Raw genomic sequence first — 89,071 nt, 5'->3', positions numbered from 1 at the left:
CCAAAGATTGTTGTGCAGGTAGATGTGGATGTAAAGTAAAAACAGGGGTCCAGGCTTTGAATCGCACTCCAGCCACATATTCATTATAAACAGACGTTGCTTGTAGCGGAACCTCGTACCCATTACAACTCAATTTATATCGTTCAGGATGAAAACCTTTTACCTTTACTTGTACTCTTTCTGTGGCTGAGTCGACTCCCCTTGAAGTTCCCTGTGCCGTATTCTCTTCACCGAGTACGTTCCATGGTTCTAAAGCCATACGTAATTCAATTTCCATTCCATCTAAATAACAAATTCCATATTGAGGAAATCGAAATTCAAAAAACGGATCAAAGTCTTTTGATAAAAAACCAAATCCACTATTCTGCAAATCTAAGATCACTTCTTTAAAATCTCGATAAACAAAGTATGGCAACATAAATCGATCGTGCAAATCCGTATTCCAATTGACTGGATTTCCATAATAAGGATCTTCCCAAAACCGACAGATGATTGCCATCATAAATGCTTGTTGGATTACACTCATCTGATAATGAGGAGGCATTTCAAAAGCACGCATTTCGATGAGTCCCAATCTTCCAGTGGGGGATCCTGGATCAAATAGTTTGTCTATAGAAATTTCTGTTCGATGTGTATTTCCGGTGATATCGATTAAGATATTTCTTAACATTCGATCCAACATCCAAGGCGAAGTATTTCGACTGGAATCAATTTGTTGGAATGCAATTTTTAATTCATGTAAAGAATCATTTCTACCTTCATCAATCCTCGGTGACTGCGAGGTAGGACCAATAAACATTCCAGAAAATAAATAAGAAAGTCCTGGATGATTTTGCCAATACGCCACCAAACTTCGCAAAAGCGAAGGTTTGCGTAGAAATGGGCTGTCAGCAACAGAAGCACCACCGAGTGTAATATGGTTTCCACCACCAGTACCTGAGTGACGACCATCCATCAAAAACTTTTCTGCAGTCAATCGAAGTTGTTCTGCTTCCTCATAAAGAATTTTTGTTTTTTCAACAATCTCTCCAAAAGAAGAAGAAGGATGGAAGTTAACTTCAATGACCCCAGGATCAGGAGTGATCTTAAAGCGGTTTAATCTAGGATCATGCGGAGCCTCATACCCTTCCAAAACAATGGGAATATCTGTTCCTAAGGCTGTTTGTTCAATCGCATAAATCAATCGCAACCAACCTTCTAATGATTTGATTGGTGGTAAAAATACACGAATATTTCCATTTCTAGGTTCCACACAAAGGGCAGTACGGGTTCGTTCCTCTGATGCCACGTAACTAACTGTTGTTGTGAGAAATGGTGATTGGCCTAATTCCTTTGCTTTCGGAAGAGCCGGTTTGGGAGCGGCTGGATCTTCAGGAGAAGAAGGAGTTTGTTTTCCACCTAATGAATGTAATGGCAATCTCAATCCGATCGGTGAATCTCCAGGAATTAAGTACATCTTTCCTCGTCGAAAGATCCATTCATCGGATGTCCAAGACTGGTTAGTCACATCATAATCCAATGGAAGTGTATACCCCACTTCTCGATGTAAACCCGAATCGACAACTTTAAGAATTCGTTTACGTTCCATCTCATCGTAAGTGTTTAAATCATCTAATATCGATTCTGTTTCAGCAGGTAAATTTGCTTCTTGCCAAAGATAGTATAAATTATCTTCGTAAGCCGTATGAATCGATGTAGTCGGAACTCTAAGATACTCGCCAAGAACACTAATGAATCTTCTCGCATCTTCTGTTGTTGCCGAACCAGTGTAACGATCATCGGCGAGTAGATAAGGATGGTTCCAAATGGGTTCCCCATCTTTCCGCCAATAAGAAATCATTGCCCATCTGGGAAGAGGTTCCCCCGGATACCATTTCCCTTGTCCATATTGAAGAAGGCCACCGGGAGCAAAATGTTTCCCTAATTTTTTAATCAATTGTTCTGATTTGGAATATTTCTCAAAACCTAAAGCATCAAAATTCCATTCGGGAGCTTCTCGGTTTTCCGTGGAAACAAAAGTAGGTTCCCCACCAATTGTGAGCCTGATATCATTTTTTTTGATTCGTTTGTCAATGGAATCACCTAACCGAATGATACGGTTCCAATCATCGTCTTGGTATGGTAAGGTGACCCTAGGAGTTTCTAAAACTCTTTCCACTCCCATATGAAAAGAAAATTCTATTTTTGCTTTTTCAGCAAAACCATAAATCGGCCCGGCAGATTCTGGTTCCGGAGTCGCAGCCAATGGAATGTGACCCTCACCTGTAAAAAGACCGGAAGTGGGATCAAGACCCACCCATCCGGCTCCTGGGATATAAACCTCTGCCCAAGCATGTAGGTCTGTAAAATCGGATTCCGCACCCGATGGGCCATCCAAAGATTTTACATCGGCTTTCAATTGGATCAAATACCCAGATACAAATCTTGCAGCAAGGCCCAAATTTCTGAGTATCTGGACGAGTAAATAAGCAGAGTCCCGACAAGAACCCATACGAGAAGATAAAGTCAATTCAGGTGGTTGGATTCCCGGTTCCATTCGGATCACATAACCAACGTCAGAGTAAACTTTAGCATTCACTGCTACTAAAAATTCAACAATCCTTCTCGATTCAACATCAATGGTTTTGAGATAAGATGCGAGTAGTTTCCCGGGTTTTTTTACTTTTAAATATGGAGCGAGTTCCTTCTTTAAAACTTTGTCATATGTAAAGGGAAAGTTCTCTGCATACTCTTCGACAAAAAAATCAAAGGGATTGATTACCTTTAAATCGGTAACCAAATCAACTGCTACTTGTAATATATTGGTTTTCTCAGGAAATACCAAACGAGCCAAATAATTTCCAAATGGATCTTGTTGCCAATTTAGAAATTTTTGTTCCGGTAGTATATTTAAGGAATAAGAAACAATATGATTTTTTGTATGTGGAGCCGGTCTTAATCTAACCACATGCGGCGAGAGTTTGATCGACTTGTCATATTGATAGGTTGTGATATGGGAAAGTGCAACTCGTATACTCATAGTTAATTTGTAAAAAATCGTTCCACGATTTTGGAACCTATATGATTGAGTTCTATTTGAATATCATCTAAATATTCATGTAGACCTTTATCAAAAATGGATTTAATGTTTTCTGATCGCAATCGATTCAAATAAACAGTTGTTGCATCTTGCGCCAAGTTTCTTGGTAAACCTTCCTTAATTCCGGAAATTTTTTCTAACGCCTCTTGCATCTCTTGGATACAAAAGAAAATAGATCTTGGGAAGGTTTCATTCAAAATCAAAAACTCAGCAATATCTGTTGGATCCACCCGTTTGTATTTTTGATTGTACATCTCATGTGCAGAGGCCGACTTTAATAATGATAACCATTGTAATAAATCTAAGGTAGAACCCACATCATGAACCGAAGGAAGTAAAATGAAATACTTCATATCTAGGATTCTCGTTGTTTTGTCCGCACGTTCCAAAAATCTTCCAAGTAAGGAGAAATTCCAAACTTCGTCATGCGATATCGTGGCATCGGAACAACCATAAAAACTTTGGCAGCTTTTTCTAACTGTACTTAGGAATTCGGAAAGACCCATGGAAACGGTATCACCATGAAACTCCGAAGATTCCATATAAATTTTGCGATAGTCTTTAATCAAAAGATAAAACTCATTCAATACTTCCCACATGGATGTTGAAATATTTTCACGAATCGTTCTCGCATTTTCTCTTGCCCTGGAAAGACACTGAAATATAGAATTGGGATTTTCTTCATCAAAAGTCATAAACTTTATGACATTGACTGGACTTGGCTCTGAGTATCTTTTTTCAAATAACTCAACGTCACCTGTTGTATGAACAAGAGGTAACCATTGGTTCAAAACCTGTTCATTTAAATCCAAAGATAACTGGTGATTGACATCAATGAACCGAGAGTAGTTTTCTGCTCTCTCGATATATCGATTCATCCAAAAAACTGATTCTGCAACTCGGCTTAACATATAATATCCTTATCCTAAAACCCAGGTGTCTTTTGAACCGCCTCCCTGGGATGAATTGACCACAAGTGATCCTTTGCGGAGAGCCACTCGAGTGAGTCCACCTGGCATCACATAGATATCCTTACCGTATAAAATGAACGGTCTAAGATCTACGTGGCGAGATTCGATTTTATCCGCAATGAGAGTTGGTACTGTCGAAAGGTTTAAAACTGGTTGGGCAATATAGTTTCTTGGATCTGCTTTGATCAGTTCCTTAAAATCTTCCTGTTCTTGTTTGGTAGATTTTGGACCAATGATCATTCCATAACCACCGGCACCATTGGCTGCCTTTACTACTAGATTATGAATGTTTTCCAAAACAAATTGTAAATCTGGACCTTCAGAACATAGATAGGTAGGAACATTGGGAATGATCGGCTCTTCGCCTAAGTAGTATTTAATGATCTTTGGAACATAGGAATAAATTACCTTATCGTCAGCGACTCCTGTGCCCGGAGCATTTGCCAACGCCACATTCCCTCGTTTGTATGCTTCAAAGATTCCCTTCACTCCTAGTAAAGAATCGGGTCTAAAACTGGACTGATCCATAAAAGTATCGTCGATCCTTCGGTAGATAACATCTACCTTACGAAGACCTTTGGTCGTTTTCATATAGACTTTATGATTTTCTACAATGAGATCCGATCCTTCTACCAAATACACTCCCATCTTTTGCGCTAAAAAACTATGTTCATAATAAGCGGAATTGTAAACACCAGGAGTCCATACCGCAATCACGGGATCTACAACATCCGTTAGGTTTTCCAACATAGACCTGAGATGGTAAGGATAATCATAAACTTGGCGAATGTTTAACTTTTCGAATAGTTCCGGAAAGGTTCGTTTCATCACTTCACGATTTTCCAAAACATAAGACACACCAGAAGGACAACGTAAGTTATCTTCTAACACATGGAAGGCACCTGCTCCATCCCGCACCAAATCCGTTCCCGTAATATGTATCCAAATGTCTTTTGGAGGTCGCAAACCAATACACTGTTTGAGGTAACCGGAACTCGACTCAATCATATCCCGAGGAATGATTTTATCTTTGAGAATTTTTCCTTCTCCATAAATATCAGTTAAAAATAAATTGAGTGCTTGGATTCTTTGTTTGAGTCCTTTTTCTAAATTAATCCACTCTTCACTCGGTACAATCCGAGGAATGACATCAAAAGGCATAATCCGTTCTTGTTCACCACCATCACCATACAAGGTAAAGGTGATTCCGAGTGACATGAGAGCCCTCTCGGCAGAACTACTTCGTTTTACGAGTTCGATCCCACCCAAACTCTCCATTTTTGTTTTTACAAAATCGTAACTTTTACGCGGATAACCTTCGCTGGAAAACATCTCATCATATATATTCTTTTCACTATAATCGGCGATAAACATGGGGGCACCCTCTGCTTACTTAGTTAGCAATATTTGTACCAAATGGAAGATATGACGCAAAAGAATGGATTCCGACTCCATCCGACATAAGTAGGTTAAACGAAGGGATTTAACTGTTTAGAAATTAAGCATAGGCAAGAAACCCAGTAAGGGTCTGTCTACAAAGAGTACGGAATGATTAATTTTCGATATTCGGTGCGAGATCGTTAGAGGAAATTTTCTTCTTTTTCTCGTGTTTTAACCGGAATGTATAGGCCAAGGTTCGGAAAAAACGTAGAAAAGGCAAAAATTTTAATAAGAACCGGTTTCCCAATTGGGAAATGTGCTCATACCTTCTCTTCTTCGGGCGAAGGATCGATTGTAAAACCCGGTTTGCCAGTCGTTTCGGTTCGGAAAGTTTTGGCTCCAGGGCAATGACCCTCGAAAATCGGAACTCTCTACCGATTTGTTTGCGAAAGGAATCCCAAAAATAATCCAAAGCAGACTTGGAAGATCCATACAAACCAAATCCAGGAGTCGGGATTTTCGTTAAATCAGAACTAACAACGATTATATGAAGTCCTACAGAAATTAAATTAGTTAAGCGTTGCACTGTATAAATGGGTGCGAGTGTGTTCGAATGAAAAAGGCTTTTTAGTTTGTTCCAATCTTCCTTTTCATCTTCCGCATATGTGATTTGTTCTGAATTTAGAATGAATACATCGATTTTATCTAAGGTTTCAATGGCCGATTCAATCAGTCGTTCCATTTGATCCGGTTTCGAAGGATCAATTTTATACTTTTGGAGATTGGGGTGATTGGGAATTTCTTCTGGATTCGAATCACCAACTACGACAAGAGCACCTTCCGAAAGAAGCAGTGGCAAAAGTTCTTTTCCTAAGGGAGAAGAACCTGAACTGAGCACAATCTTTTTGGATGCAAGTTTCATATCGGTAATTTTTGTAGTGAATCAATTGAGAGATGGATCTTTGGTATGGTCAACAAAGTATTTGTAGATTCCACCCTTACTACGAAGGGCCTCTCGCCAAACAACCTCAGATTCGTCTTCACCAAAAACAATGGATTCGTCCACATGGTCAGAAACAACCCAAGACAACCTTTCAAACTCACTTTCCAATTGGCCGGAAGACCAACCCGCATATCCTTGCAAAACACGAAACTGAATCTGATCGGAAGAAAGAACTTCAATCATTGTATCAAAACTTCGTGCCATATAAATTCCGGGAACAATTTCCACACCAGGATCTTCTGTTTGTTTCCCATTGTGAAGTATGGATACGAACATATTGTCCACAGGGCCGCCAGAAAATACTTGTTTGTTGGAATAAGCCGTATCTGGAAGATTTTTGATTAATGATTCCATTGTTTGGTCGGTGGGTTTGTTTAAAACCAGACCAAAAGCACCGTCGTCGTCATGATCTACCATAAGGACAACGGTTTTGTGAAAAAAATCCTGAATCACACTAGAGTTGGAAATAAGTAACTTTCCGCGAGTTGAATCAGGATTTTCTGTCATTATTTTTTGCCGTGAATTTCTTCCAGGATTTTGTAAGCGACTTCTAAAGTGCTAATATCGGAATCACCCTTCACCATAGGTTCGGATTCTCCTTTAATACATTTTACAAAGTGTTCATGTTCCTGTTTGAGAGGATTGTCTTTGTGAACAAAGATTTTTTCCACGATGGATTCTTGTCTGTATTTGATTTCCCCACTTCCGAGTTGAGTTGTCGAACTTGCTTGTCTATGCAATTCAATCTCTTGGTTGGTAAAATCTAAAAATACGTACGAATCTTTTTGAGAGATATTGAGAGTTCTAATTTTTGCTTGGGAAGCACGGGAAGCATTCAGGGAAGCAACACAACCATTTGCAAAAGTAAGAACTACACTCGCAATGTCTTCGTGATTGGAAACAACGGAAGATCCAACAGCTTTCACTTCTTTCACTTCTGATTTTACCAAGTTCAAAACGATATCGATATCGTGAATCATCATATCCAAAACCACACCGACGTCAGTAATGCGACTGTTGTATGGTGCGATCCTTCTAGATTCAATGAGAAGTGGGTGTTCTGCAATTTTACCAAGTTCTAAAACAGCTCCATTGAACCGTTCCACGTGACCCACTTGCAAAATTAAGTTGTTCTGTTTTGCCAAAGTTACTAGTTCTTTTGCTTCTTCTACCGTTTGCGAAATCGGCTTTTCTACCAAAACATGTTTCTTTTCAGTTAACGCTTGTTTTGCGATTTTATGATGAAGGAAAGTTGGTGCTGCAATGACAATTGCATCCGTTTCCTTTAACAATTCTTCCACTGTTGGAAACGCTTTTGTTTTGTGTTTTTCAGCAATTTGCGCAGAACGTTCTAAATTAGCGTCAAATATTCCAATGAGTTCAGCATCAGAAAGCTGTTTGGCAACGTTTACGTGGTATTGACCCATATGGCCAGTACCAATGACTCCGAGTCGGACTTTTTTATCCATAGATGCTCTCAATACTCCAAAAGTTCAGCGGAAAAACAACTTAGATTTTCCGCCACTGCCCACCTTTTCTCCAGACTCGCGGGCAAATTCTTCCATAAGTTCCCTCTGTTTTTTAGAAAGTTTCTTAGGAATTTCGACTTTGATGATTACGTGTTGGTCCCCTTTTCCATAAGAACCAAGGTAAGGAATCCCATGACCCTTCAATCGGAAGATCTGCCCACTTTCTGTTCCTTCTGGAATTTTAAGTTGGATGGTTTTTCCATCAATGGAGGGTACTTCGATCTCTCCCCCAAGGCAAGCCATGGACAAAGAAATTGTTTTTTGAACAATTAAGTCATTCCCTTGGCGTTCAAAGGTTGGGTGTTTTTTAATATGTGTCACCACATACAAATCCCCACTTGGTCCACCGTTCGGGCCAGACTCACCTTCTCCAGAAACTTTGAGTCGGCTTCCCGATTCTACACCTGCAGGAATTTTAATATGAATGGTTCGTCTTTTCTCTGTTAGGCCTTCACCCTTACAAGTTTTACAAGGATTGGAAATGACTTTTCCTTTTCCTTTACAACGTGGGCAAGTGGTTGTGACACTAAAGAAACCTTGTGTCCTTCTCACTTGACCTGTGCCCGAACAATCCGGACAAACTGTAGGCGAAGATCCTTTCGATGCTCCCGATCCAGAACAATCCACACAAGTTTCCAATCGTGGGATTTCTATTTTGTATTCTTTACCGAGGGCCGCATCTTCTAAACTAACTTCTAAATTATAACGTAAATCCGATCCTCTTTGAGGACCGGACCTTCTTCCACCACCGCGGCTACCGCCAGCACCTCCGCCCCCGAAAAATTCACTGAAGATATCACCGAAGTCCCCAAAGATATCAGAGAAATCTGTATAAGCACCTTGCCCATATCCTCCGCCAGCACCGGCATTCACGCCCGCTTTGCCGAACTGATCGTACGCCGCACGTTTTTGTGCGTCACGTAACACTTCATAGGCTTCAGTAGCCTCTTTGAATTTTTCTTCCGCTTCTTTATCACCCTTATTTTTATCAGGGTGATATTTGATGGCTAACTTACGATAGGCGCTCTTGATTTCATCATCAGAGGCACCTTTCGAAACGCCTAATACTTCGTAGTAACCACGGTCGCTCATAGTTTTGCTTCTTTCTCTATTTATTTTTTATCTTCATCAACTACGGTGTAATCCGCATCGACTACCTTTTCGCCACCGGCTGAAGATTCACTTGCACCTTGTCCCGCGTTTGCACCAGGATCCGCACCCGGAGCTCCTGCTTCAGGGCCTGCTTGCGAATAGATCTTTTGTCCAATTTGCATTGCGACTTCTTGGATGGAATCACGAGAAGCTTTCATTCTTTCAACATCACCAGATTCCATTGCTTCACGGCCGCGTTTGATTTCGTCCTGAGCTCTTTGTTTTTCTGATTCGTCGAGTTTGTCAGCAGATTCTCCAACGGTTTTTTCCAATTGGTAAACAATCGCTTCCAATTCGTTTTTAGTATCAGCCGCTTCACGAAGTTTTTTATCTTCTTCTGCGTGAGCTTCTGCATCCTTAACCATCTTTTTGATTTCTTCTTCAGACAATCCGGAAGAAGATTCAATACGAATCTTTTGTTCTTTCCCTGTTCCTAAATCTTTCGCCGATACATGAACAATACCGTTCGCATCAATATCAAAAGTGACTTCTACTTGAGGTACTCCTCTTGGCGCCGATGGAATTCCCACTAAGTCAAAACGACCGAGGGTTCTATTGGCACTTGCCATCTCACGTTCCCCTTGCAGAACATGAACCGAAACTGTGGTTTGGCTGTCTGCTGCAGTAGAGAACACTTGTGACTTTCTTGTAGGAATGGTTGTGTTTCTTTCGATGAGTTTTGTCATCACACCACCGAGAGTCTCAATACCAAGAGAAAGTGGAGTTACATCGAGTAACAATACGTCAGTAACATCACCAGCAAGAACTCCCCCTTGGATCGCAGCACCAACGGCTACTACTTCGTCTGGGTTTACAGATTTGTTTGGTTCTTTACCAAAAATTTCTTTTACAAGAGCTTGCACAGCAGGGATACGAATCGATCCACCCACAAGAATGACTTCATCAATTTCGCTCGCAGATAATCCTGCATCTTTTAATGCATTGATACATGGAATACGAGTTCTTTCTACAAGTGATCTTGTAATCTCATCAAACTTTGCTTTGGTGAGTGTCATATCCAAATGTTTTGGACCAGATGCATCTGCTGTAATGAACGGTAGATTGATTTGAGTGGAAGATGTTCCAGACAACTCGATTTTAGCTTTTTCAGCAGCTTCTTTCAATCGTTGTACTGTGTTTTTATCTCCAGAAATATCAATTCCTGTTTGTTTTTTAAACTCATCAATCATCCACTGCATGACCACGTTATCAAAGTCGTCACCACCAAGATGAGTGTCCCCATTTGTGGATTTTACTTCGAATACGCCGTCACCAAGCTCAAGGATGGATACGTCAAATGTTCCACCACCTAAGTCATATACTGCGATCTTCGCACTGGTTTTTTTCTTATCAAAACCATAAGCAAGAGCTGCAGCTGTTGGTTCGTTAATGATTCGTTCTACTTCAAGACCAGCAATACGACCGGCATCTTTTGTTGCTTGTCTTTGTTCATCGTTAAAGTATGCAGGAACAGTTACTACAGCTTTCTTTACTTCGTAACCAAGAAAGTCTTCCGCAGTTTTTTTCATTTTCTGAAGAACACGAGCCGCAATCTCTTGTGGAGTGAATTCACCAGAAACGGTTTCAAATTTGACACCATCATTTCCAGCACGGATCACTTTGTAAGATACCATTTTGGATTCGTCACCAGCTTCGTTAAAACGACGACCGATAAAACGTTTCGCAGAACGAATCGTATTTACCGCATTTGTAATTGCCTGGTTCTTTGCGAACTGACCCACAATGGTTTCACCCTTTGCGGTAAAGGCAACAATCGAAGGAGTGGTTCTTGCCCCTTCTGAGTTTTGAATGACAACAGGGTCTCCACCTTCCATAACCGCCACACAAGAGTTAGTGGTTCCTAAATCGATACCTATAATTTTTTCCTTAGACATAATCTTCTCCTTCTTACTTATATTAACTTTGTGGTTTTCCCACTTTTACACGCGCAGGACGAATGGATTGTTTGTTCTCACCTTCTTCATGGTAATAACCAGCTTGGTAAGTTTCCACAACCGTCTCCTCAGCAAACTCTGCACTTTCCTCGGAAGCAATTGCTTCCATAAGCATAGGATCAAACGGCATTCCTTTCGGATCTAAACGTTTGATTCCTTCTTTTTCCAATACGGAATAAAATTCCTTTTGAACCATCTTGATCCCTTCTACGAAAGCGACTACTTCCGGAGTTTGGTTCGGAACATTAGAAACTCGTTCTAAATTGTCCAAAGCACCCGTAAGTCCTTCAGCAAACTTTTTGATGGATTCTTTTCTAGCATTTAACAAGTCATTTGCAGTTCGACGTTTGTAGTTTTGAAACTCCGCACGTTCTCTAAGCCAAGAATCTTTTAAAGTCTCGATTTCTTTTTTAGCGTTATCGAGTTCTTTCTCGGCACCTTCTACTGCTTGTTCAATGGCTTCATCCGACATGGCCTGTCCTTCTTCGACTACCACAGTTTGTTCATCCACGGATTGGTTTGTTTCTTCTGCCATTTTTCCTCCTACTATCTACTCAATTTCGTTATCATTTCTGAAACTAACTTCGAAGTGAATTCAATCAAAGGTAATGCTTTGTTGTAATTCATCCTCTGAGGACCAATGATTCCCATGGAACCGATCCTCTTTTCTCCCATTCGGTAATTTGTTGTAATGATGGTCACACCACCTAACTTCTCGTTACCGTCTTTTCCAATAATGGTATAAACACCATCCATCGGAACATAATCACTAAAAAACTCTTTGAGGAACTGTTTTTCATCAAATAGATGCAGGATGTTTTCTAATTGTTCCTCTTCATCCTTAAAGTTTTCATATAAGTTTTTCAATCCATCGATGTATAAGTTATCAACAGATTGGCTGTCTGATCCCATTGCTCTCGCAATCGATGGTGCAAATTGTGAAAATCCTTCCGGACCTTCCTTTTGCATCATCATCTGAGGAATCAGATTACTTTGAATTTCATGAACATCAAAACCTTTGACGTTATCATTCAAATATCTTGAAATTTGGTACAAAGTCTCTTGTGAGATGTGGTAATCGAAAAAAATATTTCGATTGAGCACAGTTCCTGACCGCATAACAAGTATCATAAGAACCTCTCCACCGTTTACATGGATGAGTTCTATATGTTTGAGTGTGTCGAGTGATCCTTCCGGACCAAGAACCACACTCGCCGATTGTGAAAGGGAAGCCAAAACTTTGGATGTCGCGACAAGCACCTGATCCAATCGAAATTGCATCCGTAGATACTCTTCCTGAATCCTTTGTTTTTCGCGCATGGTAAGCTCAAAAAGAGTTACCAAACTATCCACATACAACCGGTAACCTCGTTCCGTCGGAATCCGACCTCCCGAAGTATGACGTGCCACAATAAAACCCATCTCCTCCAGTTCTGCTAAGCAGGACCGAATGGTAGCGGGGGAAACTCCGATATCGTATTTTTCAGAAAGGGTTTTGGATCCGACCGGTTTGTTGTCCGATACAAATTCCTCAACCAAAGCTTTCAAAATAGAACGATGTCTAGGCGAAAGATCCATATCCTTCTTGGCACTTCCTTTAGCACTCTGATGATTAGAGTGCTAATCTATGCTTAAAGTTTATGGATTTGGGATTTTTTCGTCAAGCAGGAAGAGAATTGGAGCCTGGAATTTTAGCAGAGTTTCCAAGAATCTGCTAAAATTATGTCACACAGGGTAAACTTGGATCCGGTTACGACCATGGTTCTTGGCTTGGTAGAGAGCGATGTCTGCCAACTTCAAGATCTCCTCTGGTTTTTGGATGGGATGCACCTTTGTGTAACCAATGCTCAGAGTGATATTGAGGTAGTAGTTATCAAAAATGAAAAACCGATGGGTTTCGACCGATTCCCGGAGGCGATCGAGGACAATGGTGGCACCTTCCGTTGTGGTGTCGGGCAGGATACAACCAAACTCTTCCCCACCAATCCTTCCGATTGTGTCCTCTTCTCTTAGGCAATCCACAAAGATATTGGCCATTTTTTTCAAAACCAAATCCCCTATATCATGCCCATAGGTATCGTTAATGACTTTGAAATGATCGATGTCGAGAACCGCAAGCACTGATTCGCGGTTACGACGTTTGACGGTGGCGACTGTTTTTTGTAAACTTTCGGAAAAGGAACGTCGGTTCGGCAACATGGTGAGTTCATCCATATAAGCCAATCGTTTCAAACTATTGATGAGAACGTTCTTTTGTTCTTCGAGTCTTCTGCGTTCCCGCACATCCCGAATGATGGCTGCATAAAAATTTTGGTTTTCGTTTCGGATGGTAAAGGCGCGAATTTCTACAGGAATCGTTCCTTTTGGTTTTGTTACCAGTTCCAATTCTTTTAAAAAACCAGCAATATAATGAGAGTCTTTGGAACTAACAAAGGTTTCTATGGAACTTTGTTCTCCCTTTTCGTTGGGAGGAAAGAGAAAGGAAAATGTTTTTTGGTGTAACTCTTCTTCCGAGAAACCAGTTAACAATTGTAACGCTAAATTACTAGAGAGTATATTGCTATTTGTATCTAAAACGACAATTGCGTCGATGGATTGGGAAACAATTTCTCCCGCAAACACATTGGTATTGATCTCATTCATTGCCCCAAATTTCCCCATAACCTTTTTCGCTTCGGAATGAATCCCGCCATTTATGAATGTGACGAAAATTAATCTCCGGTTTGTTGACACGGGATTCTTTTTTCGGCAAAACCTTCATTGGTTTTGGATTCAGACTCTGATACCAATAAGCAACAGAGATTAAATCTAAGGTCAAGGAATTTGCATGTCCATGCTCTAAAAGGAATAGGAAATTTCTTTCAAACCGTATAGGGGATTCCACCCAAAATCGGTACAAATGGGTTCGACCAAGCCATCCCACAGAATCAGAAACTCGTGGATATCCGAAGTATGGATGCATAAAGATTTCTTTTGGTGACCAAGCTGTGTTAAAAACATCTTCGGTTCCTGTTCCTTTTAGATTGGCTTCTGTTTGGTTTCCATCTATAAAGATCAAATCATCGCCTTCGCCATACCAAAGTGGTGTGGGAGAATCTACATACAAATTGAGCCCAACAAACTGGCCTTTGCCTTTTGTTTCAAGAACAGAGAAGTAATTTTCCTTTTTAAAAACAGTCTTTTCTGTTTCTCCAAGAAGGGCCCATTCGTTTTCCTTCCCATTCACTGTGTTAGGTTGAGTGACACCTCGGTTCCACTGTGCATGAAAACGTAATTGAGAATCTAATGGTTCTTTCCATTCTTCATAATCGATATAAAAATAAAAATTACTGATATCTTCATCCGATTCATTTTCGATTTCAATTTTTGCTCCGGTTTCAAAGGGCATAGGAAAGTAAGAATTCATAGACTTTCCTTTTTTGGGGGCGGCGACCAAGGGAGCGGAATTAAGAATGTATTCTTCCCCCCAACCTTGACCAAAAAATTCGCCTAACGGAACCTCTACGGATGGATATTTATGATTGTCCCAATAGATGCGAATCACAGCATTTTTTCTGGCCATTAGATCTTTACTCGCAAGAGTCATCCAAATATGTTTGATGACTCCCCTTGTTTTGATCTCGGCAATGGTAACCGTTTTCTTTTTTGGAATTTTGATAAAATCATCATTTCCAAAAGTCGGATCGGCACTAGAGATCCTTTGGTTGCGGTAGGTTTTATCTTTCCAAATCGAAGATTCCCATCCATCTGCAAACAAAAGATTGGTGGAAAATAGAACGATCAATGCTAAGGAAACAAGACATCCGACTTGAGTGAAAAGTTTTGTCTTTCTATCTTCTTTGTTTTGGTTTTTAGAATTTTTAAAAAACATAAAATGTTTAGTTACTTCTTCACTTAAATCGATTCACAAGTCCCAAAAAAATTCCGGCTTGGACTAGAGACTGTAAGAAGATTTCAAGAATTACATAAAAATGGATAGAAATCGAAACTTCTGGAATCAGAAATACCAGTCCTTCCAAACTCCCCACAGCAGGAGAAATTGCAGCAAGCCCACCGAGGATAGTCCTCATCCATATCAAAACAAACATCTGTTTGCCGAAGGTTTGCAATCGAAACCAGTCCCAAATCACAATTAAAAAACTCACGATTAAGATTGCCTGGAAAATCAAAGAAGGAAATAACCAAAACATCGCCCTAGACCAAGCGGCACCATCGGTTGCAGTGATGAGAAACAATGGGAAAACAGCACTATCCCCTTCATAATAATCCTTCATCACCAACTGGAAGTAGGGTATGGATACGAGAAGATAGGCGGAAAGATGGCTGAAAATAAACTGAATTGTGATTTTAATCTTCGGATTCATGTTAAAGTTGTCCAATAAGGTAGGAGATCCCATCTTAACATGATGAAATCAGAACTCAAGGCAAAACTGCAACGGACGTTTCCAAAAGCCAAAACAGTTTCTTCCGGCAGGCTCTTCACACGCCAGTTGAGTAATCTAGTAGACGATGCCATTCGGACTCTTTTTTACGAAGTCTCCGATGGAATCCCGCTGAAAGACCATCTTTGTTTGATTGCAGTAGGCGGTTATGGTAGACGGGAACTAGCCCCCTATTCTGACATCGACCTTCTGTATCTTCACGATGGAAAACTCTCCGACAAACTCCTAAGCGAAATCATTTCGAAAATCAATACATTCTTATACAATAACGAAAAGGAAGTGGGTCACTCTTGCCGCACTATCAAAGAATCCTTTTTGTATTTGGACCAAATCGAAACCTTCCATGCCGTTCTTGATTCCAGGTTTCTTGTGGGATCTGAAGTCCTTTTCCAAAAATACAAAACAGAATTCTTGGGAAAAATTCCAGAAAAAACCATCAAAGGATTCAATGAATGGAAGTTGTCCTATCTTCGCGAACGAATCATCAATTCTTACAATCCCATCTTACTCTCTGAACCCAATATTAAAAATGATCCATTAGGACTTCGTGATATACAACATATGTATTGGATCGAAAAAACAAATCCTTTGGCCGATTCTGCTGATGGTGGTATTTTTGATTTTTATTTGATAGGAGATAGTTTAACTCTTTTGTCTGCCTATGATTTTTTGCTTTTGACAAGGTCTGCTCTTCATATCATTAGTGGTCGCAAAAATGACAGGTTGGATTTGGGGTTACAAGCAGAAGTGGCAGAGTTTTTAGGTTTTGGTCCCAAAAACGAAATCAAAACGCTCGAATCCTTTATGAGCCAATTTTACAAAGCCCAAAAGGAATTGTACTTTTATATTGGAACTTATTTGGATGAAAAAACCAATCGAAAAAACAAACGCATCCAGAAAGAACTTTCGAACCCAGATAGTTTGTACGATGATATCATTCAATTCTTCGCAGAATCTCAACTAAACGAAGAGGAACCTTCCCGCATCGATTTAAACGAAATACGATTCGCATCACACTTCTTAGATGATGATTTCAAAAACCAAAAGTCGGTTTTGGATACTTTTCTCTCGATGTTACGCCAAAAAAAAAGAATTGGGCATACACTCACACTCATGCACGAGTGTAATATTTTAGGAAAACTCATCCCTGAATTTGGAGCTTGTACAAACTTTCCTCTTTTTAGTTACCACCACCAATATACGGTAGACGAACATACCCTTCTCATCTTAAGGGAACTGGATGTTCTCATTGCTGACTTATGGGAAGATAGGCAAGTCCAAGATGTATTCAATGTTTGTGAAAAAATAGAAATTTTGGCTCTCGCGATTCTCATCCATGATGCCGGAAAGGTAAAAGAAGGCGATCATAGCCAGTACGGTGCGGAACTTGCTCTCATCATAGCGGAACGGTTTCGATTGTCCGAAGAAGATACAGAACTTTTACGGTTCCTTGTGGCCGAACATATTGTGATGTCAGAGTTATCTTCCAAAAGAGATATTTATGACCCCAAATTGATTTCTTCCTTTGCCAAACAATTTTCTAACGAAAACACCTTACGATTGTTATACATTCTAACAATTATCGATACAAAGTCGGTGGGACAAGGAATCCTAACCAATTGGAAAAAAGAAATTTTGCACTTTCTATTCACTTCCACTTTGGCTTATCTACAAAAGAAAGGAAATCTGGCCGATACCCAAGAACGGATCGAATCCACTCTCGAAACCTATTTGGTCGAAAAAGAAGGACTTACTGCCGAACAATCCGAACATATTGTTGAGTTTGGAATGAAAATACGACCTTCTTCCTACTTAAATTACAATACTCCGAGACGAGTGTACCAACATTTTATACTGCTCTATGAATGGAAAACCTCAGGGCTTCCGTTTCGAATGATCACAGAACGAGAACCTGCTTTTGTGACACTCTCTATCTTTGCACAAGCCGACAAACAAATGTTACTTTATCTATCGGGCACTATTTCCTCTTTGGGACTTAATTTGGTAGGTTTACGTTTATTTAGAACCGAAGAAGACCAACTCATTTTACAAGCGCAAATCACCGATGAATATGGAAGTGGTGAGATCGCAGAACAACAAATTTTGGATATTGAATCTACACTTGCCGAATGTATCGAAGGAAAAACCAATATCGAAGATTTGGCCTCTACTACGAATATTTGGAAAACATTACCACAAATTCCGGATGGGATGGTAGAAGAGTTGGTAAAATTTGCCAACGACCTTTCCGAATCTTATTCTGTTTTAGAAGTCCGAGTTCCCGATTCCATTGGACTTGTGTATCGAATCTTAAAAACATTACTCGACTTCGAACTTGAAGTGATATTTGTTAGGATCTCAACCAGTGCGGATTTTGCTTATGACTCATTTCATATCCAAACAAACAATGGTAAAAAAATTGAAGATACGGGACTACTACTGGCAATCAAAGAAAAAATCCTCTCGGTTGCCCGTGTGAAAGAAAACCAAGGAATCATGGAGATTAATTTTTAATATGGCATGGTGGAAAGAAGCAGTTATCTATCAAATCTACCCACGTAGTTTTCAAGATTCTAATGGAGATGGGATTGGCGATTTAGAAGGGATCATCGAAAGATTGGATTACCTTGCCGGCTCCAAAGATTCCCTCGGGATTGATGCGATTTGGTTATCCCCAGTATATCCTTCGCCCATGTTTGATTTTGGTTATGATATTTCTGACTACGAAGAAATTGATCCTGTTTATGGCGATACAGAAACCTTCAAACGGTTGTTAAAGGAAGCCCACAAACGCGGAATCCGAATCATTATGGATTTAGTGGTTAATCATACTTCTCACCTCCATCCTTGGTTTATCGAATCCAGATCCTCAGTCAATAGTCCCAAAAGAGATTGGTATATTTGGAAAGAACCAAGCCATAACGGACCACCTAACAACTGGCTTGGTGCCTTTGGTGGATCAGGTTGGGAATATGACAAAAGAACTGGTGAATACTACTTCCATTCCTTCCTGAAAGAACAACCAGACCTAAATTGGCGTAATCCCGATGTCGAAGATGCCATCTTTAAAATGATGAAGTATTGGTTGGATATGGGAGTGGACGGATTTCGATTGGATGTCGTCAACTTATACGTAAAAGATGAATTCCTCCGAAACAATGCCTCTTACTTTATGAAGGGGCCACGCCCTTACGATAAACAAGTCCATGCGTATGATCGTGATCGTCCCGAAATGCATGGGATTTTACGCCGTATGCGTAAACTTCTCGATTCCTACTCCGATAAACGTATGTTTGTTGGTGAAATCATGCAAGACTTCCCTGGAAATGTCCTTCTTCCTGCGACCTACTGCGGCCGAAACGACGAACTTCACCTTGCTTTCAATTTTATGTTTCTTTTCTCTCCTTGGAAGGCAGAACGATTCTTTCAAATTGTAAAAGATTTTGAATCCGCTCTCGGCGAAGACAATTGGCCGAACTACACACTCTCCAATCATGACTTTCCTCGCCACATCACACGGTATGAAAAAGGGGCTGATACAAAGGCTCGTGCACAGCTTGCCGCCTGTATGATGTTAACCCTTCGTGGAACCCCTTTCCTTTACTACGGCGAAGAGATTGGTATGAAGCGCCAAAAAGTTCCTTACAAAAAAATCCAAGACCCTGTAGGAAAAAGATATTGGCCCTTCCATCCTGGCCGCGATCCCGAACGAATTCCTATGCCTTGGAATGGATCAGAAACCACGGGTTTCACTACAGGAAAAGCTTGGCTTCCTTTATACGAAGAAGCTAATACCATAAATGTGGAATCTCAGAAAGCAGATCCGAATTCCTTATTTTTCACTTATAAAAAACTAATCCAACTCAGGAAGGATCGAAAATCACTCCGAAAGGGTAAGTTGAAAATAATGATTAGCGTCGATAAACAAGCCCTATACTATCGCAGAAGAGACGGGAAAGAAGAGACTTATATATTCTTAAACTTTTCTTCCAAGCCAGTAAAGGTTTCTTATCCACGAAAATGGATTCTCGATGAAATTTTATTCAGCACAGCGAACAGAACGTCATCGTTTGATTTAGAAAAGGAATTGGACTACGGCGGTTTGGTTTTGTTACCGAACGAAGCTGTTATTTTTGCAAAATAAAAAAATTTTATAAAACGATAAGATCAAACATTCGTTATTATAAAATTTAAGTTAGATTTAGAATTATTTTAAACGATTGACAATTCTCTTTTCAGGAATTCGCTGGCAGTAGATGGTTCAGGTAATGACAAAGACTATCGCAAGTAGGATCGCAATCATGCTATTCTCACTTGTATTCATCAGTACAAACACTGAAGGATACCCTGCGAGTTTTAGCAGTAATGTTAAAACAAAATCTTACAACACATCTAGTTTGTACGATTTAAATGCCTTCGTTAGCAATATCTCCGAACCTGGAGAAGAAGAGGCAAAGTTAGATTCGCTACATCAGAATCACATCCACTCTTCTCTATCTTCGTACATTCCCTTACAAATTGAAATTTCATCTGAATATTTAACTTTCCATCTTCTAGAACCTATTTCTAACGATACCTTAGAAAGACAGAAAGATCGCGCTCCCCCCACAAATTCCATCTAACATCTATTCGCTTTAGCGGCGCATACTTATGACGCCTAACGATCTTAGATTACAACCTTTTGTTTCAACATTCGATGGAACAAAGTGAGGATACCATGGAATTTTCTTTAGAACATAAAAACTCATCTTTTCGTAAATTTTCTATACTTAGCATTAGTATATTCTTATTAAATTCAATTCTAGTGAACTGTCATTCTGGCAATCACGAAGAAAAAAATTCGCTAATGGCTGCTTACCCTTGGAAACAAGATGTAACGATTGAAAAAAGTTATGTGGCGCAAGTAAAGGCCATCCAACGGATTGAAATCAGAGCATTCGAAAAAGGTTATTTAACTAACATTTTTATGGATGAAGGGAAAGTAGTTAAAAAAGGACAAAAATTATTCCAAGTAATGCCTATGCTTGTCAATGCTCAATTTGAAAAAGCAAAAGCCGAATATGAATCAACTTCGATAGAATACGAAAACACAGAGAAACTATTTAAAGAAAATGTAGTTTCACAAACAGAATTATCATTAATCAAAGCTAGGCTGAAAAAAAATAAAGCCACAATGGATTTGGCTCAAATTCATCTTAACTTAGCTACGGTGACTGCGCCGTTTACAGGAATTACCGATCGATTCCAAGTTCGATTGGGAAGTTTGGTAGAAGAAGGAACACTTCTAACAACAATCTCTGATATTTCCAAACTCTGGGTATACTTCAATGTTTCTGAAAAAGATTATCTAAACTTTTCCAGTGAAAAGAAATCGGAAGACAAACCATTAAAAGTGAAATTCTTGATGGCGAACAATCAATTCTTTAAACAAGAAGGAATCGCTGATACAATCGAAGGTGAATTTGACAGCGAAACAGGAACGATACCATTTCGAGCAACATTTTCAAACCCAAATAGACTTTTGCGCCACGGAGAAACGGGTAATGTTGTTGTTCATGAAAATCTAAAAGATGCTTTGATCATTCCGCAAAAGGCAACCTTCGAAGTTTTAGATAAACACTACGTTTATGTAGTCAATCTTAAAGGTAAAATCAAAGCCACTGAGATCAAAATAGCTAATGAAATTCCACATCTATTTGTTGTAGAGTCTGGTATTTCGGAGAATGATATTATTCTTTTGGAAGGGCTTGGAAAAGTTCACGATGATGACTCTATAAAATATAAAGTTGAGTCTCTTGATAACATACTGAAAAGTTTTGACTTAGCTGCTCATTAGGAGATCAATTTATGTTTACTAAATTTCTCCAAAGACCCGTTCTTTCGATCGTTTTGTCGGTACTTGTTGTTTTTGTTGGATTGATTTCTATCAAAAACATTCCCGTATCACAATTTCCTGAAATTGCTCCACCAAGGGTAACCATTACTTTATCCTTTCCTGGTGCGAGTGCTCAAGTATTAGTACAATCAACGATCACCACTCTGGAACAAGCGATCAATGGTGTTGCTGGTATGCGATACATGATTTCATCCTCTACAAGTTCTGGTGATGCCATCATACAAGTATTGTTTGAACCAGGAACCAATCCAAACGATGCCTTAGTGCAAGTAAAAACTAGGGTGGATCAGATGATGTATCGTGTTCCTGAACTTGTACGTTTGGAAGGGATTTTTGTACAACCCGTACAACCCAGTATGTTGTTGTATGTGAATTTATATAGCAAAGATCCAAATGCAAGTGAGAAGTTTCTTTATAATTATGCAACTGTCTTCTTACTACCGGAATTAAAACGAATCCATGGAATTGGTCAGGCTAAGATATTAGGAACAAGACAATATGCTATGCGTATTTGGTTAAATCCAGATCGAATGCGTGCATACAATGTAACCACTTCCGAAGTGATGAAAGCAATCGAAAACCAAAGTATCATTGCAAGGCCTGGCCGGCTAGGTCAAAGTTCTGGTAAACAAGCCCAATCACTGGAATATACACTGACTTATGAAGGTTGGTACAACGAACCGCAACAATATGAGAACATTATCATTAGGGCAAAAAATGGTGGAGAAGTTTTATACTTAAAAGATATTTCTAAAGTAGAACTAGATAGCGAGTTTTATAATATTTACTCCGATGTGGATGGCCATCCCGCCGCAGCCATCATGTTCAAACAAACAGAAGGTAGTAACGCAAAAGAGGTAATTGAAGATATCAAATCAAAGTTGGAAGAACTGAAAAAAACATTTCCTCCACAAATGGATTATAAACTCAGTTATGATGTTTCTAACTTTATCGATGCCGCCATTGAAAAAGTAATCCATACTCTTGTCGAAGCCTTCGTGCTTGTAGCCATTGTAGTGTTTATCTTCCTCGGAGATTGGCGCTCCACCCTCATTCCCATCATAGCCGTTCCCGTCTCCTTAATTGGTGCCTTTTCTTTTATGATGGCCCTCGGTCTCACCATTAACTTAATTACACTTTTTGCCATGGTACTCGCCATCGGTATTGTTGTGGATGATGCCATCGTTGTTGTGGAAGCAGTGCATGCAAAAATGGCCGACGAAGACTTAGGTGTTTATGAATCGGTAAAAAGTGTTTTAGGAGAAATCAGTGGTGCAGTCATTGCCATCACACTTCTCATGACAGCGGTGTTTGTTCCTGTGACTTTTTTACCAGGACCGGTCGGAGTATTCTATCGACAGTTTGCGATCACAATGGCAACTTCTATTGTTTTGTCAGGATTTGTAGCCTTAACACTCACTCCTGTGTTAACAGCTATGATTCTGAGACCGCATTCTCACGATAAAAAAACTCACAACCCAATTGATATTTTTTTAAACAAATTCAATTTCTATTTTGATATAGTCACAGAAAAATACGTGAACTTAATGCATCGTTTTTCTGGATCGAAAGTGTTTATCGTTTCAATCCTACTTAGTTTCACTGTTGGATTTCTGATACTCACTCAATTGGTTCCTGCCGGATTTGTTCCCGGGGAAGACCAAGGTATGATTTACGCAGTCATACAAACTCCTCCTGGATCTACGATTGAAAAAACAAATGATGTCGCACGCAAACTCCAAGAGGTCGCATTAAAAATTGAAGGTGTGGACTCGGTGGCTTCACTTGCTGGTTACGAAATTTTAACCGAAGGTGAAGGTTCCAATGCAGGAACCTGTCTCATCAGTTTAAAAGATTGGTCTGACAGAAAAAATTCAGTTCATGATGTGATGGAAGAACTCGAACACAACACAAAAAACTTTGGTGCCATCATTGAGTTTTTTGAACCTCCCGCAGTTCCCGGATTTGGGGCAGCGGGTGGAGTTATGTTTCGTTTGTTAGATAAAACAAATAGCGGGGATTATACGGCCTTCGATAAAGTTCACGAAGAGTTTATGGGCGAACTTAGAAAAAGAGAAGAGTTAACTGGACTGTTCTCCTTTTACTCTGCAAAATTCCCGCAACTCGAAGTTAAACTGGATCGAAAACTGGCGATGCAAAAAGGCGTCAACATCGGGGAAGCCATGGATAATTTGGATATCCTTGTTGGTAGTACTTATGAACAAGGATTCATTCGCTTTAATCAGTTTTTTAAAGTCTATGTCCAATCACTTCCTGAATTCCGAAGGTTACCATCTGATATTTTGAATTTATTCACTCCCAATGACAAAGGGGAGATGGTTCCTTATTCCGCATTTTTGTCTCTCGAACAAAAACAAGGTGCCAATGAAATTACAAGGTACAATGCTTATACATCCTCAGTAATCAATGTTTTACCAAACAAAGGTTATACGACTGGTGATGCCATCCAAGCAATACGCAAAGCATCCGTAAATTTACCTTCAGGATTTGAAGTGGGTTGGGAAGGACTCTCCTATGATGAAGCCGCACGTGGAAATGAAGCGATCTTTATTTTTTTAGCGGTGATTGTCTTTGTTTATCTCGTTCTTTCCGCTCAATATGAAAGTTTCATCATTCCTTTTTCCGTGATTCTATCACTCCCACCAGGAATTTTTGGAACCTTCTTCTTATTGAAATTGTTAGGTCTTGCTAACGATATCTACGCCCAAATCGGGATGATTATGTTAATCGGTCTTCTTGGTAAGAACGCAGTATTAATCGTTGAATTTGCACGGCAAAGACAAGAAGCAGGTTTGAGCGTGTTTGAAGCTGCCATCGAAGGGGCAAAGGCGAGATTTCGACCCATTCTTATGACATCGTTTGCCTTTGTTGCTGGTTTATTACCTCTTGTTTTTGCAACAGGTCCCGGAGCCATTGCCAATCATACCATCGGTGCTTGTGCGTTAGGCGGAATGTTGTTCGGAACCATCTTTGGTGTCATCATCGTCCCAGGATTATACATCATCTTTGCAAACATCGCAAAAGGTAAAACTTTAATCTACAAAGAAGATCTTATGCCACTCACAGAATCACCCGAGAGTTACATTTTCTCGGAAGTAGAAAGAAAAAAAATGAAACGAGGAAAGAAGTAACATGAAACGAATCATCATCACCTCAATATTATTATTCACATTTTCTTGTATTCCTGCTCTTTTAGAGAGAGATAAAGAAGATCTAAAACTTCCCGATGAATTTTTAAATTGGGAAAGTTCAGAAAAATCAGAAAAGTTAGCAAATCAGATTTGGAAAGAATTTTTCAAAGAATCACAATTAGTGGAACTGATTGATGTTGCCATTGAAAATAACCAGGAACTTGCCATCTTAGAACAAGAAATTAATATTTCTAACAATGAGGTGTTTGCAAGACAAGGGGAATACCTTCCTAAATTATCCCTCCAAGCTGATGGTGGGAGTGAACAAAAAGAAAGATTTAGTACACCAAATGCAAATTCGCCTACTCTCTTTGCCCATGGTGGGCTCGTGATGAGTTGGGAAATTGATATTTGGAAAAAATTAAGAAACGCAACTAAGTCAGCTTACCTTCGTTATTTGGCAGGTATCGAAGGAAAACGATATGTAGTCACTAACCTAGTTGCAGAAATTACAGATACCTATTTTGAACTGATTGCTCTCGACAACCAACTCACTTTGGTAGAGAACTACATTGAGGTACTAACCAAGGTCAAAGAAATCGTTGTCCTCCAAAGAGAAGCGGGGCGAACTACATCACTCGCCGTAAAACGTTTTGAAGCAGAGGTTGCTAAAAATTTAGCACGAAAGTATGATATCGTACAACGCATTGCCATCACAGAAAACCGTTTGAACTTTTTACTGGGAAGGTTTCCTGAAAAGATCACAAGGAAATCAGGAGAGTTTTTAGACATCACGTTACCAGAAATTCAAAAATCTGTTCCCATTGATCTTTTGGAAAATCGACCAGACATCAAACAAGCAACGTTGATTTTGGAATCGAGAAAACTAGATGTTGAAGTTGCCAGAGCCAAATTTTATCCATCACTTATGATTGATGGAAACATTGGATATGAAGCCTTTAATTCTAAACATTTTAAAGGAACACCAGTATCGTTAGCTTATGGTTTGGGTGGAGGAATCATTGCTCCACTCATCAACAGAAAAGCCATTGAAGCAAACTATGCAACGGCAAACAATATGCAAATCCAAGCTTTATACAACTATGAAGTTTCTCTCCTCAAAGCATTCACAGAAGTCACGAACCAAATTGTAAAGATAAACAATCTAAACCAAAAATTCGATGCAAAAACCAAACAAGTATTAAACTTAAAAGAGTCCGTAGAAATTTCCAACATTCTATTTAAAGCCGGCCGTATCGATTACATTGATGTTTTATTCACACAACGCGACTTCTTAGAAGCTCAGATCGAAGTGTATGAATTAAAATATAGTTTACTAGAATCTAACGTCGGTTTGTATAAAGCACTTGGTGGCGGTTGGCGAGGGCAAAAAGAACCAGAAGGCGAAAGAAAAACGAGTCACTTCTAAATTTTATATTTTTTCTAAAGACATTCGATTTTCATTCATTCCATGGGGCGCCTCGAATCCATCGAGGTATCTCACCTTGATATAATAACGACCCCTATCAAAATGAATTGTTTACGGAAAGGATTTCCGCTTCGATCGGTGGCGCGGGGATTGGAATGATTCTGGTAGGTAAATGTTAGGCTTTCAAAACCAATGCCATCATTCCGTTGGCTTTTGATCTACTTTCACTTCAAACTTTAGCAAGCGTCCCACCTCTTCCGGTAAGGATACAATCTTCTTTGTCACATGACTTACAGTTATATAAGTAAGCATTCCCGAACAAATTTTTTTACCCCCACAAATCATCTGAAATGACCAATAGATCTTAGAAGACTTATAACTGGGACTTAAAGCGATTTCTAACAGATCGTCAAACTTAGCACCATTACGATAATCAATTAGCGACTGCACCACATGAAAATCCAATTGGTATCGCTCAATGAATTCAGAATAAGAAATTCCTTTTGCGCGAAAGTATTCAGTAATGGCTACATCCAAATAGTTAAGATAATTTGCGTTAAACACGATCCCTTGGGAATCCACTTCCGAATATCGAACACGGAACGAATGCTGGAAAGTACCTTCCTTTGATTTCATGCTCTAGATTTTCCTCTTTGCCAATAACATTCTGCCGAAGGAATCAAATCCTTTTTAATTCCTAATAAAATTCAGTTTTTCTTTTATGATACAACAAGGCTTTGTTCAGACAAGTGATGAGTTTGGTTTTAGAAAGTTTTTGGTTCGCTTTCAAATACAAAGCTCTTTTTCCATCACAGTTCCATTCAGGAAATTCCATCGCGATTTCTTTGGCTATGGTAGTTTTACAATTAAAGTAGAGAGCAAATTCGGAATCGTCTACCTTCCCAATGCGAATGGTGGAACCTGATTTGGTTTTTGGTGTTAAAAAACTCGGTTGGCCCCATTTCATACATTCTTCGATCTCACCAATCAAATCATTCGACTCGGCAATTTCATAAATCCAATTGCGGATCTCCATCACCTTATCTAACATTACAGGCGTTAAATCAAAATAATAAGAAGTTAGAGATTCTAAAGGAATGGGATATTTTTGTTTGGATTTTGCGGTAGGTTTCATCGGAGGTAACGTTTGTTTAATCTATGTTGGATGGCCTTCCCATTCAAGATTTCTTTCCTTCAAACCTTTGGTCTTTATTTCTTGTGGAACCTTCCAGTCCCTTACTCTTGTCTGAAATCAAAACCCGGCAGGAAATCCTAATATTGAAAGATAGGACCTATTTTGGGATCCACGTTTTTGAATCGAACCTTATCACCAATTTTGACTGATTCAAAGTTTGTCACACCTTCGACTACAGTAGTTAGTTTCACATGTTCTTCTGTTTGGACAATCGCAAGAACATAAGGCGCACGGTCGGCCATGTGTCCAAATCCAACATAAACAACCGTAAAAGAATGGATGATTCCGTTCTGTTTTAGGTCTACCGTTTCTATGGATTCACTTCCGCAAGAAGGGCAAACATCTACAAGTTCCGCCACTTTAAAGTTACATTTTTTGCAGTGGGTTCCAGGTAGAGTCTCGGTTAGGTTCATAGGACATTACTCGGTTTTTTAGGAAATAAACGCAATACGTAAATATCCCTAACTAGAGTAAAATCGCTGTTTGTGGGTGAGGTGGTAATAAACGACGCACGTTTAAATCCCTCGTACCGAGAAATCTAAACGTGCTTGTTAGAAAATTTTGAAATCTAGGTCTATTTCAATCTTTCGATGATGGTCGCAATTCCCATTCCGCCACCGATACAAAGAGTGATGAGTCCGTAACGAAGGTCTCTTCTTTCCAACTCATCTAGAACGGTTCCAGTTAGAATGGCTCCCGTTGCTCCGAGTGGATGTCCAAGGGCAATCGATCCCCCGTTTACATTGATTTTGGATTCATCAATTCCGAGTGTTTTCTTTACATATAACACAACAGAGGCGAATGCTTCGTTGATTTCCCAAAGGTCAATGTCCTTAACAGTAAGTCCGGCTTGTTTCAAAGCTTTTTGAGAAGCAGAAACAGGACCTGTTAACATGATCGTTGGATCTTCACCAGTTGCCACTGTTGCAAGAATTCTTGCACGTGGCTTCAAACCGTATTTTTTCAAACCATCATCATTGGTAACAAGGATTGCAGCCGCACCATCCACGATTCCAGAGGAATTTCCGAGTGTATGGATGTGGTTGATTTTTGTTACTTCTGGATAAGAACGTAATGCAATCGCATCCAATTCTTTTTCACCGATAGTTTTGAATACAGGACCAAGACCAGAAAGGAATGCATAATCAGATTCCAAACGTGGGTTCTCTTCTTCAGTCACAACAGTTCCATCATCCAAAGTAATTGGGATCACAGATTTTTTAAAGTATCCGTTTTGAATGGCAGCGTGAGCTTTTAGTTGTGAAGATTCTGCAAAACGATCTGCTTCTTCACGAGAAATATCATACTTAGTTGCGATTAAGTCAGCAGAGATTCCTTGTGGAACGAGATTGTAATGAGCAGCAATTTTATCGTTACCAACGTTAAAATCGCGACCAATCATATCATCACCCATTTTCACACGGCTCATGGATTCAACTCCACCACCAACTCCAAGTTCCATCGCTCCCGATCCAACATGGTTTGCCACGTTGTTGAGTGCTTGTAATCCAGATCCGCAAAAACGGTTCACAGTATAACCTGGAACTTCTTGTGGCCAATGAGCCGCCATTACCGCGTAACGAGCGATACATGCAGCTTGGTCAGCAACCTGGGATACACAACCCATAACAACTTCTTCAACCGTTTTTGGATCGATTCCGGTACGTGATTGGATGGCTTTTAATGTGGCAGCAGCTAATTCTTGTGGGTGGACGGATGCAAGTGTCCCGCGTTTTTTGCCCTTTCCTCTCGGAGTTCGGACAGCATCAATAATATAGGAATTCCCCATGGGTTTACCTCTCTCTGGGTGTTTCTAGGAAAAACGTACAGAGTTCGCTCCACAAGAAAAGTAAAAAAATCATCATTTCGTCATAGTTTTCATGAATTTGTGACGGTAGTGGATTATTTTTGCTCTCATTTGGCAGCTATAGCCCGAAATCATGGAATCCCACTGGTCCGCTTTGCTTTCATTTCGTTCATCGGCAATTCGGATGTACCGAAAATTAGGTTCGATGGCCTCCGAAAATTCCCTTTTGTTCCAATCTACGTAACGCCAAGCACTGAAACTATGGTTCACTCCCACCTTTTCATCGATGGTTCCGAGGAGTTGGAACTTGGATTCACAAGGAGTTCGAAAGAAAATGTAACGATTGAAGAAGTAGAGAATGGTGCGGTGGGGATTGGCGTCGAGAACCGACCGGAAATGCTCTCGCATCTCTTCCACCGTATAAAACAAATCTGGTCCAGAATTGGTACTACGAAAGATCACCGGCGAAAATTCGTTCGGAGTGTAAATCCGTGTGAGGACCCGGATGTATTCTGGGTCATCCAGCCGGTATGGAATTTCATTAAAGGCAAAAGGGAAAGGATCTCTTTCCGTCATATGAATTTCGATGTAACGAGTGTGATCGTATTCCGGGTCATTGATATCCGTTGCCACAATCTTTTTGATATAACGAGAGAGAAACTGGTCTTCGTATAAATCTCGGACTGTGACCGCTCCTTCTTCATAAAGAATGGCACTTCCAAAATCAATAAAACTGGCACCATCTAACCAGCGTCCGATGGAACCATATTCATGGTGTAAAATCCGATTTCGAAAAATGGAACGAAGGATCAAATTGTGATCATACAATCGTTTACGTCCCGATCTTTGTTCCACTACTGTGTTTTTTGTTTTTTTTACTTTGTAATAATGGATATGATTGGCGAGACCAAATCGCAACTTCTCAAAGGCATGATTTTCTAAAACACGTTTCTCATCTTCTTCGTTTTCAATGATGGTGGTCTCTGCAGAAAGTACGGAAAAAAATCCAAATGTTAACATCCAAACAGAAACACAAATTAAGATCTTAGAATATTTCCTTACGAAGCAACCCTTTGCGGATTTCAGTTTAGAAAAAGTATTTGTGGATTTGTGATGCAAAGAAAGTGAATTCACGAAGCTTATATAAACAAGAGATTAAAAACAATACGCGGTTGTGTCATAAAAACAAGAACCCGGTACTTTCCTTTCAGAGATATACCGGGAGATAAGTCAAAAGTAGAATGAATTTAATTCCTTTGGCCGAGAATGGGGCCGCCTGTTTTTTCCATCATCCTTTCTTTGGTTAAAAATAAATCTTCACGGTTGTCGGCCGCCATCTCACCAGTTCCATCCAAATAGATCGCACCTTTTGGACAAGCTTCCTCACAAAGACCACAAAAGATACATCGCAGTAAGTTGATTTCAAACTTCTTTGCATATTTGTCTTCGGGATGGAGGTGTTGGCGTTCCGAAGTGACTTCCGCCGCTTCGATATGAATTGCATTGGCCGGACAAATCCACATACAACAAAAACAGGCCGTACATCGTTCCCGACCTTGTTCATCTCGTTTCATCGAGTGCATCCCGCGAAACCGAGTGGAATACTGGCGTTTTTTATCCGGATATTCGATGGTCACTTGTTTGTTGAACAAAGCTACTTTGAGAAAATGTTTCAGTGTGATCCAAAGGCCTTTGCCTATGGACCAAAAATAGAATTTCTCATACCAAGAAAACTGGTGTTTCTTAGAAACATTGACTACATTAATGGTTCCCAACGGATGCCTCCACTCTTTCAGTCAGTTTTTGAAAGATCGAATCCACAACACCTGCCGAAGATAATAGTCCTTTAATTGCATTCATGGATTGTTCAAAGTTTTGTTTGAGTCCGTTTTTATTGGTAAAACTACCGTTTGCATCTGCAAAAATTTGAATCGGTGCCGCCAAACTAGCGTTCTTTGCTGCATCCGTCAAATTGGTATCAAAAACAATCACCTTGGATGGATCGATTCCTTCTGGAATGGACTCTTTCAAAACAATCACCAAATCAATAGCTCCCGACTTAACGGCGCTGATGATTCCAGAAATTCCCGCTTGTGTGGTGATTCCTAAATCTACGGCACCGCGAGTGTTTGGGTGGTTGTCTTTTGTGAGTAAAAAATCCACTTGTTCGGTTTCTTTGTTTTGGGCCTCAGTCACTCTCGATTCCCATTGGATGGACTTTCCACCGAGCTCCGCCGAGATCTGCGCAAAACCTTTTTTCAAAGTTTCCAATGTTTCGTTGGATTCATGAGCACCACCAAGTACGGCGATGGATTTTGCAGACTTCATTCGATCTACAATTTTAGAAATGACTTCTTTAGAAGTAGAAGGAGTTCCCTGATCCAAATAACTAAGCAAACGATTTTCATTCATCCAATCCAAATCGAATCTGCCTTTGTCACAAAGAAAGAACATACCTTCATCGTAGTTTTCGCGAACCATATAACGATACATTTTATTGTCTCGTACATTCGTTGTTACATTACAACCTGTAGAACAACCATGGCATACAGATTTCTGAGATTTGTACCACCATACGCGAGATTTAAACAATGTTTTATTATTGAGTAGTGCCCCTACAGGACAGATATCCGCCAAAGCACCTTGGTAGTTGTGGTTAATGGGTTCTGATTTAGCAAGACCAATGATGGAATGGTTTCCTCGTTCAAAAAGTCCAAGATTGGATTCACCAACCTTCTCTTCTTCAAAACGCACACAACGATAACAAACAATACAACGATTATGATTGATGATGAGATTGGATCCAATCTCTTCTTGTGGAATATTTCTTTTATCGAATTCAAATCGAGAATGACCAGAACCCGAACCAAATGCGTTGTCTTGCAAACGACATTCCCCAGCTTTATCACAAACAGGACAGTCTAACGGGTGATTAGCGAGAAGAAATTCCATAGTACCAGCACGAGCTTCTTTCACTCGATCTGATTTCGTAATGATTCCCATTCCTTCCTTTACAGGAGTGTTACAAGCAGCTTGTAAACGAGGAACACCCTCAATTTCAATGAGACACATGCGGCACATACCGACTATGCTTAGCGCTGGGTGGTAGCAGAAGTAAGGGATTTCGACTCCAACTTCTTTTGTGGCGTCGATGAGGTTTTTCTTTTCGTCGACTTCGAATTCGACTCCGTCTATCTTTATCTTAACCAAAGAACAGGCCCCCTACGTTTGATTAGACCCTATCATTGGTTTTTGTCAAACCTTCATTTTGAAATTATATTTACCTCGGAAAGATAGGTAAAGGGTTGTAAATTCACTACATTGTCATTGAAGAATTCCGAATCCAAAAAGAAGGAACTCGCTCTAATATTGGTATGTTTTAGAATCTTTGCAGTCAAATCATCCAAGATATTCAAGGCTCGGACTTCGTAAAAGAAGGTCTTATCGAGATTGATTCTCAAATTGGTGAAAGTTCCGCGCCCTGCGAGAGATAACATGAACCGATCATAGATCTCCTCTAAGGATTTTTTACCCGGACAACCTTTGATCTCCAATAACATTTGAGAAATGGAAAGTTCGGAGACATTGATCACTAATGGAAATTCCTTTTTATCAATGATGTTTTCCGGTTTTAGTTGCAGCACCTGTGCAATTTTTTCGAGAAGTGCTTGGTTGGCGATGGGTTTCAAAAGATAGGCCGTAACATGGCTAAAGGCAGCGCGTCGCACTTGGTCTTTTTCACCAACCGCAGTCAACATGATGACAGGAGTCATCTTTAACATTTCCTTTCCTTTTTCCAAAAAACTAATCCCGTCCAAATAGGGCATATTCACATCACTAATGACTAAATCATAACTATTGTTTCTGACTTTAGTAAGACCAGACATTCCATCGACTACATGAGTGACATCAAAGTTGTACCTTTCTAAGGTATGTAACAACAGTTTTGCTGTGCTTTCATCATCTTCGAGGAGGAGAATTTTATAAACTTTAGGTCGATTCATGTTGTTTTAGAATTCCTTTATTGTTCTGGTATAGAATCTAAATTCGCATATTTCATAAACCATTTTGGTTGTAATGCTCTTTGGTAAAGGTAAGCATCTACAAGCACTAAATTGACCACAGCTTCCACAATCGGAACAGCTCTTGGCAAAACACAAGGATCATGACGACCTTTTGCTTTCAGAATGGTTTCTTCGTTTTTATCGTTAATGGTTCTTTGTTCTTTTTTAATCGTTGAAGTTGGTTTAAAAGCAGCACGAATTACCAAATCCATTCCATTCGAGATTCCACCTTGGATCCCACCGGAATTGTTGGTTCTCGTTTTTACTTTTCCAGTTCCTTCTTCTATATAAAACTCATCGTTGTGTTGACTGCCTGTTTGGCGAGTACCGGAAAATCCAGAACCCACTTCAAACCCTTTACAGGCAGAGATAGACAAAATTGCCTTTGCGAGATCTGCATCTAATTTATCATACACAGGATCTCCAAGACCCGGAGGAAGATTGCGAACCGCAACCTTTACCACTCCACCAACAGAATCCCCTTCATCCCGAAGTTTGCGAATGAGAGTTTCCATTTCATCGTTAGCCGTTTGATTGGGGCATCTTGTGGGAAACCTGTCAACAATATCCCTTGAGATAGGATATTCTAATTCACTAATATTGGAATCGATAGGACCAATCGCATCCACCCAACCAACAGTAGAGATGCCTAACTCACGTTCTAAGATGACCCGGGCAAGACCCGCTGCCGCCACCCGGCCAATGGTTTCTCGAACTGACGACCTGCCACCACCCACATGGGCTCGGTGGCCGTATTTTTCTGAATAAGTATAATCTGCATGAGAAGGACGAAAGACATGAGCCATCTCATCGTAGTCACTTCCAATGGTGTTTTGGTTGTTCACTTTCATGAGGATGGGGCTACCGGTAGTTTTTCCTTCAAAGACTCCAGATTCGACCACCATTCGGTCTTTTTCATCCCGTGGAGTTGTCAGATCATTTTGGCCAGGTCTACGCCGTGTTAAATCTTTTTGGATTTCTTCTTCTGGAAATGGAAGTCCGGCAGGAACTCCATCCACAACAACGCCAACGGAAGTTCCGTGGGACTCACCAAATGTCGATACTCTAAAAATTTTTCCCCAACTTGAAGGCATATACGGACAATGAAAATGGAGATTGCATTCTCTCCAATAAAGTTTTTCATGAACTTGGAATGCACATTCTCTTTGAAGGTCCAAAATACAAGGCTCTCGCCATCGCATTTGGATCTCATCTTCTGGTGTTATTTGCTCTATTTGGCTATAACCTTCAAAGTGACATAGATTCGCCTTTGATTCATCTAAAAGAAGGGGGAGCTGCTTCGACGATTCGTTTGCAATTTTCTTCCGGAATGGGAAAACCCTCCCCGTCTTCCTCCGCAAATCCTATGCCTGATGATGGAACTAAAACTGTGGAGAAAGAAATCTCCGAATTCCAGAATTGCCTAAGTTATCCTCCTCTCGCTTTGGAACAAAAATTAGAGGATGTTTGTGTTTATAAACTTTCCGTAAGAGAAGATGGTACTCTAGAAAAAATTGCAGTGGTCACCGCGTGTAGGTATGCGGTCTTTGATTTACAGGTGCGTCGGCAACTCGCCGATTGGCAGTTCCAATATTCCAAAGGTAAAGAATTTGTTCTACCCATTAGGTTCCGTTTAGATGTCCGAGACTAATCCCCCCATAGAAGAAAGTGCTTGGTACATCGTATATACCAAACCCAGGGCCGAAAAAAAGCTAAGTGAACTTCTAAAAAAATATCATTTGGAGAACTATCTCCCCATCCGTAAAGAACGCAAAAAATGGACCGACCGATTCAAGTGGATCCATACTCCCATCCTTCCGTCTTATATTTTTGTAAAAATTGTCTTTTGGAGCGATAAAAATAAAGTCCTCCAATTACCGGGTTCCCACCACTTTGTATTTCACAAGGGTCAACCGGCAACCGTGACCCAAGAAGAATTAGACCAATTAGAAGAAGGCCTACTAAAATATGCTGATAGCTTACAAGTGAGTCCAGAATCAGTTTTAGAAAAAGGCAAAATGGTCCGCATTATTAGTGGCCCAATGATGGGAAAAACTTTGGAAATTATAAAAGTTAAAAATAAAACCTTAGTAGTACTAAGGATTCCAGGAATTGACGCTGCGGTTACATACGAAATCAAAGTGAATGATTTGGCCTGGGAGGAATTACTCACATGAAAGAAAAAGATACTATATCCATCGTTAAACAAGCACTAGATGATGAAATTTCATCTCTTGTCCATTTCCGTGATCATCTCGATCCATCTGTAAAAGATTGTATCGATTTGATTTTAAAATCTTCAGGAAAAGTGATTGTTACAGGTGTTGGTAAGTCAGGTGACATTGCCAAAAAAATTTCCCATACACTTTCTTCTACGGGAACTTCTGCTTATTTTTTACACCCTACTGATGCGTCTCATGGAGACTCCGGAATTGTAGGACCTGATGATGTGGTTCTTGCGATTGGAAAAAGTGGGGAATCCGAGGAACTCAATTACATTCTGCCAACACTTCGCAAAATTGGAGCCAAAATTGTTGGAATCACTGCTAACGCCAAATCCAAATTAGCATCACTTTCCGATGTAGTCATCATCACTCCGGTATTAAAAGAAGCCTGTCCTTTGGATTTAGCTCCTACTTCGAGTACAACCATTGCCCTGGTTCTTGGGGATGCCATCGCTGTGGCACTTATGGAACTAAAAAACTTTCAGGCCAATGACTTTGCCTTATACCATCCAGCAGGACGATTGGGAAAACGCCTTTCTCTATATTTATCGGATGTTATGCGAAAAGGTGAAAGAAATGCTTCGATTTCCGTGGATGCTAATCTCGAAACCATCTTAAAAGAAATCACAGAAAAAGGAATTGGTGCCACTGGTGTTGTGGATTCAGAATCCAAACTCATTGGTCTCATCACAGACTACGATATCCGTAAGTATCTCACTAAAAATACGCTTCTACCTACAGTGACTGCGAAAGATATGATGAATGCAAATCCAAGCAGTTTCCGACCAGAAGAGAAAGCATACGATGTTTTGATCAAAATGGAAGGCCGAGAACGTCCGATTTCTGTTGCTCCCGTTGTGGATGAAAAAGGCCAATTTGTGGGAATGATCTCCCTTCACGATTTATTACAAAGAGGACTATAAACATTATGCCAGAATCCTATAAAATCATAGCTTCTGTTGGTGAGGATGAACTTCGCCATTTACAAAAAAAAGATGTAAAGGAAGTCGATGTGATCGAAGTCCGATTGGATCTTTTTTCTAGAAACTACATCCAAAAAGAAATGAAAAAGAAACTAAAAGCACTTGGCCTTCCTGTGCTTTTTACTTATCGAAGGGCAGAAGACAGTAGCGTTCGTTCTTATGTAAAACTTTTCCATGAAGATGTAGAAGGAATTTTAAAAGATTTTAATGACAATGCCAACTATCTAGACATCGAATTGAATCGTGAAGATACTATCTTTCGCAATTACGAAACTCTCAACTATCGGATTATATATTCTTACCATTCTTTCAAAAAATCGATTCTTGCGAATGAAATGACGAATTACATCAATAAAGCAAAACCGGTGAAAAAGAAAAATCCAATCTTCAAATTTGCGATTACACCGGAAGACATTGAAGAAACGGCAGATTTTTTGAATGATATCAAACTTTTATCCAAATCAAATACAATGATTGGAATTTGTATGGGGGAACTCGGAATTCTTTCGCGAGTGTTTGGAGATAAATTCCATTCTTCTTTCACCTATATGACATTAGGTGAACCGAAAGCTCCAGGTCAAATTTCCGTCGATACCTTCAAAAAACTAAGAGCCGATTTGTTTAAAAGTCCAACCTCAGGCAAAGACTCAAAAGAAGATTAGCTGATTTTATTATTGGTTTTGGGCACTCACAGTGCCCGCTTTCGTTTGGATAAATTCACGGAAACTACTATCCTTCCAAACTTCTTTAAAATCCTTCTCTAAGTTTTCCGCAGTCCAATACTCTGGTTTCAAATCTGCAGCTAATTTAAATTGTTCTTTGGTTTTGGAAATGTCCCCTTTTCTGGAATAACATCTGGCTAGCAGATAGTACCCAGACGAGGAACCAGATAATTTTTGTAAAATGGAAATGGCCAAATCCACTTTGCCCGAATAAAAATAATTGCGACCACGATAGAATAGATACTCTCTCGACTCCAGATTCGCAGGAACTTTTTCTAAAACAGAAAAGTAGGTTTCTGCTTTGTCGAAAGCATTGGTTTCTGTATAACGCCTTGCTAACTTAATAAATCCCACTTGGTATTTCTCCGGAGTTTGGGTTAAGTCAGGAAATTTCGAATCGATAAACTCAGAATACTTAGCAAAACTCGTTTCGAATTTTTTGGTTCGTTTGCCCGCTTCAAACATACAGACAAACCGAAACATATGAGATTCCACTTGGTTTGGATTGAGTGATAAGGCTTTGTCGGCCGAAGTAATACAATTCTCCCAATCCGATTTCTGTTCGTACAACCTTGCCAAAGCCAAAAGTGGAGGGTCTTTTGGTAATTGTTTGTAAGCTTGTTGGAAGGAAGTTTCTGCTTTGTCTATTTCGGCTAACTTTTGAAAGGCGATACCTTCATTCAGATAAACATAGTATAAAAATACATTTGTGTCTTTGGAAAAAGGATTTTTCTTTGCTCGTTCGAAGGATTCAATCGCTGATTTAGGATCATCCTGTCTGAGTTTAACAATTCCCAGTTTATAATGGTATCTAGAACGTGATGGATTTTTTTCGATTAGGTTCTTTAGATTCGTTTCTGCTAAATCATATTTTTTTTCTTCAAACAAAGCCAAAACATAATCCCAACGTACATCTTCCAAGTGAGGTTGGTTCGCCAAAACTTGTTCATAATACTCACTTGGTTTTGTACCTTCAGAGGATTCGGAAACTTCTTCTTGTTTTTTGGACGTTTCTTTTTTGACTTCCGATTGTTTTGGTTCTGAAGGTTTCGATTCTACTTTTGTTGGGTGCGAATACGAATGTGTTGAAGACGGATTCCCCTTATTTCCCACAGCGCGGTTGTAGATCTTTTGTACTTCTTCATTTTTGGAATCATATTTCAGATAACGAGAAGCATAGGTCGCAGACAAATTCCAATCTTGGTGGTAATTAAAAAAAAGTGCGAGTTTGAGAAGCACGGTTTTTCTTTGGTCTTTGTCCAAATCCAAATCGGCAGCTCTTCTAAAGTTTTGAATGGATTTAGGATAATCTTTTTTATATTCGTAAATATAACCCAAATACATATATGCCTCACCGTCTTGCGGGTGTGAGTCGGCATGTTTTGTAAATTTCTTAATCGCTTCGCCATAAGCTTTTTTTGAGAAAGCTTTTTTGCCTTCCTTCATCGCATCACTGTCAATGGCGAAGAGTGTAGTGTGAAGGATTACAAAGATAAATACTAAGGAAAGATATTTCCGCACGGGTTCCAAACTAGTAGGAACCCATGGGAATGAAAGGGATTTTTGGAAAAAAGTTAGATCTTCGTTCTTTCTTCTTTTTGCGAAGCCAAATTTCTAGAGGCTCTGAGAACGATACTCATAGTCGTTATTTGTGGGTTCACCGAAAGTCCTGTGGGATATACTGAGGCATCCATGACAAATATGTTTTTATGGCCATAAATTTCCAAATTTAAATCAACAGCACCCTTTTCTGGATCGTTGGCTGACTGAATGGATCCATGTGGATGCGCAGAACCGACGGTTAGGTCGCCCGGTTTTGTACTTTCTTTCAAAATCCAATCAAAGTTATCGTTTCCAGTCACTTTGTAAGGTTCTGTAAACCTTGTGAAAGGAAAGATAAGCTCTTTCGCACCAGCAGCCACGGTCACTTCCGCAAGGGCTTTCAATCCTCGGAGCATGTTCAGACCGTCTGTTGGTGTTAGTTCAAAATAAACCTTTCGTCTACCCAAACTATACTTCACACTCGCATTGGCTTCTCCATCGGCACCATCTCGTACAAGAACGATCCCGGCATTGTATTTGGTGAAGTCTTTCATGACATCAAACTGTTGTTTGCCGTAAAAAGGAACCAGGGAAGAGGCAAGTGTCGGTCTGTAGGGCGCCGCTTCTAACCAATAACCATAACCGGTTCCATTTTGATTGTGACCATCTTTGATTACGATGGATTGTGGTGGGCCTTGGAACATTTTGATTTCTGAATCGAACTTACCAAAGATAGTCGATGTAGGATGGACTTTTAAATTCCTACCTACCCATCCGTTCCCAATCCCACTCCTTTGTAAAAGAGCAGGACCTTCAATGGCACCAGCACTCACAATCACAACCGGGGCTTGGATTTCCATAATTTCGATCACTTCGGAAGGAGCTTTTTCATAAGCGTCTGGTGTGAATTCAGCGATGACCGTTTTGATTTTTCCTTCTTTGATCTTTGCCGCTCGCATATTCGATACAACTATCGCGCCAGCTTCAATGGCATCGGGAATCCAAGTTAAAAACGTAGATTGTTTTGCATTGATGGGACAACCGAGGCCGCACCGACCAAGACCAATACAACCATGATTGTTGTTACGAAGGACTTGTGGACTTAAGCCCAGCTTTTTTCCACCCACACGAAGGACATTGTTGTTGGCATTGATTAAATTGTCTGGCACTTCATGAACACCAAGTCTTTCATGAACTTCTGTCACAAAAGAATCCATTTCTTCTCTTGAGTAACCTTGCCATCCAAATCTTTCGCTCCATTCGGTAGTCACATAGTCTGGCGGATACAGTGAGGTTTGCCAATTGACAGTTGTAGAACCACCAATACTCCTCCCTTGTAGGATCGAAAGGGTTTGTTCTTCCGTAACAATAAACCCTGCATCCCGATAGAGTCTGGCTTGCGAGAGAAATTCATCGGAGCTAAATTGTGCCGGTGTGAAGTAACTTCCCTCTTCAATGAGGACCACCTTCCAACCGTTACGTGCAAGTTCACTGGCAGCAACGGCACCACCAGCACCGGAACCGATAATGACAACGTCGGCACTCAGTTCCCATTTTCCATCTTGGATATTATTTTCTTTGATTACGTTTGAATGTTTTTTTGGAGTGATAATTTTTTCGTTAAAAACAGGAATTCCCATAGATAGTCCGCCTTATTGGATATAACCGACAAATTTTTGGTACTCTTTGTCGGAACTTAAAAGGAAAAATGAAATTTGCCTAAGAATGGCATAAACACCACGTTTGATTCCGAGAGAAGAATGTTTCCATTCTTGCAATCGTTTGATCCTCTCCTCCATGGGAAGTTTTACAATGGGAGTGAAAGAAAAATCAAGAGCTATAGCCGCTAAAATAGATGAAGGAACACTAGCTAACAGTTGTATAACGCTTTCTGTTTCAATGGGATAGGGATGTCCGTACACATACTGATCCAAAGCCAATCCTAAATCAAAATTCGGAATGGGGTTGTCTTGGAGGAAGACTTCTTGCAAGCTACGAAAACTGTGATATTGTTCTGGTGAAATTCCCCTGAGGGTCGGAGTGTTCAAACCAGGACCACAATTCACTCCATGAATCGAAACTGCGGTTAGGGCAAAACATTTGAGAGAAAATTTTAAGAAACGATTTCGCGACAGAGTAAAGGGTGTATACGGCTCCAAGTCTCTTTTCCTTGCTAAGATTTTGAACCCATTGTGTCAGAATCTTGTAAAATTATCACTCATTTTCCTTATTTTCACTGGATGTATTGGTATTTTTCGAAAAGCTCCCAACTATCCATCCATTCGCATCGAAGGCTTGGTGTCTTATAGCGAACTAGAGTCGGTAAAGAATGTAAAATGGAACTTACTTTCTAAAACGCGTGATCCGAAATCCATCTCTGCCATCATCCTACACAATTCAGGGAAACGAAAGTTCGCTGACTTCTTTAAACTTTCAGCGGAGAACCAATTCCTCTTTCACGTTTATGTGGATTCGGAAGGAACCATTTTTGGAGATCCCAACTTTTTAAATCATGAATGGACGGCCGCACCAGGAATTGATTTAGAATCCATCCATATTGTTTACGAAGGCACACAAGAAACTCTCTATAACAATCGCAAACAACGTAACGTCCTAAACCAAGTCATTTCTTATTTAACAGAAGAGTTGGACATTCCCAAATCCAATTACGATGTCATCTCCAAACGAGGAGTATTCACCCACAATCAAACCAAACGAAGATTTGGTGGATTTGTAGATTTTTCTCCTTGCGGAAGTGAACTCGCACTCAAACAAATCCTTTCTGAAATCGATGGAAAAATTTTTGAAGAAGATGATTGGAGGGATCGTTTTGTCACCGGATGGGTCTTAAAAAAAGAAAACAAAGACATTTTAAAAGAAACCTTCAAACCTACGAACGGAAGAGGGATCACCAAAGCAGATAAGGTTATTTTTTCTCGAATCGAAAAAGATGAAAAAGGATTCCCTCCCGAAGAATATAGAGTCAAATATTTATTTCGCGGAAAAATCAAACCGAGTTGTGTGGTTTTACACTACACTGCCATTTCTGAATATTTCAAATCCCTTCGCACTCTCGAAGCAAGAAATCTAACCGCATCCATCATGATAGACAGTAATGGAAAGGCCTACCAACTGGTGGATGTTTTGGAAGACAGAGCGGCGGCGGCCACTGGCACAAACGACAACTGCATCCAAATCGAAATTGTGGCCAAAGACACCGAAGAACTTTTAAAACAACCCGAACAAATCCAAACAGTGAAAGATCTGGTGACAGAACTCACATCCAAATACAAGATCCCTCTTTCCAACGAAAAAGTGGAAGATTTAACGGGTGTCTTTAGTCATACCCAGGCCAAGAAAAAATGGGGTGGTTCCATTTTCTTAAACGCAAAAGACTTTGATCCAGGCGAAGAGTATATGGAAATGATCCTAAATTCGATTGGTGGCAAATACTATAGCGAATCAGAATGGAAAAATCGAAAGTCTATCGACTGGGCCATTTTATATCGTAACTTTCAACCATAACGAGACGGAGCCTCTATGAAACAAATTTTACAAATTCTCTCCTTACTATTTATTGTTTTGGTTTTGGATTGCCGTCTCAAAAAACCAGTCTATCACCTAACGCAAGTCGAAGCAGAAAGCCGATTTGAAATTTTAGAAGACATTCATTATGAATTGGATGTCCATTTAACTCCGAAAGATTCCTTCGAAGGAAAAGTCAAAATCCGTTTTGCTGGAAAAAAACTAAGGGATCTACGACTAGATTATTATGAAGGAAAAATCAAATCCATCATTCTCAACGAAGTTGATTTAACAGGCCTTCCTTACGAAAACGGTCACATCCAACTTCCCGCCAACAATCTAATGATTGGCAATAATACTCTCACTGTTTTGTTTGAAACCCCTTACGCCAAAACAGGAAATGGGCTTCACAAGTTCACAGATCCAGATGATAAAGAAGTGTATCTTTATTCCCAATTTGAAGCCTTCCATGCGAACAAAATGTTCCCTTGTTTTGACCAACCTGATCTAAAAGCTACCTTCCAACTGAACACAACGGTTCCTAAAAATTGGAAGGTGATTTCGACAACTCTTCCCAATGGCCAATCTAAAGGAACAAACCCAGACGAAATTTCTTATTCATTCCCAGAATCTGCAAAAATCGCTACTTATGTTTTTTCTTTGCACGCCGGCCCTTACCAAGTATGGGAAGATCAATTTGAATCCATTCCTTTACGGCTCTTTGTTAGAAAATCACTTAGCAAATACGTAGAACCCAAAGACTGGTTTACTTTTACCAAAGAAGGATTTGCTTTTTTTAATTCTTATTTTGGAATTCCTTATCCATTCTTTAAGTATGATCAAATCATAGTACCTGAGTTTAATTTTGGTGCCATGGAAAATGTTGGGGCCGTTACTTTTTCTGAACGTTTTGTAACTCGCTCTCCAATGACAAGATCCCAAAGAGAAAATCTTTCTGATGTAGTTTTACATGAAATGGCCCATATGTGGTTTGGAAATTTAGTCACCATGCGATGGTGGAATGGTTTATGGCTTAACGAAAGTTTTGCGACCTATATGGCAAGTTTGGCCCAAGCAAAGAACTCCGAATTCAAAGAAACTTGGATTAGTTTTTTTGAAAAAATGAAACAATGGGCTTACGACGAAGATAGTTTTATCACAAACCATCCCGTAGAAGCAAAGGTTTCCGACACAGAAGAAGCCTTCACCCAATTTGATGGAATCACTTATGGAAAAGGGGCTTCTGTTCTCAAACAATTGGTGTTTTTTATCGGAGAGGATGCCTTCCAAAGAGGGGTTCAAAATTACCTTCGTAAGTATTCCTATTCGAATTCTACACTCGCTGACTTTTTAAAGGAACTGGAATTTGCCAGTGGGTTTCCTATGAAAAAATGGTCCAAAGATTGGTTAGAAACCAAAGGTACGAACCAAGTGGAGCTAACCACCGTTTGTGCTGACAACCAGTTCTATTGGAAAATTGTCCAATCGGCTCCTGGATTGGAAAACAAACTCAGAGACCATAAAACCGTATTAGGTCTTTATTTTTTTGATAAACAAAACAAACAACTCTCCTTTGAAGAATTCCCTGTTGTTTATTCCGGTCGTTCGACCCATGCCATCTTTCCTGTAAAATCTTGCCCCGATTATAGTTTCTTCAACGCGGAAGATCATGACTTTTCCATTTGGAAGTGGACAGAACCAAACAAAGAAAATTTGGAATATGTTTTAGAATATGATACAGACCCGATGCGAAAACTCATTTTGTGGACTGATTATTTTAGACAAGTGCAACTCGCCAATATCACCTTTGATGAATTCAAAGACACAGCAATTCGTTTGTATCCCACAGAAACCGATACAAAAAACAAACGTTGGATTTTATCTCGATTGGCCGGTGACAACGGTTCTACATATGTAACCAGTCGCTTTTGGTTTCCCGAAGAAAAACGGATTCGCGACTTCGATGCCTTACAAAGTTTTTTATGGGAAGAGTTAAATCAATCAAAACCGGGAAGTGATGAACAGCGCTACCTCTTTGTATCGCTCATCGACTCTACCTATACGGCAAACAGTAAAAAACGTTTGTACGGGTTTTTGGAAAACAAACTCATCGTTAATGGATTAAAAATCGACCAAGACTTACGATGGAGCCTCATTGTAAAACTCAGCTCTCTCGAAACAGATAGAACGCAAATCCAATCCATCATTGATCGCGAGAAAAAAGTAGATCCATCCAGTCGTGGCGTGAACTCTAGTTTGGCGGCCGAAGGCGCGGAACCGAACCCTTCCGTAAAAGAAAAATGGATTCAAATTCTTTTGAACCCGAAATCTAGCAAATTCTCCTCTTCGACATTACGAGTGGTTTCCTACTCTTTATTTCCCGAACACCAAAAAGACATCCAACTGCGTTTTTTAAATACGTATTTTGATGCCCTGGACCGGTTCAATCGAGGGGAAGATGAAAACTATTTGGATGCTTTTTCCAAAAGTTTGGCACCAGATTTTTGTACGGATGAAACACTCCTCATTCTAAAGAAGTTTACTGGAAACCACCCAAGACTTCCGGCTCCGATTAAAAAAACTCTTTTGAAACAAATTGATTCTGAAAAAAAATGCATTCAAATGAAAAACAAACATAAAGAACTCATCAACAACTAAGGAAATTTTTTGAATCGAGTTTTTAGTTTTTCTATCTTACTAGTTTTGATTTCTAGTTTGTTTTTTGGTAACTGTGCCTCCCCGGGTTTTGGACCTAGGGGGTTATTCTATACAAAAACTAAAATTGGTATTTTTGGAACAGGGGAATCCTCCAAACGAAGGGCTACATCTTGCGTACACTCTGTACTTGGTCTATTTTCTTTTGGCGATGCCTCTTTGGAATTTCTAAAATCCAGATCCAAAATTCAAAATGTAACCGAAACCAATTGGACTACTTTTGCCGTTCTCGGCCTTTATGCGAACCTTTGTGTCGAGATCTCAGGAAACGAATGAAAACAAAACGAATTCTTTTGCATTCATGGACTCTCACTGTTTTGGTTTTACTGAGTATTTTTGCGACCAGTTGTGTGAACTTGGGACAACCGCAAGGGTTGGGGCCGACGGGACTTTTGTACGCCTCCTATTCCTTAGGTTTGTCCGAACGAAACCTACCAAAAACGTCTTTAAAGAAAGGAAAGGCCTGTGTGAAACGTTATGGATTTTTTTTCACCACAGGCAATGCAAGCATTGGTTCTGCTGCTAGTGCCGGCGGGATTGTAGATATCTATCGAATTGAAAAAGAGGCTACAAATTACCTCTCTCTCTATTCCTCCCTTTGTACCCTTGTTTGGGGACTTTAAGGTTTTTTACGTACCACTGAATCTAGTAGGTCCGGATAGTCCGAAATAATTCCATCCACACCACAAGAAACGAGCCGTTTCATTTCTTTTTCTGTATTCACAGTCCAAGGAATCACAAACAGACCTTTGTTATGCGCTTCGTTCACAAACTTTGGTGTGACATACAAAAAGTAAGGAGATATGATATCAGCTTGTTTCTCTTTCGCAACCGACAAAATCGTATCTCTGTATCCATTTCCGAATCCAATCGTCATTAAGAAACCTTGGAAGTACGTCGGAACAAACAAAGCACTCGTTTTGATTTTTGAATTTTTTGCTTTTGCATAATTTAAGGTGCGAAGGTCAAATGATTGGATGGTAGACCTTTCGGTTACTTTATACTTTTCAATGATTTGGATTAGTTTTTCCGTATGTTCTTTTACCAAACTATCGGGAGCCGATCCATCATCAGGAAATTTTGTTTCAATATTGAATTCATAAATCTCTTTTGATTTTTTTTCCGCAAGCGCTGCTTTTTCAAAGAATTCTTCTAAAGAGAGAAGTTTGGTTCCAGGAACAGGAATTTGTTTGGGAAAGTTTGAATTCTTTTTGGTTCCACAATCATAAGATTGTAATTCCGCAAGTGTCAGATCATAGAGAGATGTTTTTTTAATCTCTGAGCCATCGGCATTTTGACAAATAACTGGGTTTGTATCCGAGTCATGGTGTATCACCACTCGTTTGTCTTTAGTCAGAACGGTATCCAATTCCAAAGTGACCATTTTATGTTTGATAGCTTCTTCAAAAGCAGGCCAAGTATTTTCCGGTTTGAGTCCCCTTGCCCCGCGATGCCCTTGGAGATCTATTTCCTTACGCAAACGGTTTGGTGTTTCTACCGAGGCACAATTCGTGAAATAGAATGTTATAATACAAACAAAAAGTAAACTAGTTCTAAAAGAGGGAGTTTTGTACATCAATGGTTTCCTTTTAACGGCTTCCATCCTAACCCTTTCCTATGATTATAAAGAAATTTTTCTGATCCTAATTGAAAAAGAATTACTCTCCTTCTCCCTAGATTTAGAAAAATACGAAAACCGGCGGCTTATCCTGCGCAAAACACGTAAAATTGGCGAAATCGAACTATGGAGATAAGAAAAGGCTGGAAAAAACGGGCACGCCACATAGGCTAACCTCGGTGGCGTGCTCCAGAAAGGAAATTTAGCGTGATTCAAGTCTAACGCTTCTTTTCTACAGCAAGTCAACACTATCCATGCGAATCTTATTCCTCTAGAACGTTCCGAACGTTTTAGGACCCATTTCAGACCGTTAATAACGGAATTTTTGTATTTTTTTAAAACATGGAAAAAGTAAACCACTTCAGAAACTACCGCGAGAAACGAAAACTCACTCGAGTTGAACTATCAGAAAAATTGAATATTCCTCGTTCTGCTGTAGAACTCTTGGAATCTGATGATTGGATCCGATCCAAGTTCGATTATGTCGTTTTGGTCGCAAAGGAATTGGGATTATCGCTGATCGATCTCATACGGCATGAATTCGATTATGATTTAGAAAAAGAATTTTTCAACGAAGAAGAATTTGAAGAGATTGTAGCTCGTTATGCAAACGCTAGGGTTACTTTGATTCTATCTGAACTCAAACTGTTTTGCAGAAATGCCAAAGTACGTTTGGATGATTTTGATATTACTGAATTTTCATTTTCTATGGGTAACCTTCACAAACTCATCACTCTCAATCAAAGGTTAGAACGTGGTGAAATTACGAAGAAAGATGCACTGGTTGAATTTCCACCTAAGTGGGGAAAGTTCAGCAACCGAATCAAATAGAACAATTAAAGATTCAAATTTAGAAAATACTGGTACTCGTTCTGTAAAGAAAACGAAACTTGTAGATTAAACCACAAGTTCGTCTTCTCCCGCACGAGCCACAACGATCTCGCCCGCTTCTTCCAGTTTACGGATGATGTTTACAATTTTTTGCTGCGCATCTTCCACGTCTTTCAAACGAACCGGACCCATAAAATCCATATCTTCTCGGAGTAGGTTTGCAGCACGTTTGGACATGTTCTTAAAGATTTTATCTTGTACTTCGGAATCCACAGACTTAAGCGCTTTCGCCAAATCAGTGTTATCTACTTCGCGCATTACCTTTTGAATCGCGCGGTCATCCAGTAAGACGATATCTTCGAATACGAACATCCGTTTTTTGATCTCTTCGGCAAGTTCCGGATCTTCTTCTTCCAGGGCTTCGATGATGGTTTTCTCTGTTCCCCTATCTACTAGGTTCAAAATTTCTACCACAGAATCAATACCCCCAGCAGAGGTATAATCTTCCGAAGCCAGGGTGGAAAGTTTCCGTTCGAGAACTCGCTCCACCTCGCGTAGTACGTCCGGTGATACCCGGTCCATGGTCGCAATCCGTTTGGCCACTTCCGCTTGGATTTGGTGTGGCAAGTTAGATAAGATATTGGATGCTTTTTGCGGATCCAAATAAGATAAAATGAGTGCGATAGTTTGCGGATGTTCCCCCTGGATAAAGTTGAGGAGGTGGGCCGGATCTGTTCTACGAATAAAGTCAAACGGCCTGACTTGTAAGGACGAAGTCAAACGGTTGATGATATCGATGGCTTTCTGGTTACCGAGAGCTTTTTCGAGAAGTCCCCGTGCAAAGTCGATACCACCATTGGTGATAAATTCCTGCGCCATCATGAGTTCATTGAACTCGACTAGGACTTTCTCTTTGTCTTCTGGAGTGATCTTATCTAAACGAGCAATTTCAAACGTGATCTGTTCGATCTCGTCTTCTCGGAGGTGTTTGAAAATTTCGGATGCTACATCGTTTCCAACAGCAACCAAAAAGATGGCGGCCTTTTGTCTTCCTGTGAGCGATGGCTTCTTATTGATCATACTTCGTCCCGAAATCCGTACTAATTAGTTTATCGGCCGGGCATGGAAAAAACAATGAGATTTATTCTTTGGGAAATTTTGCCTCCCCACAAATCAAAACCAGCCAATCATGGACCTCTGGTTTTAAGATTCAGAAATCCTACTTGAGATCATTTTTTATGTTGACCGGTCTATTATTTTTCTAAAGGAATGGCATATGGGCAAAAAAGGCGGAACGACCAAACAAAGGATGATAGAGGTTATGGCCGGACTTCTGGAAGAAGATGGGTATGGAGCCACAGGACTGAGTGAGCTCGGAAAAGTGACAGACACACCCAAAGGTTCCCTCTACTTTCATTTTCCTGGTGGGAAGGACGAACTCACAAGCCTGGCCCTCCTTCATTCGGGGAACCAATTGAATTTGTTCTTTCAATCGGTATTAGCAGAAACGGAATCTCCAACACAGGCCATCAAACAAGTGTTTCATGCTTTGGAAGAACGAATTGTTTCGAGTGAATACAAAAAAGGATGCCCGATCGCCACGACGGCTATGGAAACTTCTAACTCAATTCCATTGGTTTCTTCTGCTTGTAGCGAAGTCTATTCGCTTTGGTTAAAAACTTTTGAAACTTATCTTGTGGGTAAGGGTTACACAGCTCGCGCCGCAAAAAATCTTTCTCTTTCCTTACTTTCTTTATGGGAAGGTGCTTTGTTACTTTCCAAACTCCAAAAGTCACCAGAACCACTTCGCGTGGCTGCGAAAACTGCCGAGTCACTCTTCAAACAAGACTAATTTTTTTTTAAAGGATACTTATTAAATATGAAACTCTCATCAAAAACTCTGATTAGAACCAACCTAATCCTTCTTCCGATTCTCCTTTTCCTTTTGTATTTTCTTGGTTACCCCAAGGAAAATATTCCCTCTAAAAACCTAGGGCAAAATGAAGCCAATGTCTCCATCCCCGAGCCAAATGAAAAATCACCTCTCGTATTTTCGATTCTGAAAACGGGAGAAGCAAAAACTTTAGAGGCTTTTGTGATTGAAGGTGGATCGGTTCTGAAAGCCGTCACCGTGGCACACTCAAGTTTTTACATCCAACATCCCAAAGGAAATTTTTTATTTGATACCGGACTCGGAACTAAAGTCAAAGAACAGTTTCAAGAGTTTCCTTTGTATTTAAAATTACTGATGGAATACCAATTGGTCCAAACGGCAAAAGAACAATTAGAATCGAGCGGTGTGAAAACAAATTCCATCCAAGATGTTTTTTTCTCTCATTTGCACTGGGACCATGCGAGTGGATTACAAGACTTTCCTTCAGCAAAAATCCATTCTTTACCAGAAGAATTGAACCATCCCAAACTTGAGGCGGGTTATATTTCCTCTCAGTTTGATGGGGATTCTGTGAATTGGAAACATTTAGTATTTCAAAATAAACCTTATGCGTCTTATGCGAAGAGTTTGGATTGGTATGGAGACGGAACCGCTGTTTTTGTTCCTATGAAAGGACATAGTGAGGGTTCTGTAGGATTGTTTTTACATACCGAAAATGGACAAACCTACTTTCTTACAGGAGATATTGTTTGGAGAAGGGAAGGGTTTTTGGAGAAAAAACACAAACCTAGAGGTGCCCGTTGGATTGTGGATTTTGACATCGCAACTCTCGGTGAAGAAATCTCCCGAGTCCACAACCTCTTCCAAAAAAATCCAGATCTACAAATCATCCCGGCCCATGATCACGATGTACAATCACCCCTTGGTTTTTATCCCCAAGTGATTGGAAAAAAATAAATAGGATTTTTCGATTCCTGATCTATTTTTTAGATTGAGATTTTACAAGTGCGCGCTTGCTTACTCGGATGGTTTGACTGTCGATTGGTTCTTTTGCGAAAGGAGAGATTTGATTCCTTTTAGCGAAAGTTCCAATCGTTCCATTTCTTGGTACAAACTGTCCCGATTCTCTTGGATTTCTTCATGATACAAATGTGCCTTTCCTACCAATTGGTGGTAGTCGAGAGAGAGTTGGTGGAGGGCAGAGTCCCAAACTTTTGGTTGGATCCGTCTTTTGTTCCAATAAATCTTTTTTCCGAAACGATATAGAATTTGAAACAATCCAATCGCATGTAAGGGAACCAAAATATAGAACGAAACAAAGATAACTCTGGAATAAGAGACTTCTTTTCCAAACAATCCCCAAAAATAGATCCAAAGGGCAGCAAGTAACAAAACCGCAATTGTGAGATTGGCCTTAGGAGTTTTCGGAGAAACTGAATTGAAAACGGAAAGGAGGATGACAGAAAAGATGAGTAAGAGGAGAACTTCCCAAGGGACTAAAGTAAAAAACAAATCCCAAAACTTTTGAAAATTCTCCCAACTGGTTTTGATCTGGTTGATGGTAGTTTGGATTTCTACAATTTGGTTTTGGATTTTTTGAAAGAAGTCTGTGATCGCCGACATGAAGCAAATACTAACTAAAATCCAAAATCATGCAAGTGGTTTCTTTACTCAATACTTAGCACCCAAAACGACAAGAAACCTCCTCACCTTATATGCGCTGATAGCAATTCCCTTTTTCATTTATCATGAGTCCCACCTACCTTGGCATTACATCTCTGCCCTTTGTTTCGTTTCTCTCTGCGTTGGGTTGTGTATTACTTATGCCAGCTTGTATGTGATCAACCGCTACTGGGCAGAAACCTTCCACCCCCTCATTGAGTTAGGTGTTGCTGTGATTTTTATCTTTGCTCTCTGGTTGACAGAGATTTTGGTTTTTGAGGCCGGAACTGTTTTTTTGTTTTTATTTATCGCCATCACCTTTCTCATCCGTGTTTTGCACCTGGAGGCCTATGCTCGACTTTTGCTGGCGGCTTGCCTCATTGCTAGTAACGCCCTCATATCTTTTAAAGCATTACAAGGTGCGGAAGTTTTATCCGCCTATCTCCTTTTCAAAAACAAATACCAAATTGAAGAAAAGGATCTGAACGGTTGGACCGTAACTGAAAATAACCAATATTGGAATGACGAACTCCAATTTGGATTTACCCTTCCCGAAGGATTTTATTTTTTCAAACCGGAAAACTTAACGATGGAAAACAAAACGGGAGCAGGTCAAATTGCGGGGTTACTTGCTTTCAGTGATCATGATGCGGAACGATATCCCTTTGTTCGGATTTTTTACTTTCCTGATTATTTAGGTTTCCAAGAAAACCAAGCCATCTCTGAATTTTCAGAATTTCTAAAAATACAAGTCAGTAAAGGCGATATAGAAGACATCCAAGAAATCCAACAAAAAGAATTGGAACCCTTTATTGTGACATCCAAGTTTTGGACATTTTATGATCTACTAAGACCGCGTTATGCGAAGACAGGATTTATCCTTGTGGAAACATCCAACCACGATAAACTTTTGTTACATATCACGGAAAATTTAGAAAAAGGGGAAATTCACGAACAAGGCATTCGTGAATTTTTAGCATCAATTCGATTCGGAAATCGATTGCAGAGCAATTAAAGAAAGCGGATCCACAAGGATGTCATTTACCTTAGCTCCTAAATGGAGGTGAGGCCCAGTCGACATTCCCGTAGAACCAACAGTTCCAATTTCCTGTCCTTGTTTCACAAGATCACCAACCTTGACTTTGATTTCATTTTGGTGCATGTAAAAAGAAAAAATCTTATTCCCGTGATCCACGATTGTAAAATTTCCTTCGTAGTAAGTTTTACGAGCAAGAACCACTACCCCATCTTGGATTACATAGACGGGAGTTCCTGATTTACCACGAAAGTCAACTCCACCATGAGGTCGGCCTTGTTTGTTATTATAGTCTCGCCTAACATAGAATTTACTAGTTATAAATATTTTTTCTAAAGGATTTTTAAAATTACTCAAAAATTGTAACTGGCTTTGTTTTGAAAAAGCGGCTTCTTTGGCCGCTTTACACTCTTGGATAAAATCTAAGGTTTCTTTCGGAAGTTCTTTGGTAACAAACTTCTCATCCACTTTGATCTGTTGGTTTTTTTTGATCACTTGGAATTTGGTTGGTTCAAGAATGATTTGGTATTGTTTTTGGCCCCGTTTGACAAAAAAGATTTTGGAAACGATTTCCAATGTCATAGCACCAGCAGGTGTATCAGGAGAGATCGGTAAAAAGGCAACCATACTCTTTTCCCTTTTGGTAAGGATTACATCTTTCCCTAACCAACTAATCTTAAACGATTCGTTGATCCATTTTTTATCTTTAGGAGTTAAACGAAGGAAGATCACTTCTCCCCTTCCAAATCGTCTGGCTTCCATCAGAAGAGAAAAATTCTTTTCTTCTTTTTTGACAAAGTAATTCAAGGGAGTGGTACGAACTGATTTCTTTTTGACCTCACGAGATTCCGCAGGAACCGCACGTACAAAAGATAAAATTAAAATTAATGAGGATAATAACCGTATCATCTCTTTAAATTTCGGCTATTTTGTTTTTGCAGATTGGTTAATTTTTTTAACAAAAGCAACAAATTCTTCGGCAGGGAGAGGTTTGCTATAAAGATAACCTTGGATCATATGACAACCTAGGTCATGTAATAAATCCCTCTGAGCCACATTCTCAACACCTTCAGCGATGACTTCCATCCCCAAAGAATGTGCCATATTAATAATAGCCTTACATATCACCCGATCATCTTCATTCAATTCTAAATCAATGACAAAGGAACGATCGATTTTTAAAACATCAGCATTGATCTTTTTTAGATAACTTAAAGAGCTGTATCCTGTTCCAAAATCATCGATTGAAACTTTGATGCCGAGCTCGGATAAATATTCGAAAGCCTCTATACTTTTTTCTGGGTTTTCCATGATCGAACTTTCAGTTAATTCTAATTCGATTTCCTCTGGATTGATATTATATTGTAAAATTGTTGATTGGACACGATGAGACCAATTAGCACGCGCTAACTGTTTTCCGCTGACATTAATACTGATAGGAAAAGACGGAAAATCTTGTTTTTTCCATTCGGTTTTTAGCCTACATGCTTCTTCTAGTACCCAATCTCCAATCCTTTCGATAATACCTGAATCTTCGGCAACAGGAATGAATTCTACGGGAGGAACCCAACCACGTTCTGGGTGTTTCCATCGAATGAGAGCCTCTGCTCCACAAACTTGATTGGTGATAGTAGACATTTTTGGTTGGAAATAGAGAAGGAGTTCATCATTCTGAATGGCTTTGCGTAATGAGTTTTCGATGTACAATCGTTTTTCAGAACGAAGAATGAGTTCGTTTGTATAGAATTTAAAATTATTTCTACCCAATTCTTTGGCTTTGTACATTGCCATATCCGAATTCTTTAACAACTCGGAAGTAGACACTCCATCATTCGGGGAAAGAGCAATTCCCATACTAATGGTTGTAAATAAATCACGGCCCATGATATGGAAAGGTTGGCTCAAAATATCTAAAATCTTCTGAGCAAATTCTGCAGCTGCACTTTTGTTTGGAACATCTACTTTTAAAATGGCAAACTCATCTCCACCAAACCTGGCAACAGTATCAACCTCTGTCATCACTCGTTTGAGTCTGGCTCCCACCATTTGCAAAAGAATGTCTCCTTTGGTATGTCCCAAACTATCGTTGATAAACTTAAAGTTATCAATATCGAAGAAATAGAACGCTAGTAAAGTCTCGGTTGATTTGTGATTTTTTAAGGCCTGGTTTGCGTGATCGATAAATAAAGTACGATTCGAAAGTCCGGTGAGTGCATCGTAATACGCCAGATAACTAATCCTTTCCTCTGAAAGTTTTCGTTCCGTGATATCAACACCAAAACTAATAAACCTCTTTTGATTGGTTTCTTTATCATCAATAGGAATGTATTTTCTTAAAAGATAAGTTATTTTATCATTACTATCTTGAATCAGTTCTTCAAACTCAACAATTTCGTTTTCTTTGGCAGCGACATCCAAGTATTTTTTACGTTTTTCATGAAACTCCGTTGAGAGTTCTAACTTTTCTGCGAGTTCAACATCCGTTTTTTTAAATAACCATTTCCGAATTTCTTTATTCGATAAAAATACAGGGTTTGTATATTCATATTGGTAGTTTGAATTCAACACTGCAATATCAGAGTCTAGGTTATCTAAAATAAACTCATAAAATGCTTTTTGGTTTTTTACTTGTTCTTGAGATTTTTTCCTTTCGGTAATATCACGAAAGGTAGCCCAAATCGCCATTTTTCCATTCACAGGAAACAATCGGAAAGATGACTCTGTAGGAATTAAATTTCCTGACTTTGTTTTTAAAGCTGTACTCTCAATTAAATTTCCTTCAAACTCTGTATCCTCATCCACTTCCACGGGAGGCAAAAATATGGAAAATTCTTTGCCTACAATTTCTTCCAGAGAGTATTCTAATACAACTACTGCTTGTTTGTTGGCGTTGATGATCTGGTTGGTACCTGGATCAATCTGCATCAAAATATCTAATGACTCTTCAAAAACATTTTGAAGTACAATAACCTTTTCTCTGATTTTGTCATAGGCAATCGAACGATTCATATCCTCTATCAATCGTTCTGAAAAATTTAAAATTAAATCTAAGTTAGCAACGGAATAGGTTGATTCGGTAAGATGTAAAAATGTTGGATGTGCTGCTCTTGCTAATTCGAGAGGAGTGAGTGGCTCCACCGAAAGTAAGATGTAAGGTGATTCTGGAAACTCTTCAAAAATGAATTTTTGTTTTTCTAAAACTTTGGAATCATTCCAAAATAAAAAAACAGCAGATTCCTGAATCGTACCAGGTTTGATCTCTAAAATGGAATGAAAGCTATGCACATTGCATGTTTCAATGTTTGTTATGTCGCGTAGTATTCGATTGTAAAAGTTATGGTCTGACTCTTCGATATAGATCGTAATTTGTTTGAGAGACATGACCTAGGCATAGTAGACGAAAAATCATTTTCCTTACAATTGATTTTTTTAAGACTAGGTTTGTAGCTAACCTACCTATCTTTGTTGTAGGAATCAAAATAAAATAACCAAAGTTGTACCAGTACTAAGACTTCTGTCATGATTTTGTCAGTGTCCGAAAAAATTCTCTTTATGGGTAAAATGAATTTGATTCTCATTACTAGTACTCAAGTTTGGATAAAAAAGACCGAGGTTCTATGAAATCACTTCAAAATAAGACGAAATTACTCATCCTTTTAAGTTTGGTAGCCGGGCTCTCCCTCCAGTGTGAAAAGAAGGAAGAAAAAGACAATACTCCTCTTCTAGCTCTTGCGGCATTAACAACTTCTTCCGGTGATTGTACAGTGACTGCACCTCCCAGAGCCAGTATCAATACTTGGCAAAATGTCGTGACTGCCAACGGAACAGCAACAATTAGCAAAATTGGTTCTGTACCAGTTGTAGGCCACCAAACAGCAGCACTTAAACTTACTGCAAAAATCGCAACCACTGTTGCTCTTAGCGGAAATGCTTTTGTCATCGTATACCAATCGGCAACTTGCCCTCTAGCTACTTCCACTAGAACTGGTTTTACCCCTACAAGTCTTACAGATTCAAATAGCGAGTTTACGAATTCCTATACAGTCTCTGGAACAGGAACAATTACTTTTACAGTAGCTGGTGATTACCATATTTTCTTTTATGCCATTCCATCCCGTGGACAGGCTGCTAGCGTAACTTATACAGTTGCAGGCTTATAAAGAAATTTGAAGTTTTTTATCTTTGGGATTCTTTTCCTATTGAGTTTTTGCGCAAGGCAGGAAGCTGCCTTGTCAGACCAAGACTTGTTTGTAAACCAATTGATCACTAGCTTGGTCAATGCAGGGAATCCCAACGCTTTAGATAAAATTGTTTATTCAAAAGCCAATGGTGACGGAAGTTACACCACTCGGTTCAATGCGACCAATTTAGATTTTTATATTTATTTTCAATTCGAAGGGAACAAACAAATTCCTTTTTCAGAAAAAGATTCCCTTTCCTGGGATATTGCATTTAACAGATATAAAGCGGCAACAAACTCAGGAGAAACCAATCGTTTTGGACTCGGTGGTGCTTGTAAAAGTAATACTACTGATTTTGGGGTGGCTAGTTCCACTTCTGCATCAAGCCAAGGATGTAATTCGTTTTCTCCGGATGTAGCTACAACCACACAAGGAATTGGTGGAGCTGGTGCCGTTTATGTAGGAAATGCAATCGTTACCGAATGGTATTTTTATACCATTGGATTCTTAACCCCCAAACCTGATATCTTTCTCATTCGCTCCGGGACAGGTTTAAACACTTACGCCATTCATATCGAAAATTATTATAGTGATGCGGGTACTTCTGGTTATCCGACCATCCGATGGAAAAAACTTCCCTAATGCATTGTTTGATTCAGTTCCTATTACCCATCCTTTGTCTTTTTGTACTTTTTGTTGGAGAAATCCATTCCCAGACACGTCCTCGTGAAACGGGAAAAAAAACAAAAACCACTGACCAACAAACTCCAAACACAACAACCTCTCCTACACCAACGGCAACAGACACAAATCCTACAGATCAAAATCCGAATCCCCAAACTTCGGGAACCACCACTCCTGTTCCTGAAGAAGGAAATAAAGAGGAAACCCCTACAGAAGAAGTGGACCGGTTCAAAGATTTGGATAATAAAAATGGGATCGTTGTCACTGGTTCTCGTGGAGAACGACGACTGAAAGATTCAGCAGTTGCAACAGAAGTGATTTCTCGCAAACGAATTGAACAAACGGGTGCACGTAACTTAGGTGAGGTGCTAGAAACCCAAACAGGAATCAACGTAACTCCTTTTTTTGGAGGTTCCCAAGTCCAAATGCTCGGACTTGATTCCAAATATGTACTTTTCCTTGTGGATGGGCAACGTGTTGCCGGAAGGTTGAACAATACTATCGACCTAACACGATTTAAAGTTCAGAACATTGAACGGGTGGAAATTGTAAAAGGAAGTTCTTCTTCTTTATACGGTGCGGATGCCATCGGTGGTGTGATCAATATCATCACCAAACAAGCAGAAAAACCAGAACACTACCAATTCCGTACTTCTTATGGAAACGGAAGACAAACCAACTTTGGAACTCAGGGCGAAAAAAACATGATCGCCGATGTGGGTTTCAAAAATGATTTTGTAGCCACTAATTTTTTTGGTGGGTTCAACCAAGCAGCTGCTTATGATTTAGATCCCAAAACTCCAGCCACGACAGGAAACTCATTCCAGGATAACAACGTGGGTGGGAACATGACTTTCAATCCAGATGGTCAATTTAAAGTGAAAACGGGAATCAATTATTTAAACCGGAACCAAGCTGGGGTCGATTCCAGAGCCAATGGTGGCGTTTTTGATAGAACCAATTTAACAAACGACTTTCTTGGGTTAGGTGCATTAGAATACGCTTATGGAAAACGAAATATGGTTTCTCTACGAGGAAATTTTTCTCGTTGGGAAAATCACTATAAGTTAGATCAAAGAAATTCGAATGAATTGGATGTAAAAGAACTTACCAACGAATTTTCATCCCAAGGTGTAGCCCAGATTGATCATGAAATCAACAAAGACCATATGGTCACTGCTGGGGTCGAATCTTACTCAGAAGAATTACAATCAGATCGTTTACAAAGAAGGAATGCTTATCGAACAAGACGTGCCGCTTTCATTCAAGATGAGTGGATCATATGGCGCCAAGGTTTTGTTTGGCGGTTGGTTCCAGGGGTGCGCCATGATGTGGACTCCCAGTTCGGTGGACAAACCACTCCCAAAATTGCCACCAAAGTAGATATCACCAGTAATCTTGTTTTTCGAGCCAGTTACGGAAAAGGGTTTCGACCTCCTTCTTTTCGTGAATTATACTTACGTTTTGAAAACCCAGGTGTTGGTTATGTTGTGGATGGAAATGATAAACTGAGACCAGAAAAATCAACAACGGTCAACGCAGACATCGAATACACACCTTTTAAGTTTTGGACGCTTTCCTTAAGTGTGTTTCGCAACGATATTACCGACCTCATCCAATACAGCTTTGGAACCAGAACCAGCGAATTTGCTAACTTCCAATTAAAGAACGTACAACGGGCTTATACACGAGGTGTGGAAGCAGGATCTCGACTTCGGTTTCTCAAATATTTTGCTTTGGAATTGGGTTACAACCAAACGGATACGAGAGACCTAACAACCGATAGACCCTTAGAAGGGAGAGCCCTTCACCAAGGAACAATGAACTTTTTTGTGAACGCACCTGGGGGTTGGGAATTTGCCCTTCGTGCCAAACGTTTAGACAAACGGCCATTTTATAGTACAACCAATGAATTCACTGCGGGAACAAGCACGGCTCTGATTGATCAACAAACGAAAAGTGTGGAAGAGAATAACAAAGTAGTGTATGGAAAAGCATTTACGCTCTTAAACGTAAGAATGGAGAAAAAATTCTTCGATGGAAGGATGTCTTTGTTTTTAGGAGTAGACAACGTCCTAGACCAATACGAGCTTACATACAATCCTATTCGTCCCAGGTTTTACTATGGTGGACTCCAAGCCACTTTTTGAACTCAATTCGCATAAAACATTTTTTATTGTAACTGTTCTTTATTGTTTATCAGGAGTGGCATTACACTCCGATGAATCAAAGTTAAACGCAAAACAATCGAAAGTTTTAAAAGAATCCTTTTCCTACTTGGAGACTTTGGAACCAAAACGAGTCAAAATCGATAAATCCACCTACAACCGACTCACACAGTTTGAATCTATTTTTAAGTTTGGTTTCTCTGGAAAAAAACTTTCCCGTTGGATCCAATCTCGAATTAAAAAATACTCTTTCGGATCCACAGGTGACTATATCGCCATGTATCACGATGGAGATGTATTGCTAGGACGAGCGTTTTTTAGTTTGAATCGATTGGACCGGGTTCTTGTTTTATTACACGAAGCTAGGCATGCTGATGGGAAAAATTATGGGCATGTGGTCTGTCCCGAAAACTTTCAATTCCTCAACCCACGCGATTGGAAAATCCATCCTGCAGGCAAAAAAGGATGTGACTCCGTACCAGATGGTGGTTATGGAATCACTGCAGCGTTTTTATTTGAGTTAGGTGCTTTTGGGTATTTGAACCAAACAGAAGCGGCTCATCGTTATAACTCGGAAATCTCTCGAGTACTTCGCGATTAATACAAACAGGCTTGTTTCAATTCAGGATCTTCAGCGATTTTTGATTTCAATCTAGATAAAATGATTTTAGATCGAGAAGTAACATCACCTTCTTTGGATTTCTCAAAGATAAAAGAATGTTGATCCTTCATCAGTTTTCCCAATTGAGACCCATGAGTGGGGCAACCAAACAAAGAAGCAATGGTTCGGATTCTTTCTCCAGTTCCGCGTGTGGTTTCTAATTCCAAAGGTTCTTCATTATAAGTAACAAATACTTCTTGGGCCCTATCCACTCGAACAATCCCATCTGTGGTACAATTGGACGTTCCTGAGGTGATTCCAAAGGTTTGGGAAGATAAACTGCCATTGGTTGTAGCAGCAAGAACCTGCCCAATGTCATTTTTCCAAACAGAAACCATGGAACCAAGTCCGCAACCTGCCATACCATAAGGTTCCGCAGATACGGAAACAGAAGTCATAAGAAAAACAAAACTTATCACTGTTAACTGGGCATTAGAAAAGAGTCGGAAACTTCGATGAAACATAGAACCTCCCGTACTTAGATGGAAAAAAGAGAATCGGAATTACGATCAATCTGGGGAAGTTGGTGGCCGTGTGCTAAAATTTCTCCCGACATCGAAAGAACGGCCCAGGTTTTATCATCTTTTACCTTAGTTTGCAAAGATTGGAGCATCGTATTTGTGAACGATTCCAATTTTTGATGGAGTACGGTATTTGGAAATGGCAACGGTTTCTTTTCTTGGGCTTCAGTCGATCTCATGCAATTTGTTTTCCCCGTTGTCATTAGGATCGGCGAGGGGGCCGGAATGACTAAAGTTTAAAAACTCAGAAAAATGAGTCAACAAGAGACATAATTCCGGCGAGGAAAAATGAAAACTCCAACTTCTCCTTTTCCCGAACCATCCGAGTGCCAAACTTGACCAAAAACCACCCGTTAAGAGGACGACTTTGCTTACCCCTCAAATCAATCTGTTTAAGAAATCCAATCCCATTTTAGCGCAGGTTCTGGCAAACACCCGTTTGACTCCCGAACCAGGTAAGGGAAAACGTCCAACAAACGAAGGAGATTCGGCAGTGCATCGAATCACCATCGCCATCGACCACAATACCTATCCCTATATGATCGGTCAAAGTGCAGGAATCATCCCTCCTGGGGTCGATCCAGAAAAACAGGCGAAGGGATCGTCTGACCCGTCGTATACCATCCGTTTGTATTCCATCGCCTCACCGTCGTTCAGTTTTGGCCAAACCAAGGACAATATTGAATTTGTTGTCAAAAGAGACGATGTGTATGATGAAACTGGAAATCTAGTCCATAAAGGCGTTTGTTCCAATTATCTTTGTGATTTGAAACCCGGCGATACGGTGACAATGACTGGACCTGCAGGTAAAAAATTCCTTCTACCCCAAGCCGATTTTTCTGGTGATATCTTCTTTTTTGCCACAGGAACAGGAATCAGCCCTTATTTTGGAATGGTGGAAGAACTCCTTGTCCAAAAACTCATCTCTTTCCAAGGAAATGTTTGGTTGCTTTACGGAGCTCCCTATTCCGATGAAATCGTCTTACGTGATTATTTTGAAGACATAGCAAAATCTCATTCCAATTTTCACTTCATAACAGCCATTAGCCGAGAGGAAAAAAACTCATTTGATGGTGGGAAAATGTACATCACACACCGTGCAAAAGAAAATGCCGAAGCAATTAAAAATGCTGTCAATGGAAACGGTAAGTTTTATATTTGTGGCGGCCCAAAGGGAATGGAAAAAGGAGTGATACAAGAAATCATGTCTGCTTGCGGAACTGATCTTTCGTATGATGAATTCAAAAAACATCTAGAGGAAAAAGAACAACTTTTTGTAGAGACGTACTAACATGGCAAAAACAGGAATCATTCGAGACATTGACAAAGGTCGAGGAGAAGTCATCCGCGTGGAGATCTCCGAATACAAAGGCCAAACTTTTTTTAACATTCGAGTTTGGTATACCGATCCGAATGGGGAATTGAAACCGACTCAGAAAGGGATCGCCATTGCGCCTGCTTTAGTTGGTGACTTGAAAGAAGCAATTGAAGAAGCAGAACGTTGGTTGGCTTAAACCAACTAATGGTTTTTATCTCCTTCGTTTGCATATATAATTCTCAGTAACATTTCTTGGGCAGAGGGAAGTGTCTCTGCCACACGAATGTGGTTGTACAACCTAGTGATTTCAAAAATCTTTTTTACCGAATCATGAATGTTGGCAACCACAAGTTCTCCCCCGCGCCGCCGTAACCAACCCACAATTTGAATCACCATCCCAATCGCAGAAGAATCAATATGCGAAGTATTGGCAAAATCAAAAACCACATACCGAAATCCTTCTTGCATCTTTTGTTCAATCAGAAGTTTGATTTCAGGGCATTTATACAAATCAATATCACCCACAGTCCGGTATTCAAAGATTTCGTTATGAAGGACTACATCTTTTAAATCTAGTTTTTCTGGGCCTTTTAGCATCATTTGTGAATTCACAAATAGATGTTTCTTTAAATCATCCGATTTGGTTGTAATTTTTGTTTCCAAAACTTGTAAACGATTGAGTACAGAACCCAGTGCATTCGGAGCAAAATGTAAGTTGGTTTTTATATCCTGAATCAGTCCAAATAATAATGCTTTGGCATCTTCTACATGTTCCCGTCGGATCAAATCGGTAATTTCTTTGATTCCAAGAGTTGCATTGGCGATCAAAATTTCTACTAGTACGTCGGGATCTTGTTTTCCGCGGTTGTTTCCTCTGGGAAACTGAAAGGAATCTTTAACCGATTCTAAAACATTCTGTTGTAATAGATTGTAATACGAAACATTCACTTCGCAAAACGGAGATTCGATTTGGTTCACTCGGTCATCAATTTCGAGTCGTAACACTAAATTCCGAATGTCGTCGGCTCTAAGGTCACCTAACTGGAGATTGATTTTTTGTCTGGATATGGTTTTAGAATCTCCTAAAAACTCATCAAATTCTTCCAAAATTTGGTGAGAGGTTTCAGACAAAACTTGTTTCAGTCGAACACCCGGAGCTAGTTGTAATTCCACATCGATGGCCTGCGCGTATAAAGCTCCAATATCTCCAAATTCTTCGAAGAAAATATCGGATGCCTTTTCTGGATTATCGATATAATGAAAATTGCCACCACCGGCCTTGGCGATATCCACTAACATCTCTTCATTAAAATCGTTTCCCACTCCAATCGTTGTGGTGGAGATCCCCATTGCCAAATGATCAGAAGCAATTTTAACCAGTGCTTCTTTTTCCTTAATTCCTGAAGTAGGATTTCCGTCCGTAAGTAACAAAACGCGTTTGTATGCATTGGCAATTTTGGATTGAGACAAACTCTTCAAAGCTGACAACCACCCACCACTCAAGTTAGTGGAAGTGGCGACTTGGATGTTTCTAATTTTGTCGGTAACAGAAACTTTTTCTGTTAGGTGAGTTACGGGTTGGATGATTTGAACATCAGCAGAATAAGCAATGATAGTCACAGCATCATTTCTTGTGAGCCAGTTGACCAGGGCACAAGAGGCATCAATCACTGATTCCATTTTTTCACCCTTCATAGACCAACTTTTATCCACGGCAAGACCAATAACCAAAGGTTTCCGTTCATCGATTTTGGGATTGGCAGGAGTTCGGAATCGAAGCAAAAGATGGTTTTCTTGTACCTCTTTTTCCTTTATCAGTGGATATTCCAATTTAGCGTCTACGAACATGACCCTAAAAGCAAATTCTGAATTAATGTTTTCGCAAGAACAATTTAAAGTATTCTGACATAGAGAGAATCACACAATGTTTGGAAAAATTCACGAAGTCTATTCATCCATTTCTGGCGAAGGAATTTCGCAAGGAATCCCAACTGTCTTCATTCGATTTGCTGGATGTTCCTTACGTTGTGGCAAAACGGAAACAAGAGCGTTATGGTGTGACACAGCTTATGCACTTGGACCCAACCAAGGGGAAGAAAAATCTCTGGATACCGTATGGAATGAATTAGAGGCACTGGATGCACACCACGGCTACCAAGTATTATTAACTGGTGGCGAACCCTTAGAAGGAAAAAACCGCGATCTATCCACGGCCCTTGCCGAACGCATCTACAACCACCGCGCCAGTCGTGATTTACCCTACCCAGCTTCCCGTGTAGAAACCAATGGAAGCGAACGAATCACCGAAGATTCTTTTTTTATTTTCACTATGGACTACAAATTACCGGGCTCCGGGATGGAAGACCGCATGGATCAGGAAAATTTCCGGATCTTAGAAAAGAGACATAATTCACTTGACGAAATCAAGTTCGTTGTGCGAGATAGAATCGACTTTGATAGAAGTATCGAAGTCATTCGCGAACAAAAAATACAGACAAATATATTGTATTCGCCAGTCCACGGTGAAGTGGATGCCAAAGAACTAGTCGAATGGATCAAAGTAGACAACCCACCTAAGTGTCGTTTGTCGCTTCAAATTCACAAAGTGCTTTGGGGAAATCAGAAAGGAGTTTGATGGACATCCCTACTCAGTTAAGTTTAGATTTTGAAACAACGGTTGAACCAAAACAAACAAATGAGTATGGATTTCTCATCGATGAACCGGAGTTAGGTCTAGCAAAAGTCACAAAGGAGACCGCTACTTCCGTTGAATTGTTCTTTGAATCCAAAGAAATTTTTCGAACGGTTAATAAATCCAACAAACAGTTACAATTTTTAAATCAATACCCTGAATCGCTACGTAACTGGGAGGAATTTCCCAAAGCAATGGACTTATCCCTTGCGGCAAGCCAACTCAAACTCACTTATAATTTTAATAAACTATCTTCTCTTTCTAATTCCAGAACTCGTCTCCTTCCTCACCAGATCGAGTGCACTTTCATTGTAGCCAATAGTTTAAAACCAAGGTTTATCCTGGCCGATGAAGTAGGCCTTGGAAAAACCATCGAAGCAGGGCTTGCGATTAAAGAACTTATGTTTCGCCGGGGACTCAAAAAAGTCCTAGTAGTCGCACCTTCTCCTCTTCTTGTTCAATGGCAACAAGAGATGAAAAACAAATTCAACGAAGAATTTGCTATCGTTCGTAGAAGAAACTTCATCACAAACGGCCCGGATCATTGGCGAAACTTTAACAAAATCATCACTTCTATTGATTTCATTAAAAACCCAAAGTATGCAGAAGAAATTTTGGGAACGAAATGGGACATTGTCGTATTTGATGAAGCCCATAGGCTCAGACGTGATTATTCTAAAATCACTCGTGGGTATTTATTTGCCGAAAAAATTGCACGGAAAACCGAATGCCTTCTTCTTCTCACAGCCACACCATTCCGTGGGAAACTAGAAGAGCTATTTTATCTCTTACACTTAGTCGATCCGAATATCCTTGGGCCGTACCATACTTTTGTGAACGATTATGTTGTAGGTCAGAAGGGTGACTTAAAGGAAAAAATATCCAAAGTATTACTTCGCCGCCGGAAGGTAGAAGTCGGTGGATTTACCAAACGATTTGCTAAAACAGTTCGGATTGACCTCTCTCCCATCGAACGTGCGTTTTATGATGAAACTACGGACTATGTAAAACGAGAATACAATATGGCAATGGGAACTAAAAACCGTGCCATAGGTTTTGTGATGGTGGTGTTTCAGAAATTACTCGATTCCTCTGTCATTGCTCTTCTTTCTGCCTTACAAAAACGTAAATTTATGTTGGAATCTAAATTCCACTACATGAAAGAACACGAAACCACTCTAGACGATTGGGATTTGGATGAAACGGAAGGTGTCGAAGAATTCATTACCGAATTAGAAGATGAAGAAATGTCTAGTTTCCAAAGGATCAAACGTGAGCTTTTCACTTTGAACCGACTCATCCATTTGGGAAAACAAATCAAAGAAGATAAAAAAACTTTAAAACTAAAAGAAACACTCTATCGCCTAAAAAAAGAAGGCCATAAGAAGTTTATTATCTTCACGCAGTTTAGAACAACACAAGACCACTTACAATCGGTATTAGAACCAGACTTCAAAGTATCTCCATTCCATGGTTCCCTCAGCATGGATGAAAAAGAAGTCGCCATTCAAAAATTCAAAGAAGACTTCGAAATCTTAATTTGTACAGAAGCGGGTGGGGAAGGTCGTAACTTACAATTTGCTAACATTCTATTTAATTATGACTTACCTTGGAGCCCACTAAAGATCGAACAACGAATTGGAAGGATCCATCGTTTTGGACAAAAAGATAATGTGTATATATTTAACTTTGCATCCAAAGACACTGTGGCTGAAAGAATTTTAGAAGTGCTTACGAACAAAATCCGTTTGTTTGAAGAATCCATCGGAGCCTCCGATGACCTTCTCGGAACCATTGAAGAGGAACTTGATTTCAACTCCAGTCTTATGAAATTCGTGACGGGAACCAAAACCAAAGAAGAATTAGAAACAGAATTTGATCTTCGCATCCAAGTGGCCCAGAAAGGATTTGAAAAACTCAATGCACTGGTCACTCCCAAAGTATTAGATTTTAATTTAAAAGACTATTACGATCATACTCTGGAAGAAAGAGAATGGAACAATAGCCATTTAGAAGAAGTCGTAGCCCAAGGTTCGAAGTTCTTCCAAAATCTACTGCCTGGAACTCTTACACCCATTAGCAAAGGCTCTTACGAATACAAAAATACAGACGGGAAGGTTAAAAAAGCAACCTTCGATTCTGATCTTGCCTTAACCAATGACTCTCTAGAATTTTTAGCTTTCGGACATCCTTTTGTAGAAAAGGTAACAGAACTTCTCACGCAAAGTGACGTGGGTCGTAAAAAAAAGTATCTACTCTCCAAAGATTTAGGACAAAAGATCTTATTTGTCTTCCAAGTGGAGTTTGATTTTTCTCTCAAACGAAAAGATCTTTTCTTTGTAGAGTTTGATCTAAAGAAAAAGAAATCCATAGTCCATACAGAAAAACCTAGCGAGTGGACAGAAGGAAAAACCTACGTTCCGGAAAAGGAAATCCCTCTCTCAAAACTTGAAGAAGCATTGATTCATTGTTATCCGATTGTTGAATCAGAAACAGAAATCAAAAAAGAAATCCTAAGAAAAGAAACTTTGTCTATCTTTCAAAAAGAAGAATACAAAGTGGAACTTTCACACCAAAAAACCATCCGTCAATTGGAAGAAAAATTAATGCGACAAGAAGCCGCTTACAAATGGGACAATCGTCCTGAAAAAAAAGCAGTCCTTCACAAAACCATGAAAGAAATCCAACGTGCCAAAGACGAATACACGGTAGAAATACGCAAAATCAAAAACGGTGCTACTATTTTTCATAGAATTCGCCTCTTCCAAACTTACATCAGTATTTAAATTCATTTACATTAAATTTCCAAAGAATAGACTTTGGAAATGTTCTTTCCCAAAATTGCATTTTGGATTCAAATCCTCGTATCTTTATTGTTAGGTTTGTTTTTCGGGATTCTATTAAATCCAGAAACAGGATTTGTATCCTCACTTTCCTTAAAACCATACCTACCTTGGATGAAACTTCCTGGTGATATTTTTTTAAACCTGCTCCAAATGATTATGATTCCCTTAGTCATAGTCTCCATCGCTCTTGGTGTTTCTAGTTTGCGAAACTTAAACGATCTCTGGAGTTTAGGAAGCAAAACCCTTTTCTATTTTATTTTTACCACAGTCATTTCGGTAAGCATTGGAATTTCCCTCACACTCATCATCAAACCGGGAAACCATATCCAAAACCAAACTATAGAAAAAAATGCAAACATCCCCGATGCCAAGTTATCTGAAAATGAAGAACCAATTCCCGAAATTATAGCCAATATCATTCCCAAAAATCTAGTGAATGTTTGGTCCAAACAACAAATGTTATCGATTGTTTTTTTTGGGATGATTCTCGGTATTTTTTTTCTGACTTCCAAAGAATCAGGCACTGCCTTAAAAGCATTTTGCCATTCCTTAGAAAGTTTCTGTCTTTGGGTTGTAGCGGCCGCAATGAAATTGGCTCCGTTTGCCGTACTCGGACTCATGAGTTATGCCATGGTTCAGATCGGCTTTTCTTTGTTATTCGGTCTTGTATCTTACATCGGAACCGTTCTCTTTGGACTTTTTTGTATCCTTGTTTTTTATTGTATCTTGATCCTGATCTTTACAGGAAAAAATCCCCTTCGCTTTCTGAACGAAGTTCGTGAAATCCCTCTCCTTGGTTTTTCCACATCCAGTTCTAGTTCCGTCCTTCCCTTTTCCTTAAAACTCGCCAAAGAAAAATTAAAACTAAAAGAAACAGTCGCTGATTTTGTTCTTCCTCTCGGTGCTACCGTCAATATGGACGGAACCGCTTTGTACCAAGCTGTAGCCACTGTTTTCCTAAGCCAAGTATACCAAGTAGATCTTTCTGCCCTAGACTTGTTTTTGTTAGTTGGAACTGTCACAGCAGCTTCTATTGGAACAGCAGCAACACCGGGAGTGGGACTTGTGATTCTTGCTTCTATCCTTTATACCTTTCATATTCCCATCGAAGGGATCACTATCCTTTTTGGGGTTGACCGCTTTTTAGATATGTGTAGAACTTCAGTAAATCTGACCGGCGATATATCTTGCGCATTTATCATGGACCACATCTGGAAGGAAACAAAAACCAATGAAAAAAATTAAATACACAGTATTGTTAGGAATCTTAACATTCCTCATCCATTGTGATACCAAAAAGGATTACTTAGAAGATATCGGAGCTCATTTTCTCTGTAATACCTATGCCATCTGCAATGGAGAAACGCCTGCCAAAACTGGTATCATCGGTGATAGTTGGACAGATATCCTTCTTGGATTTCCACTTGTAGAAACTCTCAGACCCCAATTAGAAAACAGATTTCATTATCAATTTGTGGGAGCCACACTCGGCGGAAAAACTTTACAACAAGTAGTCAGCCAAGGCCTTCAATTCCAAGTCATTGACCAAGGGGGTGCTGATATGAAAGTCATCATTCTTTCCTTAGGTGGAAATGATATCCAAGCAAATCTTCCCGAATATGTTGGAAATGTCAGTGCAGTCCAAGCCCAACGGTTTGCCACAATCAAATCCAATCTCAAACATATGATTGTGACAGGAAACGCTTACAAAATCGCAAGATTTGGTGGTGCTCCTATAAAATGGATCATTCATGGATACGATTATCCAAATCCTTACATGCCAGCTGTGATCGCAGGTTCTGAGGAAGGTTGTAAAACTAAGTTTGATCGTATTGGTTTGATTGTTCCAGATGCCGCTGTATTTACTTCAACACAATTAGATGCTTTTAATAATCTGCTTGTGGAAATCACAAGAGAAGAACCTTCCTTCATCTATATGGACCTAAGAAACACATTAGGTGGAAAACCCAATTCGCGCGCGGAATTTATGTTAGATTGTATTCATGCAAATAACTTAGGATATACACTTCTTGCCGAAAAGTTTGCCAGATTGCTTTATCCAATCACCAATGTAGGATTTTAAATATGAAAAAAATAATTATCATTTCTCTCTTTTTTCTTTCTTTAGCAGCATCTTTGTATTCACAACCTAACAATAAAGGTTTTGCCCATCCTCTCCAAGTGGAACCGGTGGCCGTGTATTCAAAAATCAGAGGTAATCTTAGTTACTGGGATAAGAACTACAACGATGTCAAAGAAATTAACAAAAACATCAACATTGAAGGAGAATACAAATTTTCTGAATCCTTTTCTGTCATTTCCTCCATTGGTAGAAACGAATATTCCCAAACAGATTCATCAAAAGAAATCACTTGGGATCGTTGGAATGCCGGAGTTAAGTATGGAAAAGTTTTTGAAAATGGATCTTCACAATTTTTAATCGGTGGGGGACTTCGACTCTATGACAAAAAAAGAAACGGAGAATTTCGAGAACGGGAAAACCCAGATTTTTATCTGATTCGCCCTAACTTTGGACTCGGTTATAAATCCGGTTTCTTTCAAATCATGTCCGAGTTTCGTTTCCAAACAGAAACGAACCGACACGGAAGAGAATCTAGTTTGGAAGAGTTCAAACGATATTACCAAGTGGGAATTGCACCCTCCTTTGCCATTGCTGATTCCGTTCGTATCTTTACCGAACTTGAATATAGAGAACCATTAGATAAGGTAGCTGATAAAAATCTAAGATACTTTAATTTTTATCCCGGTATCTCTATGAACACCGAGAACTTCGGTAGTTTCAATTTTTCCGTTCTACTTGGTGTTTTGCCAAAAGCAGACAATGCAATGGATCGAGGGATTCGTTTTTCCTATTTCTATTTCTTTGATACAAGCCAGTAGTGTATGAAAAATCTTTTACTGTTACCATCGGTGTTTTTTATTTTTCACTGCCTCAGTGTGCAAATAGGAAATCCTTCGGTAACCTTATTCCAAAACAAAGGACAAGAAGGTTGGTATTCCCCCGGAAAACCGCCTTCAGCTTCCGACAGCTTTGTGGAATCTTGCACATCTAATTATTTTGGACTGGTGAGTATAGGCAGTGCCAGTTTGGATTACGTTCCTCGAGCCACACGGCCGAAAGAAATTCACAGCCTAGACCATTATTATAAAAACCAATACTTCTTTTTCCAAGAACTTTGTTTGCGTGTCACCGGACGATGAAACAGAACATTGACTCGTTAAATGAATTTGCAAAGAAACTAAAGAGTGGACTTATCTATGAAGAAATAGATTCCAAATTGAAGGAATTCCATTCAAAAAAAAACAATGTATCTAACAAATCATTAGATGCGCTTACGGATAAAATTCGAAAGAAAGAAGAACAGATAAAAAAACTTTATGACGACATCATCATTCTCCAAAACAAACTTTCGGAAACCTTGGATAAGGAACTTAAAAAATAAAACTAGCGGAAGACTGACCCAAGTTTTCGCTCTCCTTTCTTGCTTCACAGTATCCGTTTCCTGCGCCAGTTCTGGATATGGGACCCAAGGTCTACTCTATGAAAACCAAAGGATCAGTATGATGGAGACCGGCGTTGCGGCGACCAAAGAAGGGATCGCCTGTGCTAAATCCTACTTGGGGCTCCTGGCCCTGGGAGATGCTTCCGTGGAAATCTCCCAAAAGAACGGAAACATCAAAGAAATTACGTCTATTGAGCTAGAAACTTACAATTTCCTCGGGATTTACGCAAAACTCTGCACGGTTACCAAGGGAAATTAGTCGAAACTAAATCTAGAACCTATGGCTATGTGGAAGAAAATTCGAATCCTAGTTTTGTTTATTTTTTCCTCTTTGGCCTGTATCCCCGAGCCAAGTCCCTCTCTTTTGGGTGTCCTGGTTCTACCCCTTGTGACACAAACCTCGTCTAACTTTACCATTGAATCCACAACTCCAACCGATGGAGCTACAGGGGTTTCGCTGACGCCAACCATCACCATTGTCATGACTCAGGCTCTAGATTCCACTTCCCTCAATACAAATATCAGCTGTACCCCATCCTGCCCTAGTCTCAGCGGCGGTGCCTCTAACCGAACCATTACCCTCACACCGGCAAGTGCACTCATCACTGGAACCACTTACACCATCACTCTCGGTCAAAACATCCAGTCCATATTTGGACTGACTCTTGGCACAAGTACCAGTTTTAGTTTCACTACCTTATAAATAAAAAAGCCGACGTTTCCGCCGGCTCTAGAGTTTCCCTTTTCAGAGATCAAAATATAATATATCAAAAGGAAACTTCCCAAGGAAAGTCTCCTTATCTGAAACAGAATTTGTTTTAATTTTCTTATTTAAAGAAATTTAAAACGATTCCACCTTTTGTTACAAAAAACTCAGCAAACACGAGTGAGGTGATCGCCATAAGTTTAATGAGAATGTTGATCGCAGGTCCAGATGTATCTTTGAATGGATCGCCGACAGTATCACCCACAACCGCAGCTTTGTGTTTTTCAGATCCTTTTCCACCCGCTGTTTTTTCGATGTACTTTTTCGCGTTGTCCCAAGCTCCACCAGAGTTGGCAGAAGAGATCGCAAGAACTACACCTGAAACAAGAGCACCAGCAAGGAGTCCCGCAAGAGACTTCACACCAAACAAATATCCCACAACAATCGGGCTTAAGAGAACCAAAAGACCTGGAGGGATCATTTCACGAAGAGCAGCAGAAGTAGAGATATCGACACACTTAGCATACTCAGGTTTTGCGGTTCCTTCCATAAGACCAGGGATTTCTTTGAATTGGCGACGAACTTCTTTTACCATATCAAGAGCTGCCTTTCCTACAGACTTCATAGTCATCGCAGAAAAGATAAAAGGAAGCATGGCACCAAAAAGAAGACCACCAAAGACTAATGGATCTAAAAGTTCAATCGAAGTGAGGTCAATGGCACCTTCTCCCAATTCTTTAGAAGCATTTTGTGTTCTTGTGATAAAAGCAGCAAATAGAGCAAGGGAAGTTAAAGCCGCAGATCCAATCGCAAAACCTTTTCCAACGGCCGCAGTTGTGTTACCTGCTGCGTCAAGGGTATCCGTTCTGTCACGAACGTCTTTTCCTAGTTCCGCCATCTCTGCAATCCCACCCGCGTTATCGGAAACCGGGCCGTAAGCATCGATCGTAAGACCAATCGCAATTGTGGAGATCATTCCAATCGCTGCGATTGCAATTCCATACATACCCGCAAGGATATTGGAAACAACAATCACGATCACAAGCAGAATTACTGGAACCACAGTCGATTTGTAACCAAGAGCAAGGCCGTAGATAATGTTAGTAGCAGCACCTGTTTCACAAGCATCAGCAACTTCGCGCACTGGTTTGTAAGAATGAGAAGTATAAATCTCAGTGATCCAACCAATGAACATACCAGCAAACAAACCTAATGCGACGGAAGTATAAACATTCCATTTAGTGATGGTTTTGTCTGCAATTTGGAAACTATCGATCATAAAGATGTCAGTTACAAAGTAAAGAGCAGCCGCTACGATGAATGTGGAGATCCAAAGTTGGAATTTTAATACTCTCTCTACGTTTCCATTTTCTTTTACGCGAGCAAAGAAAGTAGTGATAAGAGAAGCAGGGATTCCAATCGCAGAAATTAAAAGAGGATAGAGTAAAGCAGAGTTGTTGTCTGCAAGGGCTGATGCCGTAGCACCAATCACGAGAGCAGCACAAGTTGCTTCGGCAGCAGAGCCAAAAAGGTCGGCACCCATACCAGCGATATCACCTACGTTGTCTCCCACGTTATCAGCAATAGTTGCTGGGTTTCTTGGATCATCTTCTGGAATTCCTTTTTCTACCTTTCCTACAAGGTCAGCACCAACGTCAGCGGCTTTGGTATAAATACCACCACCCACACGACCAAAAAGTGCTACAGAAGATCCACCGAGACCAAAACCTGCAAGTGATTCCATAAGGATGTGTTTGGCAACACCTACGTTTGTTCCTGTGAATAGAAGGAAAAGTCCAATCATACCAAGAACAGCCAAACCAATCAGTCCAAAACCCATAACGGCTCCAGAGTCATAAGCCACTCGGAATGCTTTGGAAAGAGAAGTTTTTGCTGCTTCCGCAGTGCGAACGTTACCTGCAGTCGCAATCTTCATTCCGATAAAACCAGAAAGGCAAGAAATGAGGGCACCCGATACAAAAGCAACGGCAGTGTAAATCCCTTCGTTGAACTCTGTCTTTGGATTGTCCAAAAGTAAATAGATGAGAACAGTCATGAAACTGATAAATAGCAAAATGACTCGGTATTCTCGAAGCAGGAAGGCCATAGCCCCTTCTGCGATCGCAGCGGAGATTTCTTTTAGTTTTGCAGTTTCTTTTACGTCCCCACCGCCTGCGCCCACTTGGATGCGAACCACCCGAGCTGCGTAGAATATCGCCGTGGCAATGGAAACAAGCGCCATGACGATGATGATTAACTCTACATTCATGAGATCCTCTTTGAGATTGTTTTTTTGAATTTCTAAGATTATTTAGAAGATGACCGATGAGAATCCATAGATGATACTTCGGTCTAGGAGAATATGGCAATTTGGTGTTCTGGTAACAAGTCTATTTCTCGTTTCCAAGCCAAATTTAGCACAAACAGAGGTTCTGAACCCCGTTAAGGCCTTGTACGGTTATGAAGATCTATTGCGAATGGCTGAGGACAAAATTGTCCAAGAAACTCCCGCCAAGGCCTTCGATTTTCTCATCAAAGCCAAAGAATTAAATCCAGATCCTGATTATCGCTACTACAATTTGTCCGCAAGAGCTCATATCAAACTCGGCCAGCTCTTCGATGGAATCCATGCCTACGAAGAATCGGTCAAAAAGAAAAACGACCAACTTGATTTGGTTTTGTACATTGCTGATTTTTATGAAAAGGAAAGAAAACCAAAAGAGGCATTGTTCTATACCAAATTGTATTTAGAACAAAAACCAAATGCAAAGTACAGATTGTATACAGCCGCAATTCTTGCTCGCCAGTTGGGACTCGAATCAGAATACGAAAGTTATTTTCAAAAATTAGAATCAGACAAAACCTTTGTTTCTGAAAAGGATGCCCTCCAAACAAGCCTCCAAAAAAATATCAAAAACAAAAAGTGGAAGGAAGCAGATGATTTGAGTTTACGGTACTTAGTGTACTTTCCTCGTGAAGAAGGTATGTATGAAACTTTGATCTTGGCGCGAAGGGGAAGACAATCCGAACTTTTAGAACAAGCCTACCAATGGACAACCACTGTATTTTTAACCGAAACGAGATACTTCACGCGTTATGGAGTCTATCTCCAAGAAAAACAAAGATACCTAGAAGCTTTGTCCTTATTTCGCCGAGGGTTTTATAATTTATTAAAATTCTATCCTGATTCCGATGCGGGTGAACTTTTATTTCTCATTCGCCAAAGTTATGCGAATCTCGGTAAAGATAGAGATACTCTTGCGATTGATTCTCTTGTCAAAGACTTTCAAAACCAAAAAAAAATCACTGCTACAGAACTAGAAAACCACCAAACGACTTATCGTAAAAACAGAGAGTATTTACTATTTTGTATTCACTGGTTTTCTAAACGAGATACAGCAAAAGCCAACGAATATAGGCAAAGGTTAAAAGATCGCGATATGGAGTTCGAAGAATCAGAATTCCTGCGAGTGATGGGCGTTTTTTCCACCCTCCCGCAGGATCTTTAGAAAATATTTCTTAGCTATGAAACTTTTTCTTATCATCAATTAACGACTGTACGACGGACGGATCGGCAAGAGTGCTGATGTCTCCCAATGTATCAAATTCGTTATTGGCGATCTTTCTTAAAATTCGGCGCATGATTTTACCCGAGCGAGTTTTAGGAAGTCCCGGTGCCCAGTGGATCACTTCTGGTCTTGCAATTTTTCCGATCACCTTTTCTACCATAGCAATCAGTTCTTTTTTTAATACATCGTTTGTCGTCACACCTTGTTTCACAGTGACATAGGCATAAATTCCCTGGCCCTTGATATCATGTGGAAATCCCACAACGGCTGCTTCGGCTACGGATTTATGTTCTACAAGAGCACTTTCCACTTCGGCCGAACCGATACGGTGGCCCGAAACATTGAGTACATCGTCGACTCTTCCTGTTATGCGAAAATATCCATCCTTGTCTTTGTTGGCCCCATCCCCAGTGAAGTAGTAACCTTTGAATTGAGAAAAGTAGGTATCAAAGAATCGTTTGGGATCTCCATACACTTCTCGCATCATCGAAGGCCAAGGTTTGGCAATACAAAGGTTTCCAGAAATTTCTCCTTTGCCTTTGACTTCCACACCTTCATTGTCCACAAGAACTGGTTGGATTCCATAAAATGGCCAACTCGCCGAACCTGGTTTTTGCGGAATCGCACCCGGAACTCCCGAGATCATAATGGACCCAGTTTCCGTTTGCCACCAAGTATCTACGATCGGACATTTTGATTTTCCAATATTGGTATGATACCATTCCCAAGCCTCAGGATTGATGGGTTCCCCCACAGATCCAAGAAGTCGCAAAGAAGCTAATGACCTTTTTTTAATATGATCAATCCCTTCTCGCATCAGCGCGCGAATCGCCGTCGGTGCCGTATAAAATACAGTGACTTTGTATTTATCAATCACATCCCAGAAACGGCCGGCATCGGGATAACTGGGAACTCCTTCAAACATAAGCGAAGTGGCTCCATTGGATAAAGGTCCATAGAGAATATAACTGTGCCCGGTGATCCAACCAATGTCTGCCGTACACCAGTATGTATCTGTTTCTTTGTAATCAAAAATAGTCGCAAAGGTAAGATTGGCACCGAGTAGATATCCAGCCGTTGTATGAAGAACCCCTTTTGGTTTTCCAGTCGAGCCGGAAGTATAAAGGATAAATAGTGGGTCTTCCGAATCCATCGCAACAGGAGGGCATTCTTTTTTGACATCCGCCTCTTTCATCAAGTAGTGGTACCAGTGGTCCCTACCTTCTTTCCAATTTAGATTTCCTTCGTCGCCCGTTCGCTTAACAACAATTACATCTTTTACACTGACTTTCGTTTGTTCCAAAGCCGCATCCACATTTTTCTTCAGCTCAATGGGTTTCCCACCTCGGTATCCACCATCTGCAGTAATGACGAGAGTTGGTTTACAATCTTCAATGCGACCAAGGAGTGCCTCAGGTGAAAATCCACCAAACACAACCGAATGGACGGCACCCACACGAGTACAGGCGAGAGTCACAATGGCAAGTTCTGGAATCATAGGGAGATAAATGAGAACCCGGTCTCCCTTTTTTACATGGAACTTCTTTAGAACGTTTGCAAAATAATTTACCTCGCGGTGGAGGTCGTGGTAAGTTAAAACTTTAGATTCATCCGGGTTGTCCCCTTCCCAAATGAGAGCCGCTTTGTTCCTGAGTGGGGAATCTAGATGTCTGTCTAAACAATTATAAGAGACGTTGAGTTTGCCACCGACAAACCATTCGACTTTTGCTTTAGCAAAATCGTGTTTGAGAACCTTTGTCCATTTTTTAAACCATGTTAGGCGTTTTGCTTGTTCAGCCCAAAATTTTTCCGGCTTTTCTATGGATTCTTTATATTTGGCTTTGTATTCTTTTAAGCTAACGTTTGCAAGTTTGGTGAAGTCTTTGGACGGTGCCACAATTCTTTCTTTCGGCATAGGTTCCCTCTAGAGAAAGAAGACTGGACTTTTTTTGAAAAAAGTCCAGCATGAATCTGAAAAATGGAATTTAAAAAATGAACTTAGTGGGAACCGGTTCGGATTAAATCCAAAAACTCACTTCGGGTGGTGGGATCTGATTTAAATAGACCGAGTAGGCTAGAAGTAAACAGTTCTGAGTTTTGTTTTTCCACACCGCGCATCATCATACATAAATGTTTGGCTTTAATGACAACACCCACACCGAGTGGATCCAAAGTTTCTTGGATGGCTTGTGCAATTTGGTCGGTTAGGCGCTCCTGAACTTGCAATCGGCGCGCAAACACGTCTACAATTCTTGGAATTTTGCTAATTCCAATGATTTTCTTATTGGGGATGTAAGCAACATGGGCCCTTCCATAAAAAGGAAGCAGGTGGTGTTCGCAGAGAGAATACATTTCGATATCTCTTACGAGAACCATCCCTGTTGTATTCTCTTCGAAGATAGCTCCGTTTACAATTTGGTTCAAATCGGCTTTATACCCACTCGTCAAAAAGTCATAAGCCTTTTTCACTCGACTGGGAGTTTTTGTAAGACCCTCTCTAGTGGGATCTTCACCGATTTGTTTTAGGATTTCTTCGATTAAGTTTTCCATCCGATTCCTTTTACAGATATGTTCCTTGTGAACCTGTGTTTCAAATTATGAATGCAGAATATTCACTACCAATTTGACTAGACTGGACTGATAAGGAAAAGACACATTTCCTTTTTTTAATTTAATTCTAAAGGACATAATTTAGATCCAATGCGGCAAAAAATTGGTTACGATGCACGGATGATCGAAAATTCGGGGATTGGGATTCGTATCCAACATATTTTAAAGTTTTGGCCTCTATCTCCGCAAACCGCCGATTTATTTATCTTTGGAGACCCCGTCGTTTTAAAAAAATACGATCTCCCGAGAACCGCCCAAATCATCGAATATAAAACCAGTATCTATTCCCCTAAAGAATTTTTAGGTCATCCTAGGATGGCGGAAATGGATATTTTAGACATCCCCCATTTCAATATTCCTTTTCCTTACATTAGAAAGTGTATCGTAACCATCCACGATCTCATTCCTTACCATTTCAAAGCCGCCCATAGTTCTCTCGTGAAACGAGTGTATATGCAAATTGTATTTCGCTTAATCCAATGGTTTGCCTTAAAAATCGTTACTGTTTCTGAGTACACCAAACAAGACTTAGTGCAATCCTTTGGGTATTCGGAAGATAAGGTTTCTGTGATTTATAACGGAATCGATTTAAAAAACTTTTTAAAACAAAGTCCGACCAAACTCTCTCAATTTAGAAAAAAACATAAATTGCCCAAATCGTATTTATTCACTGTGGGAATTGGAAAAACACATAAGAATTTTCCGTTTTTATTATCCAATTTGGAAGTATTATGGGCAAACAAAGAATTGAGTTTGCCTTTGGTTGTCGGTGGACTGAGCAAAGAAATTCCAGAAGAGTTTTTAAAATTTCAAAAGAAGTATCCAGATAAAATTTACTTTTTATCGCATCTGCCTTATGCAGAACTTCCTCTTGCCTACCAAGCAGCAGAGCTATTTCTCTATCCCTCACTCTTTGAAGGATTTGGATTTCCTGTTTTGGAAGCACAAGCGGTAGGAACTCCCGTTTTTTCTTCCAACGCCAGTGTTTTGCCAGAAGTCTTAGGAACGAGTTACGAACCTTTTGATCCCAAAGATCCTTCTTCCTTTCAAAAGAAACTTCTCTCTTTATTAAAAGATTCGAAAAGACAAAAGGAACTGAAAGCTCTGGGTGAGAAAAATGCCAAACGTTTCCAATGGAAATCGGCCATCGAAAATCTAAATTACGTCTACCAAGCGCTTCCGAAATTAAAAACTTAAGAAAATCACGGCCAATTCCCTCTTTTCTAATAAAAATGCCTTAGAAAGACTAAAAAAAATTCTTGTCGTACCATCCGGAAACTCCGAGACTGATTCTCAGAACCATGATCAAGTGTCACTGCGCAGAAGTTTTCTTTGAATCTATCTTAAATGTTGTCAAAGAATCCCATCGCCCTATACTAGAAGTCGCCCGCGAGATGGGAGCGGCTGATACTTGTACGGCTTGTGTTCCGGATATGTTAGCCTTCATCGAGCAGGAATTGGAAGGTCAACTTGCAGGAAATACAAATCATTGATTCCGACCTAATCGGATCACTCGTCAAAAAAGCCCAAACCGCCGAAAGAAAACGCACCAATCATAACTTCCATGCAGAATCGGAAGTCTACCAAAGGTTTCTTAACGTTCTTTCTAAAAATACATACATTCCACCTCACAGACATTTGTCGGATCCCAAACCGGAAACCTTTGTGGTTCTCGAAGGCGAAATTGGTTTTTTAATTTTCAAAGAAAACGGAGAGATTCAGGAATCTCACAAACTTTCGGCCAGTGGTCCTAAACGAGGCATTGATCTCCAGCCCGGTGTTTGGCATAGTCTGGTTTGTTTGTCGGAGAATGCTGTTTGTTTTGAAGGGAAGTCTGGTCCCTATGATCCCACTGTGGATAAAGAATTCCATCCCCACTACCCACTCGAAGGCGATCCAAAAGTAAAAGACACGATCACTTGGTATGAATCGTTGTTTCTATGAATTGGATTTCTCTAACTAGAAAATTATATCCAATCCTACTAATGGTTTCCTTTTCTTTTTTTTGTAAGTCCCTTCCTTCCTTTGTTCCTGTAAAAGAACACAAGACGGAATCCATTTCTTCGGATGGAATTGTACGCACCTTTCGTTATTACGTTCCCAAACAAATCAAAGAAAGCCGTTTGCCTGTAATCTTCCTTTTACACGGCGGTGGCGGTAGTGGCGAAGGAATGATTTACCTGACTCGTATGTCTGAAAAAGCAGAAGAGTATGGTTTTATCGCAGTGTATCCAGATGGTTATGGCAATCGTTGGAATGATGGTAGAAAAATATCCCATTCTCTCACAGACAAACGAAACACAAATGATGTGGAATTCTTTCGGGATATGATTCGTTTTATTGATAAAGAAATTCCTGTTGATTACAACCGAATCCATGCTGCCGGAATTTCCAATGGTGGATTTATGACGCAGCGTCTGTTATGCGAAGCTGATGATTTATTCAGCTCTGGTTATTCGATAGCTGCTGTCACTTCGAAAGGAATCAAAGATCTTTGTAATCCTCCGCCGCGTAAATCGATCGGTTTTATCATGGGAACCTCAGATGATGTTGTGCCTTATTTGGGAGGAACCGTTTCCATTCCTTCGGATCCAAGTCCCAATGCAAAAAGGATTCCAGCAGGTGATGTGTTATCTTACTTAGAATCCTTAGAATTTTGGAGTTCTAATTTCTCCTGCAAAGAAGAAACAAAATCCAAAAAAAGACATTTGAACAAATTCTGGAAACGCGATATCCAATACACACAGGTTACCGATTGCCAATCAGACGAAAAGGTAGAAGGGTATTTGATTCCAGGTGGGGGCCATATCTGGCCCAATGGATTTTTTTACCAAAATGAAAAACAATACGGTTACTTAAGTAAGGACTTGGATACAAGGGAAATTGTGTTACAATTCTTTCGAACGACCAATAGAAAAGATAAGTTGGTAAACAATGCACCACTCGGAAATTAGAAACTCATCCAGCGTATTTACCACTTTAGAAACAGGATCAGGAGATCCCGTCCTTTTCCTTCACGGTTTTCCTGATAACCATAAAACCTTCGCTCCGATTATGGAGCCAATAGGAAAAAAAGGGTTTCAATGCATTGCACCTGTTATGCGAGGCTACGAACCTTCGACCATATCCCATGCTCATAAATTACATGTGGTAGATCTTGTGGATGATATCCTGGGTTGGATGGATGACAGAAGGTGGGATTCGGTGCATTTAGTCGGACATAACTGGGGATCTGTGATTGCTTTTGCAGCCGGAATGTACTATCCCAATCGAATCAAATCCATCACAAGCCTTGGAGTTCCACTTTTGCGTACTTACCAAGATTCATTTTTTTGGGCACCCCAACAAACCATCCATTCTTGGTATGTGGTTCTATTCCAAATTCCTTTTCTAGCAGAGTTGACCATTCGTTCCAATGGGTTTGCTTTGGTGGATTATTTATGGAAAGATTGGTCGCCAGGATACACTCCCAACCAGGATCACTTAGCAGAGATTAAAGCTAACTTTCAAAATCCAGGAATTTTATCTTCGGCCCTCGCTTACTATCGCAATTTAAACGATTTATTTACTGAGTCGGGAAGAGAAAGTATTTTAGGAATCTTAGATTCACAAATAACCGTTCCCACACAGATTCTTTACGGATTAAATGATGGTTGTTTTCATAAAAATATGTTCGAACATCTGTTAGATGAAAAAGACTTTCCATGTGGATTCCGTAAAATTGGTTTTGATCATGCGGGCCACTTTCTTCATTGGGAAAAAAGAGAAGAAGTAACTAAGCTCATTTTAGAATGGTTACAAATTAATAAATAAGAATCGATTCAGTTTCTTTCGTCCTATCTATCTAGGAGATTGGATATGTTTCAAAATATGGGTCTTTATGACAGAATCATTCGAGTGGTCGTTGGTTTGATATTAGGTGGTTTGTATTTGGGTGGAGTCGTTGAGGGAACAACGGCACTGGTTCTTTTTGGAATTGGTCTTGTGATGATTGCAACCTCTACCATCGGATTTTGTCCAGCTTACCTTCCTTTCAAATTTACAACCAAAGAAAAATAACTAAAACCTTTCGGTAGAAAAACAAACTCACAAATTTAACTTTGTGAGTTCTGTGTTTACTTCTTACTTTTTCAAACTCACTAAAACTTCGTAGTGTTGTGTTCTTGGAAAAAAATCAAACAAACCGATATAATTCAATCGATAACCAATGGCTTCTAATCTAGTAATATCTCGTTTGAGTGTACTCGGATTGCAGCTTGAATAAATGATTTGTTTCGGCGAAAACATAGAGGCCGATGCAACGATTCCTTCGGATAGGCCAGCCCTCGGTGGATTCACAATCCAAATCGGAAATTTTGCCACGTGTTTGGGTAAATGTTTTTGGTATAAATCGCTGACTTCATACTCAAACTGCAAAGCATTGTTTGCCTTTGCATTTTCTTTTGCAAACCGAATGCTCTTTTCGTGAGATTCAATTCCATACAAAGATTCAATTTTTTCCCGAATCGAAATTCCAATGGTTCCACATCCGCAAAATAGTTCTAAAATATTGGCAGAATCTGGTAACAGGGTTTTGATTTTTTCAAGCCAAGGTTCTATTAAAAACCTGTTGATCTGAAAAAATCCGCGTTCCGGGACTTTTAATTTGGTATTAAAAATACTGATTTCAGTTTGGTCTCTTTCATAATTCACAACCGACTTTGTAGAAAGGCGTAGTTGGATGGATTTATTTTTAGATACCGATTTTTGGAGACCGGCGGGAACCATATCCCATAACAAACGTTTATCGACTGTTTTACAAACGGAATTTGATTCTTTGACAATTCGGTGGGTGTTTTTTGAAAAATATCCAATTTCTCTACCGTTCGATTGCCACTGCACATTGTTTCGGTATTCGTTTTCGGGGCCTGTGACAACTTGCACTTTGCCTTTCCACTTAGGAAACATTGCTTCCAAGAGGGAGGTTTTGATTTCTAACTCATCTTTGTAGGAAATATGGCGATAACTGCATCCACCACAATCCATAAACACAGAACAATCAGAAGGAATCCTGTTTTCCGAGGCTTCAATGACTTCGGAAACGGAACCAAACCATTCTTTGTTTCCTGTTTTATAAAGACTTATGTCTACCAATTCACCAGGCAATCCACCCTCAACGAAGACGGCATGTCCCTCATGGTGTGCTAAACAGAAACCACCATTGACCCACTTTTCTAGTTTTATACGCAACTTTTCCATTCTCTAGAACCATTCATTGAATATTCATTTGACACTGCACTCGCATTTAACATAACGGATAGGTACTCTTGGAGAAGTGGCTGAGTGGTCTAAAGCAGCGGTCTTGAAAACCGTCGTGGTAATCCCACCGTGGGTTCGAATCCTACCTTCTCCGAGTCGCTGGAGACGTGCCTGAGTGGCCGAAAGGAGCGGTTTGCTAAACCGTCGTACGAGCAATCGTACCCAGGGTTCGAATCCCTGCGTCTCCGTTGTTACCGTCATGAATACCACCCAAATCAAAGACAAATTACAAAAAATACAGGCCTACTTAGTCACTGACGAAGCCGCAAAAATTTTTGCAGTATTACCTTTGTATTTCTCTTGGGTTCCGGTATTTACTTGGAAACGAAGCAATCCAGCATTTGTAACTGTTTGTTTGTACTCGGCAGTTAATACTTGTTTGTTCTTACTTGGATTGTTATTTGCCCAAGCTGTTTCCATTCTGCCTTTCGTTGGCCTCTATTTCGCTGCCACCATCCATCTGCTTTCCGTACTACTTTATCTAGGAATTTCTGGATTTTTGATTTACTCCATCCGTTTGAAAAAAACCATAGAGATACCCGTTCTTTTGGACTGGGTAAAAGTGCTTCAAGCATTCATCGCGCCCATAGCTCAACTGGATAGAGTATCTGACTACGGATCAGAAGGTTAGAGGTTCAAATCCTCTTGGGCGCAAGTGGAAGCATTCGACTCGTTTTTAAAGCGATACTCGAAAGCAGTTTCTGACCATCCAAACGAAATTCCCTCCTATTCTGAAATCATCACAAAAGATGGAACTCTTCTTTCCACTGCCTTTAATTCCGTCGAACAAACATTAAACCCTACAAAACATAGTGAAATCTTAGCGATTGAAGATGCCCTTTCCAAAATAGAAGGGCGTTATCTTACCGATTCCATTTTAATTACCGCTTTAGAGCCCTGTCTCCTTTGTGCCGGTGCTATCTTACGAGTGAAAATTCCCGAAGTGGTATATTTTGTTCCAGCAAAACCGGGAGAAGGAATTTCTTCCTACACAACCGAGTCCATTTATCTATTGAATCACTTTCCAAAGTGTACCCTCATTCCAAGATCCCACATAAAATTTGAATTTCTTAGTTTTTTCAAAGAGAAAAGGTAGAATTCTTACGACCGTTTCTTTTTATGGAAGCCAGTAGAAACCATTGGAGAGATGTCAGAGTGGTCTATTGTGCATGCTTGGAAAGCATGTGTGCCAAAAGCACCCCGGGTTCGAATCCCGGTCTCTCCGCCAGGTTTCCCTCACCCTTCCCAAAATTTTTCCCATTCACTAAGTCGCTTCTCTCTGCAAAATATCGATTGCATCGATAAATATTTCATTGCATCCAACAAACGAAATTACAAGATCAAAGTGATTCACAAATTTTCCATTTCATATCCTTTTTGACACGGACTTACATGAGCGAAAACCACCAAGTACTCTTTCGAAAATACAGACCTCAATTCTTTCGCGATGTCATTTACCAAGACCTTGCCGTTGGTTCTTTACAAAATGCATTTAAGTCAAAAAAGATCGGTCACGCCTATATTTTCATTGGCCCTCGTGGGGTCGGTAAAACCACCATCGCAAGAATTCTAGCCAAACGTTTAAATTGTGAAAGGCCTGACGGAGTCGAACCTTGTAATGAATGTACGTCTTGTTTGGAGATTACCAAAGGAAATTCAAATGACGTATTTGAGATCGATGCAGCCTCCAATAGTGGTGTCGATAATATCCGAGAACTACGCGAAAATGTAAAATTCAATGCGATGGGTGGAAAGTACCGAGTTTATATTTTAGACGAGGTACATATGTTAAGCGGGGCTGCATTTAATGCTCTGCTCAAAACATTGGAAGAACCTCCCGCCCATGTTGTTTTTATTTTAGCAACCACCGAATATCATAAAATTCCCGAAACCATTCTCTCTCGTTGCCAAGACTTTCACTTTAGAAAAGTACCTGTCACAGCATTACAAAACTATATTGAAACACTTTGCGAAAAAGAAGGTCTGAAATACGATTCCGAAGGATTATTCTGGATCGCCAAAAAAGGGGACGGTTCTGTTCGGGATACACTGTCATTTATGGAACAAGCAGTAATTTTCACGGATGGAAATTTAACCGGCGCCAAACTTCGAAAAATGATCGGGTATCATGGGATTGATACCTTTACCGATTTTTTAAACCAACTAGTTGATTCTTCACAAAGTGCACAAATTTTTGAAACACTCGAAAACCTTTTCCAAGCAGGAATTGACTTAAGTAAATTTGTTTGGGACTTCGTAGAATTTCTAAATTCCCTTCTCCTCATCAAAGACAATTTAGCAGATAGGGAATCGATCAACATTCCGCAGGAAGATTTACAAAAACTAAAACAGAACTATCGCGATTTAGATCGTGAGGTTTTAGTTTTACTCGCGGAACGGATTTTTTCCATCCACGAAAAATTGAATCTAATGAAACTTCGTAGCTCTTACGAAATGAAAGTGTATTTAGAAATTCAATTTCGTAAATTGATCTTGGATCGTGAAAAACCAAGTGTATCTGGATTGTTGGCGAAAATCTCAGAGCTCACCAAACTTGTCCAAGGTGATATTTCTCATCTTCCTGAAAATTTGGAACTTCCGAAAAAACTACCAACTCCTGTGCCTACACCAGTTTCACAAAAACCAGAACCAGTGCAGACCGTAGTAGAAAAACCAAAACAGAACATTGAACTAGATACCAAACCGAATCCTCCAAAACAAGAACCGGCACCAACGCCCAAACCTGCACCACAGAACCCAGCATCAGCAGAGGATATGGAAAAACTTTTGAAAGAAAAGTTCTCCGGTATGGAAGTAGACCCCAACCAATTTAAGAATTTATAAGTCCAAAAGGTAGATATGGGAATTTTTGAGCAAATGAAACAAATGCGAGAGGCTTTCTCGCAACTTGGGAATATCAAAGAGAAACAAGAGGAACTTGCGAAACGACTCGCACAGATCCGAGTCTCCGCATCAGCTGGTGCCGGAATGGTAGAAGTGGCTGCCTCTGCCGATGGCACTCTCACGAATCTCAATATCAATCCGATCATGTTCAATGCAGATGATAAAAAAATGTTAGAGGATTTGATTCTCTCTGCTACAAACGAAGTACAAAGAAAAGCCAAAGAAACCATGGCCCATGAAATGAAAAATGTCCTCGGCTTCAACCCAAGTGATTTTGAAGGTGTTTTCAACCAGCTGCAAAAGGATGGAGGATTCCCACCTGTCTGATCCACAATTCCAAAAATTAATTCAATCCTTTTCTAGCCTTCCCGGTATTGGGAAAAAAAGTGCGACAAGAATTGGATTTCACGTTCTACGTATGGATCCTTCCTCCTTCCGAGCTTGGCTTTCCAATATCGAAGAAGCCAAAGCCAAACTACGATTTTGTGATGAATGTGGAGGACTTACTGAAGATCCTGTTTGTTCTATCTGTTTGTCAGATCGAAGGGACAATGGAATCCTCTGCGTTGTAGAACAACCGGAAGATATTTTCTTTATCGAGAACACAAAAGAATACGCAGGCAAATATCATGTACTCAATGGTGCGATCTCTCCATTGGATGGGATTGGTCCTGACCAATTACGAATTCATCAATTGATGAATCGACTGGAAGATGGAGGAGTGAGGGAAGTCCTCATCGCGACGAACCCCACACTTGAAGGAGATGCGACAGCTTCTTATCTTTCTACAGTGATCAAACCAATGGAAATTAAAATCACAAGAATTGCCCATGGAATCACTATCGGTGGAACTTTAGAATATTCCGACCAATACACTCTAGGCAAAGCAATCAAATCGAGACTAACACTATAACATTAGAATTTCAATGAACGAAAAATAGGTTCGTTTTAGAATCGATGTTCAAACACGATAAATGCTTCTCTAAGCACTCGTCCGTATTTGGAATCTAACAAAACAAATAGAGCATCACCCGCGACAAAGTAACCAGATCGGAAAATGATCTGGAAGTCTGAGGTTACGTTATAACGAATATTGAAATTGTATTCCATACCCATATAAGTGGATGTTCTATATCCATTGAGTTCACTAAACTCGCGATTGATTCGAATCTCTGGCGATTTTGTTGCCCACAACTGATAATAACCCAAAGTAAATTGGTAAGGACCAAAAGCAATGATGTTGGAATAAAACCCATACTCATTCAATCCCGAAAAACTAGAACCATTGAATAATGCATAACCACCGGTAAAGTCTGTCGCAATGTTAGAAATTGAAAACCCGGGAGCCAAAGTTCGGTATCCATTGCCCTTTAAATTGGCTTCATGTCCGTTTTCATCATAACCAGGTCGTCCTGTTGTCCCAAGAGCAATCAAATTAAAGTTAAGCGATTCGCTCCAGCGGTATGTAAATTGAAAATCATACATTCCACCTTTTACAAAATGCCTGCGTGTCGTATTATAAATCGTGACATCGTTCGTATCTGTTACAGCGCGTAATTTTTTAACTGTTCCCGTGTTTAAAATTCCATGAACGATAAATGAGAACTTTTGAAAATTGAACTCGTTATGCATTCCATACCAAGCAAGTCTTGCGGTTTCATTATCTGATTTGTCATTATCATCTAAAAAATAAGCATACACTTCATTGCGAATATTACGAAAATATTCAAATTTCAATCTGTTATAATAAATGTTAGAACTCTGATAATTTTTATCAGCGAATCCATTTTTATCAACGTCCATAAAACTCTGATCGCGGGCTCTTAAAATCCCACCTTCAAGAGAAAGTCGTAAAAATTGAAAATTTTTGAGAATACTAACGCCAGTTCCTGTAGAAAACAAAACACGACCTTGAGCAGAACTAAAAAGCTGTTGTCCCACTTTGATAAAAAGTCCCGATTCAGGAATTCTAAAGTTTAAATATAAAAAGTTTGTTTGGACGTTGACGGCTGCAGTTCGACCTCGTTCTCCACCGGAACCTGGACCAACCAACCCAGGATCAAAACCATCAGGTCCTGTGGCCCGTAAACCCTTACCACCAAACGGAATATCACCAACTTGCATTCCCCAAACCCCTTCCACATATTTGTTTGCGGAGAAACTCATATTGTAGAGAAAACGAGAATCGTAATAACTTACATCCTCCTTCCTACGAGTGATTTGACTTGGTAAGCCCTGTTGTCTTCTTTCTAAATCTGACTGTATGGTTTGTTGTTCCGTTTGTTGACGCTCTGTATTTTCCTTTTCTAAATTATTGATTGGGGTTACGGGGGTTTTCCTTTCTAATAAAACATCACGTCCCACGTTTGTGGCACGGACACGAAAGGAACCATTAAAATTCATAAAGGTTCTTTGTGATTCTTCTTCTTGCGAAAATAAAAATCCAAAAGGTATAAAAATAAAAACCAAACAGATAGAAGAAAAATTTCGAAACGTCATTGATGTTATTCTTTTTTAACCCATTGGTTGGATTTGAAATACTTATTGATCAAAACTTGAATTTTACCTGTACGTTTGAGTTCTTTGATGAAAAAATTTAAATTATAAAGGAATTCTACATCTCGTTTGGCAGTTGCCATACTGATATGATCTTCCTGCACCACTCCCAAAATGGGTAAGTAGTTCGCCCTTAAGGATGAATCTTTTTGTAACAAAGCCTGAATGTAAAATGAATCTGCAACGAATGCATTTACATTGTTTTTCTTTAATTCATTCAGTGCCGCTTCATTTGTAAAATAAGAGAAAATTTGAGCTTTCGGAAAAGCCTCTCTCAAAAATTGATGATTAGAACTATTAGCAAGCACGGAATACGAAATTCCCGTAATGTTTGTTAGGTCATTTAAATTACGGAACAATTGGACTGTTACAATTTGTCCCTCAGGTTCTGGGGGAAGGGCTGTCCGATTGACTAAAGCTGCAGGTGTTGAAATTAAATAGGGATCTGTGAAGTAAACATCTCTAAAGCGATTGATGGAAGAAGAAAGCCCCGCCATAGCAATCTGTGTATCCCCTTTCTCTAACATCCTTGCATGTTGATCGAAAGTGCGAAGAGGAATGATTTTGAGATCTACATCCAGAAACTTTGCATATTCCTGCGCCAATTCCACATCCAAACCAGGAAAATTGGGATTGGGGTTTTCAATATAAAACGGATCGTAAAATTCATTTACCGAAACTGTAAGAGTTTTTGTTTTTTTAATTTTTTCTAAAACCTGACTCGGCTCTCCGGAAAGGGAAACAGAGAGAAAAAAAACTAAAATGGAAACAAACCCAAAATACTGGATCCGAAGAAGAGGCAACATCCCCATTACCTTTTCTTCGGAAATAGAAACGGCAAGGAAAAATTAAGGATCGATCAGTACAAATTCTGTTCTTCGATTTTTTTTGGACGAAGTCTCATCTGTCCCTTGAACCATCGGCTGTGTTGGCCCTTTTCCATCCGTCGCCAAACAAGAAAATCTGGTGCAAAAGAAACTAGAGGAAACAAAAAAAATCTCGTTGGATTCGGTATACTTTGAACGG

The 89,071-nt window shown here is 39.8% G+C and carries 84 protein-coding genes and 4 tRNA genes; 48 read left to right on the top strand and 40 right to left on the bottom strand.

The window, feature by feature from the left end:
* The 13 genes from JWG41_RS08885 to JWG41_RS08825 all read right to left on the bottom strand — a co-directional run.
* Nucleotides 1-3,019, bottom strand: a 3,019-nt coding sequence (locus JWG41_RS08885; protein ID WP_205269573.1) for a transglutaminase family protein, incomplete at its 3' end; no start/stop codon positions are given.
* 2 nt (nucleotides 3,020-3,021) lie between these two features.
* On the bottom strand, nucleotides 3,022-3,990 hold the full coding sequence (locus JWG41_RS08880; RefSeq protein ID WP_205269572.1) for an alpha-E domain-containing protein: 969 nt from the start codon (nucleotides 3,988-3,990) through the stop codon (nucleotides 3,022-3,024).
* Nucleotides 3,991-3,999: 9 nt separating this feature from the next.
* Nucleotides 4,000-5,424 (bottom strand): circularly permuted type 2 ATP-grasp protein, encoded by a 1,425-nt coding sequence (locus tag JWG41_RS08875; RefSeq protein WP_205269571.1) that lies wholly within the window; start codon nucleotides 5,422-5,424, stop codon nucleotides 4,000-4,002.
* 178 nt (nucleotides 5,425-5,602) lie between these two features.
* Nucleotides 5,603-6,352 (bottom strand): SDR family NAD(P)-dependent oxidoreductase, encoded by a 750-nt coding sequence (locus JWG41_RS08870; protein ID WP_205269570.1) that lies wholly within the window; start codon nucleotides 6,350-6,352, stop codon nucleotides 5,603-5,605.
* Nucleotides 6,353-6,373: 21 nt separating this feature from the next.
* Nucleotides 6,374-6,940 (bottom strand): YqgE/AlgH family protein, encoded by a 567-nt coding sequence (locus JWG41_RS08865; RefSeq protein ID WP_205269569.1) that lies wholly within the window; start codon nucleotides 6,938-6,940, stop codon nucleotides 6,374-6,376.
* Nucleotides 6,940-7,902: a Gfo/Idh/MocA family protein gene (locus JWG41_RS08860; protein WP_205269568.1), complete on the bottom strand. Its 963-nt coding sequence runs from the start codon at nucleotides 7,900-7,902 to the stop codon at nucleotides 6,940-6,942. The genes JWG41_RS08865 and JWG41_RS08860 overlap by 1 nt, the downstream gene beginning before the upstream one ends.
* 24 nt (nucleotides 7,903-7,926) lie before the next feature.
* Entirely contained in the window at nucleotides 7,927-9,054 is a 1,128-nt protein-coding gene (gene dnaJ / locus JWG41_RS08855; protein WP_205269567.1) for a molecular chaperone DnaJ, read from the bottom strand.
* Nucleotides 9,055-9,074: 20 nt separating this feature from the next.
* Entirely contained in the window at nucleotides 9,075-11,009 is a 1,935-nt protein-coding gene (dnaK, locus tag JWG41_RS08850) for a molecular chaperone DnaK (protein ID WP_205269566.1), read from the bottom strand.
* Nucleotides 11,010-11,031: 22 nt separating this feature from the next.
* On the bottom strand, nucleotides 11,032-11,604 hold the full coding sequence (gene grpE / locus JWG41_RS08845) for a nucleotide exchange factor GrpE (protein WP_205269565.1): 573 nt from the start codon (nucleotides 11,602-11,604) through the stop codon (nucleotides 11,032-11,034).
* An 11-nt stretch (nucleotides 11,605-11,615) separates the two neighbouring features.
* Nucleotides 11,616-12,647, bottom strand: a complete 1,032-nt coding sequence (gene hrcA, locus JWG41_RS08840) for a heat-inducible transcriptional repressor HrcA (RefSeq protein WP_205269564.1) — start codon at nucleotides 12,645-12,647, stop codon at nucleotides 11,616-11,618.
* 147 nt (nucleotides 12,648-12,794) lie between these two features.
* Nucleotides 12,795-13,712, bottom strand: coding sequence for a sensor domain-containing diguanylate cyclase (locus JWG41_RS08835; protein ID WP_205269563.1), 918 nt, complete (start codon nucleotides 13,710-13,712; stop codon nucleotides 12,795-12,797).
* On the bottom strand, nucleotides 13,705-14,940 hold the full coding sequence (locus JWG41_RS08830) for a glycoside hydrolase family 172 protein (protein WP_205269562.1): 1,236 nt from the start codon (nucleotides 14,938-14,940) through the stop codon (nucleotides 13,705-13,707). The genes JWG41_RS08835 and JWG41_RS08830 overlap by 8 nt, the downstream gene beginning before the upstream one ends.
* Before the next feature lie 19 nt (nucleotides 14,941-14,959).
* Nucleotides 14,960-15,433, bottom strand: a complete 474-nt coding sequence (locus JWG41_RS08825; protein ID WP_205269561.1) for a hypothetical protein — start codon at nucleotides 15,431-15,433, stop codon at nucleotides 14,960-14,962.
* A 39-nt stretch (nucleotides 15,434-15,472) separates the two neighbouring features.
* On the opposite strand from JWG41_RS08825, the gene JWG41_RS08820 reads away from it, so the two are divergent.
* The 6 genes from JWG41_RS08820 to JWG41_RS08795 all read left to right on the top strand — a co-directional run bounded on the left by JWG41_RS08820 (nucleotide 15,473) and on the right by JWG41_RS08795 (nucleotide 25,988).
* Nucleotides 15,473-18,025, top strand: coding sequence for a [protein-PII] uridylyltransferase family protein (locus tag JWG41_RS08820; RefSeq protein ID WP_205269560.1), 2,553 nt, complete (start codon nucleotides 15,473-15,475; stop codon nucleotides 18,023-18,025).
* A 1-nt stretch (nucleotide 18,026) separates the two neighbouring features.
* The gene (locus JWG41_RS08815) at nucleotides 18,027-19,655 is read left to right on the top strand and encodes an alpha-glucosidase (protein WP_205269559.1); all 1,629 of its coding nucleotides are present in this window, start codon (nucleotides 18,027-18,029) and stop codon (nucleotides 19,653-19,655) included.
* 157 nt (nucleotides 19,656-19,812) lie between these two features.
* Nucleotides 19,813-20,133 carry a hypothetical protein gene (locus JWG41_RS08810; protein ID WP_205269558.1) on the top strand — a complete coding sequence of 107 codons (321 nt, stop codon included), beginning with the start codon at nucleotides 19,813-19,815 and terminating at the stop codon, nucleotides 20,131-20,133.
* A 95-nt stretch (nucleotides 20,134-20,228) separates the two neighbouring features.
* Nucleotides 20,229-21,347 (top strand): efflux RND transporter periplasmic adaptor subunit, encoded by a 1,119-nt coding sequence (locus tag JWG41_RS08805; protein WP_232373886.1) that lies wholly within the window; start codon nucleotides 20,229-20,231, stop codon nucleotides 21,345-21,347.
* Nucleotides 21,348-21,358: 11 nt separating this feature from the next.
* Complete coding sequence (locus JWG41_RS08800; RefSeq protein WP_205269557.1) at nucleotides 21,359-24,559, top strand: efflux RND transporter permease subunit; 3,201 nt, start codon at nucleotides 21,359-21,361, stop codon at nucleotides 24,557-24,559.
* Nucleotide 24,560: 1 nt separating this feature from the next.
* Entirely contained in the window at nucleotides 24,561-25,988 is a 1,428-nt protein-coding gene (locus JWG41_RS08795; RefSeq protein WP_205269556.1) for a TolC family protein, read from the top strand.
* Between the two features lie 198 nt (nucleotides 25,989-26,186).
* Here JWG41_RS08795 and JWG41_RS08790 read toward each other — a convergent pair whose 3' ends face one another.
* The 9 genes from JWG41_RS08790 to aroC all read right to left on the bottom strand — a co-directional run bounded on the left by JWG41_RS08790 (nucleotide 26,187) and on the right by aroC (nucleotide 34,148).
* Nucleotides 26,187-26,624, bottom strand: coding sequence for an acyl-CoA thioesterase (locus JWG41_RS08790; protein ID WP_205269555.1), 438 nt, complete (start codon nucleotides 26,622-26,624; stop codon nucleotides 26,187-26,189).
* Between the two features lie 61 nt (nucleotides 26,625-26,685).
* The gene (locus tag JWG41_RS08785) at nucleotides 26,686-27,123 is read right to left on the bottom strand and encodes a DUF1801 domain-containing protein (RefSeq protein WP_205269554.1); all 438 of its coding nucleotides are present in this window, start codon (nucleotides 27,121-27,123) and stop codon (nucleotides 26,686-26,688) included.
* Between the two features lie 137 nt (nucleotides 27,124-27,260).
* Nucleotides 27,261-27,596, bottom strand: coding sequence for a Zn-ribbon domain-containing OB-fold protein (locus JWG41_RS08780; protein ID WP_205269553.1), 336 nt, complete (start codon nucleotides 27,594-27,596; stop codon nucleotides 27,261-27,263).
* A gap of 161 nt (nucleotides 27,597-27,757) precedes the next feature.
* Nucleotides 27,758-28,972 (bottom strand): acetyl-CoA C-acetyltransferase, encoded by a 1,215-nt coding sequence (locus JWG41_RS08775; protein WP_205269552.1) that lies wholly within the window; start codon nucleotides 28,970-28,972, stop codon nucleotides 27,758-27,760.
* A gap of 72 nt (nucleotides 28,973-29,044) precedes the next feature.
* Complete coding sequence (locus JWG41_RS08770; protein ID WP_232373885.1) at nucleotides 29,045-30,010, bottom strand: hypothetical protein; 966 nt, start codon at nucleotides 30,008-30,010, stop codon at nucleotides 29,045-29,047.
* Between the two features lie 227 nt (nucleotides 30,011-30,237).
* On the bottom strand, nucleotides 30,238-30,765 hold the full coding sequence (locus JWG41_RS08765) for a NuoI/complex I 23 kDa subunit family protein (protein WP_205269550.1): 528 nt from the start codon (nucleotides 30,763-30,765) through the stop codon (nucleotides 30,238-30,240).
* Nucleotides 30,752-32,200: an NADH-quinone oxidoreductase subunit G gene (locus JWG41_RS08760; protein ID WP_205269549.1), complete on the bottom strand. Its 1,449-nt coding sequence runs from the start codon at nucleotides 32,198-32,200 to the stop codon at nucleotides 30,752-30,754. Before JWG41_RS08760 ends, JWG41_RS08765 begins: the two co-directional genes overlap by 14 nt.
* Before the next feature lie 53 nt (nucleotides 32,201-32,253).
* On the bottom strand, nucleotides 32,254-32,994 hold the full coding sequence (locus JWG41_RS08755) for a response regulator (protein WP_205269548.1): 741 nt from the start codon (nucleotides 32,992-32,994) through the stop codon (nucleotides 32,254-32,256).
* A gap of 17 nt (nucleotides 32,995-33,011) precedes the next feature.
* A complete protein-coding gene (gene aroC / locus JWG41_RS08750) occupies nucleotides 33,012-34,148 on the bottom strand; it encodes a chorismate synthase (RefSeq protein ID WP_205269547.1) in 1,137 nt (378 codons plus the stop codon).
* A 59-nt stretch (nucleotides 34,149-34,207) separates the two neighbouring features.
* On the opposite strand from aroC, the gene JWG41_RS08745 reads away from it, so the two are divergent.
* Genes JWG41_RS08745 through JWG41_RS08730 form a run of 4 tightly spaced genes read left to right on the top strand, consistent with a single transcriptional unit; the run spans nucleotide 34,208 to nucleotide 36,924 of the window.
* Nucleotides 34,208-34,705, top strand: coding sequence for an LIC_10042 family TonB-like protein (locus JWG41_RS08745; protein WP_232373884.1), 498 nt, complete (start codon nucleotides 34,208-34,210; stop codon nucleotides 34,703-34,705).
* A complete protein-coding gene (locus tag JWG41_RS08740) occupies nucleotides 34,692-35,231 on the top strand; it encodes a UpxY family transcription antiterminator (protein WP_205269545.1) in 540 nt (179 codons plus the stop codon). The genes JWG41_RS08745 and JWG41_RS08740 overlap by 14 nt, the downstream gene beginning before the upstream one ends.
* Complete coding sequence (locus JWG41_RS08735; protein WP_205269544.1) at nucleotides 35,228-36,202, top strand: KpsF/GutQ family sugar-phosphate isomerase; 975 nt, start codon at nucleotides 35,228-35,230, stop codon at nucleotides 36,200-36,202. The genes JWG41_RS08740 and JWG41_RS08735 overlap by 4 nt, the downstream gene beginning before the upstream one ends.
* A gap of 5 nt (nucleotides 36,203-36,207) precedes the next feature.
* On the top strand, nucleotides 36,208-36,924 hold the full coding sequence (locus JWG41_RS08730) for a type I 3-dehydroquinate dehydratase (protein ID WP_205269543.1): 717 nt from the start codon (nucleotides 36,208-36,210) through the stop codon (nucleotides 36,922-36,924).
* A gap of 9 nt (nucleotides 36,925-36,933) precedes the next feature.
* Here JWG41_RS08730 and JWG41_RS08725 read toward each other — a convergent pair whose 3' ends face one another.
* Genes JWG41_RS08725 through JWG41_RS08715 form a run of 3 tightly spaced genes read right to left on the bottom strand, consistent with a single transcriptional unit; the run spans nucleotide 36,934 to nucleotide 40,685 of the window.
* On the bottom strand, nucleotides 36,934-38,514 hold the full coding sequence (locus JWG41_RS08725; protein ID WP_205269542.1) for a tetratricopeptide repeat protein: 1,581 nt from the start codon (nucleotides 38,512-38,514) through the stop codon (nucleotides 36,934-36,936).
* Nucleotides 38,515-38,558: 44 nt separating this feature from the next.
* Nucleotides 38,559-40,166 (bottom strand): GMC family oxidoreductase N-terminal domain-containing protein, encoded by a 1,608-nt coding sequence (locus tag JWG41_RS08720; RefSeq protein WP_205269541.1) that lies wholly within the window; start codon nucleotides 40,164-40,166, stop codon nucleotides 38,559-38,561.
* A 12-nt stretch (nucleotides 40,167-40,178) separates the two neighbouring features.
* On the bottom strand, nucleotides 40,179-40,685 hold the full coding sequence (locus JWG41_RS08715) for a hypothetical protein (RefSeq protein ID WP_205269540.1): 507 nt from the start codon (nucleotides 40,683-40,685) through the stop codon (nucleotides 40,179-40,181).
* Here JWG41_RS08715 and JWG41_RS08710 point away from each other — a divergent pair.
* The 4 genes from JWG41_RS08710 to JWG41_RS08695 are packed head-to-tail and all read left to right on the top strand — an operon-like array spanning nucleotide 40,627 to nucleotide 45,389.
* Nucleotides 40,627-42,051, top strand: a complete 1,425-nt coding sequence (locus JWG41_RS08710; RefSeq protein WP_205269539.1) for a peptidoglycan recognition protein family protein — start codon at nucleotides 40,627-40,629, stop codon at nucleotides 42,049-42,051. The genes JWG41_RS08715 and JWG41_RS08710 overlap by 59 nt on opposite strands.
* A gap of 15 nt (nucleotides 42,052-42,066) precedes the next feature.
* Complete coding sequence (gene pepN, locus JWG41_RS08705) at nucleotides 42,067-44,709, top strand: aminopeptidase N (RefSeq protein ID WP_205269538.1); 2,643 nt, start codon at nucleotides 42,067-42,069, stop codon at nucleotides 44,707-44,709.
* Between the two features lie 9 nt (nucleotides 44,710-44,718).
* Nucleotides 44,719-45,042, top strand: a complete 324-nt coding sequence (locus tag JWG41_RS08700; RefSeq protein ID WP_205269537.1) for a TRL-like family protein — start codon at nucleotides 44,719-44,721, stop codon at nucleotides 45,040-45,042.
* The gene (locus tag JWG41_RS08695; protein ID WP_205269536.1) at nucleotides 45,039-45,389 is read left to right on the top strand and encodes a TRL domain-containing protein; all 351 of its coding nucleotides are present in this window, start codon (nucleotides 45,039-45,041) and stop codon (nucleotides 45,387-45,389) included. Before JWG41_RS08700 ends, JWG41_RS08695 begins: the two co-directional genes overlap by 4 nt.
* Here JWG41_RS08695 and JWG41_RS08690 read toward each other — a convergent pair.
* Nucleotides 45,386-46,342 carry a glycerophosphodiester phosphodiesterase gene (locus tag JWG41_RS08690; RefSeq protein WP_205269577.1) on the bottom strand — a complete coding sequence of 319 codons (957 nt, stop codon included), beginning with the start codon at nucleotides 46,340-46,342 and terminating at the stop codon, nucleotides 45,386-45,388. The two genes, JWG41_RS08695 and JWG41_RS08690, sit on opposite strands and share 4 nt — an antisense overlap.
* Nucleotides 46,343-46,726: 384 nt before the next feature.
* On the opposite strand from JWG41_RS08690, the gene JWG41_RS08685 reads away from it, so the two are divergent.
* On the top strand, nucleotides 46,727-47,215 hold the full coding sequence (locus JWG41_RS08685) for a helix-turn-helix domain-containing protein (RefSeq protein WP_205269535.1): 489 nt from the start codon (nucleotides 46,727-46,729) through the stop codon (nucleotides 47,213-47,215).
* Nucleotides 47,216-47,281: 66 nt separating this feature from the next.
* On the opposite strand, the gene fliG is transcribed toward JWG41_RS08685, so the two are convergent.
* Nucleotides 47,282-48,295 carry a flagellar motor switch protein FliG gene (gene fliG, locus JWG41_RS08680; protein WP_015681495.1) on the bottom strand — a complete coding sequence of 338 codons (1,014 nt, stop codon included), beginning with the start codon at nucleotides 48,293-48,295 and terminating at the stop codon, nucleotides 47,282-47,284.
* A 196-nt stretch (nucleotides 48,296-48,491) separates the two neighbouring features.
* On the opposite strand from fliG, the gene JWG41_RS08675 reads away from it, so the two are divergent.
* Complete coding sequence (locus tag JWG41_RS08675) at nucleotides 48,492-49,067, top strand: TetR/AcrR family transcriptional regulator (RefSeq protein ID WP_205269534.1); 576 nt, start codon at nucleotides 48,492-48,494, stop codon at nucleotides 49,065-49,067.
* Between the two features lie 27 nt (nucleotides 49,068-49,094).
* A complete protein-coding gene (locus JWG41_RS08670) occupies nucleotides 49,095-50,066 on the top strand; it encodes an MBL fold metallo-hydrolase (protein ID WP_205269533.1) in 972 nt (323 codons plus the stop codon).
* A gap of 60 nt (nucleotides 50,067-50,126) precedes the next feature.
* Here the strand turns inward: JWG41_RS08670 and JWG41_RS08665 are convergent, their stop codons facing one another.
* Nucleotides 50,127-50,732 carry a hypothetical protein gene (locus JWG41_RS08665; protein WP_205269532.1) on the bottom strand — a complete coding sequence of 202 codons (606 nt, stop codon included), beginning with the start codon at nucleotides 50,730-50,732 and terminating at the stop codon, nucleotides 50,127-50,129.
* On the opposite strand from JWG41_RS08665, the gene JWG41_RS08660 reads away from it, so the two are divergent.
* The gene (locus tag JWG41_RS08660) at nucleotides 50,731-51,786 is read left to right on the top strand and encodes a hypothetical protein (protein WP_205269531.1); all 1,056 of its coding nucleotides are present in this window, start codon (nucleotides 50,731-50,733) and stop codon (nucleotides 51,784-51,786) included. The two genes, JWG41_RS08665 and JWG41_RS08660, sit on opposite strands and share 2 nt — an antisense overlap.
* Here the strand turns inward: JWG41_RS08660 and JWG41_RS08655 are convergent.
* Both JWG41_RS08655 and JWG41_RS08650 read right to left on the bottom strand, forming a co-directional pair.
* Nucleotides 51,751-52,716 (bottom strand): M23 family metallopeptidase, encoded by a 966-nt coding sequence (locus JWG41_RS08655; protein ID WP_205269530.1) that lies wholly within the window; start codon nucleotides 52,714-52,716, stop codon nucleotides 51,751-51,753. The two genes, JWG41_RS08660 and JWG41_RS08655, sit on opposite strands and share 36 nt — an antisense overlap.
* 15 nt (nucleotides 52,717-52,731) lie before the next feature.
* Nucleotides 52,732-55,188 carry a sensor domain-containing protein gene (locus JWG41_RS08650; protein WP_205269529.1) on the bottom strand — a complete coding sequence of 819 codons (2,457 nt, stop codon included), beginning with the start codon at nucleotides 55,186-55,188 and terminating at the stop codon, nucleotides 52,732-52,734.
* A 236-nt stretch (nucleotides 55,189-55,424) separates the two neighbouring features.
* On the opposite strand from JWG41_RS08650, the gene JWG41_RS08645 reads away from it, so the two are divergent.
* From JWG41_RS08645 to JWG41_RS08630, 4 genes are all read left to right on the top strand, one after another.
* Nucleotides 55,425-55,967 carry an LIC20153 family lipoprotein gene (locus JWG41_RS08645; RefSeq protein ID WP_205269528.1) on the top strand — a complete coding sequence of 181 codons (543 nt, stop codon included), beginning with the start codon at nucleotides 55,425-55,427 and terminating at the stop codon, nucleotides 55,965-55,967.
* A 69-nt stretch (nucleotides 55,968-56,036) separates the two neighbouring features.
* Nucleotides 56,037-56,630, top strand: a complete 594-nt coding sequence (locus JWG41_RS08640; protein ID WP_205269527.1) for an HmuY family protein — start codon at nucleotides 56,037-56,039, stop codon at nucleotides 56,628-56,630.
* Nucleotides 56,630-58,822, top strand: coding sequence for a TonB-dependent receptor plug domain-containing protein (locus tag JWG41_RS08635; RefSeq protein WP_205269576.1), 2,193 nt, complete (start codon nucleotides 56,630-56,632; stop codon nucleotides 58,820-58,822). Before JWG41_RS08640 ends, JWG41_RS08635 begins: the two co-directional genes overlap by 1 nt.
* On the top strand, nucleotides 58,797-59,441 hold the full coding sequence (locus tag JWG41_RS08630; protein WP_205269526.1) for a hypothetical protein: 645 nt from the start codon (nucleotides 58,797-58,799) through the stop codon (nucleotides 59,439-59,441). The genes JWG41_RS08635 and JWG41_RS08630 overlap by 26 nt, the downstream gene beginning before the upstream one ends.
* Here the strand turns inward: JWG41_RS08630 and JWG41_RS08625 are convergent.
* Nucleotides 59,438-59,965: a DUF3015 domain-containing protein gene (locus tag JWG41_RS08625; protein ID WP_205269525.1), complete on the bottom strand. Its 528-nt coding sequence runs from the start codon at nucleotides 59,963-59,965 to the stop codon at nucleotides 59,438-59,440. The genes JWG41_RS08630 and JWG41_RS08625 overlap by 4 nt on opposite strands.
* A gap of 14 nt (nucleotides 59,966-59,979) precedes the next feature.
* Nucleotides 59,980-60,201, bottom strand: coding sequence for a hypothetical protein (locus JWG41_RS08620; RefSeq protein WP_205269524.1), 222 nt, complete (start codon nucleotides 60,199-60,201; stop codon nucleotides 59,980-59,982).
* A gap of 188 nt (nucleotides 60,202-60,389) precedes the next feature.
* On the opposite strand from JWG41_RS08620, the gene JWG41_RS08615 reads away from it, so the two are divergent.
* Together JWG41_RS08615 and JWG41_RS08610 are read left to right on the top strand one after the other, a co-directional pair.
* Nucleotides 60,390-61,313, top strand: coding sequence for an FAD-binding oxidoreductase (locus tag JWG41_RS08615; RefSeq protein WP_205269523.1), 924 nt, complete (start codon nucleotides 60,390-60,392; stop codon nucleotides 61,311-61,313).
* Between the two features lies 1 nt (nucleotide 61,314).
* Nucleotides 61,315-61,536, top strand: a complete 222-nt coding sequence (locus tag JWG41_RS08610; protein ID WP_004785453.1) for a transcriptional coactivator p15/PC4 family protein — start codon at nucleotides 61,315-61,317, stop codon at nucleotides 61,534-61,536.
* A 5-nt stretch (nucleotides 61,537-61,541) separates the two neighbouring features.
* Here JWG41_RS08610 and JWG41_RS08605 read toward each other — a convergent pair whose 3' ends face one another.
* Nucleotides 61,542-63,188, bottom strand: a complete 1,647-nt coding sequence (locus JWG41_RS08605) for a VWA domain-containing protein (RefSeq protein WP_205269522.1) — start codon at nucleotides 63,186-63,188, stop codon at nucleotides 61,542-61,544.
* A gap of 76 nt (nucleotides 63,189-63,264) precedes the next feature.
* Between JWG41_RS08605 and JWG41_RS08600 the strand changes: the two genes are divergently transcribed.
* Genes JWG41_RS08600 through JWG41_RS08560 form a run of 9 tightly spaced genes read left to right on the top strand, consistent with a single transcriptional unit; the run spans nucleotide 63,265 to nucleotide 71,105 of the window.
* Nucleotides 63,265-63,975 (top strand): 7-carboxy-7-deazaguanine synthase QueE, encoded by a 711-nt coding sequence (locus tag JWG41_RS08600; RefSeq protein WP_205269521.1) that lies wholly within the window; start codon nucleotides 63,265-63,267, stop codon nucleotides 63,973-63,975.
* A complete protein-coding gene (locus JWG41_RS08595; protein WP_205269520.1) occupies nucleotides 63,975-66,818 on the top strand; it encodes a DEAD/DEAH box helicase in 2,844 nt (947 codons plus the stop codon). Before JWG41_RS08600 ends, JWG41_RS08595 begins: the two co-directional genes overlap by 1 nt.
* A 39-nt stretch (nucleotides 66,819-66,857) precedes the next feature.
* The gene (locus JWG41_RS08590; protein ID WP_205269519.1) at nucleotides 66,858-68,123 is read left to right on the top strand and encodes a dicarboxylate/amino acid:cation symporter; all 1,266 of its coding nucleotides are present in this window, start codon (nucleotides 66,858-66,860) and stop codon (nucleotides 68,121-68,123) included.
* Nucleotides 68,110-68,961, top strand: a complete 852-nt coding sequence (locus tag JWG41_RS08585; protein WP_205269518.1) for an SGNH/GDSL hydrolase family protein — start codon at nucleotides 68,110-68,112, stop codon at nucleotides 68,959-68,961. Before JWG41_RS08590 ends, JWG41_RS08585 begins: the two co-directional genes overlap by 14 nt.
* Before the next feature lie 2 nt (nucleotides 68,962-68,963).
* A complete protein-coding gene (locus tag JWG41_RS08580; RefSeq protein ID WP_205269517.1) occupies nucleotides 68,964-69,779 on the top strand; it encodes a hypothetical protein in 816 nt (271 codons plus the stop codon).
* Nucleotides 69,780-69,782: 3 nt separating this feature from the next.
* Nucleotides 69,783-70,100 (top strand): TRL domain-containing protein, encoded by a 318-nt coding sequence (locus JWG41_RS08575; RefSeq protein ID WP_205269516.1) that lies wholly within the window; start codon nucleotides 69,783-69,785, stop codon nucleotides 70,098-70,100.
* Nucleotides 70,097-70,342 (top strand): hypothetical protein, encoded by a 246-nt coding sequence (locus JWG41_RS08570; protein WP_205269515.1) that lies wholly within the window; start codon nucleotides 70,097-70,099, stop codon nucleotides 70,340-70,342. Before JWG41_RS08575 ends, JWG41_RS08570 begins: the two co-directional genes overlap by 4 nt.
* A complete protein-coding gene (locus JWG41_RS21140) occupies nucleotides 70,278-70,661 on the top strand; it encodes a TRL-like family protein (protein ID WP_269750430.1) in 384 nt (127 codons plus the stop codon). The genes JWG41_RS08570 and JWG41_RS21140 overlap by 65 nt, the downstream gene beginning before the upstream one ends.
* 27 nt (nucleotides 70,662-70,688) lie before the next feature.
* The gene (locus JWG41_RS08560) at nucleotides 70,689-71,105 is read left to right on the top strand and encodes an Ig-like domain-containing domain (protein WP_232373882.1); all 417 of its coding nucleotides are present in this window, start codon (nucleotides 70,689-70,691) and stop codon (nucleotides 71,103-71,105) included.
* A gap of 124 nt (nucleotides 71,106-71,229) precedes the next feature.
* Here the strand turns inward: JWG41_RS08560 and JWG41_RS08555 are convergent, their stop codons facing one another.
* Nucleotides 71,230-73,377, bottom strand: a complete 2,148-nt coding sequence (locus tag JWG41_RS08555) for a sodium-translocating pyrophosphatase (protein ID WP_205269512.1) — start codon at nucleotides 73,375-73,377, stop codon at nucleotides 71,230-71,232.
* A gap of 70 nt (nucleotides 73,378-73,447) precedes the next feature.
* On the opposite strand from JWG41_RS08555, the gene JWG41_RS08550 reads away from it, so the two are divergent.
* Nucleotides 73,448-74,617 carry a tetratricopeptide repeat protein gene (locus JWG41_RS08550; RefSeq protein ID WP_205269511.1) on the top strand — a complete coding sequence of 390 codons (1,170 nt, stop codon included), beginning with the start codon at nucleotides 73,448-73,450 and terminating at the stop codon, nucleotides 74,615-74,617.
* Nucleotides 74,618-74,627: 10 nt separating this feature from the next.
* On the opposite strand, the gene acs is transcribed toward JWG41_RS08550, so the two are convergent.
* Both acs and folE read right to left on the bottom strand, forming a co-directional pair.
* Nucleotides 74,628-76,592 (bottom strand): acetate--CoA ligase, encoded by a 1,965-nt coding sequence (acs, locus tag JWG41_RS08545; protein WP_205269510.1) that lies wholly within the window; start codon nucleotides 76,590-76,592, stop codon nucleotides 74,628-74,630.
* 83 nt (nucleotides 76,593-76,675) lie between these two features.
* The gene (gene folE, locus JWG41_RS08540) at nucleotides 76,676-77,227 is read right to left on the bottom strand and encodes a GTP cyclohydrolase I FolE (protein ID WP_205269509.1); all 552 of its coding nucleotides are present in this window, start codon (nucleotides 77,225-77,227) and stop codon (nucleotides 76,676-76,678) included.
* Between the two features lie 150 nt (nucleotides 77,228-77,377).
* On the opposite strand from folE, the gene JWG41_RS08535 reads away from it, so the two are divergent.
* From JWG41_RS08535 to JWG41_RS08510, 6 genes are all read left to right on the top strand, one after another.
* The gene (locus tag JWG41_RS08535) at nucleotides 77,378-78,484 is read left to right on the top strand and encodes a glycosyltransferase family 4 protein (RefSeq protein ID WP_232373880.1); all 1,107 of its coding nucleotides are present in this window, start codon (nucleotides 77,378-77,380) and stop codon (nucleotides 78,482-78,484) included.
* A gap of 62 nt (nucleotides 78,485-78,546) precedes the next feature.
* Nucleotides 78,547-78,780: a (2Fe-2S)-binding protein gene (locus JWG41_RS08530; protein WP_232373879.1), complete on the top strand. Its 234-nt coding sequence runs from the start codon at nucleotides 78,547-78,549 to the stop codon at nucleotides 78,778-78,780.
* A complete protein-coding gene (locus tag JWG41_RS08525; protein ID WP_205269508.1) occupies nucleotides 78,758-79,231 on the top strand; it encodes a WbuC family cupin fold metalloprotein in 474 nt (157 codons plus the stop codon). The genes JWG41_RS08530 and JWG41_RS08525 overlap by 23 nt, the downstream gene beginning before the upstream one ends.
* Nucleotides 79,228-80,241 (top strand): CE1 family esterase, encoded by a 1,014-nt coding sequence (locus JWG41_RS08520; protein WP_205269507.1) that lies wholly within the window; start codon nucleotides 79,228-79,230, stop codon nucleotides 80,239-80,241. Before JWG41_RS08525 ends, JWG41_RS08520 begins: the two co-directional genes overlap by 4 nt.
* A complete protein-coding gene (locus JWG41_RS08515) occupies nucleotides 80,222-81,100 on the top strand; it encodes an alpha/beta fold hydrolase (RefSeq protein ID WP_205269506.1) in 879 nt (292 codons plus the stop codon). Before JWG41_RS08520 ends, JWG41_RS08515 begins: the two co-directional genes overlap by 20 nt.
* Nucleotides 81,101-81,145: 45 nt before the next feature.
* Nucleotides 81,146-81,346: a YgaP family membrane protein gene (locus tag JWG41_RS08510; protein ID WP_205269505.1), complete on the top strand. Its 201-nt coding sequence runs from the start codon at nucleotides 81,146-81,148 to the stop codon at nucleotides 81,344-81,346.
* Between the two features lie 63 nt (nucleotides 81,347-81,409).
* Here the strand turns inward: JWG41_RS08510 and JWG41_RS08505 are convergent, their stop codons facing one another.
* A complete protein-coding gene (locus tag JWG41_RS08505) occupies nucleotides 81,410-82,525 on the bottom strand; it encodes a class I SAM-dependent RNA methyltransferase (RefSeq protein ID WP_205269504.1) in 1,116 nt (371 codons plus the stop codon).
* Between the two features lie 70 nt (nucleotides 82,526-82,595).
* On the opposite strand from JWG41_RS08505, the gene JWG41_RS08500 reads away from it, so the two are divergent.
* Nucleotides 82,596-82,679, top strand: a tRNA-Ser gene (locus JWG41_RS08500).
* 7 nt (nucleotides 82,680-82,686) lie between these two features.
* Nucleotides 82,687-82,773: transfer RNA gene (locus tag JWG41_RS08495), tRNA-Ser, on the top strand.
* A gap of 55 nt (nucleotides 82,774-82,828) precedes the next feature.
* Here the strand turns inward: JWG41_RS08495 and JWG41_RS08490 are convergent.
* Nucleotides 82,829-83,005, bottom strand: a complete 177-nt coding sequence (locus JWG41_RS08490) for a hypothetical protein (protein WP_205269503.1) — start codon at nucleotides 83,003-83,005, stop codon at nucleotides 82,829-82,831.
* A gap of 160 nt (nucleotides 83,006-83,165) precedes the next feature.
* Here JWG41_RS08490 and JWG41_RS08485 point away from each other — a divergent pair.
* The 6 genes from JWG41_RS08485 to recR all read left to right on the top strand — a co-directional run bounded on the left by JWG41_RS08485 (nucleotide 83,166) and on the right by recR (nucleotide 86,402).
* A tRNA-Arg gene (locus JWG41_RS08485) sits at nucleotides 83,166-83,239 on the top strand.
* 1 nt (nucleotide 83,240) lies between these two features.
* A complete protein-coding gene (locus JWG41_RS08480) occupies nucleotides 83,241-83,681 on the top strand; it encodes a nucleoside deaminase (RefSeq protein ID WP_205269502.1) in 441 nt (146 codons plus the stop codon).
* A 45-nt stretch (nucleotides 83,682-83,726) separates the two neighbouring features.
* Nucleotides 83,727-83,813: transfer RNA gene (locus JWG41_RS08475), tRNA-Ser, on the top strand.
* Between the two features lie 164 nt (nucleotides 83,814-83,977).
* A complete protein-coding gene (gene dnaX / locus JWG41_RS08470) occupies nucleotides 83,978-85,429 on the top strand; it encodes a DNA polymerase III subunit gamma/tau (RefSeq protein WP_205269501.1) in 1,452 nt (483 codons plus the stop codon).
* 15 nt (nucleotides 85,430-85,444) lie between these two features.
* Complete coding sequence (locus JWG41_RS08465) at nucleotides 85,445-85,816, top strand: YbaB/EbfC family nucleoid-associated protein (protein WP_205269500.1); 372 nt, start codon at nucleotides 85,445-85,447, stop codon at nucleotides 85,814-85,816.
* Nucleotides 85,794-86,402 carry a recombination mediator RecR gene (gene recR, locus JWG41_RS08460; protein ID WP_205269499.1) on the top strand — a complete coding sequence of 203 codons (609 nt, stop codon included), beginning with the start codon at nucleotides 85,794-85,796 and terminating at the stop codon, nucleotides 86,400-86,402. The genes JWG41_RS08465 and recR overlap by 23 nt, the downstream gene beginning before the upstream one ends.
* Nucleotides 86,403-86,437: 35 nt before the next feature.
* On the opposite strand, the gene JWG41_RS08455 is transcribed toward recR, so the two are convergent.
* Nucleotides 86,438-87,988, bottom strand: coding sequence for a hypothetical protein (locus JWG41_RS08455; RefSeq protein ID WP_205269498.1), 1,551 nt, complete (start codon nucleotides 87,986-87,988; stop codon nucleotides 86,438-86,440).
* Nucleotides 87,989-87,993: 5 nt separating this feature from the next.
* Nucleotides 87,994-88,851, bottom strand: coding sequence for a substrate-binding periplasmic protein (locus tag JWG41_RS08450; protein ID WP_205269497.1), 858 nt, complete (start codon nucleotides 88,849-88,851; stop codon nucleotides 87,994-87,996).
* Nucleotides 88,852-89,071 lie beyond the last annotated feature (220 nt).

This window comes from Leptospira chreensis (genome assembly GCF_016919165.1).
Classification (GTDB): domain Bacteria; phylum Spirochaetota; class Leptospiria; order Leptospirales; family Leptospiraceae; genus Leptospira_A; species Leptospira_A chreensis.
Note: the sequence above shows the minus strand (reverse complement) of the source record. Positions and strands in the feature narration are given on the sequence as shown.

Coding starts and splice junctions, on each gene's coding strand:
- JWG41_RS08880 (WP_205269572.1), bottom strand. CDS start 3,990: ATGTTAAGCCGAGTTGCAGAATCAGTTTTTTGGATGAATCGATATATC.
- JWG41_RS08875 (WP_205269571.1), bottom strand. CDS start 5,424: ATGTTTATCGCCGATTATAGTGAAAAGAATATATATGATGAGATGTTT.
- JWG41_RS08870 (WP_205269570.1), bottom strand. CDS start 6,352: ATGAAACTTGCATCCAAAAAGATTGTGCTCAGTTCAGGTTCTTCTCCC.
- JWG41_RS08865 (WP_205269569.1), bottom strand. CDS start 6,940: ATGACAGAAAATCCTGATTCAACTCGCGGAAAGTTACTTATTTCCAAC.
- JWG41_RS08860 (WP_205269568.1), bottom strand. CDS start 7,902: ATGGATAAAAAAGTCCGACTCGGAGTCATTGGTACTGGCCATATGGGT.
- dnaJ (WP_205269567.1), bottom strand. CDS start 9,054: ATGAGCGACCGTGGTTACTACGAAGTATTAGGCGTTTCGAAAGGTGCC.
- dnaK (WP_205269566.1), bottom strand. CDS start 11,009: ATGTCTAAGGAAAAAATTATAGGTATCGATTTAGGAACCACTAACTCT.
- grpE (WP_205269565.1), bottom strand. CDS start 11,604: ATGGCAGAAGAAACAAACCAATCCGTGGATGAACAAACTGTGGTAGTC.
- hrcA (WP_205269564.1), bottom strand. CDS start 12,647: ATGGATCTTTCGCCTAGACATCGTTCTATTTTGAAAGCTTTGGTTGAG.
- JWG41_RS08835 (WP_205269563.1), bottom strand. CDS start 13,712: ATGAATGAGATCAATACCAATGTGTTTGCGGGAGAAATTGTTTCCCAA.
- JWG41_RS08830 (WP_205269562.1), bottom strand. CDS start 14,940: ATGTTTTTTAAAAATTCTAAAAACCAAAACAAAGAAGATAGAAAGACA.
- JWG41_RS08825 (WP_205269561.1), bottom strand. CDS start 15,433: ATGAATCCGAAGATTAAAATCACAATTCAGTTTATTTTCAGCCATCTT.
- JWG41_RS08820 (WP_205269560.1), top strand. CDS start 15,473: ATGATGAAATCAGAACTCAAGGCAAAACTGCAACGGACGTTTCCAAAA.
- JWG41_RS08815 (WP_205269559.1), top strand. CDS start 18,027: ATGGCATGGTGGAAAGAAGCAGTTATCTATCAAATCTACCCACGTAGT.
- JWG41_RS08810 (WP_205269558.1), top strand. CDS start 19,813: ATGCTATTCTCACTTGTATTCATCAGTACAAACACTGAAGGATACCCT.
- JWG41_RS08805 (WP_232373886.1), top strand. CDS start 20,229: ATGGAATTTTCTTTAGAACATAAAAACTCATCTTTTCGTAAATTTTCT.
- JWG41_RS08800 (WP_205269557.1), top strand. CDS start 21,359: ATGTTTACTAAATTTCTCCAAAGACCCGTTCTTTCGATCGTTTTGTCG.
- JWG41_RS08795 (WP_205269556.1), top strand. CDS start 24,561: ATGAAACGAATCATCATCACCTCAATATTATTATTCACATTTTCTTGT.
- JWG41_RS08790 (WP_205269555.1), bottom strand. CDS start 26,624: ATGAAATCAAAGGAAGGTACTTTCCAGCATTCGTTCCGTGTTCGATAT.
- JWG41_RS08785 (WP_205269554.1), bottom strand. CDS start 27,123: ATGAAACCTACCGCAAAATCCAAACAAAAATATCCCATTCCTTTAGAA.
- JWG41_RS08780 (WP_205269553.1), bottom strand. CDS start 27,596: ATGAACCTAACCGAGACTCTACCTGGAACCCACTGCAAAAAATGTAAC.
- JWG41_RS08775 (WP_205269552.1), bottom strand. CDS start 28,972: ATGGGGAATTCCTATATTATTGATGCTGTCCGAACTCCGAGAGGAAAG.
- JWG41_RS08770 (WP_232373885.1), bottom strand. CDS start 30,010: ATGTTAACATTTGGATTTTTTTCCGTACTTTCTGCAGAGACCACCATC.
- JWG41_RS08755 (WP_205269548.1), bottom strand. CDS start 32,994: ATGAATCGACCTAAAGTTTATAAAATTCTCCTCCTCGAAGATGATGAA.
- aroC (WP_205269547.1), bottom strand. CDS start 34,148: ATGCCTTCAAGTTGGGGAAAAATTTTTAGAGTATCGACATTTGGTGAG.
- JWG41_RS08745 (WP_232373884.1), top strand. CDS start 34,208: ATGCACATTCTCTTTGAAGGTCCAAAATACAAGGCTCTCGCCATCGCA.
- JWG41_RS08740 (WP_205269545.1), top strand. CDS start 34,692: ATGTCCGAGACTAATCCCCCCATAGAAGAAAGTGCTTGGTACATCGTA.
- JWG41_RS08735 (WP_205269544.1), top strand. CDS start 35,228: ATGAAAGAAAAAGATACTATATCCATCGTTAAACAAGCACTAGATGAT.
- JWG41_RS08730 (WP_205269543.1), top strand. CDS start 36,208: ATGCCAGAATCCTATAAAATCATAGCTTCTGTTGGTGAGGATGAACTT.
- JWG41_RS08720 (WP_205269541.1), bottom strand. CDS start 40,166: ATGGGAATTCCTGTTTTTAACGAAAAAATTATCACTCCAAAAAAACAT.
- pepN (WP_205269538.1), top strand. CDS start 42,067: ATGAAACAAATTTTACAAATTCTCTCCTTACTATTTATTGTTTTGGTT.
- JWG41_RS08695 (WP_205269536.1), top strand. CDS start 45,039: ATGAAAACAAAACGAATTCTTTTGCATTCATGGACTCTCACTGTTTTG.
- JWG41_RS08690 (WP_205269577.1), bottom strand. CDS start 46,342: ATGTACAAAACTCCCTCTTTTAGAACTAGTTTACTTTTTGTTTGTATT.
- JWG41_RS08685 (WP_205269535.1), top strand. CDS start 46,727: ATGGAAAAAGTAAACCACTTCAGAAACTACCGCGAGAAACGAAAACTC.
- fliG (WP_015681495.1), bottom strand. CDS start 48,295: ATGATCAATAAGAAGCCATCGCTCACAGGAAGACAAAAGGCCGCCATC.
- JWG41_RS08675 (WP_205269534.1), top strand. CDS start 48,492: ATGGGCAAAAAAGGCGGAACGACCAAACAAAGGATGATAGAGGTTATG.
- JWG41_RS08670 (WP_205269533.1), top strand. CDS start 49,095: ATGAAACTCTCATCAAAAACTCTGATTAGAACCAACCTAATCCTTCTT.
- JWG41_RS08660 (WP_205269531.1), top strand. CDS start 50,731: ATGAAGCAAATACTAACTAAAATCCAAAATCATGCAAGTGGTTTCTTT.
- JWG41_RS08665 (WP_205269532.1), bottom strand. CDS start 50,732: ATGTCGGCGATCACAGACTTCTTTCAAAAAATCCAAAACCAAATTGTA.
- JWG41_RS08655 (WP_205269530.1), bottom strand. CDS start 52,716: ATGATACGGTTATTATCCTCATTAATTTTAATTTTATCTTTTGTACGT.
- JWG41_RS08650 (WP_205269529.1), bottom strand. CDS start 55,188: ATGTCTCTCAAACAAATTACGATCTATATCGAAGAGTCAGACCATAAC.
- JWG41_RS08645 (WP_205269528.1), top strand. CDS start 55,425: ATGAAATCACTTCAAAATAAGACGAAATTACTCATCCTTTTAAGTTTG.
- JWG41_RS08635 (WP_205269576.1), top strand. CDS start 56,630: ATGCATTGTTTGATTCAGTTCCTATTACCCATCCTTTGTCTTTTTGTA.
- JWG41_RS08630 (WP_205269526.1), top strand. CDS start 58,797: ATGGTGGACTCCAAGCCACTTTTTGAACTCAATTCGCATAAAACATTT.
- JWG41_RS08625 (WP_205269525.1), bottom strand. CDS start 59,965: ATGTTTCATCGAAGTTTCCGACTCTTTTCTAATGCCCAGTTAACAGTG.
- JWG41_RS08620 (WP_205269524.1), bottom strand. CDS start 60,201: ATGAGATCGACTGAAGCCCAAGAAAAGAAACCGTTGCCATTTCCAAAT.
- JWG41_RS08610 (WP_004785453.1), top strand. CDS start 61,315: ATGGCAAAAACAGGAATCATTCGAGACATTGACAAAGGTCGAGGAGAA.
- JWG41_RS08605 (WP_205269522.1), bottom strand. CDS start 63,188: ATGTTCGTAGACGCTAAATTGGAATATCCACTGATAAAGGAAAAAGAG.
- JWG41_RS08600 (WP_205269521.1), top strand. CDS start 63,265: ATGTTTGGAAAAATTCACGAAGTCTATTCATCCATTTCTGGCGAAGGA.
- JWG41_RS08595 (WP_205269520.1), top strand. CDS start 63,975: ATGGACATCCCTACTCAGTTAAGTTTAGATTTTGAAACAACGGTTGAA.
- JWG41_RS08590 (WP_205269519.1), top strand. CDS start 66,858: ATGTTCTTTCCCAAAATTGCATTTTGGATTCAAATCCTCGTATCTTTA.
- JWG41_RS08585 (WP_205269518.1), top strand. CDS start 68,110: ATGAAAAAAATTAAATACACAGTATTGTTAGGAATCTTAACATTCCTC.
- JWG41_RS08580 (WP_205269517.1), top strand. CDS start 68,964: ATGAAAAAAATAATTATCATTTCTCTCTTTTTTCTTTCTTTAGCAGCA.
- JWG41_RS08575 (WP_205269516.1), top strand. CDS start 69,783: ATGAAAAATCTTTTACTGTTACCATCGGTGTTTTTTATTTTTCACTGC.
- JWG41_RS08570 (WP_205269515.1), top strand. CDS start 70,097: ATGAAACAGAACATTGACTCGTTAAATGAATTTGCAAAGAAACTAAAG.
- JWG41_RS21140 (WP_269750430.1), top strand. CDS start 70,278: ATGACGACATCATCATTCTCCAAAACAAACTTTCGGAAACCTTGGATA.
- JWG41_RS08560 (WP_232373882.1), top strand. CDS start 70,689: ATGTGGAAGAAAATTCGAATCCTAGTTTTGTTTATTTTTTCCTCTTTG.
- JWG41_RS08555 (WP_205269512.1), bottom strand. CDS start 73,377: ATGAATGTAGAGTTAATCATCATCGTCATGGCGCTTGTTTCCATTGCC.
- JWG41_RS08550 (WP_205269511.1), top strand. CDS start 73,448: ATGATACTTCGGTCTAGGAGAATATGGCAATTTGGTGTTCTGGTAACA.
- acs (WP_205269510.1), bottom strand. CDS start 76,592: ATGCCGAAAGAAAGAATTGTGGCACCGTCCAAAGACTTCACCAAACTT.
- folE (WP_205269509.1), bottom strand. CDS start 77,227: ATGGAAAACTTAATCGAAGAAATCCTAAAACAAATCGGTGAAGATCCC.
- JWG41_RS08535 (WP_232373880.1), top strand. CDS start 77,378: ATGCGGCAAAAAATTGGTTACGATGCACGGATGATCGAAAATTCGGGG.
- JWG41_RS08520 (WP_205269507.1), top strand. CDS start 79,228: ATGAATTGGATTTCTCTAACTAGAAAATTATATCCAATCCTACTAATG.
- JWG41_RS08515 (WP_205269506.1), top strand. CDS start 80,222: ATGCACCACTCGGAAATTAGAAACTCATCCAGCGTATTTACCACTTTA.
- JWG41_RS08510 (WP_205269505.1), top strand. CDS start 81,146: ATGTTTCAAAATATGGGTCTTTATGACAGAATCATTCGAGTGGTCGTT.
- JWG41_RS08505 (WP_205269504.1), bottom strand. CDS start 82,525: ATGGAAAAGTTGCGTATAAAACTAGAAAAGTGGGTCAATGGTGGTTTC.
- JWG41_RS08490 (WP_205269503.1), bottom strand. CDS start 83,005: ATGGAAACAGCTTGGGCAAATAACAATCCAAGTAAGAACAAACAAGTA.
- dnaX (WP_205269501.1), top strand. CDS start 83,978: ATGAGCGAAAACCACCAAGTACTCTTTCGAAAATACAGACCTCAATTC.
- JWG41_RS08465 (WP_205269500.1), top strand. CDS start 85,445: ATGGGAATTTTTGAGCAAATGAAACAAATGCGAGAGGCTTTCTCGCAA.
- recR (WP_205269499.1), top strand. CDS start 85,794: ATGGAGGATTCCCACCTGTCTGATCCACAATTCCAAAAATTAATTCAA.
- JWG41_RS08455 (WP_205269498.1), bottom strand. CDS start 87,988: ATGACGTTTCGAAATTTTTCTTCTATCTGTTTGGTTTTTATTTTTATA.
- JWG41_RS08450 (WP_205269497.1), bottom strand. CDS start 88,851: ATGTTGCCTCTTCTTCGGATCCAGTATTTTGGGTTTGTTTCCATTTTA.